Source organism: Pseudomonas sp. CFII64 (assembly GCF_000416235.1).
Classification (GTDB): domain Bacteria; phylum Pseudomonadota; class Gammaproteobacteria; order Pseudomonadales; family Pseudomonadaceae; genus Aquipseudomonas.
Genome location: NZ_ATLO01000017.1, coordinates 56,142 through 171,484 on the forward strand (window position 1 = coordinate 56,142; position 115,343 = coordinate 171,484).

Here is a 115,343-nt window from a genome sequence, read left to right on the forward strand (position 1 = left end):
CACGTCTGGCCAGCAGCGATGCCCGTGGTGCCGAACGCGCCTATCAGCAAGCGCTGGAACTCAAGCCCGACAGCGCTGATGCACTGCTGGGCCTGGGCACTACGCAAGTGCACCTGGGCAAACTCGACCGCGCAGTGACCGCCTTGACTCAGGCCAGCGCCGTTGCCGGTACCAGTCAGCCCGAAGCCCTCAATCGTCTGGGTATCGCGCAGATCCTGCGCGGCGACGCTGATGCGGCTCAGGCCGCGTTCAGCAAGAGTCTGGCGCTGGCACCCAACGATCTCGACACGCGCTGCAATCTGGCGCTGGCCTACGCCTTGGGCGACAAGCCGGAGCTGGCGCTGGACAGCATTCATGCCGTAAGTGAATCGCCCCGCGCCCTGCCCCGCCACCAGCGCAACGAGCTGTTGATCACGGTGCTGGCGGGTCGCGAAAAAGACCTCAAGGCGTTGAGCCTGGAAGACATTCCTGCGACTGAGCGCAAGAAACTGCTCACCGAGGCACGTCGCATCAAAGCCATCAAGGACCCGGTGACTCAGGCCCGCGAACTGGGGCTGGTGGATTCCCACTGATAACCTGCGGTTCATCGCACCTCCTGGCTGTCAGTCTTGGCTTGTTGTTCGGACTGACGCCGACGCAGCTCTTCGCGGTCGTAACCATCGATGTAAACCTGAGCCGCACGGCCCACCGGCGCGGCCATGGTCGGGCCGCTCGGGCGCCCTTGCATCAAGTCCGAACGCTGCTCGACCATCTGCAACAGCGTGAGATTGTTCGCGCAGCCCGGTGCCAGCAACGGCACGAAATCCTCATCGGTATCAAACTGGTCTTCGGCCGAAGGCTTGAGGCATTCCACGGGAATCAATTCCACACGACCATCGGCGCGAGTGATCGCCTGGTAATCCGGCGAGTAACTCGCGGGCTCCAGATGGGTCTTGCAGCCAGCCAACAGCGCGAGCAGCAGCCCGGCCAGCAACAGCGAATTCAGGGGCAGCGATGACGTTGCACTGTTCATGGTCGCTCCTTGATCAATTCATGTAGAAGCCAAACACGCCACCGCTGCGCGGACCGGCCGAAGCCGTGGTTGCGCTTGCGGGCCTGGTATCCAGCGGCGTCGCCAGAGTGCGGGCGCGCACCGGCTGGACCAGATACGGCGTGATCAGAATCACCAGTTCGGTTTCGTTGCGCTGGAAGCGCTTGGAGCGGAACAGATTGCCGAGGATCGGCATGTCGCCAAGCATCGGCACTTTCTCCACGTCCTGACTGCTTTCACGCTGGAACAGCCCGGCGATGGCGAAGGTCTGGCCGCTGCCGACTTCCACCCGCGTATCGGCGCGGCGTACCCGGAACGACGGCACTTGATAACCGTTGACGTTGACGGTGCTGGAGCCCATCAGGCTGCTGACTTCCGGGCGCACTTGCAGGGCGATACGGTCGTTGGGCAGCACGGTCGGGCTGAACAGCAGCGACACGCCGTATTGCTTGTATTCGATGCCCACCAGATCGCGATTGACCGGCACCGGCACGGCGACTTCGCCACCGGCCAGGAAGCTCGCGGTCTGGCCGGTCATGGCGGTGATATTAGGTTCAGCGAGGATTTCCAGAATGCCGTTGCTTTGCAGGGCTTCGAGCATTGCGTCGATATTGACGTTGCCCGAGGCAAGCCCGGCGCTGACCACGTTGGATGCGCCGGTCGCAGCGTCGGCGGCCAGCGCGCCACCGGTCAACAATCCGAACGAGAACGTGCCGTTGTTGAACAGCGCATTCCAGTTCACCCCGTAACGCAGCAATTCCGAGCGCGACACTTCGGCAAAACGCACGCGAATATTGACCTGCGCCGAGCCGCCATAGGACGCACTGTTGAGCGAAGTCTTGAATTCCTGCCCTTCGCTGCTGAGCAAAGCGTTCAGGTCAGTGGCTTCGCCGACGCTCTTGACCGCGCCCTTGGCCACCACTCGATTGCCTGCGCCGGTTATCTGCGCCGCGCTGTCGGGATGCAAATCCCGCAGCGGACGACTCACCGCCTGCGTGCTGCTGTTCACCGACAGATTCAACGTGGCGAGTTCTTCGCCTTCAGGGCTCAAGGCAATCAGGCTGGTCTGCCCGGCGGACTTGCCGAACACGTAGATCACCCCCGGCGACACCACTTGCAGATCGGCAATGCCCGGCTCGGCGACCAGCACCGAATCCACCGGCGCTTTAAAGTGCAGAATACGACCTTCACCGGGGGCCAGATCGATAGTGCCGGTGCTGCCTTTGGCGATGTTCTGCGCCTCGGCCAGTAAAGGCAGCAGCAACGCGCAGACGGCAGCCATCCAGAACCCGGCAAAGGCAGGTGTGCGAAACAGGGGGAAACACGTCATGAGGCATTCGCCATGGAGGGAATCGGGGCGCCGCTGGGAGTGCGGCGATTGGAGATGTCCGTCAGGCTGATGGTGCCCACCGCCTGCAAGTTGTATTCACCCGCCAGTTCACGGAACGACAGCACCGACAGTTCCAGTTCGCCGCGCACCACCAGCCGACGCATGCCACGGCGCAATTCCGGGTGCACCAGCAACACCGTGCGATCATCGTCGGGCAAGCGTTCGCACACCTGACGCAATTGCGTGACCAGGGTGCGGCTGATCTGTTCGGGAATGGCGTCGCGATTGTTTTCCTGGCGACGCAGGCCGGAGCGCAGCTGTTCTTCCAGCGCAGGGGCCAGCACGAAAGCGCTGATAACCCGGTTGCGATCAGCGAATTGATGGCTGATCTGCCGCGCCAGACAAGCGCGTAAATGCTCAGCCAGCCGCGCGGCATCCGGCTCGCGACTGCCCCACTCGACCATGCACTCCAGCAGCGCCCGCTGATTGCGGATCGACACGCCTTCGGCAATCAGATAACGCAGGGCTTCGGCGACGCGCTGCAACGGCACGATGCGCAGCACTTCCTTGACCAGTTCGCCGTAAGTGGTCTCCATGCGTTCAAGAATCGCCCGGGTTTCCTGAATGCCGAGAAAGTCGGCGGCGTAACGCCGCAAGGTGCGATCGACCACGGCGCGCAGCACTTCATCGGCAAACAGGAAACCGACGCCCGCTTCCTGCAGGCTGTCCTGATGCTGCAGTTCGATCCATTGCGCGGTATGCCGACTCAGCGGCGAATCAGCTTCCAGCGCCGGGATTTCCAGCAGGTTCGCGTGCACCGGATCGTCCTTGAGCAGCAAGCAATCGGCGGGCAATTCACCTTCGCTGACCGGCACACCTTCCAGCTCGATCGCAAAGCGATTGGCGGCCATGGCGCGGTCGACGTAGATATCCGGCACCGGTACTTCGATGCCCAGATCACCGCGAATTTCGTGGCACAACGACTCGACCCGCTGGCGCAACGGCAACTCCGGCGCGGCCTGCGCCAAACCCGAGCCAATGCTCAGCAGAATGCGGCTGTCCAAAGGTTTGGCGAAGGTCTCGGCTTGTTCAACCGGTTCCTGTTCCTGCGTCGGCAACTCCACCAGCTCCTCAGCGGCCGGCGTGTTTGCCAGGCGTTCACGACGGAATATCACGAACGCCGCCCCGCCGAACACGCCAGCCAGCACCAGGAACACCGGCCAGGGAAAACCCGGCAACAATGCAACGCCGAGCATGATCAGCGCGGTCAAGGCCAAAGCCCGATGACTGGCGCCCAGTTGGCGGAGGATTTCCGTACCCAGATCGCTTTGCGCGTCATCACTGTTGACCCGCGTCACCACAGTGCCCGCCGCAACGGAAATCAGCAGCGCCGGAATCTGCGCAATCAGGCCGTCGCCAACGGTCAGCAGCGAATAGGTATGGACCGCATCGCCAAAGGCCATGTCGCGCTCCACCATGCCGATCATGATCCCGCCCAACAGGTTCACCGAGAGGATCACCAGCCCGGCGATGGCATCGCCTTTGACGAACTTCATGGCGCCATCCATCGCGCCGAACATCTGGCTTTCGCGCTCCAGACGCGAGCGGCGACGGCGCGCTTCGGGCTGGTCGATGTCGCCGTTGCGCAAGTCGTTATCGATGCTCATCTGCTTGCCGGGCATGGCGTCCAGGGTGAAACGCGCGGCAACTTCCGCGACGCGTTCAGCACCTTTGGTGATCACCACGAACTGCGCCACGGTAATGATCAGAAACACCACCAGCCCGACCACCACTTGCCCGGCAATCACAAAATCACCGAACGCCTTGACGATGTGCCCGGCATTGCCGTCCAGCAGGATCAAACGTGTGGTGGTGATCGACAGCGACAGGCGAAACAGCGTGCTGAGCAGAATCAACGGCGGCAGTGCCGAGAATTCCACCGAATGGGAAATATAGAAAGCGACAATCAGAATCAGGATGCTCAGGGCGATGTTCAGGCCGATGAGCATGTCCACCAGCCAGGTCGGCAGCGGAATGATCATCATCACGATGGCCATCAGCATGAACGCCACGATGATCACGTCACTGCGTTGCGCGGCAATACGCGCCAGGGCGTTGAGCTTGTTCATGACCATCATTGCGCGGCTCTCCGGGCGGTGAGGTAGCGTTTGAAACACTGCCGCGCTTCGTCCTTGCGCGCGCCGCTCCACAAGGCGCGACTGCGCAACAGCAGCAGCGGCGGCGACTCACCTTCGTGGTCCACCAGACGATCCAGCGCCGCCAACGCGCGATCCGCCTGGCCGCTGTCGGTAAATGCCATCACCAGATTGCGCAACAGCGCCGGATCGGTTGGCGCCAGCTGCACGGCAATCAGCAACATGACCAGCGCCCGCTGTGACTGGCCGCCACGTCGATACAGTTCGCCCATGCCCTTGAGCAGTTCAACGCAGTCCTGTTCGTCGCGAACGCTCATTCCTGCACCTCTGCGCGCTGCTGTTCGAGGGTGCGACGCAAGTAGATTTCTTCGCGGATCAGCTCGTGGGCCAGGGTTTTGATTTCCGGCTCGGCGTCCAGCGCCGGCAGCACGGTGTGCAAGACGTAATCGAGAATTTCCAGGGAGCGGGCGCTGCCGAACAACTCAGGATTGACCGCGCCGGTCACGCCCGATTGCGCCACTTCGCCGCGTAATGAACGTCGGGCGAGGATCTCGCGCTTGCTCAGCAGCGCATCGAAACGCGCGCCTTGCCGGGGGCTGATCGGCCGAACGCCTTCAACCGGCGGGGCTTTGTCAGTCGTGGTGGGCAGCAGTGGGCGCGGGTCGATTCTCATAGGGTGAAGGTGAACCTCTCTTCACCACGGGCGAGAATCACCTGATTGTTTTCGATGCTTTGCAGCGTCCAGTTATCCGCCAGCGCAGCACCGGGATACAGGCGCTTGCCGCTGTCGTTGATCACGTAGGGATTGGGGCCGAACCACACCGCCTGAAGACGCACACGCGGCTTGGCAACTTCAGCGCCCGCTACCACGCCGGGATGCAACACGACCTGCTGGCCGAAACGCCCGTCGAAGGCTTGCTGCACCTGAGTCCACCGGGCCTTCTGAGCGGGGTCGAAACTGCCTGCGACATTCAGCTGACCATCGATCTCGTTGACCTTGATCCGGTCCAGATTCGCGGCACGCAATTGCGCCTCAAGCCAGAGACGCGCCTGCCCGACAGTCTGCGCACGCTCATCGACGATGGGCGTTGCGACAGGTGCGGGTAACGCCAGGGCCGGCAGCGGCTCACCGCGAAAGGCGAACGCACCGACACACAAAAACATCAGCACCAGCGCGACGATCCATCGCGGCTTGCGCTGCCAGATGGGCGCAACCTGATCCGCCGGTGGTTTGCCAAGCGGGTCGCTGTCGCTGGTCAAAGTCAGGCGCGCGCTGCCCAGGCGGATGTCCAGCGGCAGACGCGCACGATGCCCTCTGCCTGCGGGAATTCTGATTTCCCGGGCATCCTGACTGAACACGCTGACGTCGGCGCCAAGCGCTTCGACGGCCACCTGGCCATTGGCAAAACGCAGGGCCATATGGCGTTCGGCAATGCCGCTGTCGCTGAGCAACAAATCAGCGCTGGCGGCACTGCCAATAATGTAGACGGACTTGTCCAGGGCAAGGCAAACCCCCTGGTGCAGACCGTGGGTGATGCTGAGCACCGGAGTGCTTTTACCCTGGGCCGCTGAACCGGGTTCAGAGCCGGGCATGGAGAGCAAGGAAACGAGGGCTGTCATGATCGAGTTACCCGTGTGGGATGCGCAGCCGGTGGCGCGAAGGACGCCGAGCAAAAACGGTCGATCGAAGCGAAGCGATTACAACAGGCAGACATGCGGACAGCGTTGGCGCTGCCCGCATGACGACGTCAGTTCTGAGGCCGTTGCTTGGTCGCATCGAGCTCAGCTTTCTTGGCTGTGGTCAGCTCGGTAATCTTTGCCGACTTCTCGATAGCCATATCGAAAGTAGCTTCCATCTTTGCGATAGCTGCATCTGCGCCGCCGCCGGAGCTTGCTGGAGGGACTTCACTCATTTTGGATCTCCTTGCATGGATGGGGATGTCTTCAGCCGCTATGCGGCAAACTGATAGAGCATGCGCAACAGTCAATCCTGATAGTGCCAGGCAACTTGTTCATTACCCGGAACCCGGACTGCCTTGCACCCATTGATAGTACGCAGATGAAATAACTCGACGCTGTGAAAACTTGTGAAAGGTTTGCTGCAGTAAAAGCCATTAAAAATATAACGCGATATCATTTAGCCTTCACTGACTTCAACCTAGTAAACATTAGTGTCGGAAGTTTTTACCGGCAAAAAGTGAACTTTATTTATATTCATTGTCATGTGCGTAACAACCTGCCCTGCAAGGGTTTCACACCTATCAGCGCAAAGGGCAAATGCTGCGAAATCGGTGTGAAGCGGCATGCGCGGTTGTGAAATGTTGTGAAACAAAGACCGTGAACCGCCTATATTCATTGGGCTCTGATAGTGTCCCAGCGTATTCAGACGCTGCATGCCTCTGCACCGCCGCAGCCTGTAATTCATTTGAGGCGGCTTGATCAGATGCGCACTGCATCACACTTCAAGTATCTGCTACTTGGTCTTTGATCGACCTGGATCATGCACTGAGCAATGCACTACTTGATAACTGACTATTAATAACTGCCCATTCATACCCGCTGGATCGATACTTCCTTTCAATCAGCCCGTACCGCACTGTCAGGCTGACCGGTTAAAACAGGAGTTAAAACATATGTCGACTCGCCCCCTGACTAACACGCCCGATGCCAAACCGCTGACACGGGGAACACCGCCAAAAACCTTGTTCACTTCAGTGCTCAAGAGCAGCGTCAAGAATGCCGATTCCTATCGTCCGGCGACGCCCGATGAAAAAGCTCCAGCGCTCAAGGACTATCAGTCCATTGAAGAGCCGGGCACGGTGGCGGCAGACACGGTGCGTTTCGTCACCCAGGGCGGCGAGCAGGTGTTGGTCAGCAAGTCGTCGAACCCCAAGCTCTATAAACAGGTGGTGGAAGATCGCCCGGCCCTGCAATCGATCAAGCAAAGCCAGGCCGAGGGTTACTCGCTGGCCGATAAAGACACCGCAGCGCCGGCCACGCTGGGGGATTATGGTTTCATCGGCCCTGCGGACGAAAAAGGCCCGGGCCTGATTCGCTACACCACTGCGGACGGCAAAAGCGTGATCGTCGCCGAGCAGGATAATCCGGAGCTGTTCAAGCAGGTTAGCGCCGACTTCAAGGCCTTGACCGGTATCCATGCCAGCGAAGCCGAAGGCTATCAGCGCGTGGCGCCCGATCAGGACGGCCCCGAAAAATTCGGCGATTTCCAGATCATCGGGCCTGCCGAAGAAGTCGGGCCTGGCGTGGTGCGTTATGTCACTCAGGACGGCAAGAAGTACGTGGTCTCGGAACGGGAAAATCCGACCGTGTTCAAACAGGCCAACGATGCCTACGCCACCATGGGCGGGTTGCGCGAAAGCGAAACCGGCGGCTATCGCCGAGCTACGGATAACGAAGTCTGGCCGCCCTACAGCGGCACCGCTGTCGGCACGGTCGATGAAGTCGGCCCCGGGTTGATCCGCTACAACCACGGCGACCAAAAAGTCATCGTCGCCCGTGATGACAACCCCAAGCTGTTCGACTACCTGGCGGCGCTGCAAGGCGTGATCAACGATCCGGCCAAGTCCGGCGATATCAATAAAGCGGTTTCCGGCGGCGCGACCCTGGCTGATCAAGGCACATCGGTACCCGAACTCAACGACTACAAGCACTTCAACTGGACCGTAGGCCAGGAAGGCGAAACCCTGACTTACGAATTGCACGACGGCACCAAAGTCGTGGTTTCCAAAGACCTCACCCCCGAGCTGTTCAAGAGCGCGACCACCGCCAACGAAACCTGGGCAAAGATCCACACCAGCGAAGCCGAAGGCTACAAGCTCGCCGGGGGCAGTGATTTCCTCAAGAACGTCGACATCACCTTCGGCTCGCCGGACGAACTGGGCGATGGCCTGATTCGCTATGAAACCAGCGAAGGCAAAGTGATCGTCTCCAAGGAACTCAACCCGCAGCTCTACGATGATGTAGTCGCCAAGTGGGAGGCCTTCACCGCCGGTGAAGTCGACAGCACCCGCAGCGGCTCCAATCTGCCGCCGCAGGACGAGCTGGACGTGCTCAATCTGAAGACCGGCGTGAAAGCCGACCCCGATGACGACAAGTCTCCGGAATTGACCGTCAGCGAGCTGGCCACCAAAGAGTTGCTGGACACCTACCGCGAAGGCGTGAAGAACGGCGATATCCCCAAAGATGACCCACGCGCCAAACTGGTCCGCGCCCTCGAAGCCCAGGCCGCTTACCAGAACGGTCGCGGACTGACCGGTTATGAAGAAGATCAGGGCGCGTTCGGCGGCACCTGGCGGGTGTTCGATGACAAGCAGACCGAGCTGTCGTCAGCCGACATGCACGACATCATCGACGGCGGCGCCCTGAAGGATCAGATCAGCACGCTGTTTACCGATCCCACGGTGCAGGCCGACTACAAGGGCAAGATGGACGGCGCCATCAACCGTCTGCCCAACAAGGATGAGATCAAGCAGAAGTTGCTCGACCTCACCGCCAACCCGGAATACATCGCCTACCTCAAGGATTTGCAGAAGCAAGGCAAGGCCCATGAAGCGCAACAGGACCTGAGCGACACCCTGACTTCGCTGTCGCTGTTCGACCCCGCCGCCGCCACCAAAGCTGCGCAGTCGATCCAGGCCGACGGACTGACCAGCGATCTCAACGACCTGATCGCCGATCCCAGCAAGATCTCCGAAGAAAACAGCGAGCTGGCGACCAAGGACATGTTCGGCCTGCTGAAAAGCGTGCTCAAGGGCGAATTGCTCGACCTGCCGCGTCGCACTCAGGAAACCATCGAGAAATTCCTCGAAGAAGGCCTGCAAGGCAAGGAAAACTCCACGGCGGTGACCAAGGCCCTCAAGGAACTGGGGGATGTCTACAAAACCAATGGCACCATTTCGGCGGACGACATCAAGACCGCCCTGGCCAAGCCTTACGTACCCATCGCCGAGCGCGGCAAGCTGGGCGAAGTGTTCAGCGCCCTTAACACCAAAGGCGTGCTGGGTTCCATGGGCGCGGGTGTCTCATTGTTCTCGGGTATTTACCAGTTGGCCGGCAACGGCGGCAAACTGGCGGAAACTCCGCTGCAACGTTTGGCGATTGCCAAGGATTTCCTGAGTTTCGCCGGGGCGTCCGGGCAGTTCGTCAGGATGGGCGACGCGGTCGCCGACCTGATGGGCAAAGGCGGCCTGGTGGACTTCCTCGGGCTGGACAAAACCGTGCCGGAAATCTGGGGCAAAGGTGGCGTTCAGGAAGGCAAGATGGAATATCGCCTGACGAAAATGCCTGGCGAGCTGACCACCAAGATCGAACAGGCACTGAAAAACGCGCCGGGCTTCGACCCCAGCGATTTGTCGGACACGGCTTCGGTCAACTCGGTGCAGGACGGCATCAGCCAGCATATCGACGACGCCGTGACCGGCTCGGGTGCCGCCAAACTGGCACCGGGCAAAGCGGCAAAAATTGCCGGTTCAGTCATAAAAGTGGTCGGTCCGGCCACCGACGTGGTGGGCGGTTTTGCCGACATCGTACTTGGGGCATTCACCATCAAGAGCGGCATCGAAACCGGTGACCCGCTGGCCAAGGCGGCGGGCGGGCTGCAAATTGCTGCTGGTGCATTCGGCGCCTCGGCGGGCGTCCTGGGCGCGGCGGCGCTGGTCGGCGCAGGTTCGGCGGCAGCGCTGACCGGGCCGTTCTTCCTGGTCGGCGTGGTGCTGGCGGTGATCGGCGGGATCATTGGGTATTTCGTTGATCACAACAAGAAACAGAAGGCCAGCGAGAAGGAAAACGACTGGTATCGCGATCTGGCTGCCGACGGGCTTCTGCAATCGGACTGGGCCGACAAGGTCGAATACGCCCACTATTCGATTCACGAGTACGGCGAGCGTGAGGCGCCCGCCGATGACAGCCTGTTCCGTTTCCAGAGCGCGGAATGGCAGCACTTCGACGAGACACCGCAGAAAAATGGCTCGTCAAGCAACCGCCTGGATTACGAAAAGCACGTGGAGTTTGGCGACGACAAGCGCTGATCCGAAAAACTATCGGATCTGTTGGAGGCTTGCCCGCGAATCAAGCGGCGCGGTGGACCAGATCCACCGCGTAGCAGTTTTTCGCGGACAAGTCCCCTCCTACCGGTTTTGCCCAGATTCGGCAGGACCGGACTTGTCCGGGAAGGCGTTCGCAGACACAGGGTTGAATCAGGCGAAATGATGTCGGCCAACCCGCCGCCATCGCGGACAAGTCCGATCCTGCAGATTCCGCGTTGGAGAAGGTCAGGCGGCGTTCTTGACCGGTTTCAACGACTGCGCCACCAGACTGCCGAACGACGCCACGGCGCCCTGCAGGTTGCCCAGGAAACGTGGGTAAATCAGCCACAAGTCCATCACCGGCTTGAAATCCTTGACCGGCATCACCGCCAGTTGCTCGCGATGGATACTGCGCTCCAGCAACGGGCGCGGCACCAGGCCCAGCCCCATGCCGTCTGCCACCAGCCCCAGCTGCAATTCAGTGCCGAAGGTTTCCAGATTGACCTTCAGGCTCAGGCCCTGATCGGCCAGCGTACGCTGCAAACCGGCCCGGAATCCGCAACCATCGGGATTGAGTACCCAGCCCTGCTCATAGCAGTCAGCCAGCTTGACCGGTTTTTTCGGCAACGCTGATTTGGCACAGACCACCACCAGTTCCATTTTGCCGATGGACTCGCCAATGATGTTCTCCGGGAAGATCTTGCCCGCCGGGAACAGCGCTGCAGCGGCATCCAGTTCGCCATTCTCGATCTTGTTGACCAGATGACTGCCCCAACCGGTCACCACCTGCGCGCGCAGCTCGGGGAATTCATTGCGCATGTATTTCAGCGCATCAAGCAACACCGCGTCGCCAATGGTTTGCGGCACACCAAGACGCAACAGGCCGCTGGGCGGCGTATCGCTGGCGACCAGTTCACGCAGGGAATCCATTTCCCGCATGATCGCCAGGCACTTTTGATAAACCTGGGTGCCCATTTGCGTGGGTTTGAGCGGCTTGGTGTTGCGATCGAACAATTCGACCCCTAACGCCTGCTCGAAATTCTGCACCCGGCGGGTAATCGCCGGCTGGGTCAACCCCAGGGATTGCGCCGCATGGCTGATCGACTGGCAACGAATCACCGCCACGAAAGCATCGATATCATCAATTTTCATTCAGACCGCACATAAAGAAACGGGAGAGAGATAGGCGAAAAGCATAGTTGTATTTTCGCTGGGTGGAAAGGTCGGGAACGAGGGACTCGCTACTTGAACGCCGCCGGCGCGGCTCAACAGGCCCAAACCCTCGGTCTGCCAGGCAGCAGCGAGCACGACCCATTCCAGGCTTCGGTTTTTCCTAAGCACTACCCCGCGCAAATGCTGGTTTCGTCAAATCAGAGGCAGTGTGAAGCTGGGATCATTCCGTTCCCTGAGAGTCGCCAGGCATGCCTACCCATACTCGTATTCGCATGTTCAACACCAAAGAAACCTACCCCAACCAGTCGTTGGATAACGACCTGTGCCAGGCCGTACGCGCCGGCAATACCGTGTATGTCCGGGGCCAGATCGGTACCGACTTCGCGGGCAATCTGGTTGGCCTCGGTGACCCGCAAGCGCAGGCCGAGCAGGCGATGAAAAACGTCAAGCAGCTGCTCGAAGAAGCGGGCTCCGACCTGTCGCATATCGTCAAGACCACCACTTATCTGATCGACCCACGCTACCGCGAGCCGGTGTACCGCGAGGTCGGGAAATGGCTCAAGGGCGTGTTCCCGATTTCCACAGGCCTGGTGATTTCCGGCCTGGGCCAGCCTGAATGGCTGATGGAAATCGATGTGATCGCCGTCATCCCGGATGACTGGACTGCCGCCTGAATTTCAGCCCCTCTTTATCGGAGCGCCCATGGCGACTGCACACATTAAAAGCTTTACCCCGGCAATCGATGCCGACCCATTATCGTCGCCGCCGCGCAGCAACGTCGCTGTCCAGCTGGACGGCGTGCTCAAGCGTTTCGGCGATTCCATCGCGCTGCACAAGGTCTCGCTGAAGATTCAGGAAGGCGAATTTGTCACGCTGCTCGGCCCGTCGGGTTGCGGCAAGACCACCCTGCTCAACCTGATGGCTGGATTCGCTGAAGCCGACAACGGCGAGATTTTCATTGATGGCCAACTGGTCACCGAAACCCCGCCGTATCAACGGGAAATCGGCATCGTGTTTCAGAATTACGCGCTGTTCCCGCACATGAGCGTGGCGAAGAACGTCGGCTACGGTCTGCGCATGCGCCGGGTGCCCAAGGCCGAAATCGCCGAACGCGTCGAGCAGGCACTGGCACTGGTCAAGCTGCAAGGTTATGGCGAGCGCAAGCCGAGCGAGCTATCGGGCGGTCAACAGCAACGCGTGGCCCTGGCTCGGGCGTTGGTGATCCGGCCCAAGGTATTGCTGCTCGACGAGCCATTTTCGGCACTGGACAAGAATTTGCGGCTGTCGATGCAGATCGAACTCAAGGATATCCAGCGCAAGCTGGGCGTCACGACGGTATTTGTCACCCACGACCAGAGCGAAGCCCTGAGCATGAGTGATCGCGTGGTGGTGATGTCCGCCGGGCACGTGCGCCAGATCGGCACGCCCGACGCGATCTATCGCCGCCCGGAGGACCCGTTTGTTGCCAGTTTTGTCGGCGACGTCAACATCCTCCCCGGCCGTTACCTGAGTCGCGACGACCTGGCCACTCTGGAGCTGGGCGACAGCACGCTGCGTCTGCCCGCCGAGCGGGTTCACGCCCAGGTTGGCGAACGGCTGGATGTTTACGTGCGCCCGGAGAACATCCGTCTCGGCGCGCTAGGCCCCCACTCGCTGCTCAGCGCCACCGTGGTTACCCATGTGTTTCAGGGCGATCACGTGGACATCCATCTGGACGTGCCGGCGTTGGGACAACGCCGCCTGTTCGTCCGCCAGTCCGGCCTCGACGCCCTGACCCGCTGGCCTGTCGGCGCTGCCGCTGGCCTGACCTTTGACGACGAAGGCACCTGCGCATTCGCGGCCGACGTTCAGCCACCCCAATGAAGAGCGATTGCATGAGCCAGCTTCCCGAAACGATCAACGCCGTCATCGCCCGCGAACCCGGTGGACCTGAAGTGCTGCAATGGGTGCAGCGTGCGCTGCCACAGCCGCAAGCCGGGGAAATACTGATCCGCACAGCGGCGGCCGGGGTCAATCGCCCGGACCTGATGCAGCGCAGCGGCATGCCGATCCCGCCCGGCGTCACCGATGTACTCGGCCTGGAAGCGGCTGGCACAGTGGTGGCGGTGGGCAGTGGAGTTACAGATTTCGCACCCGGCGATCGGGTCATGGCGCTGCTTAACGGCGGTGGTTACGCCCAATACTGCGTCGCTGTTGCCACCCATTGCTTACCCGTCCCGGACGGCCTGTCGCTGGAGGACGCCGCTGGCGTGCCGGAAGCGGCCTTCACGGTCTGGCACAACCTGTTCGAACTGGGCCGCCTGAGCGCGGGTGACACGGTGTTGATCCACGGCGCCGCGAGCGGTGTTGGCAGCTTCGCTGTGCAGTGCGCGCAGGCTGCTGGCGCACGGGTGATTGCCACTGCCGGTGGCGCGCAGAAAATTGCCGCACTGAAGGCGCTGGGCGTCTGGCGGGCCGTTGACCGCGATCAGGAAGACTTTGTGGAAGTGGTCAACGACTGCACAGCCGGGCGCGGCGTCGATGTCGTGCTCGATAACGTCGGCGGGCCTTATGTGGCTCGCAACCTGGCAGCGATGGCACCCGGCGGACGTCACGTGAGCCTTTCATTTCTGCAAGGGGCGAAGATCGAACTGGACCTGCAACTGGTGATGCGCAAGGGCCTGAGCCTTACGTCTTCGACACTGCGACCGAAAACCAGCGAAGAGAAAGCCCGTATCGCGCTTTGCATCCGCGAGCACCTGTTGCCGTGGCTGGCGTCAGGTCAGGTCCGCCCGTTGATCCACGCCCAGCTGCCTTTGAATCAAGCCGTCGAGGCGCACCGTCTACTGGAGGCCAACGCCAACATCGGCAAGGTGTTGCTGACCGTTGATGCGCTGTAGCAGGTCATGTCTTCATGCCCGATAAAGGAGGCTTAATGTTCAAGCTGTACTACGCGACGACCTCTGCCTATGTACGCAAGGTCATGGTCTGCGCCCATTATCTGGGCATCATCGAGCAAATCGAGTTGCTCGACTCGGCGGCGCATCCCATCCAGCGCGACGAGCGCATCGCGCGCTTCAATCCTCTGGCCAAAGTGCCCGCCTTGCAGACCGCTGACGGCCTGTCGTTGTACGACAGCCGGGTGATCTGCGAGTACCTGAATGACTATGCCAACGGCTCGCTGTTCCCGACCAATGGCCAGCAACGCTGGGTCAGTCTGGTCCGTCTGGCACTGGGTGATGGCCTGGTGGATGCGGCGTTGCTGGCGCGTTACGAAAGCAGCGCGCGGCCCGTGGAAAAACAGTGGGACGCGTGGATCACAGGACAACTGCTCAAAGTCCGCGCAGCCCTGGCCGAGATCGAAACCCAAGCGCCGCAATTGAGCCGCATCCCCGACGATATCGGGGCGATTGCCATCGGCTGCGGCCTCGGCTATCTGGATTTCCGATTCGCCGACCTTGACTGGCGCGCCGGCCACCCCGCCGCTGCGGCCTGGTTCGCTGAATTCGACCAACACCCCGCCATGCTTGCGACCCGACCGGTCGCGTAACGCTTTGGAGTTTGCCATGTCCCGCACCGTGTTTTTCCTCAACGGCCCGAATGCCAACCTGTACGGTCTGGATAAAAACGGCACCTACGGCAGCGAAAGCTTTGCCAGCATAGAAGCCAGATGCCAGCGCCATGCAGCCGAACTGGGCCTGCGACTGGAGTTTCGCCAGAGCAATCACGAAGGCGTGCTGGTGGACTGGATTCAGGAAGCACGCCGCGACGCCGACGCCATCATCATCAATGCCGCCGGCTTGACCTACAGCTCGGTGCCTATCCTGGATGCGCTGCTGGCGTTCGACGGCCCGATTATCGAGGCACACATGAGCAATATCTGGAAGCGCGAAAACTTTCGTCATCACTCTTACGTATCCAAAGCCGCCACCGGGGTCATCGCGGGTCTGGGTGCGCTGGGCTATCGCCTGGCGTTGACGGCAGTGGTCGAGCTGCTGGAGACACAAGCGTGAGTACGACGTTGGTGTTTTACAGTGAATTCGACAGCTTTGAAGAGTGGCAGGCGCTGCTCGCCCCGCTGCTGCCCGGCGTGTGCATCTGCCGGGAGCATGACGTCGAAGATCCCGACAGCGTGCTCTACGCGTTGGCCTGGAAGCCGCCGCAAGGTTTCTTCGCTCGCTATCGTAATCTGCAACTGTTGGTGAACCTGGGGGCCGGCGTCGATTCGCTGGTGGGTCGTGACGATTTGCCGGCGATTCCCATCACCCGCCTTTCGGACCCGGACATGGGTCGCATGATGGCCAGCTACGTGCTGTTCGCCGTGCTGCGTTATGCCCGCGACATTCCTGCCTTTGAACGAGCCCAGCGCGAGCGGCGCTGGCATTATCTGCACCCGCGCCTGCCATCGAGCGTGCGCGTTGGCGTATTGGGGCTTGGCGAGTTGGGGTCTTATGCCGCGCTGGAACTGGTGCGCCAAGGCTTCGACGTGCGCGGCTGGTCCCGTTCGATCAAACAGCTGGAAGGCGTGACATGCGTGAGCGGTATGGACGCTCTGGACGACTTCATTGCCAGCAGCGATATCCTCGTGGTGATGCTGCCACTGACACCGCAGACCAACGGGCTGCTCAGCGCTGAACGCCTGGCGCTGTTACCCGACGGCAGCTGCTTCATCAACGTATCGCGTGGCGCCGTGGTCGACCAGCAGGCGCTGACTGTTGCTCTGGCCAGCGGGAAAATCGGCGAAGCGACGCTGGATGTCTTCGACCGCGAACCGCTCCCGCCACAGGATCCGCTGTGGGCGCTGGATAACGTGCTGATCACGCCGCATTTGGCATCGGTCGCCATCCCCGCGACTGCGGCTGCGCAGGTTGCCGATAATATTCAACGCCTGGCCCGAGGCGAGGCGATATTGCATCAGGTGGATCCGGCGCGCGGCTACTGACGCACTCAGCTAACGCCCTTGAGGACACGAACGGCATGCGGATCGAAGAAACTCGGTGCCGCCATGCCGGGGATGTATTGGTCGGAGACGAACATCCGGCAACGCTCGGCAAACGCGCTGACCAGACGCGACAGTTGCGCATTATTGGCGGTCGCGTAACCCAGGCGCATCGGCCGATGTTCGCCGGACAGTCGCACACGAATCAGGCGCTTGCCGTCCTGGGACAGATTGGCCTTGGGCCGCACATTGGCAATGCTGAAGCCGACACCGTTGGCGACCATCGCCCGCACCACCTCCAGGTTGCTCGACCGCATGACGATATTGGGCGTAACGCCCGCCTGCATGAACAGGCTCATGAAATATTCGCGGCTCCAGGGAATGTCCAGCAACACCATCGGATAGGTTTCCAGATCGTGCAAGGTCACCGCCTGAAGGTTCGCCAGCGGGTGATGCTCGCCGACCATCACGTAAGGCGGCAACTGCGCCAACGGCTGGAAGTCGATGTCGTCACTGGTCGCCAGGTCGTAGGTCAGGGCGATATCAATTTCAGAGCTGCGAAGTTTTTCCAGCAGTTGCTCGTGGTTGCCCTCGACCTGACTGATGCGCACCCCGGGAAACGCGCGGCCAAAGCCGAACACCAGCTCCGGCGTGATCATTGGCGCCAGCGACTCCAGACAACCCACCCGCAGCGGCCCACGCACCATGTTCAGGGATTCCGAAGCGATGGTGTAGAGGTTATTCATCTGCTCCAGAATCAGCTTCGCTTCTTTTAATACCTGGCGGCCAATGGTCGTCAGCGACACACCCTGGGCGTGGTGGCGGATGAACAACTGCACGCCCAGCTCCGACTCGATATGGGTGATCGCTGCCGAGATCGACGGCGAAGATACGTGAATACGTTCCGAAGCACCGAGCAGACTGCCGGCTTCGCCAGAGGCGACAAAGTACTCCAGCTGTCGTTGCGTAATTCGACTGAGCATAGATAGCTTTCCAGACAGAGGATCAGGCGACCCGCGCCTACGCGCTTGTGGTCAGACCTGTAGGACGATGCACGGACCATGCCGGGCGTACGCAGACCCTGCACAGCATGCGCCCATGATGGTCTTCGCCGGCCCCCGAGCAAATAAGCAATTGCCACAGCCATGCTTAGGCAAACCCTTCTCAATCGACTGCCTCGGGCTGCATCGGAAATTCCGACGCATAAGCATGGCAAAGGCTGTTTTACCGCAGCGTGTTCACCACTCCATCATGAATTCATCGCGCCTCCAGCTGCCGTGCACTGATGCGGGGCAGCCGGATGGCTGCAACCGATCACAATTCGAACCATCCATGAGGAATAGAAAATGCTGCGTAACGCCATTGCCTTGACCGTTTTGAGCGCCAGCCTGCTGGCCGCTGCGGGTGCCAATGCTGCTGACAAATTGATCGTCAGCACCTGGGGCGGAAGCTTCAAGGAACTCATCGACGAGGCCATCGGCCAGCAATTCACCAAAGAGACCGGCGTCGAGGTCGAGTACGTTACCGGCGGCACCATCGACCGCTTGAACAAGGCGAAGCTGGCCGGCACTGCCGAGACCGACCTGACCTTCACCACCTCCCACGTTGGCTGGCTGTACACCAATGACGGGCTGTTCGAAAACCTCGACATGAGCAAGCTGGCCAACGCCGCCAATCTGGTCCAGCAGGCCAGGCTCAGCCCGGCGCATGTCGGCGTCTGGGGTTACGTCTACACCATCGGCTATCGTCCGGACATGGTGCCCAAGGACGTGACGTTCGATAGCTGGAATGACCTCTGGAAACCCGAACTCAAAGGCATGCTCGCCCTGCCCGACTGGGACCCGAGCCACATCATCGCGGTCTCGGCCAAACTTTCCGGCAGCGACGCGCAGCATTGGGAGAAGGGCCAGGACAAGCTCAAGGCGCTGATCCCCAATATCAAGTCGTTCTACACCAACGATGCCAACAGCCAGCAGCTGATCGCTACCGGCGAAACCCCGGTGCAGGTCATGCTGTCGATGAACGCTTATCACATGATCGAAGAAGGCGTGAACATCAAGCTGGCGATCCCCAAGGAAGGCGCAGTGCTCGGCGTCGATGCCATGGGCATCAATAAAGGCAGCAAGCATTCGGACCTGGCCTACAAGTTCATGAACATTGCCTTGTCGGCGGATGTGCAGGCCAAGATCGCCAGGATCAACCACGGTAGCCCGGTGGTGACCAACGCCCACGTCGACCCTGAGATTGCCAAACTGCCGGGCATGCTCACCACTGCCGCGCAGTGGGACGCAACGCTGAACGTCGACCCGAAACTGCGGGCCGAAAAATCCGCCGACTGGCGCAAGTGGTTCTCGGAAAACATCATGGCGCACTAAGCGCATAACCGGGCGCGAGGCCTCTCGCGCCGCTTTCTGCTCAGTGCAGTAGTTCTGCGGCCATGTGTCGCGACCGCCTTACCGCCGATTTCTACGGGAATGCCCATGACTCGAAAACCTGCGTTTGTCCTGTGGTTTGTGCTGCCCTCGGCGCTCACGGCCCTGGGCCTGACGATTGCCATGCTGACCGTGCTGCAATACAGCGTGCGCGCCTTTATCCCCGGCTCGCTGGAAGTGGGCGGTTTCACCCTCGACAACTTCCAGGACCTGTTCAAAAGCCTCTACGCACAGGCGTTTCTCAACACCGTATCACTGAGTTTCAAGACCGCGCTGTTCGGCCTGCTGCTCAGCTACCCGCTGGCCTACGCGCTGGTGCGCACCCGCACCGGATGGCTGAAATCGACCATTCTCATCATCGCCATCACGCCACTGTTCCTCGGCGAGGTAGTGCGGACCTATTCCTGGATCATCGTGCTGGGCAGCAGCGGCTTTCTCAATAGCCTGCTGCTGGGCATGGGTATGATCGACAAGCCCCTGCAACTGATGTTTACCCAGACCGGCGTGGTGTTGGCGCTGGTCCATGTGACCATGCCGATCATGGTGTTGATGCTTGCCACCGGGCTTTCGCATATCGATCCTGCGTACGAAAAAGCCGCGACCAGCCTGGGCGCCGGGCCGATCCGTGCATTCCTCACCGTCACTTTGCCCCTGTCGCTGCCGGGCATCGTCGCCAGCCTGACCACGGCTTTCGCCTGGACATTCAGTGCATTCGCCACGCCGCAACTGATCGGTGGCGGCAAAGTCAGCACGATTGCCACGCTGGTTTATCAGCTGGGCTTTTCGTCACTGAACTTCCCTTTCGCCGCCGCCCTGAGCGTCGCCGGCCTGCTCTTGACCGTGTTGCTGCTGGCTGCGCTCAAGCGCATGACCCGTTCCCTGCAAAGCGCCGGAGGCCACTGATATGACCCGTTCCAATCGCGACAAATGGCTGGGCCACGCTGGCCGCTTGTTGATAGTTCTGATCCTGTCGTTCGTGCTGCTGCCGACCGTGGTGGTGATCATTTCCTCGTTCAGCAGTACCTCGGTGCTGTTCTTTCCGCCCAAGGGCTGGTCGTTGCGCTGGTTTGAGCGCGCATTGGACTACGACGATTTCCGCAAGGGTTTCTATGCCGGGCTGGTGGTCACCGCCTGGGCGTCGAGCCTGGCCGTGGTGATCGGTACCACCCTGGCGATTGCCATTCACCGCTACGAGTTTCGCTGCAAGGGGCTGATCGAAGCCGTGCTGCTGTCGCCGCTGTTCATCCCGCATTTCACCATCGGCCTGGGCTTGCTGATGCTGGTCTCGCAACTCAACCTGGGACGCGGTTATGCGCTGGTGATTTTCTGCCACGTCGTGTTGGTGCTGCCGTTTGTGCTGCGCAGCCTGTACGTGTCGCTGCACAACCTGGAACAACGGATCGAGCTGGCAGCCGCGAGTCTTGGGGCAACACCGTTGCAGGTGGTATGGACCATCACCGTGCCGCTGATGATTCCCGGACTGTTCGGCGGTTGGCTGTTTGCGGCGATCCTGTCGTTCAACGAATTCACCGCATCCCTTTTTGTGACCACGCAGGCAACCCAGACGTTGCCGGTGGCGATGTACAACTATGTCCGCGAGTTTGCCGATCCGACGCTGGCGGCGCTGTCAGTGATGTATATCGCGGTGACGGCGACCTTGCTGACACTGGCCAATCGCTTCCTGGGATTGGGACGCGTACTCAATGTTGAAGGGGCGCGCTGACGTGCGGTGCCACGCCCAACCAGAATCTGACGCCACCTCAGTCCGAAACAGGATCAAGACACCATGACATTTTCAATCATTGGCCGCTGCGCCAAAACCGGTCAACTGGGCATCGCCATCAGCTCATCGAGCATTGCCGTCGGCGCGCGTTGCCCATGGCTGCGCCCCGGAGTCGGCGCAGTCGCAACGCAGAATATCACCCTGCCCGCGCTGGGCGTCGATGTTCTCGATCAGTTGCAACAAGGGTTGGCACCTGAACAGGCGCTGGCTACCGCGCTGGGTGGCGACCGCTACAGCCAGTTCAGGCAACTGACGGTGATCGATCACCTGGGCAACACCGCACATTTCAGCGGCAGCCAGACCCTGGGCTGCCACAACGCGGTGGCCGGCGAACAATGCGTCGGCGCCGGGAACATGCTCGCCGACCGGAGCGTTATCGACGTTTTGGTGCGGGCGTTCGAAACCAGCGAAGGACAATTGGCCGACCGCCTGATCGCCGCCATGCAAGCGGCCCTGGCTGCCGGTGGCGAAGCAGGTCCGGTGCATTCGGCCGCCTTGAAAGTGGTTGGCGAACTGGTCTGGCCCATCGTCGACTTGCGAGTCGATTGGGCGGATCAAGATCCGGTCGGGCAATTGGCGCAGTTGTGGGCCGACTACAGCCCGCAGATGCAGGATTACATCACTCGCGCACTCGACCCTACCCAAGCGCCCAGCTACGGGGTGCCTGGAGATGAATGAATGAGCAGCAGCAGAGATCTCCTGGCGTCGCTGATTGCTTTCGACACCACCAGCCGCGAGTCCAATCTGCAACTGATCGAGTTCGTGCGCGATTACCTGGCGCAGCTGCACGTGCCCTGCGAGCTGATCTTCAATGCCGAGCGCAGCAAAGCCAATCTGTTCGCCACTGTAGGGCCGGATGATCGTCCCGGCATCGTGTTGTCCGGGCATACCGATGTAGTGCCGGTGGATGGCCAGCCGTGGACAGTTGCGCCGTTCCAGTTGAGTGAACAAGACGGCAAGCTTTACGGCCGTGGCACTGCGGACATGAAGGGCTACATTGCCTGCGTGCTGGCGGCGGTCCCCGGCCTGCTCGCCGAGCCGTTGCGCATGCCGGTGCACATTGCCTTGTCCTACGATGAGGAAGTCGGTTGCCTGGGCGTCCGCGCGCTACTTGCAGAGCTGGAACAACGGCCGCACAAGCCCTTGCTGTGCATCATCGGCGAACCTACCGAACTCAAGCCGGTACTGGGCCACAAAGGCAAACTGGCCATGCGCTGCGATGTGCAAGGTGCGGCCTGCCACTCGGCGTATGCGCCCAGCGGCGTGAATGCCGTCGAATACGCCGCGGACTTGATTGGCGAGCTGGGCCGCATCGGTTCGCAGCTGCGCGCTCCCGAACTGCAGGACCCTCGTTTCGATCCGCCATTCTCGACGGTGCAAACCGGTTTGATCAGTGGTGGCAAGGCCTTGAATATCGTTCCCGCCGATTGTCGTTTCGACTTCGAAATACGCACGCTCCCCAGCCAGAACCCCTACGACGTTGCGCAGCAACTGCAGCACTACGCGCAGCAGCAGGTGGTACCCAGAATGCACGCGGTCAACGCCGACACCAGCGTGCGTTTCTGCCAATTGTCTGCTTATCCGGGGCTCGCCACCGATGCCCACAGTGACGCAGCGCAGTTGATCGCCCGATTCTGCGGTTCCAGCGAATTCACCACCGTGGCTTTCGGCACCGAAGGCGGGTTGTTTGACGCCATTGGTATCCCGACGGTGGTCTGTGGTCCGGGCAGCATGGAGCAAGGTCATAAACCCGATGAGTTCGTCAGCGTCGAACAACTTCAAGCCTGCGATTGCATGCTTGAACGCCTCACTCTGGCGCTGCGCGAGTGACCTCGCAACCGCCGCGCATGAGCCTCGGGCGCGGGTTTGTTTTTACCTAACCTCTGCGTTCAAAAAGCCTGTTTTTCAAAAGACTGGGGCTTGAGCAGACTGGCGGCTGTCGATGAATGATATCCAGAGCTCCTGTGCTTCTTCGACGTGACGTTGATGTTCAGGCGTCGGTGATGCAGGTCAGGGTCGATTACCTTTAGGAAACTCAAATGTCAGTAGAAAAAATCAACACCCTGGTTGTCGGTGCTGGTCAGGCGGGCATCGCCATGAGTGAGCATCTCTCGCTCATGGGTGTGCCGCATATCGTTCTGGAGCGCAGCCGGGTCGCCGAGCGCTGGCGTTCGGAACGCTGGGATTCACTGGTCGCCAATGGACCGGCCTGGCACGATCGATTTCCCGGCCTGAAATTCGAGGGCATCTCCCCGGAAGCCTTCCCGCCCAAGGAGCGCATGGCAAGCTACTTCGAGGACTACGCGAAAATGCTCAAGGCCCCGGTGCGCACTGGCGTGGAGGTCAAGCAAGTGCAACGCCATGCAGGTCGGTCCGGCTTCAAGGTGACGACGTCTGCCGGCGTGATCGAGGCGGCCAACGTGATCGCCGCAACGGGTCCGTTCCAGAGCCCGATCTACCCGAAAATCATCCCTGAGTCGGCGCCCATCCAGCAGTTGCACTCCTCGGCGTACAAGAATCCGGGACAGCTGGCCGATGGCGCCGTACTGGTAGTGGGTGCCGGTGCATCGGGCTCCCAGATCGCTGAAGAATTACGCCGGGCAGGCAAAACCGTTTATCTCTCCGTGGGTGAGCATTACCGCCCGCCCCGTTCCTATCGCGGCCGTGATTACTGCTGGTGGCTGGGTGCCCTGGGTCTGTGGGATGAGGTCAAGATCAAGCCCAAGAAGCAACACGTCGCCTTCGCCGTCAGTGGTTATGAAGGTGGCAAGACGGTCGACTTCCGGCGCCTTGCCCATGCGGGCATCAATCTGGTGGGGTTGACCCAGTCATGGAATGACGGGGTGATCGTGTTCCAGGAAGGCCTGGCCGCCAACGTTGCCGAAGGTGACAAAGCCTATTTCGATGTGCTGCGTGACGCCGATGCCTACATCGAGGAAAACGGCTTGCCGTTTCCTGCCGAACCCGAGGCGTGGACGCTGCTGCCAGACCCGGAATGCCTGACGAACCCGATCCTCAGTCTCGACCTGGCCGAAGCTGGCATTACCACAGTGTTGTGGGCGACCGGTTTCACGTTTGATTTCAGCTGGCTGCAGGTGAACGCATTCGGTGAAAAAGGCGAGCCCTTCCACAAGCGCGGCATCTCTGCCGAAAGCGGCATCTACTTTCTCGGCCTGCCCAATCTGGTGAACCGCGCGTCCTCTTTCATCTACGGCGTCTGGCACGACGCGAAATACATCGCCGACCACATCGTCATGCAGAACGACTATATGGCTTACGAGAAACCTGGCACCCCTGTCACCTGTGACTGAGGCGATGCGCCTTGCAGCGGGCGGCGCCAGCCAGGTGGCTGGCAGTGCTAATCCCAACCATTTATTTAGTTAATCCCTGCTTCGCCAAGCCGTAACTAATGACCGTTTCAAACTCCGTATGCTCGATACGGCTAGCTGATCTGTTGCACGCAATTTGTCCCTAGATTGTTCTCAACCCTGGCAAGTCATGAGGTGCTCTTTGAACTATTCAGCTATTGGTCTCGCTCTATTCGCCAACCTGGTGTTTTCCACAGCAGCGATCTGTGCAGAGAAGCTTGTGTTTGGCAATGAGGGAAGTTACCCGCCCTTCAGCATCGTCGATGCATCCGGCAAGTTGACCGGCGTCGAGCCTGAGCTGGCACGCGAAATGTGCAAGCGCATGAAAGTCGACTGCGAGATCGTGGTCATGGACTTCAAAGCCCTGATCCCCGCCTTGTTGGCGAAGAAACTCGACGGCATTACCACGCAGATCAAACCTCTGCCGGAGCGCAAGGAAAAGGCGCTGTTTGGCATGCCCATCGTCTATAACCCGGACGCGTATGTTGTGCGTGCCAACAGCCATTTCGAGTTCACCAAAACCGGCCTGCAAGGCGTACGTTTCGGCACCCAGCGCGGCTCTGCCCAATCGCGTTACCTGACCGAGCATTTCGGCGATGCCATTGCACTGACCAACTACGATAACCCCGAGCAGATCCGTCTTGATCTGCTCGCCGGCAGGATCGATGCAACGCTGGGCCCGAAGATCAACTGGACTCTGGAACTGATCAGCAAGCCCGAGGGCAAGGACTTCAAACTCGATGGCGGCGAATTCTGGACCGGCGATCCATCGATTCCTGAAGCCGAGCGCGGCTCCAGCTGGATTGTGCGCAAGGACAGCGCCGATCTGGCCAAGCGCATGAATGAAGCGCTTGCCTCCATGCTTGCCGACTGCACGTTCACGCACATTCGAGAGCGCTTCATTCCGGTGGCAATCGTTCCGGCGGAAAGTGCCTGCATCAAGCCGGCGTAATCAGGGGAATCCTAATGCTGGGACTGCTGAGCTGGGGCGACACCGGGTACGGCGACGAGCTGTTCTTCGGCGCATTGGTGACGATCAAGGTCGCCGTGCTCGGCTATTTGCTGGCATTGAGCATCGGCACCGCCATCGCGTTGTTGACGCTTAACCCGCACGGCTGGCGCTGGCGCTTCTGGCGCGTCTACGCCTCCTTGTTCATGGGGGTTCCGGCGTTGCTGGTGGCGTTTTTGCTGTACTACGGCGGCAGCGAAATGATCGCCTCGTTGTTCGGCTTGATCGGCTTGCAAGTGCGTGCAGACGTGACACCCACCGCCGCCGGGGTCGCGGCGCTGGGTCTGGTCTACAGCGCTTATCTTGCGGAGCTTATCCGCAGCACCATCCGCTCGTTGCCCCAGGGTCAGTTCGAAGCCAGCGCCATGCTGTTGATCCCGCGCAGAAAAATGTGGGCGCATATCGTCTTTCCGCAATCCATACGCCTGGCATTGCCGGGCCTCAGCAACATGTGGATTGTCGTCCTTAAAGACACCGCGTTGATCTCGCTGGTCGGCATCAAAGAGGTCATCGCCCAAGCCAAGATGGCCGCTGGCAATACCAAAGAACCCTTTCTTTTTTACTGCGCGGTGTCCGTCTTCTTCCTGGCCTTCAGCTTGTTGACGGTCTGGTTGATCGGTCGCCTGGACAAGCGCAAACACAGTCAAAAGCCCAAACAGCTAGCAGATCAAACTACTTAACATGAGGCATTCCCGATGAAAGATTACACCGGTTGGCGCGCCAGGATCGGCCTGATTTATATGGCTTCCAGCACCGTCATGGAGCCTGAATTTCACGCAATGGCGCCCGAGGGCGTATCCATTCACACCACGCGCATCCCGTTCCTCAATGCGTCCAGCGACGGCATCCGTTCGATGATGAGCGAAGGTCCACTGGAAGACGCCGCGCGCCTGTTGGCGACTGCGCCGCTGACCGCCGCCGTTTTCGGCGGCACCAGCGCCAGCTTTCTGGAAGGCAAAGGGTTCAACGATGTGGTGGCCGACCGGATGCGCGCGGTCATGGGCGATATTCCGGTGACCACAGCGTCAAGCGCAGCATTGCTGGCGCTGCGCAGCTTTGGCGTGAAACGCATTTCCTTTGTCGGGCCGTACATTGAAGAAGTCACCCAGCGCGGCCAGGCTTTTTTTGCCGCCAATGGCTTCGATATTCTCGCGGCTGACGGCCTGGGCATTACCGGCGACATCGAGCTGGGGGAAATCCCGCTGGAGCGTGTCTACGATTTCGCGCGTCGTACTGTGCACCCCGAATCAGAAGCGGTATTCATCAGCTGCACCAACATGCGCAGCGTCGGCGCGATTGCGGCGCTTGAGCAGGATCTGGGTATCCCGGTCATCAGCGCTATCCAGGCTTCGTTCTGGCATACCTTGATGCTGTCGGGCGTGCATGCGCCCATCGAAGGTTTCGGTTCGCTGTTCGGGCAACGCCTTGACTGATTGCGGTTCACCAGCGGACAGGTAAACCTATGCATTACGACTTAGCGCTGGCATGGAACACCTTGCCACAATTGTTGAGGGGCGCCGCCATGAGCCTGGCGGTGCTGATGCCAGTGCTGATGGTGGGAATGCTGATCGCAATCCCGTTGGCATTGCGCCGTGCATCAACGCGGCGGCGCTGGATTGCCGCCGGTTATGTCGGTTTCTTCCGAGGCGTGCCCAGCCTGATTTTGCTGTATGCGATCTACAACGGCTTGCCGCAACTGTCAGCAATCCGCAACGGCCCGTTGTGGCCGTTGTTCTCCAATGCCTATTTCTGCGCGGTGGCAGGACTTTCCCTGACCCACTCGGCGTATCTCGCGGAAATCCTGCGGGGCGGTTTGCAGGCGGTGCCGCAAGGGGTGATCGAAGCGGCCTCTGCGTTGGGGATGCGCCCGCCCGTGATCTTCTGGAAAGTTCGTCTGCCGATTGCGGCCCGGCATGCACTGCGCGCTTATCAGAACGAAATCCTGATCATGGTCAAAAGCACGGCGGCCGTTGGTGCGATTACCCTCGTTGAACTCAACGCGGCGGCCAATGAAGTGTTCGAATTCACTTACGACCCATTCACGCCGCTGCTCACCGCTGCGGCGATTTACTGGACCATCATCAACATCATCCGTTTTGGCTTCGATGCCGCAGAACGTAACCTCAATGCTGGTCAGACGCGAGCACTTATCAAATGACCGTCATCAGCCCTGCGCTGCCCATTGCAAAAGCCACACAGTCGGCACCCACACCCATCATCACCTTGAGCGGGGTGGACAAGTTTTATGGCAATCATCAGGTTTTGCGTGGCATTGACCTGGTGATACACAAAGGCGAAACGGTGGTGATCTGCGGTCCGTCGGGCTCAGGCAAATCAACACTGATTCGCAGCATCGCCCACCTTGAACCCCACGATAACGGGCAAATCATCGTCGCCGGTATCAGCCTGACCCCGGAGCCACAAAGCATTCAGGACGTGCGTCGGGAACTGGGCATGGTCTTCCAGCAATTCAATTTGTTTCCCCACATGACCGTGCTGGAGAACTGCACTTACGCGCCAAAAGTCGCGTTGGGCATGACCGAGCGCACCGCCACAGCGACCGCCATGCGCTTGCTGGAACGCGTGCAGCTGAGTGAAAAAGCCCACAAATACCCAGACGAACTCTCCGGCGGGCAGCAACAGCGGGTAGCGATAGCGCGCGCCTTGTGCATGCAGCCGCGCATCATGCTGTTTGATGAGCCGACATCCGCGCTGGACCCGGAAATGGTCAACGAAGTGCTGCTGGTCATGGAGGATCTGGCTCGGGAAGGCATGACCATGCTATGCGTCACGCACGAACTGAATTTCGCCAGGCGGGTGGCCCACCGCTGCGTGTTTCTCGATCAGGGCACTATTAATGTCGATGCGCCAACCTCAGTGTTCTTTGGCAAGTCCCAAACGCCAAGGCTGGACGCATTTCTCAACAGCCGCCTGTGATCCGGCGCAGTGGCGAGCACCATTGATTCGTAGCACCCTACTCAACCGACCAACACTTTGGTTATATCCTAATCATAAAAAAATAGCATATTAAACACCTCCATTATGCTTATATTCATCCATGCCTTAACCAAGCGCTGGATTCGATATGACGCAGACCCGACACCCGGAAAGACTCAGAGCCTTTATTGGCGCACTGGCTGAATTGATCGACGGCAACCCTCGCGAAGGCGACTTGCTGCATCGTGGCGGCAAGCTGCTGTCCCAACTGGTCAGTTACGACGACTGGCTGCCCGATGAATATGCCGTTCCCGACCCGCAGCGCTATCAGCAGTTCCTGCTCCATGCCGACTCCCGGCAGCGGTTCTCGGTGGTCAGTTTTGTCTGGGGGCCGGGACAGAGCACGCCGATTCATGACCATCGGGTCTGGGGCTTGATTGGCATGTTGCGCGGAGCTGAGTTCTCCCAGGGATTCGCTCGCAGTGAAAATGGCCGGCTGGAGCAGGAAGGTCCGGCGATTCGTCTGGAACCGGGCCACGTCGAAGCCCTGTCGCCGCGCAGCAACGACATTCATCAAGTCAGCAACGCCTACAGCGATCAGGTATCGATCAGCATTCACGTCTACGGCGCCAACATTGGTGCGGTGCGCCGCGCGGTGTATCAGCCTGACGGTACTGAAAAATTGTTTATTTCCGGCTATTCCAACGCCTTTTTGCCCAACATCTGGGACCTGTCTAAAGAGAGCCAAGCACAATGACCCAGCCAACTACCCGATCCTTTGCCGATATCCGCCAGGCACTGCTGGATAAAAATGAACTGGCGCTGGTGGACGTACGCGAAGAAGCGCCGTTCGCCGAAGCCCATCCGTTGTTCGCGGCGAATATCCCGCTGTCGAAAATCGAACTGGAAGTGTTGTCCCGTATTCCCCGTCGTGACACCGCCGTGACGCTGTACGACAACGGCGAAGGCCTGGCGCAGATCGCCCTTGAGCGTTTGCAAAGCCTTGGCTACAGCGACGTGAAGTTGCTTGAAGGTGGTCTGCAAGGCTGGCGTGATGCGGGCGGCGAGCTGTTTATCGACGTCAATGTGCCGAGCAAGGCCTTTGGCGAACTGGTGGAGCATCATCGCAATACGCCGTCGCTGGCTGCTGAAGACGTGCTGCAACTGATCGAATCCAAGGCCGACGTGGTGGTCCTCGACGCACGCCGTTATGACGAATACCAGACCATGAGCATTCCCGGCGGGATCAGCGTGCCCGGTGCCGAACTGGTGCTGCGCGCCCGGGAGCTGGCGCCGGACCCGAATACCCGGATCATCGTCAATTGCGCCGGGCGCACCCGCAGCATTATCGGCACCCAGTCGCTGGTCAACGCCGGTCTGCCCAATCAGATCAACGCCCTGCGCAACGGCACCATAGGCTGGCTGCTGGCCGGGCAAACCCTGGATCACGGCCAGGCCCGACGCTTTGCCGCGGTCAGCGAAGAAACCCGCGAAATCGCCAGCGCCGATGCCCGCCGGGTCGCCGACAAGGCGCAGGTAAAACGCGCCAGCCGTGCCAACGTGCACAGCTGGCAAGCAGACGCTACGCGGACGACTTATCTGTTCGATGTGCGCACGCCGGAAGAATTCGCCAAAGGCCACTTGCCAGGCGCGCGCTCGACACCGGGCGGGCAACTGGTGCAGGAAACCGATCACTTCGCCAGCGTACGCGGCGCCCGGCTGGTACTGGTGGACGACGACGGCGTGCGCGCCAATATGTCGGCTTCATGGCTGGCACAGCTGGGTTGGGAAGTGTTCGTCGTCGATGACCTGCACACTGCCGATTTCAGCGAGCAAGGCGACTGGAACGCACCGATCCCGACGCCAGCTCAGGTCGAAGAAATCAGCCCGCAAACCCTGCTCGAATGGCAGGCGCATGGCGGCGTTGCGGTCCTGGATTTCACCGCCAGCGCCAACTACGTCAAGCAGCACATTCCCGGCGCGTGGTGGACACTGCGCGCGCAGCTCAAGGCGGCGCTGGAAAAAATCCCCGCCGCCGAGCGCTACGTCCTGACCTGCGGCAGCAGCAAGCTGGCGCGTCTGGCAGTGGCGGACGTCGAAGCCCTGACCGGCAAGCCGGTGTTCCTGCTCAAGGACGGCACGGCCAGCTGGATTGCCGCCGGGTTGCCGCTGGAAACCGGGGAAAGCCAGCTCGCCTCGCCGCGCATTGACCGCTATCGCCGACCTTATGAAGGCACCGACGCACCGCGCGCCGCCATGCAGGCGTATCTGGACTGGGAATACGGTCTGGTGGCGCAACTGGCCCGCGACGGCACCCACGGTTTCCACGTCATCTGATTCACCCTGTTAGCCAAGAACGCTGCACATCAACGGGACCGACCCCTCCAGGCGGAGGTCCCTGCTGCACTGTCCTCTCGCCTGGAGAAACACCTATGTCCTTCGTCCGCAAACCCGCACTGCCCTCGAAAAGCCGGCACCTGAAAAGCTTGCTGCTGGGCGCGCTGCTGAGCGTGACCCTGGGACAGCAGGCTCAGGCCGCAGACCTGGAACCGTTGCTGGTCGCCAATCAGAAATCCTCGATCAAGACCCTGCTGCAAGTCTCGGGCGAGCTCAAAGACGTGCCCTACGAGATCAAGTTTTCCGAATTCCCGTCCGCCGCGCCGCTGGGTGAAGCACTGAATGCCGGAGCCGTGGACATCGGTGCCCTGGGCGACGCGCCCTACGTATTTGCCCTGGGCGCAGGCGCGCCCTTGAAAGTGGTGAGCATCACCCACGCCGAAGGACGCTTCACCACGGCGCTGTTGGTGCCCAAGGACTCGCCGATCAAGTCCGTCGCCGACCTCAAGGGCAAGCGCATCGTCACCGGGCGCGGCTCAATCGGGCACTTCCTGGCCATCAAGGCCCTGCGTGAATCGGGCCTGCAAACCAGCGACGTGACCTTCATTAATCTGCTGCCCGGCGAATCGCGCATCCTGCTGTCCAGCGGCGGCGCGGATGCCTGGGCGACGTGGGACCCGTACACCACGGTGGCCATCACCCAAAGCCAGGATCGCGTGCTGATCAGCGGCAACGAGCTGCTGACCAATCACCTGTACCTGGCGGCGACCAGCAAAGCCATCGCCGACAAGCGCCTACAGCTCGACGACTTCGTGGCACGGGTGGAACGCGCTTATCTGTGGAGCAACATCCATTCAGACGAATACGCCGCAGCCGTGGCCAAGACCACCGGTTTGCCGATCGAAGTGCATCAGGCCATCGCCCGCGCCACCAAGATGCAACGGGTGGACATCGACGACAAGATCATCAAGGGCCTGCAAACCACGGCAGATATTTATCAGGAGGAAGGCATCCTCGGCAAAAAGATCGACGTCTCAAAAGGCTTCGACAAAAGCTTCAACGCTTCGCGTGCTCAGGTTGTGAAGACGGCCGCCCAGTAACACTCAACCCATCTGTTCACTCAATTCGATTCCGGAGAGCACGCTCATGAGCAAGCAAAGACAATTGAAATTCGGCGCCATGGTGCATGGCGTCGGTCACGGCTGGGGCGAATGGCGCCACCCGAATGCACTGGCCGATGCCAGCGTCAATTTCGGCTTCTACAAGCAGCAGGCGCAATTGGCCGAAGCGGCGAAATTCGATTTCGTGTTCATCGCCGACAGCCTGCACATTCATGAAAAATCCAGTCCGCATTACCTCAACCGTTTCGAGCCGCTGACCATTCTTTCGGCGCTGGCAGCAACCACCGAGCACATCGGTCTGGTGGCCACGGTTACGGTCAGCTACACCGAACCCTTCCAGGTCGCCCGGCAGATTTCTTCCCTGGACCACATCAGTGGCGGCCGGGCCGGCTGGAACGTCGTCACCTCGTGGCTCAGCGGCACTGCCGACAACTTCAGCAAGGCAGAACACCCGCCCCACGCGGTGCGTTATCGCATTGCCAAAGAACACGTGTCGGTGGTCAAAGGCCTGTGGGATTCCTGGGAAGACGACGCCTTTGCCCGCAACAAGCAGACCGGCGAGTTCTTCACCCCCGGCAAGCTGCACGCACTCAATCACCAGGGCGAGTTCTTTTCGGTCAAGGGCCCGCTGAACATCGCCCGTTCCAAACAGGGCCAGCCGCTGATTTTCCAGGCGGGCACCTCCGAAGACGGTCGTAACTTCGCTGCCGAATATTCCGATGCGATCTTTGTCCACGCCGAGACGCTGGAAGAAAGCCAGGCTTACTATCGGGACTTGAAGAAACGCGCTGTGGGCTTTGGTCGCAACCCGCTGGACTTGTCGATATTGCCGGGCATCCGCCCTATCGTCGGTCGCGATGATGCGGAGGTGGAAAGCCGTTATCAGCAGGCCGTGGAGCTGGTGAGCATTGAAGACGCCATCGTCGCGCTAGGTCGCCCGTTCAACGACCACGACTTCAGCCAATACCCGCTGGACGCGCCCTTCCCCGAGCTGGGCGATCTGGGTTCCAACAGCCAGAAAGGCGGCTCGGACCGGATCAAGCAACTGGCCAAAGATGAAGGCTTGACCCTGCGTGAAGTCGCGCTGCATTTCTCCCGGCCGCGACGTGAATTCGTCGGCACCCCGAATCAGGTGGCTGACGCGATCCAGACCTGGTTTGAACAAGAAGCGGCCGATGGTTTCATCATCAATTCGCTATTGCCGGATGGCCTGCAATACTTCGCCAAGCTGGTGGTCCCGGTCTTGCAGGAACGAGGCTTGTTCCGCAGCGACTACAGTGGTTCGACGCTGCGCGAGCATTTCGGCCTGCAAGTGCCGGTCAATCGCAATGCGCAGCAGGACGCGTCGGTTGAGCAGCATCAGCCAGAGCTGGCCTGACATTATCGGACTGTTGGAGCGCTGCCCGCTCGCTCCAACAGATTGTAAAAAGGATAAACATCAATGACCGCATCCCCCCTTCGCCCCGTTGTCGTGCGTCCTGCCGGCATCGAGTCCGCCGAAGCGTTCGCCGCCAGACTGACGACCATCACCGCGCTGCTGGCTGAATCAGCCGAGCGCTATGACGCCAGCGGTGAATTCCCCCACGCCAATTTCCGCCTGTTGCACGAGCACGGCCTGCTGGGCCTGACCGTCCCCACCGAGCTGGGCGGCGGCGGTGCCGATCTGCTGCAAGCACAACAAACCATCAGCGCCGTGGCTCAGGGCGAGCCTTCCACCGCGCTGATTCTGGTCATGCAATACATCCAGCACGCGCGCCTGCAGGACAGCAAAAGCTGGCCTGCGCATTTACGCGTGCAAGTGGCGCAGCAAGCCGTGCAGGAAGGCGCGCTGATTAACTCGCTGCGGGTCGAACCCGACCTCGGCACGCCGGCCCGTGGCGGTCTGCCTGCCACCACGGCCCGCCGCACTGCTGAAGGCTGGCGGATCAGCGGCAGCAAGATCTACTCCACCGGCAGCCACGGCCTGACCTGGTTCAATGTCTGGGCGCGCAGCGATGACGCTGATCCGCTGGTGGGCGCCTGGCTGGTGCACAAGGACACGCCGGGGATTCGCATCGTCGAGGACTGGGATCACCTGGGCATGCGCGCGACGTGCAGCCATGAAGTGATTTTCGAAGACGTGCTGGTGCCGCTGGAACACGCCGTCAGCGTCAGCCCATGGAGCGCGCCGCAGGCGGAACTGGACCCATCGGGCATGCTGTGGATGTCGGTGCTGCTGTCGTCGGTCTACGACGGCGTGGCCCGCTCGGCACGGGAATGGTTCGTGCAATGGCTGGAACAGCGCAAGCCCTCCAATCTGGGCGCGGCGCTTTCGACCTTGCCGCGTTTTCAGGAAGTGGTCGGGCAGATCGACACTTTGCTGTTCAACAATCACAACCTGCTGCAATCCGCTGCTCAAGGCCTGACCCCGGCCGTGCATGCAGCGCAGATCAAATACCTGGTCACCACCAACGCGATTCGCGCCGTGGAACTGGCCATCGAAGCGTCCGGCAACCCCGGCCTGTCGCGCAGCAATCCCCTGCAACGCCACCTTCGCAACGTACTCTGCGCGCGCATTCACACGCCGCAGAATGACGTGACCTTGATTGGCGTGGGCAAGGCGGTGTTTGCGCAACGGGCTCAACAGTAATCGGGTAGGACCGGACTTGTCCGGGAAGCGGTGTTTCTGACGACGGATGCAGTGAATGGTGCCAACGTTCACTGCCGCAGCTTCGCCTCAATCGGGGACAAGTCCCCTCCTACCGGCACTGATCTTTCACACCATCTGCGGCGGCTCAAACGCCGTAATCGGCGGCAGCGCCTCGCTCCACTTCACAATCTCCACCGACGCCGTTTGCGCCGCGCAGCCCTGGGACAGGCTCGATGAGCCGATATCCGTGGTCACCACATTGGGGTTGCCATGTTTCTCCAGGCTGTTGGCCTGCCCGTGCACCAACGGGTCGAACCAGGCACCCGTGGCGATCTGCACCACGCCGGGCCGGATATTATCCGAGACGATCACCCCCGCAAGAAACGCCCCGCGCGCATTGAAGACCTTGACCACATCTCCGTCAGCAACGCCCCGCGCCAAAGCGTCCTCGCGGTTCAGGGTCAGCGGCTCGCGCTGCTGGATTTTCGAGGCGCGGCTGTATGAGCCATGATCGTATTGGCTGTGCAAGCGGGTCTTGGGCTGGTTGGACAGCAGATGCAAAGGAAAGGCCTGCTCTGTCTGGCCCAGCCACACCGGATGTCCGGGACAATCAACATAGCCAAATCCGGCGATGCGCTCAGAGTAAATCTCGATCTTGCCCGATGGCGTTGGCAGGGGGTTGGTTGCGGGATCATCGCGAAAGGGTTTGAGCAATACCGTATCGGTTTCGGGGTAGGCAACCTCGAACAACCCATCACGCCAGAACTGATCGTAATCAGGCAACTCCACGCCAAAATCCTGCGCCCTGCCTCGCGACTCTTCATAAATGAAACGCAGCCAGCCAGCCGCATCGCGACCTTCAGTGAAGGTGTCGGCAAAACCAAGACGCCGTGCCACTTCGGCAAAGATCGAATAATCGTCACGGGATTCGCCCACCGGCTCGATGGCCTGCTGCATGGCAATCATGAAGCGATCCGACGCCGAACTGCCAATGTCGTTGCGTTCCAGCGCCGTGGTGGCTGGCAACACGATGTCGGCGTACTTGGCCTGAGCGGTCCAGAACTGTTCATGGACGATAATGGTTTCCGGCTTTTGCCAGGCGTGCAGCAGGCGATTGAGGTCCTGGTGGTGGTGAAAAATATTACCGCCCGCCCAGTACACCAGACGAATATCCGGGTACTGGCGTTGCTGGCCGTTGTAGTCGAACGCCGCGCCGGGGTTGAGCAGCATGTCAACGACCCGGGCCACCGGAATGAAATCCTTGATGGGGTTCGCGCCTTGGGAAAATCGCGGCCCGGAAAACGCCTTGCGGCCGCTGCCGGTGTTGTTCATGCAGCCGTAACCCACCCCAAAACCAGCGCCCGGCAAACCGATCTGGCCAAGCAAGGCGGCCAAGGTCACGGTCATCCAGAACGGCTGCTCGCCATGCACCGCCCGCTGCAACGAATAGGCAATGTTGATCATGGTGCGTTTGCTGGCCATGCGCCGCGCCAGTTCAGTGATCTGCGCGGCGGGAATGTCGGTGAGCGCTTCGGCCCATTCCGCTGTTTTCGCCTGGCCATCCGTCAAACCCAGCAGATAATCGCGGAAGCGTTCATAGCCGACGGTGTAGCGCTGAACGAAAACTTCGTCATGCAAGCCTTCGCTGATCAGTACGTAGGACAACGCCATCATCAGCGCCGTGTCGCTGCCAGGGCGAACGGGCAACCATTCAATCTGTTGCGGGCCTTTCAAGTCGTCGCGCAGCGGGCTGACATTGACGAACTGCACGCCTGCTTTGGACATATCGTCCAGGGCGCTGGCGAGCAGGTGATCACTGGCGCCACCGGGGCTGGTCTGGGCGTTTTTCGCCGGCAGGCCACCAAAGGCGACGAACAGTTCGCAATGCTGGGCGAGATTCTTCCACGAGGTGTGCGCGGCCAGCAGCCAGTCCATATTGCCGACGATGTGCGGCATCAACACCCGTCCGGCACCCAGGCTGTAACTGTCGACGCTGGCGACGTAACCACCAAAGCCATTGAGGAAACGATGCAGCTGGCTTTGCGCGTGGTGGAAGCGTCCAGCGCTGCCCCAACCGTAACTGCCACCGAAAATCGCCTGATTGCCGTGGGCGGACTTGACCCGTTGCAGCTCTTTGGCCACCAGATCCAGCGCCACTTCCCAGCTGACTTCGACAAAAGGCTCCTGGCCACGCAGTTCAGGGCTGCCACCTGATCCTTCCAGGAAGCTGCGGCGCACGGCGGGACGCATGATGCGGGTCGGCGAGGTCAGCGCAGCAGCGACCGAATCACCGATCGGCGAAGGGTCGCGATCCCACTCCACAGGCAGCAATGCCTCAAGCTTGCCGTCGACGACCTGCGGGCGATACGCCCCCCAATGCAGCGAGGTAAAACTCATGGCGCAGGTCTCCTGAAAACAGTGAACGCTTAATCAATCAACGCGAGACCTGAGCCGCAGCTTCGCTCTTCAAGGCCGCATTGAACGAGTCATCGAACACATTGCCTGCCGGATAGGATTTAGTCAGCCCCGCACCGTTGAAAAAATCGATGGTCTGTTGCGCTTCGGCAATGACCTGGGCCGTGATTGGCACCACCACGATCTGCGAGCGTTCGAACCAGCGTCGGGCGACTTCGGCATCCGCCTTGGTCAAGGCCGACCAGGCATTGGCGTAGGTGTCGGTGTTTTGCGCGCTGCTCACCGACCACGCCCGGGCAGCCTGCAGGCGCTGGAGGAAATCGCTGATCTGGGCGCGCTTGTCCTTGATCGCCCGTTCGTTGGCGACGATGAAACTCTGGGCCGGAATCAGGCCTTTGGCAGTAGCGATGACCCGTGCGCCCTGACGCTCCTGTTGCGTCACGTAAGGGTCCCACGTGGCGATGGCGTCCACGGAACCGCCATCCAGAGCATGGGAAGAATCCAGGGCGCTGAGGTAGCGGTAGTCCACTGCATCACGAGGCACGCCGGCGCGATCCAGCGCGGTCAGCATCAGTTGCTGGCTGAACGAGCCTTTCCAGATCGCGACTTTCTTGCCGGCCAGATCGGCGACGGTCTTGATCGGGGAATCCTTGGCCACGACGATTGCCACGCCATCCAGGTTTTGCCGGGACACACCGATCACTTTGATCGGCGCACCCAGCGCGCCCATGAACAACGCCGGCGCATCGCCCAGCAGACCGACGTCCAGGCTGCCCACGTTCAACGCCTCGGCCACGGGCGAACCGGCGGTGAATTGTTTCCATTCCAGGCTGTAAGGCAAATCCTTGAGCACCCCGGCCGCTTCCATCACGGTGCGGGCGCTGTAGCTTTGATCGCCGACAATCAGGTCACTGGCCTGAACCGCCAGCGAGGTGGTCATGGCCAGGGCCAGAGCGAGAAAAATGCTGTTCTTGCGAAGTCTGAACGTGAGGGACAAACGGCTCTCCACAGGCTCATGCAGAGCCGGATCATAGGAATGAAGTCCGGGTCCGCGTGTACGGTAGCCGAGAATCGGCCCGGTTCCGAAGTCAGAAATGGGCCGCGCGGCAAACCATAGCAGCTGCCGCGTTATTCCCTAAATTCATTTTTATTATAGGTTTATATGCAAATAGCTACCAATCATGCCACGTTCGCGCCCCTGACTGCCTACGAACCGGTAGGAGGGGACTTGTCCCCGAATGCGATGGTCCTGACAACGAAAACTCACAAGTTAACGCTATCTGAGTGACCGTCTTTCGGGGACAAGTCCCCTCCTACATAATGTTTTATGTCTGCTGCAGTGCGCATCAATCCACCGCGATCTCGACGTTCTGCCCACTCAAGCGCACCGGCCAGACTCGCAGACGCTGTTCCGGGTATTCCAGGCAACCACCGTCGTGCAGGCGGAAATGCTGTTTGTACAGCGGCGAAGCAATCACCAGTTCGCCTTTGATGTTGCCGATCAGCCCGCGACCAATGACGTTGACCCCCGACTGCGGGTCGCAATTATCCACGGCGTAGAGGTTTTTGCCCTCGGCGTCCGGCAGGTAGAACAGCGCGACTTGCTCGCCGTCCAGCCATACCACCACGCCCGAGTTGCGCACCAGGTCTTGCTTGTCGCACACCGGGCGCCATTCGTGGGTATTTGTCTGGCTCATGAGAGTGCCTCCTCGGTGACAGGGATCAGGTTGAGTTCGCTGGCGGTCGCCGGGCGGCGTTGACCGCGCTCCTTGACGAAGTGGATATCCGGATCGCCGCGTTTATCATTGACGAAGGTGCGGAAGCGCTTGAGTTTTTCCGGGCTGTTCAGGGTGTTGGCCCACTCGCACTCGTAGCGGTCGACCACCAGTTGCATCTGCGCTTCCAGCTCGGCACCCAAGCCGAGGCTGTCGTGGATGATCACGTCCTTGAGGTAATCCAGACCGCCTTCCAGGCTTTCACGCCAGACCGAGGTGCGCTGCAACTTGTCGGCGGTGCGGATGTAGAACATCAGGAAACGGTCGATGTAGCGGATCAGGGTTTCATCGTCCAGGTCGGTGGCAAACAGTTCCGCATGACGCGGACGCATGCCGCCGTTGCCGGAGATGTACAGGTTCCAGCCCTTCTCGGTGGCGATCACCCCGACATCCTTGCTCTGCGCCTCGGCGCACTCACGGGTGCAACCGGAAACCGCAAACTTGAGTTTGTGCGGCGAACGCAGGCCTTTGTAACGATCCTCGATGGTCAGGGCCATTTTCACGCTGTCCTGAACGCCGTAACGGCACCAGGTGCTGCCGACACAGGATTTCACCGTGCGGGTGGACTTGCCGTACGCATGCCCGGTTTCAAAACCGGCGGCGATCAGCTCGGACCAGATGTCCGGCAACTCATGCAGCTGGGCGCCGAACAGGTCGATCCGCTGGCCGCCGGTGATCTTGGTGTACAGGTCGTATTTCTTGGCAACCACGCCGATGGCGATCAGCTTGTCGGCGGTGATTTCCCCCCCGGCAATACGGGGTACGACCGAATAAGTGCCGTTTTTCTGCATGTTGGCCATGAACGTATCGTTGGTGTCCTGCAGCGGCACCAGGGAAGCGTCCATGATCGGCTGGTTCCAGCAGGAGGCGAGAATCGAACCCACCGCAGGCTTGCAGATGTCACAGCCGGTATGCCCGTGGCCATGCTTGGCGAGCAGTTCTTCGAAGGTCAACACACCCTCGACCCGAACCAGCGCGTAAAGCTCCTGGCGGGTGTAGGCGAAGTGTTCGCACAGACTTTTATCGACACTGACGCCACGGGCGCTCAGCTCGTGCTCGAAGACTGTTTTCAGCAACGCCGAGCAACCGCCGCAGCCGGTGGCGGCCTTGGTCTGCGCCTTGAGTCCGCCCAGATCGGAGCAGCCGCCATCGATGGCCGAACAGATCGCGCCCTTGCTCACGTTGTGGCAGGAACAAATGGTCGCGGTTGTGGGCAGCGCTGCCGGGCCCAGGGTTGGCGCGCCTGTGGAGGAAGGCAGAATCAGGCTGGCCGGTTCTTTAGGCAGGACGATGTTGTTCTGCATGTATTGCAGCAGCGTGTCGTAATAGCTGTTGTCACCCACCAGCACGGCACCGATGACATGCTTGCCGCTGGCATCCACCACCAGGCGTCGATAGCTGGCGGTGGTCTGATCGATGAATTGATAGCTGCGCGAACCCGGCGTATGCCCGTGGGCATCGCCGATGGAGCCAACGTCCACGCCGAGCAGCTTGAGCTTGGTGGACATGTCGGCGCCCATGAACGGCTCGCCTTCGGTGCCGCACAGCAACTGGGCAACGCCACGGGCCATTTGGTAACCGGGTGCCACCAGACCGAAGATGCTGCCATTCCACGCAGCACATTCACCAATGGCGTAGATGTGCGGGTCGCTGCTCTGGCACTGGCTGTCGATAACCACGCCGCCGCGCGGGCCGACTTCCAGACCGGACTGGCGAGCCAGCGCATCCTGGGCGCGAATGCCGGCCGAGAACACGATCAGGTCGGTTTCGAGGAATTCATCGTTGCCGAAGTTCATCCGGTAGCGGTACTCCTCGCCAGCGGTGATCGACTGGGTGCCGCGCGACAAATGCACGCCGACGCCGAGCTTCTCGATCCGGTCCTTGAGGGCGATACCGCCCTGCTCGTCCAGCTGCACCGGCATCAGGCGCGGCGCGAATTCCACGACATGGGCTTCCAGACCCAGGCTTTTCAGGGCATTGGCCGCTTCCAGACCCAACAAACCGCCGCCGACCACCACGCCGCGTATCGCATTGGTGGCTGCGGCGCGGATGGCGTCCAGGTCTTCCAGGGTGCGGTAGACCAGACGCGAATCGCCGTGAGCGCCTTCAATCGGCGGCACGAACGGGTAGGAACCAGTGGCCAGGACCAGCTTGTCGTAATACACACTGCCGGTGGCCGTGATCACCTGCTGGCCGTCGCGATCGATCTCCAGCACTTGCGTGCCCAGATGCAGGGTGACGCCCGGCGTCTGGTACAGCGAGATATCGGAAAGCGCCAGCGACTCGGCATCCCGGCCGGAGAAATACTCGGACAGATGCACCCGGTCATAGGCACGCATCTGCTCTTCACCAAACACATGCAGTTGGTAGTGGTTCAGGGCGCCACCGGCGATCAACTGTTCGACACAATGATGTCCAACCATGCCGTTACCGATCACGATCAAGGTTTGCAGCGAGTCCAAAGGAGCAATATTGGAGTTCATAGATAGCACCCAGCCAAAGCCAATCACGGATAAAAAAGCAAAAAAAAACGCCTGAAACCTTGCGGTTCCAGGCGCCTTTGCCTGTTCATTTGTGGTGTCGATCCGGCCTCTGTGCCCGATTCACCCATCTTGCCCACGGCCTGCTGGCTGCTCGATCTTCGTTGACCGACGGGGCTGTCCACTCGACTGCGTATGCGGTGGACCTGATCAGTGATAAGCAGAATGTGTGCCAGCTTGCATTTTGAAACAACCGGCCCTGCTGGCAAGGGCGGGTTTAAAGTCTTCGGGCGGGATTCGGCCGGTTATCGCCCGCATGACGCGGACCTCGGCTGACACCGCGCACCCCGCTCGACTCGCCTCCGCTTGGTGCATCTCCAACGCATCCGGCTATATATAAGTGCATTTGCCGCGTGGCTGGCGCCGATGCTCAACCCGCATAGACGCAGATCAATGAAGCCTGCGGGCAAGCTGACTATGCTCGGCGGTTTTGCCACCGAGCTTTCCCATGCCTCTGCCATCTCCCGAACTGCTCGCCCCCGCCGGCACCCTGAAAAACATGCGCTATGCCTTCGCCTACGGCGCCGACGCGGTCTACGCTGGCCAGCCGCGCTACAGCTTGCGCGTACGCAATAACGAATTCGATCACGCCAATCTGGCCATCGGCATCAGCGAAGCCCAGGCTCAGGGCAAGCGTTTCTACGTGGTGGTCAACATCGCGCCGCATAACGCCAAGCTCAAGACCTTTCTCAAGGACCTGGAGCCGGTGATTGCCATGGGGCCGGACGCGCTGATCATGTCCGATCCCGGCCTGATCATGCTGGTGCGCCGCCATTTCCCGCAGATGCCGATCCACTTGTCGGTGCAGGCCAACACGGTGAATTGGGCCAGCGTCGAGTTCTGGCAGCAGCAAGGCTTGAGCCGGATCATTCTGTCCCGCGAGCTGTCGCTGGAGGAAATCGCCGAAATCCGCCAGCACGTGCCCGCCATGGAGCTTGAAGTGTTCGTCCACGGCGCGTTGTGCATGGCTTACTCCGGGCGTTGCCTGCTGTCGGGCTACATCAACAAGCGCGACGCCAATCAGGGCAGCTGCACCAATGCCTGTCGCTGGAAGTATTCGGCGGAGCAGGCCACAGAAAATCAGCTCGGCGATATCGTGCAGACCTTCCAGCCGCAGCCGACCCTGGGCGACGGCGCGCCGACCGATCAGGTGTTTCTGTTGCAGGAGTCCAATCGACCGGGTGAACTGATGCCGGCGTTCGAGGACGAGCACGGCACTTACATCATGAACTCCAAAGACCTGCGCGCCGTGCAGCATGTGGAGCGCCTGACACAAATGGGCGTGCACTCGCTGAAAATCGAAGGCCGCACCAAATCCCACTTCTATTGCGCGCGGACCACTCAGGTGTACCGCCGCGCCATCGACGACGCCGTGGCCGGTCGCGCGTTCGACCGCAGCCTGATGACGGACCTGGAATCCCTGGCCCAGCGTGGCTACACCGAAGGCTTCCTGCGGCGGCATGTGCATGACGAGTATCAGAACTACCAGAACGGCAGTTCGGTATCAGAGCGGCAGCAGTTTGTCGGCGAACTCACCGGCGAACGGCGCAACGGCCTGGCCGAAGTGAAGGTCAAGAATCGCTTCAACCTGGACGACAACCTGGAACTGATGACGCCGCGCGGCAACTTCCACTTCGACCTGGAGTACTTGCAGAACACCCAGGGCGAAGCGATCGGCGTGGCGCCTGGAGACGGGCATACGGTGTACCTGCCGATCCCGGAAGCGGTGGATTTGCGGTTTGGGTTGTTGATGCGGGATGTGAGCCTTGAGCTGGAATAACGTACGCCCGGCGTGAATATCGTCTTGATCGTCATCGCGCAATCTTGGGAGCCTGGGTACATCCCGTAGGACCGGCTTCAGCCGGGAGCAGGCAGGTACATTCGCAGCAATTGCGGCGTGCGACCTTTCGCGCTCCCGGCTAAAGCCGGTCCTACGGATCCAAAACGCGCGCACACAAAAACGCCGCTCTATTGAGCGGCGTTTTCGTAAATATGGAGCGGGAAACGAGACTCGAACTCGCGACCCCGACCTTGGCAAGGTCGTGCTCTACCAACTGAGCTATTCCCGCAATGGCGTCCCCTAGGGGACTCGAACCCCTGTTACCGCCGTGAAAGGGCGGTGTCCTAGGCCACTAGACGAAGGGGACACGCTAACTGAAACACATGGTGTGTATTCCAGTGCCCAAAGCCGCATCCGAAGATTTGGTTCTGGCTTCACTCAATCTCGCCCGAAGGCCAGACTGCTTAAAAATGGAGCGGGAAACGAGACTCGAACTCGCGACCCCGACCTTGGCAAGGTCGTGCTCTACCAACTGAGCTATTCCCGCAATGGCGTCCCCTAGGGGACTCGAACCCCTGTTACCGCCGTGAAAGGGCGGTGTCCTAGGCCACTAGACGAAGGGGACACACGTACAACATTCACTACTTATTTGCGTTTCGCTGTGTGCTTTACGCTGTAAGTGGCGCGCATTCTATGGATGGATTGATAAGTCGTCAACCCCATTCTGAAAATTTATCTAAATCAACGACTTCGCCGTTCTTTAAGGAGATGTCGCACGTGGGAACGCGCCATCCTAATGACGCCATGAATAAATAAAGTCCGACCAGTACATCTATGCGCAATAGTGCTTAGCCACTACACTCGGCCCTAATTACTTGAAGAAATAGAGGTTCGCGCGGTGACACCACTCATGATTACACTGATGGTAGTAGCTGGCATCGCACTCCTGATCGCGATTGGCTACCTGAACCATGTGGCCGAAAACGCCAAGCTGGATAAAGCACGGGCGCGAGTTGAGCTGAGTGATCGTCTGCGTCGTTGTTCTGAAATCGCAGAGACTTTTCCGGGTCAGTTGGTCTCCCCGGCCTTGAAGCTATTAATGACGCGACTGGAACTCAACGTCATGCAGCGTATGCAGGCGCTGGATAAAGGCAACGATCAGGTCAAGACCCGGATCGGCGAACTCAATGCCCTGGTTGCCCAGGGCGACGCAATCGTCGTCACCAACCCGGTAAGCCCGATCCAGACCGAAGCCAAGGCCAAGGACGTGCGCTTTCTATTAGAAGCACTGCACGGCCAGGTCACCCGCGCCGCACATGACGGTTTCCTGCAGACCAGCGAAGCCAAGCACTGGATTCGCGAGATCCGCAACATTCTGGTCATGCTGCACATTGAATTCTTCAACAATCTTGGCCAGGCGGCTCTGTCGCAGGATCAACCAGGTCAGGCACGCCTGGCGTTCGAACGCGGTGTGCAGTACTTGCGCAACCAGCCCGACCCGGTGACCTGGCAGACCGCCCTGGCGGCCATGGAAAAACAACTGGCGCGCGCCAACTCCATGGTCCTGACCAACATCGCCCCGACCGAAGACGACGACAACGCCCTGACCGAAGGCCTGAAAGCCGACGATGTCGAATCGGAATGGAAGAAAAAGGTTATCTACGACTGATTGAAGACCGACCTGTGGGACCGGCTTTAGCCGGGAGAACGCCCTCCCGCGAAACCCGAGTCAGCAGTCAGTAGCACTCAGAAAAATCCGCACCAACTCCTCGATACCTTGCTGATCCTGCTCCGAGAAACGACCGACACTCGGGCTGTCCAGATCCAGAACGCCAATCAGGCGCCCTTCCTTGATTAACGGCACCACCAATTCGCTGTTCGACGCGCTGTCGCAGGCAATGTGGCCGGGAAACTCGTGCACGTCCTGCACGCGCTGGGTTTCCCGACTCTGGGCCGCCGCGCCGCACACGCCGCGCCCGAACGGAATTCGCACACAGGCGATTTGCCCCTGAAACGGGCCCAGCACCAGCTCTTCGTCGCGGTTCAGGTAAAAGCCTGCCCAGTTCAAGTCTTCCAGCTGGCTGTAAAGAAACGCGGAAAACTGCGCAGCGTTGGCGATGAAGTCGCGCTCGTCAGCCAGCAGTGATTCCAGCTGCGCGGCCAGCAAGCGATAGCCGTCCAGGCCGCTGCCGGCGTTTTGTAGATCAATCATGGTTGCTGCTCCAGCAATTTGAGGCCCACCCAATAACGGGCGAATTGATAGGCACAACGGCCGTTACGATTGCCACGCCCGGTTGCCCAGCGGATCGCCAGCTTGTCCAGCTCCGCGTCGCGCTGCCAGGACAAGCCTGCGGCCAGTGCCAGCTGGGTGATCCAGTGCTCGACGACATTCAGGTAATGCTCCTGAGTGAACGGATAGAACGACAGCCACAGGCCGAAGCGGTCAGACAAGGCGATCTTGTCTTCCACTGCTTCGCTGGGGTGCAGTTCGCCGTCGACGTGTTTCCAGTTGGCGTTGTCGCTCTCTTTTTCCGGCACCAGATGGCGGCGGTTGGACGTGGCGTACAGCAGCACGTTGTCCGGCGCCTGCTCCAGCGAACCGTCGAGCACGCTTTTGAGCACCCGGTAATCACTTTCACCCGCCTCGAAGGACAAGTCATCGCAAAACAGCACGAAACGCTGGGGCAACTTTTGCAATTGCTCGACAACCCGAGGCAAATCCCCAAGGTGATCGCGTTCGATCTCGATCAGGCGCAGGCCGGCCTGCGCGTACTCGGCGAGCAAGGCACGGATCAACGACGATTTGCCGGTGCCGCGCGAACCCCAGAGCAGCGCATGGTTGGCGGGCAGGCCGTCGATGAACTGGCGGGTGTTGCGCCCCAGCTGCTCGCGTTGCAGGTCCACCCCGATCAGGTCCGACAGGCGCATGTCGAGGCTGACTTCCAACGGCATCAGGTAGCCACTGCGACCTTCACGAACCCAGCGCGCCGCCAGCGACCTGTTCCAGTCGACGACCTCCCGAGGTGCAGGCAACAAGGGCTCCAGGCGTGCGAGAACAGCGTCGGCGCGCTCAAGAAAAGCATTCAAACGAGAATCCACGTTATCTCCTTAGATTGTTGATAAAGCCAAGGGCTGATCGGCTATGCTTGCCCCCGCGATGGACACGAGATGTGGCAGTGCCCCCTATGGATATAGCGTTTACTAACCGGCTCTCGTACAAGCAGGCCCGACTCACCGTCCTGGTCGGCTTCATTCTGGGAACGCTGCTGAGCCTGTTACAAATTACCCTCGATTATGCCAGCGAAGATGCGTCCATCGATCGTGAAATTCGCTCCCTGCTGGAAATCAGCCACAACCCCGCCTCGCGCATTGCCTACAACATCGACGCCGAACTGGCTCAGGAGCTGACCCTGGGTCTGCTGCGATCCCCGGCAGTGGTCAGCGCCAGGTTGACCGACAACAACAATATGGTGCTGTCCAGCGTCGAGCGGCCTTTTGCCCAGAGTCCCTATCGCGTGGTCAGCGACTTTCTGTTTGGGGAAAGCCGCCAGTTCGAAGATGCCTTGAATCTTGCGCATTTACCAAACGAATCCATCGGTACCCTGCGCCTGAATGTCGACACCTTCGCGTTTGGCAGCCACTTCCTCCAGCGCGCCGAAATCACCCTGATTACCGGGTTCGTCCGCAGCCTCGCCCTGGCCGGCATCATGATGCTGCTGTTCTACATGACCCTGACCAAACCGCTGATACGGGTGATTGGCTCGCTGACCAATCGCGAGCCCAACAGCCCGACACCGAACAAAGTGCTCTGCCCGCCCAAACATGAAAATGACGAGATCGGCGTGCTGGTCCGGGCCGCCAACCGGCAATTTGAAAACGTCGCCAACGAATTCGCCCGCCGCCGCGACGCCGAAGACCGGCTCACCGCGCACCTGAATGAGCTGGAAGACATCGTGTCGGCGCGCACCATCGAGCTCAAGGCCAGCAATGCGCGGCTGAGCCAGTCCAACGAAGAATTGCAGATCGCCCGCAGTACCGCCCTGGACATGGCCCATGCGCGCTCGGCGTTCCTGGCCAACATGAGCCACGAAATCCGCACCCCGCTCAATGGCCTGCTGGGCATGCTCGCCCTGTCACTGGACAGCCCGCTGAATGCCGAACAGCGCCAACAGCTGTCCATCGCCCATGACTCGGGCAAAGTGCTGGTGGAGTTGCTCAACGATATCCTCGACATGTCCAAATTCAATGCCGGGCATCTGGAGATGGAACGCATCCCGTTCGATCTGGGCGTGCTGGTCGAGGATACCGCCAACCTGCTGTCGCAAAACGCCGCGCCCAGTGTTGAACTGACGTGCCTGATCGATCCGGATTTTCCGGCCATGGTCATGGGCGATCCGACCCGGGTTCGGCAGATCGTCAGCAATTTGCTCTCCAACGCCCTGAAATTCACCCGCTTCGGCCGGGTGGACGTGCGTCTGAGCACTTACCAAGATACCGACACCCGTGAAAACCGGGTGCGCATCGAAGTCTGCGACACCGGAATCGGCATTGCCCAAGAGGCCCAGGCGAGAATATTCCAGCCCTTCACCCAGGCCGAAGCCGCCATCACCCGACAGTTCGGCGGCACCGGCCTGGGCCTGGCGTTGACGCACAATCTCTGCGAAGCCATGTCCGGTCATTTGAGTATTCATTCCCAATCAGGCCTGGGCAGCCAATTCTGTGCCGATCTGCCGCTGCCCATTCACCTGCCAGCCATCGCCCCGCCCGCGCTGCGTGGCCGAGTCGTGGTGATCAGTGCTGCGGGAAGCGGACTGGTGGAATTGCTGGGCAACCTGCTCCCGGCCTGGCGCATCGAATACCAGCGCTGGGGGATTGACGACAAGATTGTCTGCACGGGCCTGGATGCCGAACCTGCGCTGCTGATCACTGATTGCCCTGAATGCCTGTTCGGCCTGCGACCGGCAACGCACATCCCGATCCTGCTGGTCACCGCCTACGGCAACTTCATGCCCAGCGAACAGGTCAGCGCCCTGGCACCTTTGCAGCAACAGGCCCGCCCACTGGCCCGCAACGCGCTGTATCAGACGCTGCGTCGGGTCATGCAACACGGCGAAACAGTGACTGACGAGCTACTGCAAGCAGTCGAGTTGAGCGGCAGCCACTCGGCGAGAATCCTGTTGGTGGAGGACAACCCGGTCAACCAACTGGTGGCCAAGGGCATGTTGAGCAAGTTGGGTTGCGAGGTCATCGTCAGCAGCCACGGCGCGCAAGCGCTGCAACAACTGGAATTGCACACGTTCGATCTGGTGTTGATGGACTGCAACATGCCAGTCATGGACGGCTACGAAGCGAGCCGCCAGATCCGCCGCAGCGGTCGCTGGCCGCAACTGCCGATCATTGCCCTCACGGCCAACGCCATGCCCGAGGAGCGGGAGCGCTGCCGGGCTGCGGGCATGAGCGATTACCTGGCCAAGCCGTTCCGCCGCGCTGAATTGATCAGCCTGCTGGACCAGTGGATACCGGCCAATAAAACCGGATGAATTACTTGAGCAGCGCTTCGATTTCGCCCGTCAGGTCTTCCGGTTTGGTCAGCGGGGCAAAGCGTTTCACCAGCTTGCCGTCCTTGCCAATCAGGAATTTGGTGAAATTCCATTTTATACGCTCGGAACCCAGCAATCCTGGCGCCTGCTTCTTAAGCTGGACGAACAAGGGATGCGCGTCGCTGCCGTTGACGTCGATTTTCTTGAACAGCGGGAAGGTCACGCCGAAATTCAGCTCGCAGAACTCGCTGATTGCTGACTCGTTACCCGGCTCCTGCTTGCCAAACTGATTACACGGAAAGCCCAGCACCACCAGGCCCTGGTCCTTGTAGTCCTGCCATATTTTTTCCAGCCCTTTGTACTGCGGAGTAAAGCCGCATTTACTGGCCGTATTGACCACCAGCACCGCCTTGCCGGCGAAATCGGCAAGGGTTTTCTGCTCGCCCTTGATCGTCGTGCAGGGAATGCTCAGCAGGTTTTCGCTCATGACGGTGGCTCCGGAATAGAAACAGGGATTGAAGTTAGCGCGCAACTGATTGGCGCGCACTTCAATTCTCGGTCGTGATGAGCGCCTATAAGGCAGTGCAGCCAGGCAATCAGTCGCGCGGGACCAGATCCAGGCAAACCGAGTTGATGCAGTAACGCAGCCCGGTTGGCGGCGGGCCGTCCGGAAACACATGCCCCAGGTGCGCATCGCATTTGGAGCAGACCACTTCGGTGCGAATCATGCCGTGGCTGACATCCCGCACTTCAACCACCGCACTGCCTTCAAGTGGCGCGTAGAAGCTCGGCCAGCCGCAACCGGAATCGAACTTGGTTGTGGAATCGAACAGCGGCTCGTTACAGCACACACAATGGTAGACGCCATCGGTTTTGGTGCTGTTGTACTTGCCGGAAAACGGCCGTTCGGTACCTTTGAGACGACAAACGTTGTATTGCTCGGGGTCAAGCATCGCTCGCCACTCTTCGAGGGTTTTGTCCAACTTTTCCACGGGTACACCTCCGCAACTGAAAAAGCCCGATCTGTATCTTCTCCACAGATCGGGTGGCACGTATGATTGCGCCTTCGTTAGACGCCAGTCTGTCACCCGCGTTTCAAGCATACAAACCCATTTTTCACGGCGTCACACCCGGCGAACCACGTGATCAGTCAATCGCGGCTCGTCCATTTTCGGGAACAATCACCATGCAGGTCAGCAAATCGAACAAGCTCGCCAACGTCTGTTATGACATTCGCGGGCCAGTGCTCAAGCACGCCAAACGCCTGGAAGAGGAAGGCCATCGCATCCTCAAGCTGAACATCGGCAACCCTGCGCCATTTGGTTTCGAAGCGCCGGAGGAAATCCTGCAGGACGTGATCCGCAACCTGCCGACCGCGCAAGGCTACAGCGATTCCAAAGGCCTGTTCAGCGCCCGCAAGGCGGTGATGCAGTATTACCAGCAGAAGCAGGTCGAAGGCGTTGGCATCGAGGACATTTACCTCGGCAACGGCGTGTCCGAGCTGATCGTGATGTCGATGCAGGCCTTGCTCAACAACGGCGATGAAGTGCTGATCCCGGCACCGGATTATCCGTTGTGGACCGCAGCTGTCAGCCTGGCCGGCGGCAACCCGGTACATTACCTGTGCGACGAGCAGGCCAACTGGTGGCCGGATCTGGCGGACATCAAGGCCAAGATCACGCCGAACACCAAGGCCATGGTGATCATCAACCCGAACAACCCGACCGGCGCGGTGTATTCCAAGGAAGTCCTGCTGGGCATGCTGGAACTGGCGCGCCAGCACAAACTGGTGGTGTTCTCGGACGAGATCTACGACAAGATCCTCTACGACGACGCCGTGCATATCTGCACCGCATCCCTGGCACCGGACCTGCTGTGCCTGACGTTCAACGGCCTGTCCAAATCCTATCGCGTGGCCGGCTTCCGCTCCGGCTGGGTCGCCATTTCCGGTCCCAAGCACAACGCGCAGAGCTACATCGAAGGCATCGACATCCTGGCCAACATGCGCCTGTGTGCCAACGTGCCGAGCCAGCACGCCATTCAAACGGCCCTTGGCGGCTACCAGAGCATCAATGACCTGATACTTCCGCCCGGTCGCCTGCTGGAACAGCGCAATCGCACCTGGGAACTGCTCAACGACATTCCCGGCGTCAGTTGCGTCAAGCCGATGGGCGCGTTGTATGCGTTCCCGCGCATCGACCCGAAAATCTGCCCGATCCACAACGACGAGAAGTTCGTCCTTGACCTCCTGCTGTCGGAAAAGCTGCTGGTCGTTCAGGGCACTGCGTTCAACTGGCCGTGGCCGGACCACTTCCGCGTGGTCACCCTGCCCCGCGTCGACGAGCTGGACATGGCTATCGGTCGTATCGGCAATTTCCTCAAGACCTATCGCCAGTAACAGCGCTTCCCGCCCCCATTATTGCGCGCCCGAGCGGCCGCAATACGGCGGGCGGGCAACCTGTCAGCAGCGACCATGAAATTAAATCCCCGTTCGCCGATGAGCTTGCCGTGCCCGCCGCTCTGGGTCGGGAGCCTTGCGATTTGACGCAATTGCGACGCAACCCGACAAAACGACACAGTTTGAAATAGTCGCCGGGTTGAATAGCCGCAAGCATCCCCTTATATACCCCGCAACGTGTTACATATTCTTCACGAGGAGAACTTCCAAACCATGATGCGCATTTTGCTGTTTTTGGCCACTAACCTGGCGGTCGTGCTGATAGCCAGCATCACCCTGAGCCTGTTCGGCTTCAACGGGTTCATGGCGGCCAATGGGGTTGATCTGAACCTCAATCAGCTGCTGGTTTTCTGCGCGGTATTCGGTTTCGCCGGCTCGCTGTTCTCGCTGTTCATCTCCAAGTGGATGGCGAAGATGAGCACTGGCACCCAGATCATCACCCAGCCGCGCACCCGGCATGAGCAATGGCTGGTGCAGACCGTCGAACAACTGTCCCGCGACGCTGGCATCAAAATGCCGGAAGTCGGGATTTTCCCAGCCTACGAAGCCAATGCTTTCGCCACCGGCTGGAACAAGAACGATGCACTGGTTGCAGTCAGCCAGGGCTTGCTGGAACGCTTTTCGCCTGATGAAGTGAAAGCCGTGCTGGCCCACGAGATTGGTCACGTTGCCAACGGCGACATGGTTACCCTGGCGCTGGTGCAGGGCGTGGTGAACACCTTCGTGATGTTCTTCGCCCGTATCATCGGCAACTTCGTCGACAAGGTGATTTTCAAGACCGAGAACGGTCAGGGCATCGCGTACTACGTGACCACGATCTTTGCCGAGATCGTCCTGGGTTTTCTGGCCAGCGCCATCGTCATGTGGTTCTCGCGTAAACGCGAATACCGCGCTGACGAAGCCGGTGCACGTCTGGCGGGCACTGCGGCCATGATCGGCGCCCTGCAGCGTCTGCGTTCCGAACAGGGCGTGCCGGTGCAAATGCCGGACAGCCTGACGGCTTTCGGTATCAATGGCGGCCTCAAACACGGCCTGGCTGGTTTGTTCATGAGCCACCCGCCGCTGGAAGAACGTATCGAGGCGCTGCGCCGTCGCGGTTGATAGCACCTGTTACAGCTTTGAATGAAGGGCGACGCGAGTCGCCCTTTTTTGTGGGCTGTCGCAAGGTCAGCGTCGCGCCAGTTGATATACCCGCTCGTCAAGCCGGCTACCGCCGCGCTGAACGAACTTCCAGCTTTCCCCCAGCACATCGCAGGTCTGCAGGGTTTCCAGCTGCCAGCCCGATGCAAACAGGCGCTGCACCTCTTCGTCAGGCACCGAGAACGGCGGGCCTTCGACTTCCGACTGTTCATAATCCAGGGTAATCAGCAGGCCCTTGCAGTTCGCGGACAATATCTCGCCGAGATGCTGGACGTATTGCTGGCGCATGGCGGGCGGCAACGCGATCAAGGCCGCGCGATCGTAAAGCGCCTGACAATCCGCCACATCGGCCGCCGTCAGCGCGAAAAAATCGCCGCACCACAATTCCACCGGTCCAGCGCTGTAAACCTTGAACGCGCCTTGCTGACGAATCGCGGGCTGTAACTGATGTTCACTGAAAAAATCCACAATGGCCTTTTCCGACAACTCGACGCCTTTGACGCTGTAGCCTTGCTTCGCCAGCCAGCCAACGTCCAGGCTTTTACCGCAGAGTGGCACCAGGACACCGGCGCCCTGCTCCACCGCCAATGGCGGCCAGAAGCGCTCAAGGTATGGATTGGTTTGTTGCTGGTGAAAGCCGATCTGATCACTGGCCCAACGTTGATGCCAAAAGTCAGCCTGCATGAAACCTCCCGAAAATTCGATTAAAGCGCGCTAAAACTTATATTAGATTTAGATCAATGTCTGTCTGATGATGAGTGATCTCATCGCTCAGGACTCTCGACATGTTCCCCAGCTTATTTATCTCCCACGGCTCGCCCATGCTTGCGCTGGAACCCGGCGACAGCGGCCCGGCCCTTGTCCGGCTGGCCGCCGGGATGCCAAAGCCGCGGGCCATCGTGATTGTCTCGGCGCACTGGGAAAGCCAGGATCTGCGGGTCAATGGCAACCCACAACCGGAAACCTGGCATGACTTCGGCGGCTTCCCGCCTGCGTTGTTTGCCGTGCAGTACCCCGCGCCGGGCCTTCCCGAGCTTAGCCTGCAAGTTGCCGCCTTGCTCGACGCCGCCGGCTTGCCTGCGCGCATCGACAGCAAACGCCCGTTCGACCATGGTGTCTGGGTGCCGCTGTCCCTGATGTATCCGCAGGCAGACATTCCGGTGGTACAGGTTTCCCTGCCCAGCCGCCAAGGCCCGGCGCTGCAGACCCAGGTCGGCCAAGCGTTGGCCAGCCTGCGTGCCGAAGGTGTGTTGGTCATAGGCTCCGGCAGCATCACCCACAACCTGGGCGAACTGGACTGGCATGCAGGACCGGAAAGCGTTGAACCCTGGGCGAAGGAGTTTCGTGACTGGATGATCGACAAGCTGGCCAGCAATGACGAAGCGGCGCTGCACGACTACCGCAAGCTGGCGCCGCATGCTGTACGCAGTCATCCAAGCGACGAGCACTTATTGCCGCTGTACTTCGCGCGAGGCGCGGGCGGTGAATTCAGCGTGGCGCATCAGGGTTTTACGATGGGGGCGTTGGGGATGGATATTTACAGGTTTGGATAGTAGCGACCACGCGCAGCGTCGCGCTTCGAATCGAGTCGCACCAACATATTAGCGGTGCGGCTTAGTACCGTTTCGCCCTGACGGTCGACCCCTTTGTTTCGGCAAAGGGGAAACCATTCTGCGCTGACGTCCGGCCCGACTTCGTCGGGTTCCCTCGCTCCGGTGCCGTGGTGTAGGTACGCGCCGACGCGCCATCCCTGGCGCAACGGCGCTCGACCGGCATCCATGCCGGTCGCCCCACACCACGACACCTGCGCTCAGCCTCCCGACGCGCGTTTGGCGGTGTCTACCAAATCGCAGCATGGAAAAGAAAAATCAAAAGCCGAGGCGACTTCCCAGATTAGCCTGGAACCCGTTGGAGCGAGGCTTGCCCGCGAACGGATATGTACACAGAATCCGCTCTGATGAAAACGACAAGCAAAAAAAATCCCCGAACCAGTCGGGGATTTTTTTGTTCAGACGATCAGCTCAAGAGCGGATCAATCTTCGCGATAGCGACGCAGCTTCAACTGCTTGCCTGCAACGCGGGTGTCCTTGAGTTTGGTCAACAGACGCTCAAGGCCATCTTCCGGCAGCTCAACCAGGCTGAAGCTGTCACGCACCTGGATGCGACCGATAGCTTCGCGGGCCAGGCCGCCTTCGTTGAGGATTGCACCCAACAGGTTTTTCGCAGCGATACCATCACGCGCACCCAGCGCGGTACGGCAACGAGCACGGCCTTCAGCCAATGGAACCGGAGCGCGACGCTCACGATCACCGCTGCGCTCAGGACGATCACCCGAAGTCGAACGATCGCTGCGCTCACGCGGTGCGCTGTTCGGCACCAGTGGACGGTCGCGTTCGATGGCGGCCAGGGTCAATGCCTGACCGTTGGTAGCCTTGCGCAACAGGGCAGCGGCCAGAGCACGCGGGCTGCAACCGATATCGGCGATCAGGCGATCCAGCAGATCGCCATGGGTCGATTCAGCGTCAGCAACCAGCGGAGTCAGGCTGTTGGTCAATTTCTTGATGCGGGCATCGAGAACGGCCTGGGCATCCGGAAGGCGGACTTCGGCAACTTTCTGACCGGTTACACGCTCGATCACTTGCAGCATGCGGCGCTCACGTGGAGTCACCAGCAACAATGCACGACCTTCGCGACCGGCACGGCCAGTACGGCCGATACGGTGAACGTAGGACTCTGGATCGTAAGGCATGTCCACGTTGAATACGTGGGTGATACGCGGAACGTCGAGGCCACGGGCAGCAACGTCGGTCGCTACAACGATGTCCAGACGGCCATCCTTGAGGGATTCGATCACGCGCTCACGTTGGTTCTGGGCGATGTCGCCGTTCAGCGCAGCAGCCTTGTAGCCTTTGGCTTCAAGGGCGCTTGCCAGGTCCAGGGTCGCTTGCTTGGTGCGCACGAACATGATCAGGGCATCGAAGTCTTCGACTTCCAGCAGGCTCAATACAGCCGAGGTCTTCTGGTCAGCGTGAACCAACAGGTGAGCCTGTTCGATTGCGGTAACGGTCTGGGTCTTGGTCTGGATCTTCACGTGCTTCGGATCGCGCAGATGGCGCTCGGCGATGGCACGGATCGACTGCGGCAAGGTGGCCGAGAACAAAACGGTCTGACGGGTTGCAGGCATGGCCTTGAAGATGACTTCCAGGTCGTCCATGAAGCCCAGCTTGAGCATTTCGTCCGCTTCGTCGAGAACCAGGTGGTTCACGGTTGCCAGGACTTTTTCGTCACGGCGCAGGTGATCACACAAGCGACCCGGGGTAGCGACGACGATTTGGGCGCCGTTACGGATTGCTTTAAGTTGTGGACCCATCGGCGCGCCGCCGTAGACAGCAACAACCGTTACGCCGGGCATTTGCTTGGCGTAGGTTTCAAAAGCTGTGGCTACTTGCAGGGCCAGCTCGCGTGTCGGAGCCAGGATCAGCGCTTGCGGTTCACGCTTGGCTGGATCGATGCAGTGCAGGATAGGCAGTGCGAACGCGGCAGTTTTACCTGTACCGGTTTGCGCCTGACCGATCATGTCGTGACCGGCCATGATGATAGGGATAGATTGTTGCTGAATAGCCGAAGGCTCTTCGTAGCCAGTCGCGATGACGGCTGCAAGAATATTTGGATGAAGTTCAAAAGCGGCGAAGCCGCCGATTTCCTGGGTCATGGGTCTGCCTCTAGTGCATCCGCAAAGACCCATGCTCCAAAGCTGCGCGTGCCGTGTACGACCCTAAAGTCACCCTGGCTGCTTTGTCGGCGGGGATTTGCGAAAACGTTTGATGAATGGATCGCCAAGGATAGTCCGCTGAGCGAACAAGCAGCCGAAGCTGGCTTCGGGGAATTGCAATACCTGGACGAGGGCCCCGTTAAAGGCCGGCGCGCACTATACCGGAATTGCGCGAAAAAGTGAGGATTTTTTTCGAGGCAAAACGGTGGAATGTCCAAGTGTCACAGGCTTTGCGCAAATCCGCGCGAAGGTCTGATTCGCATAAAGCCCGGGATTGCTGGGGGTGATGCTTAAACGGTTCACCTTTCAGTCGAGCAGTTCGGATTCGATCCTACTCGAAGCGCTGGAACATCCTACACAACTTCTTCAATCAAGAACCGCCTCAGTCGTGAATCGATCATCAGGTCGCCGGGCGAATGTTCTTGATCAGTTGCAGCAACGAGTAGCCCAGGCGCGGCGCGAGCGTTTCGGCGCGCTCGATCAACGGTTCGATATCAAGCGTCTGCTCCAGATCGGCTGGCACGAAGAGAATGACGTTGCCTTCCTTGACTGGCAGTTCCCAATAATGCCGGTGATAAAGGCCACGCAACAACGCCGCGCCCAAGGGTTTGCCATCATCCGCCGCCCATTGATTGATGATCAGCCAGCCGCCCGGACTCAGGCGCCGCTGACAGTTCTCCAGAAACTTCCAGGCCAGATGCCCGACGCCCGGACCGACGTCGGTGTACAGGTCGACAAAGATCAGGTCCGCCGACTCGGCCGTTTCCAGCAGTTCCAGAGCATCACCGATACGGATGAACAGCCGCGGATCATCGTCCAGGCCCATGAATTCAATCGCCAGCCGCGGCACCTCGGGACGCAACTCGATGGCTTCGACGTCTTCCAGCGGCAGGAACTTGAGGCACGCCTGAGTCAGGGTTCCAGCCCCCAACCCCAGAAACAGCGCGCTTTCCGGCGCTTCATGGCACAGCGCGCCGATCAGCATGGCGCGGGTGTAGTCGTACTCCAGCCAGCTGGGATCAGCAGTGAAGGTACAGCTTTGCTCGATGGCATCGCCGAATTCCAGGAAGCGGTAATCATCCACTTCAAGCACGCGGATCATGCCGAAGTCATCGTGTACTTCGGCCAGAATCCGCTCTACCCGCTCCTCAGTCATTGCTTCTCCTAACGGCGAGCTCAAGTCCAGCCTTGGCGATCGCACTCATTCGATACAGTCGCTCGAGCCTGAGCGGGAAAGCGCGGATTGTCGGCCAAGCGAGGGCGCGCGGTCACGCTCTTTATGGCCCCGGGCCAATATCCCGTTGAGCCGGACTCTTTCTGCGTTCATCCTGCCTGCGCTGGCAGCCCGGCACCGAACTGCTAACATGCTCGTCCGATTGCCCTGACTTAGAGTCCACGATGAGCCAACCCTGGAGTCCCGACAGCTGGCGGGCATTGCCCATTCAGCAGCAACCTCAATACCCCGATGCCGCGCATTTGCTGCACGTCGAGCAGACGCTCGCCAGCTATCCGCCATTGGTATTTGCCGGGGAAGCCCGCGAGTTGCGTCGCCAGTTCTCGGAAGTCACTCAAGGCCGTGCATTCCTGCTGCAAGGCGGCGACTGCGCGGAAAGCTTTGTCGAATTCTCGGCAGCGAAGATTCGCGACACCTTCAAGGTGCTGCTGCAAATGGCCATCGTCATGACCTTCGCGGCGGGCTGCCCGGTGGTCAAGGTCGGGCGGATGGCTGGCCAGTTCGCCAAGCCGCGCTCGGCCAACGACGAAACCATCGAGGGTGTGACCTTCCCGGCCTATCGCGGCGATATTGTCAACGGCATTGGCTTTGATGAGAAAAGCCGCGTGCCGGACCCGGATCGCCTGTTGCAGGCTTATCACCAGTCCACGGCGACCCTCAATCTGCTGCGCGCATTCGCCCAGGGCGGCTTTGCCGATCTGCATCAGGTGCATAAATGGAACCTGGATTTCATTGCCAACTCGGCGCTGGCGGAAAAATACAGCCAACTGGCCGACCGCATCGACGAAACCCTGGCGTTCATGCGCGCCTGCGGCATGGACACCTCGCCGCAACTGCGCGAAACCAGCTTCTTCACGGCCCACGAAGCTCTGCTGCTCAACTATGAAGAAGCCTTCGTCCGTCGCGACAGCCTGACCAATGACTTCTACGATTGTTCGGCGCACATGCTGTGGATCGGCGACCGCACCCGGCAACTGGACGGCGCGCATGTGGAGTTTCTGCGTGGGGTGAACAATCCCATCGGGGTCAAGGTCGGCCCCAGCATGAACACCGACGACCTGATCCGCCTGATCGACATCCTCAATCCGGACAACGATCCCGGCCGCCTGAACCTGATTGCGCGCATGGGCGCCAACAAGGTCGGCGATCACTTGCCGCAACTGATTCGCGCCGTGGAACGTGAAGGCAAGAAGGTGCTGTGGAGTTCCGATCCGATGCACGGCAACACCATCAAGGCCAGCAGCGGCTACAAGACCCGCGACTTCGCGCAGATTCTTGGGGAAGTGAAACAGTTCTTCCAGGTCCATCAGGCCGAAGGCACTTACGCGGGCGGCATCCACATCGAGATGACCGGCCAGAACGTCACTGAATGCATTGGCGGCGCGCGCCCCATCACCGAAGACGGCCTTTCGGATCGTTATCACACCCACTGTGATCCACGAATGAATGCCGATCAGTCACTGGAACTGGCGTTCCTGATTGCCGAGACGTTGAAGCAGGTCAAGCGCTAATCAGCTGCAAGCTGCAAGAAGCTCAGGCTTTTCTTGCTGCTTGCAGCTTGTAGCTTAAATCTGCTGGCTTGCCAGCCTTAGCCCACTCCCCCGCTGGCAATTGATCTGCACCTGGGGCAACCCCAGCCAATCGGCCAGTTGCCGCAGATTACTCGCCAGCGCGCGCATGCCCTCCTCGTCCAGCCCGGTTTCTTCCTCGTGCACCGCATGCACCGCCAGGCGCCCGTTGGCGCGTTCGGCGCGCAGGTCGACGCGGGCGGCGATGCGTTCGTGGTGCAGGAACGGCAGCACGTAGTAGCCATAAACCCGCTTGGCCTGAGGCGTGTAAATCTCCAGCCGATAGCGGAAGTCGAACAGCCGCTCGGTGCGCGCCCGCTCCCAGATCAGTGAGTCGAATGGCGAGAGCAAGGCGCTGGCCGCCACCTTGCGCGGGATCTTGCTGTCCGGCAGACAGAATCCCGGCTGACGCCAGCCCTGGACCTGAACGACTTGCAATGCGCCCGCTTCCACCAGTTCGGCCAGCGCCACCCGGCTTGGCAAGGGGTCCTGGCGGAAATAATCACGCAGGTCTTTTTCGGTACCGACACCCAGCGCCGCAGCCGCGTGCAGCAGCAAGCCCTGTTGAGCTTCGTTTTCGCCGACTTCGGGGTGATCCAGAATCGCTGCCGGCAGCACGCGTTCGGGCAAATCGTAGAGCCGCTCGAACCCCCGCCGTCCTGCCACTGTCACTTCGCCTGCGGCAAACAGCCATTCCAGCGCCATTTTCTCCGCGCTCCAGTCCCACCAAGGCCCGGCGCTTTCCTGGCGGGTACTCAAACTGCCCGCACCCAACGCGCCCCGCTCACGAACGGCTTGCAACACGCGGGCGATGGTCGACTGCTGTTCGCGACCGAATGTCGCCAACTGTTGATAAATGCCGTCGCCCTGAGCAGCACGCTGCATGCGCCAGCGCATCAGCGGATACAGTTCGATAGGCAGCAGCGAGGCTTCATGGCCCCAGTATTCAAAGAGTTTGCGATGGCGGCCCTGACTCCAGGCAGCCTGATCGAGAAGGGTCTGGGAATAGTTACCCAGGCGGGAAAACAGCGGCAGGTAATGGGAGCGAACCAGGGCGTTGACGGAATCGATCTGCAATACGCCCAGACGCTGGATCAGTTGCGTGACATGGCTGGCCTTGACGGTCGCCGGCGGCTGCCGCCCATTGAAACCCTGGGCGGCCAGCGCCATGCGACGTGCTTGTTTGAGCGACAGTTCTAACGGCATGCGAGGCTCCCTGTGAACCCCAACGCTACCTGATAGCACAGGCGCTTGTCAGCGCTTCATCGGATCGACCCAGAAATGCCGCTCGGTTTCCTGATAAACATCCGCGCGACTCAGACCGAGATCTTTCAACGCCTCATCGCTCAACTCGGCCAGTTGCCGACGCTGCTGATGCAGCTCGTACCAACGCGACACATGGCCTTTCATCGACTTGAGCAACCGCTCGATCCACGAATCATGGGACAGGGTTTTAAGCACCAGCACATAACCTTTTTGACCTTTCATCATCTTGCCCTCCAAGTGGGATGACTAAAGTCTCGCGCCGGAGCTAAGATCAATCCAACGAATGTTTCTTATGCACCCCATCTGGGAGATTGATGTATTGGCCAGCTTCCCGAGTATCGACACAGAACTGCTGCGCACCTTTGTCGCCATCGCCGACGAGGGCGGATTTACCCGGGCCGGGGAAGCGGTCAACCGTACGCAGTCGGCGGTCAGCATGCAGATGAAGCGGCTGGAGGAAGACCTGATTCAGCGCCCGCTGTTTCAGAAGCAGGGCCGCAACGTCAGCCTGACGATGGAAGGCCAGGTGCTGCTCGGCTATGCGCGCAAAATTCTCAAGCTGCATGGCGAAGTGTTCAACACCCTGCGCGAGCCGCACATGGTGGGCATGGTCAAAATCGGTACGCCCGATGATTACGCCATGCGCTTTCTGCCCGGCATCCTGTCGCGCTTCGCTCAGGCCTATCCGCTGGTGCAGATTGAAGTGCACTGCGAGCCGTCGAAACAGCTGTTGCAGCGTCAGGACCTGGATTTGAGTATCGTCACCCGCGAGCCAGGGACCGAGATCGGCCAGATTCTGCGTCAGGAACGTTTTGTCTGGATGGAAGCGCAAGGCTTTTCGCCCCATGAGCACACGCCGTTGCCGCTGGCGATGTTCAATACCGACTGTTTCTGCCGGACCTGGGCCTGCAATGCGCTGGATACCCTGCAACGCGATTACCGGATCGCCTATACCAGCGCCAGCCTCGCGGCAATCAGCGCTGTAGTGACTGCGGGGCTGGCGATTACCGCGCAACTGGAAAGCTTGCTCACGCCGGACCTGCGCATCATCGGCGAAGCTCAGGGCTTGCCGCAGTTGCCGCTGGCCAGCATCGTCCTGCTGCGCAACCCGCACAGCGTTTCACCCATCACCGAATGCCTGGCCGAACACATCGCCGAAGGCTTCAAACTTTAAGGGCAAGCACTACCGCGCAGATCACCAGAAAGCCACAGAACAGCGTACGCAGCAGGCGCTCGGGCAGCGAGTGAGCCAGTTTCACCCCCCAACTGATACTCGCCAGCCCGCCGATTGCCAAAGGAATGCCCATGGACCAGTTGACGTGATCGTGCAGCGCATAGGTAAACAGCGTGATCGCGGTACTTGGGGTCGCCAACGCCAGCGCCAGGCCCTGGGCAACCACCTGGGTCGCACCGAAGAATCCGGTCAGAATTGGCGTGGCAATCACCCCGCCGCCCACCCCGAACAAACCGCCAGTGATGCCGGAACCGACACCCAGCAACCACAAGCGATGGGTGTGCCGCAGCTCGGTGCTGACATCGCCTTTGCGCCAGTACATCTGCAGCAGATTGAACACCGTCAGGATGATGAGAAAAACCACGAAACTGATACGCATGGTTTGCGGATCCAGCCGCACCGCCCACAACGATGTCAGCCAGGCGAAGCCGAAACTGGGAATGATCAGCATCATGGCGTTGCGCAGCAAGATACGATTGCGCTGGTTATAACGCCACAACGCCAGTAACACGTTGGGCAACACCATCAACAGCGCGGTGCCCTGCGCCAGTTGCTGATCCAGCCCAAACAGCACCCCCAGCGCCGGAATGGCAACCAGGCCGCCACCAATTCCGAACAACCCACCCAAGGTGCCCATGGCGGCGCCCAACAACACAAACATCACAACGTCGATCACACCGCGTCCCCCGAATTAATGGCAAGCATGCTACGCATTCCTGCGGGAGTGGCAAATGAATAGCTCCGCCCGAAACCAGAATTTATCTGGCGCATTAAAGATCAGGGCACTAAATTGTTTGGCAATGACACATTCGTATAAAGGACTGCCCATGAACGCAGACGATATCTCTACTGCCGACGTCGCTGAACCATGCGAAGCCTTGCTGCTCGACAATCAGCTGTGTTTCGCCCTCTACTCGACCTCGTTGCTGATGACCAAGGTCTACAAACCGCTGCTCCAGGCATTGGGCCTTACTTATCCGCAATACCTGGCGATGATGGTGCTCTGGGAGCAGGACGGCTTGACCGTTGGCGACGTCAGCACGCGTCTGTTGACCGATCCCGGCTCCTTGACGCCGCTGCTCAAACGCCTGGAAGGCGAAGGCTTCATCACCCGCACGCGCAGCAAGGAAGACGAACGCGTGGTCCTGCTGCGTCTGACCGAGCAAGGTCGCGCCTTGCAGCAGCGAGCCAGGCAAGTGCCCGGCTGCATCCTCTCCGCCAGCGGTCTGGATCTGGAGAAATTACAGAAAATACAAAGCGACCTGCTCCAGCTGCGCGGGAATTTGCGTGAACATGTTTGATTAACCCCCTCGGGCGGCGCTCCGACTTCCCCACGAATCGGCCGCAGGAGCGACTGTCGGTGCGACCGTAGGAGCGACTGTCGGTGCGACTGTCGGTGCGACCGTAGGAGCGACCGTAGGAGCGACCGTAGGAGCGACTTCAGTCGCGAGCCACTCATCAATTGCCCTCCCGGCTAAAGCCGGTCCTACAGCCTTGCGCATCCCAAATTCAGAGATTTGAAATATTAACTTGCGCGCAAACTATTCGTGCGCTACATTTCATTCGTACTCAGTTAGCGCACAAGCTTTTAGCGCAAACGGACAAAGTTTTTTCAAACCTCATCCCAACTATCATTTTCTATTTTCGCGAGGCAACGCCATGGACACTCTCTACACAGCAATCGCAACTGCAACCGGCGGCCGTGACGGTCGTGCTGTTTCCAGCGACAACATCCTCGACGTCAAACTCGCCACGCCCAAAGAACTCGGTGGCGCAGGCGGTGCGGCGACCAACCCTGAGCAATTGTTCGCAGCCGGCTACTCGGCCTGCTTCATCGGCGCACTGAAATTCGTCGCCGGTCAAAGCAAACGCAGCATTCCGGCAGACGCCTCGATCACTGCCCACGTCGGCATCGGCCAGATCCCAGGTGGTTTCGGTCTGGACATCGACCTGAACATCAACCTGCCGGGCCTGGAACAAGCCGACGCCGAACAACTGGTCGAAGCGGCTCACCAGGTGTGCCCGTACTCCAACGCCACTCGCGGCAACGTCGATGTGCGCCTGCACGTAACGGTGTAAATGCCGCCCACAAAAAAACCCGCATCGCTGCGGGTTTTTTTGTCGTTCCAGTAAAAGCTGTGCTTATTTAGCACGGCCTTTGTAGGAACCGCCGTCACGGGTGTCGATTTCGATGCGGTCACCGATTTCGATGAAGTCAGCAACTTGCAGCTCGGTACCGTTGCTCAGCTTCGCAGGCTTCATCACCTTGCCGGAAGTGTCGCCACGCGCCGAACCTTCGGTGTAGTCAACTACACGTACGATGGTGGTCGGCAGCTCTACGGAAACCAGACGCTCTTCGAAGAAGATCGCTTCGCAAACGTCAGTCATGCCTTCTTCAACGAATGGCAGAACGGCTTCGATGTCTTCAGCGTTCAGCTCGTACATGGTGTAGTCAGTGGTGTCCATGAACGTGTAGGTGTCGCCGCTAATGAAGGACAGGGTCGCTTCTTTGCGATCCAGGATCACGTCATCGAGCTTGTCGTCGGCGCTGTAAACGATCTCGGTCTTGTAACCGGTCAGCAGGTTTTTCAGCTTGGTCTTCATGATCGCGCTGTTACGACCGGACTTGGTGAATTCAGCTTTCTGAACCAGCCAAGGATCGTTTTCGAGACGAATCACGGTACCGGGTTTGAGTTCTTTACCAGTTTTCATTGCGTATATCCGAATTTGGATGGAAGTTGCCGAGGCTCTGTACGAGAAACCGCTTTCCCGTGTGGCGGAAAGGTCTTTTTCGTACAGAGCCTAATCTCAAGGCCGCGTATCATACGAAACTCCACAAAACAGTACCAGCGCCGCAGCAAGATCAGCGTGCGAGGCCTGTTCCAGACACCAGCGCCCGGCGTGGTTTTCAATTTCCGGCCAGTGTTCCATCAGCGCCAGCCAGCTTGCACTGCCATCGTGCCCGGCATTCCAGGCCCGCCAGAAATCGGTCAAAGCCTGTGCCGCGGGCTGCGAGAGCCCCGCAAGGTATAGCTCAAGAAAGGCATCGAGCTTGGCCCAATGCGCATCGTCGTCCTGTTCATAGATGTGCCAAAGCAGCGGCCGGCCCGCCCATTGCGCACGCACGAAAGAGTCTTCGCCGCGCACCACATTGAAATCGCAGCACCATAACAGCCGGTCGTAATCTTCCTGCCTGACGAACGGCAACACCTGCACGGTCAACGCGCCACGTTTTTCCAGCGCCCCTGCCTGCAAACCTTCGACGCCCAGCCAGCGTTGCAGATCGCCGAGGATTCGGCCTTCCGGAACCAGCAGATGAGTGGAGCGGTTGTCCGCCGACAACGCCTCCAGCCAGCCGCCCAGGCCTGGATTTTCGTAAGCAAACAGCGAAATCAGGCGGGCATCCGCTTCAGGCTTCACGCCTAAGGCCTGTAGGAAACTTCCCTGCGCCGCCCTGTCTTGCTGAAACGCCTGACGCGCCTCGATCAAGCCGCTTTCCCGCAACAGCCCGCCAGTCGTCGGACGAAATCCCGGAAAGAAGAAGAATTTGCGCAAGCCATTGGACTGCACAGACGGTAAACCATGGCAACCGGTGACCCACTCCTCGGCGCTGAGGTATTCCAGATTCACCCACACCGGCCTCGGCGAACGTTGCAGGATGGCTTCGGTGTACGCAGGCGGCAATCGGCAGGCAAATGCCTCGATGATCACGTCAGCGACTTCCACGGGCTGCCATTCCTTTGGCCAGTGGTGAACGCTGACGCCGTCCTGCCATTGTTGCGCCGCCTGCGCATCCGCCGTTGGACACATACGCGTGAAAGCCTGCAAATCATCGACCCACAAACGCACCGTCACGTCGTACTCGGCCACCAGTTGTCGGGCCAGGCGCCAGGTCACGCCGATGTCGCCATAGTTATCGACGACGCTGCAAAAAATGTCCCAAGAGGCTTTCATTTGCGGCTCCCTGCGGCCCGAGAATCAAAAACGCTGATTGTCCGTCAGAACAACCCGCATCCACCAGCCTTAGGTCATGGCACAATCGCCATCACCTGCCGTCAACGCCGAGAACACGTCATGCCCCTTTCAAGTCGTCGCGAGCTGAACGTCTCTGTTCACCCGTTGAAGCTGATCGCCTGTATCGCCCTGGGCATCTGGCTCGGCATCGCTGCCGTGGTGGTGACCGGCGTGCTGGTTTTCCAGGCGTTGCCCCAGGCGCAGACTCAGGCGGTGAGCAATGCGGTCACCCGCTTGAGCACGCCGCCGCCGGCCCCCGTCGAGTCGGAAACGACCATGTTCGAGAAGTACGAACAGAATCTGCGCGAGAGCGAAGCGCGGCAGGCCATGGAACAAACCCGGGAACAGCAACAAAAAAGCTTCAGTGCGCCGAAATGTAATTTCTGGCTGCAACAAGACCGAACGGCGCCGAGCGACAAGAGCCGCGCCAATGTGATCCAGTTCTGCGGATAGACCATGAACAAGCAAACCGTGCTGCAAGCGATCATCGACACACTCAAGGTCGATCTGGGCGTTGCCCAGCGGGCCGCGCAGACCGCCTACGAAACCGCGACCCATGAAGAGAACATCGCCGAGAACAAGTACGACACGCTGGGCCTCGAAGCTTCGTATCTGGCGGCGGGTCAGGCGCGCCGCGTCGAAGAGATTCGCCAGTCGCTGCTGCTTTATCAGAAATTGAGCCTGACGCCCTTCGATGCGCAACGGGGTATCCAGACCGGCGATCTGGTCACGCTGCAAACCGAGACCGGTGCAGAGCAGCATCTTTTCCTGGGTCCGGATGCCGCCGGTCTGAAGATTCGTCTCGAAAACGCCATCGTCACGGTCATCACGGCCCGAGCGCCTTTGGGCCAAAGCCTGCAAGGCAAGTTCGAAGGAGATGAGCTGGAAATCACCGTCAATGGCAGCAAGCAATCCTTCGAAGTCACGCAGATAGTGTGATCAGCTATTCATTTACAGGGTTGATCGCTCCCGCTTTTTCTGGGTATGGTGGGCCGTCGCCATAAAAACCCGTGACCGGGACGCAATAGCCGGAAGCAAGGACTTAGTAAGTAGGAGATATTTCATGACAAACGTCATTACTTTCCCTGACGCCCATGAACGTGATCACCTCAAGTCAAGTGACCATCCTGGGCTCAGATACCTGAACAAGAAAGAGCGACTGCTGATCGACCAACTGCGTCAGACCAGCCATGCAGGACGCCAGTACGTCTACGACTACGCGAGCATCATGCACCTGTCCAAACCGCTGCATCCTGAACCGACGGATTAAACGCGCTGGTGCGATTTTGTTGGCAGTCCGCTGGAGCGTGGCTTGCCCGCGAACGGGAATTCCAGTCGACACATTTATCGATTGATCCAACGCTTTCGCGGGCCAGCCACGCTCTAACAGATTGCAATCCAGTATCCGCAAAACGTTCAGCACTCATTCAGCCCTCCTGAAGCACTAGCCCTGCACAAACGCCTATAGTGGCCGCCTGTATTGGTTATCAGGAATCCGCCATGAATACCGCTGCGCCTGGGCCCGCTTCAACCGAGCCCGCTGTAAAAACCGTCGACCATCTGCGCTTTCATAAACGTCACGCGCACTTGACCAGCACCTTTGGCAACGACTCGTTTGCCCTCAAGGCAGAAGCGTTCGCCCGGTTTTTCGGTACGCCGACGTTTCTCGGTGCGCAAACCCTCATCGTCGTGCTCTGGGTTGCCTGCAATGCCACCGGTCTGACCCATTTCGACATTTACCCGTTCATCCTGCTCAACCTGGCGTTCAGCCTGCAATCGGCCTATGCCGCGCCGCTGATCTTGCTGGCCCAGACCCGTCAGGCCGCACGGGATAAAGCCAATGCCGACGCCGATGCCCGGCATCGCGAAGATCTGGCCATCGCCAACGAGCAGCGTCTGGCGATGGCCGCGCAAAACGCTGAGCAGATGCTGACGCTGCTGGAGCAGAACACTCGTTTGACCGAGCTGACCAAGTCCCTGACTGAACGCATCGAAGCCCTGACGCTGGACATGCACAAGCATTTCGTAAAGCGCGACAGCATCGGCTGAACCCTTTCCCCATCGCCGGAGATTTTTGAGATTGCAACCGTAATTAAATCGCAGGATTATGGTCGTAATCTTTCATGATTCTTGAGTGCCCAACACGGAGTCAATGCCATGCAAAACTTCTCCCGCGAAGAAAAAACCGCCCTTTGGCTGGAAGAGGAACACGCCATCCGCGCCAGCCTCGGCCCGGCCGGCACCACGAGTCTGGCGGAAGTGGCCCTCATGGAGCCGACAGACTTTCTCGAGCGCATCAAACGCGGCGAACTGCCCTGCCCGCCCATCGGGGAATTGATGGATTTCATTCCGCTGCGCTGGTCGCCGGGAGAATTTATCTTTCAGGGCACGCCCGATGCCCGGCATTACAACCCGCTGGGCAGCGTGCATGGCGGTTATGCCGCGACGCTGCTGGATTCATGCATGGGTTGCGCGATTCATACCCGACTCAAGAAAGGCCAGGGCTACACCACCCTGGACCTGCGCATCAGCTACGTCCGCGCCCTGAGTCATGGCACCGGCCCGGTTCGCGCTGAAGGCAAAGTGCTGCATATCGGCCGCTCCACCGCCCTGGCCGAAGGGCGTTTGTACGACGTCGATGACCGGCTCTACGCCATCGGCAGCACCACTTGCATGATTCTGGACATGAACAGGTAAGGCCTGTCCCGATGACGGCAGGAACGATCTCGACTCGCCACTGACCAAACAGACAGGCTCATTCGTGATTGCCAGGCAATTATCCCTTTCCCGTTCCACTGTTTTTCCCCAAGGACTCAGTCGGGATACTGGCCTCACGTCTTATCTTTCATTTTCACGGAGTACCGCAATGACAGTCCCAGCATTTGGCCTTGGCACCTTCCGTCTCAAGGATCAGGTCGTCATCGACTCGGTCACCAATGGTCTTGAAGTCGGCTACCGCGTCATCGATACCGCACAAATCTACGGCAACGAAGCTGAAGTCGGTCAGGCCATCACCGCCAGCAGCGTGCCACGCGATGAGCTGTTCATCACCACCAAGATCTGGACCGATAATTTCGCCGCCGACAAGCTGATTCCAAGCCTGAAGGAAAGCCTGGCCAAACTGCAAACCAATCATGTCGACCTGACGCTGATCCACTGGCCATCGCCGCAGGGCAAAGTCTCGGTGGGCGAATTCATGACTGCGCTGCTGGAAGCCAGGCAGCAGGGTTTGACCAGGCAGATCGGTATTTCCAACTTCACCGTGGCCCTGATGCAGGAAGCCATCGACGCCGTCGGCGCGCAAAACATTGCCACCAACCAGATCGAGCTGCACCCGTACCTGCAAAACCGCAAGGTGGCTCAATTCGCCAAAGAGCATGGCATTCAGATCACCTCGTACATGACCCTGGCCTATGGCGAAGTGCTCAAAGACCCAGTGATCGAGCAGATCGCCAAGCGTCATGCCGCGACCCCGGCTCAGGTGACGCTGGCCTGGGCCATGCAACTGGGTTATGCGGTGATTCCGTCGTCCACCCAACGCGCCAATCTTGAAAGCAACCTGAAAGCCTGCGACCTGACATTGAGCGACGAAGACATGGCGCAAATCGCCGCCCTGGACCGTGGCCAGCGCCTGACCAGCCCGGCCAGCCTTGCGCCGCAGTGGGATTGATCTGACAGGGTCGAGCGATGACGCAGCCAACATCGCTCGATCCGCCTTACTGCCAGCCGAAACGACGGCTGTAGAACCCTTTCACCGCCTGGGTCAGCGCCATGTAAGCCAGGAGGATCAACGGCAGATAGACGAAGTACATCAGCGGCAAGGCCTGCAATTTGAAATAGCTGCCCAACGGTCCCATGGGCAGGAAAATCCCGACCGCCATGATGATGCCGGTCATGATCACCAGCGGCGTCGCGGCACGACTCTGGACGAAGGGAATTTTCGGCGTGCGGATCATGTGGATCACCAATGTCTGGGTCAGCAGGCCCACGACAAACCAGCCGGACTGAAACAGGGTTTGATGGGCCGCCGCGTCGGCGCGGAACACGAACCACATCATCAGGAAGGTGATGATGTCGAACACCGAGCTGATCGGACCGAAAAACAGCATGAAGCGCCCGATCTCGCCAGGCTGCCAGCGCTGCGGCTTCCTGAGCAGTTCTTCATCGACGTTATCAAACGGGATGGCGATCTGCGAAACGTCATAGAGCAGGTTCTGCACCAGCAGGTGCATCGGCAGCATCGGCAGAAACGGAATGAATGCGCTCGCCACCAGCACCGAAAACACATTGCCGAAGTTGGAGCTCGCGGTCATCTTGATGTACTTGAGCATATTGGCAAAAGTGCGCCGTCCTTCCAGCACGCCCTCTTCCAGCACCAACAGGCTTTTTTCCAGCAGAATGATATCGGCCGCTTCCTTGGCGATATCCACCGCCGTATCAACCGAGATGCCAATGTCCGCCGTGCGCAGTGCGGGCGCATCGTTGATGCCATCACCCATGAAACCCACCACATGGCCATTGCTTTTGAGCAGGTGAACGATGCGTTCCTTGTGCGCCGGCGTCAGGCGGGCAAACACGTTGTGGGTTTCAACTGCCTGAGCCAAAGCCTGGTCGTCCATGCGCTCCACATCGCTGCCCAACAGCAGGCCCTGTTGCGCCAGGCCGACTTCCCGGCAGATCTTGGCGGTGACCCGTTCGTTGTCGCCGGTCAGCACTTTCACTGTCACCCCATGCTCGGCCAAGGCCTGCAAGGCCGGCGCAGTGCTTTCCTTGGGCGGGTCGAGAAACGCCACGTAACCGATCAGGGTCAGCGCCTGTTCATCAGCGACGCCATAGCTATTTTTCTGCGCCTGAGACTCACGGGCGGCGACTGCCACCACTCGCAAGCCTTCGTCATTCAATCGGGCGGTGACATCACGAACCCGAGCCAGCAAGTTGGCATCGAGCAGCTCGATCATGTCGCCGTGCCGCACCTGGGTGCAGACGCTGAGGATTTCTTCCACCGCCCCCTTGCAGATCAGCAGATGAGACCGGTCCGACTGCGCCACCACCACTGACATCCGACGCCGGGTGAAGTCAAAAGGGATCTCGTCGACCTTGGCAAACGCCGTCGCCACATTCAGTTGACGATGCACCTGCGCATGCTCAAGGACCGCCACGTCCAGCAGGTTTTTCAGTCCGGTCTGGTAGTAGCTGTTGAGGTAGGCCATGTCCAGCACCGCGTCGGACTCCTGGCCCCACACATCCACATGCCGCTCCAGGAAGATACGGTCCTGAGTCAGGGTGCCGGTCTTGTCGGTACACAGCACATCCATCGCCCCGAAATTCTGGATGGCGTCCAGGCGCTTGACGATGACTTTCTTGCGCGACATGACCACCGCGCCTTTGGCCAGCGTCGAGGTGACAATCATCGGCAGCATTTCCGGGGTCAGCCCCACTGCGACCGACAACGCGAAGAGCACCGCCTCGGTCCAGTCACCCTTGGTGAAGCCATTGATGAACAGCACCAGCGGCGCCATGACCATCATGAAGCGGATCAGCAGCCAGCTGACTTTGTTCACCCCGGCCTGGAACGACGTCGTCGTCCGGTCGGTGGCGGTGACCCGCTGCGCAAGCGCGCCGAAATAGGTGCGATTGCCGGTGGTCACGAGCACTGCGGTTGCCGAACCGGAGACCACATTGGTGCCCATGAACAGAATGTTCTGCAGGTCCAGCGGCGTAATCGCTTCAGCATCCTGCCGGCCAACGAATTTCTCCACCGGCATGGATTCACCGGTCATGGCCGCCTGCCCGACGAACAAGTCCTTGGCACTCAGCAGACGGCAATCGGCGGGGATCATGTCCCCGGCTGACAGGTGAATCAGGTCGCCGGGCACCAGTAACCGGATCGGCAACTCGATGCGCCGGCTGCGCCCGGACAAGCCATTACGCGGCTGGTTGTCAGCCTGCTCCCCCGGATCCAGCCTGCGCAGGACCGTGGCCGTGGTGCTGACCATGGCCTTGAGCGCATCGGCCGCCTTGTTGGAGCGGGCTTCCTGCCAGAAGCGCATCAGGCTCGACAACACCACCATCGTCGAGATCACCACCGTGGCTTCCAGGTCGTCAGTCAGAAACGAAATCAGCGCCAACACGGTCAGCAGCAGGTTGAACGGATTGGTGTAGCAGCGCCAGAGATGGCGCCACCAGGGCAGCGGCTGCTCGTGGGCCACTTCGTTCAGGCCCACGTGTTCGCGGCGCATCGATGCCTGGCTTTCAGTCAGGCCGTCGGCGTGGCTGTGCACATCCGCCAGCAGGTTTTGCGGGTCACTGCGGGACGCTTTGCTCAGGGTCTGCGCCAGGGTATCGGGCACTTCACGGCTGACGCTGGCGGGCGCGATGCTTTCGAAAATCGTCAGCCGCCGGAAATGCCGATCGATGTGACGGCTGCGCAGAAAACTGGCGAAAAACTCTTTCAAGAAGGACATTTTCAAGGCTGTCTCCTTACTGCATAACAGGAGAACCACGCAGGTAGCGCCGTCGCAGCCCAACCTTTGAGGCAGGGCACAGCGCGGCTCGCCTGTCACACGACAGACGCGTCCGGACAGCGGGCAAACGCAGGCGCAACAACGCCGCGATCAGCTGCTGATCATTTCAGTATCGATGAGGAGGCTTCGAAGGGACGGCCGCAGGGGACCGCTTACCAGGGATGCCGTTTCTCGCCTTGGGCAAGATGACGGCAGGAGAGGCGCTGCGCGTTAACGTGCCAAGTGTGTGCAGGTTGCAAGAACCTGCCGACTACTGTCACTCGAACATGTACCCACGAGGGTCTCCATTGGGGGGCTGTGGCGCGAAGCATACCCTTGGGTTCTGGCCGGGTAAACCGGGGTTGCCCGATAAAGACAGGCAACGCTCCGGTCGTTCAGGAAGGGTTCAGATTGCGGTCTGCAACCGGCTATTTAGCCCACCGCCAGCACCCGTTCCAGCACCGAGGCGCCACGATGACTCTGGGCAACGTTGGCATACAACGACGCCGCAATTTCGTCGGCGCGAATCGGCAGCACTGACAGCAGTGTGTCGCTCAAACCGTGGCTGGCTTCGCAGAAACCCTGCATGTAGACCGAGGCCTGGCAGCGCGCATCGGTCTTGATCCGGTAGTCCCTGGAGACTTCGAAATCGCCCATGTACTCAGCCAGTGGCGCCAGCAGGTGGCGATGCAGCTGGCGCTCGTAGCCGGTGGCCAGAACCACAGCATCGTAAACCTGGGTTTTGCTATCGTTGCTGGCCAGATTACGCATCACCATTTCGACCCCCTGCGCCGTAGCCGTGGCGGTTTCCACCGTAGTCAGGCTGTGGAAGGCGTGGCGGGCAATGCCGGAGACTTTCTGGCGATAGAACACACCGTAGATGCGCTCGATCAGATCGATGTCCACCACCGAATAGTTGGTGCTGTGGTATTCGCGGATCATCTGTTCGCGTTGCGCGCCGTCCTGGCTGAACATCAGGTCGGTGAATTCCGGAGAGAACACTTCATTGACGAACGGGCTGTCATCGGCCGGTTTCAGCGCCGAGCCGCGCAGGATCATGTCCACCTGCACCGACGGAAAGCTGTCATTGAGGTCGATGAACGCCTCTGCCGCACTCTGCCCGCCGCCGATGATCGCGATGCGCATCGGCTTGCCATTGACGCACGCCTGTTTGGCCATGCGCTCCAGATATTGGGAGTGATGAAACACCCGGCCATCATTTTTCAGGCCCGTGAACGCCTCGGGGATTCGCGGCGTTCCGCCTGGGCTGACCACCACTGAACGCGTGGTGCGGACGTGATTCTGGCCTTGGGTATCCCGGGACAACACGCGCAGCGCCTCGACCTTGTTCTTGTGCAGCACCGGCTCGATGGCGGTGACTTCTTCGCCGTAACGGCTTTGCTCGCCGAACTGCCCGGCGACCCAGCGCAGGTAGTCGTTGTACTCCATGCGGCACGGGTAAAAGGTGCCGAGGTTGATGAAGTCCACCAGACGGCCATGTTGCTTGAGGTAATTGACGAACGAGAACGGACTGGTGGGGTTGCGCAGCGTGACCAGATCCTTGAGGAAGGAAATCTGCAGCTCGCTCTGGGTCACCAGGGTATTGCCGTGCCAGCGGTAATCGGCCTGTTTGTCGAGGAACAACACGTCCAGCGCTCCCGCCGCCTCGCCGCGCTCCTGCAAGGCAATCGCCAGCGCCAGGTTGGAGGGGCCGAAGCCGATGCCAATCAGATCGTGAACCACGGCAGATGCAAGAGCCTGTGTCATTCCAGTGTCCTCAGGAGGTGTTGCGCACTCAATCGGGATGGCCAGCAAGGTGGCCTGTTGCAATAGGGAACGAGGGCTGTGAAATAAAATTTAACAATCCGCCGCACGAGCAAGAACCTATTCCGCAGGACCGGCTTCAGCCGGGAGGGCAAAAGCTCTGGCAACGCATCTGCTGCGAATGGGCGGGCCTGCTCCCGGCTGAAGCCGGTCCTACGGTTGCCACCCGATATCACCTTAAATTCCCGCCCCCCGGTGACGTTTACCACTCAGTCCCTTGCCTTTGACGGTCATCCATTGCATGAAACCGCCCCGCTCCGCCCGACGTCTGCTGCTCATCGCCCTGTGCCTGCTTCCCGTTATTGCCTACGCGACCTGGCAAGCGCTGCCTTCCGGCCGGGCTGATCTGGCCACGGTGCAGGTGGTGCGTGGCGATATAGAAAGCAGCGTCACGGCATTGGGCACTTTGCAGCCGCGTCGCTATGTGGACGTCGGCGCCCAGGCTTCAGGGCAGATTCAGAAGATTCACGTGGAAATCGGCTCGCAGGTGACCGAGGGCCAGTTGCTGGTGGAGATCGATCCTTCGACGCAAAAGGCCCGCCTCGACGCCGCGCGCTATGCCATCGAAAACCTCAAGGCCCAGTTGCAGGAACAGCGCGCCGAACACGACCTCGCCCGGCAACGTGCGCAACGCCAGAAGACCCTCGCGGCGGGCGGTGCCACCCGCGAAGAAGACGTGCAGAGCGCCGAGGCCGAATTGCGCCGCACCAAGGCCCGCACGGAAATGTTCCAGGCGCAGATTCTCCAGGCCCAGGCCAGTCTGCGCAGCGACGAAGCCGAACTGGGCTACACCAAGATTTATGCGCCGATGAACGGCACCGTCGTCGCCCTGGACGCTCGGGTCGGTCAGACGCTCAATGCCCAGCAACGCACGCCGTTGATCCTGCGCATTGCGCGACTCTCGCCCATGACGGTGTGGGCCGAAGTTTCCGAAGCCGACATCGGCCACGTCAAACCGGGCATGCAGGCGTACTTCACGACGCTTAGCGGCGGTGGACGACGCTGGCCGAGCACGGTGCGGCAAATCCTGCCGATTGCGCCGATCCCCCTTGAGCAACTCAGCCAGGGCGGCGGCAGTCCGGTCGCGGCGGGCAAAGGCAGCAGCGGCCGCGTGGTGCTCTACACCGTTTTGCTCGACGTTGAGAATGACGATCAGGCGCTGATGGCAGACATGACCGCACAAGTATTTTTCGTCGATGGCCAGGCCCGGCAAACCCTGACCGTACCCGTCGCCGCGCTGCAACCGGGCCGTGACAGCCAGAGCCGCACGGTTCAGGTGGTGGCGAAAAATGGCGATATCCAGCAACGCCAGGTGCGTACCGGGATCAGCGATCGATTGCGTACCGAGGTGCTGGAAGGCCTCGCCGAAGGCGACTATCTGCTGCTCGGCCCGGCCAGCGGAAGTGGCGGCTGATGAGCACGCCTCTGATCGAACTGCAGAATCTGCGCAAATCCTACGGCGGCGGTGACACGCCGCAGGTTGACGTGTTGCGCGGCGTGAATCTGGCGATTTATCCCGGCGAGTTCGTCGCCATCGTCGGCGCTTCGGGTTCCGGCAAATCAACCTTGATGAACATCCTCGGTTGCCTGGATCGGCCCACCAGCGGTCGCTACCTGTTCGCCGGGGAAGACGTCGCCGGGCTCAACAGCGACGAACTGGCCTGGCTGCGCCGCGAAGCGTTTGGCTTCGTTTTCCAGGGTTATCACTTGATTGCTTCCGGCTCCGCCCAGGAAAACGTCGAGATGCCGGCGATCTATTCCGGCCTGCCCGCCAGTGAACGTCACGCACGGGCGGCGGCCCTGCTGGAACGCCTGGGCCTGGCCAGCCGCAGCGCCAATCGCCCGCATCAGTTGTCCGGCGGCCAGCAACAGCGGGTATCGATTGCCCGCGCCTTGATGAATGGCGGGCACATCATTCTCGCCGACGAACCCACTGGCGCACTGGACAGCCACAGCGGTGCCGAAGTCATGACCTTGCTGGATGAACTGGCCCGGCAAGGTCATGTGGTGATTCTGATTACCCACGACTGGGAAGTCGCGGCACGGGCCAAACGGGTCATCGAAATTCGCGACGGGGCAATCATCAGCGACACGACCCATGGCACCGCCGTGCCCGAACAGCCGGTATCCGGCACCCTGCAAGCGGTGGACTTGAAGCAACGCCTGAGTCAAGGCAGCCAGGCTCAGGGCGCCTGGAAAGGCGAGCTGGTCGAAGCGGTGCAAGCCGCATGGCGGGTGATGTGGATCAATCGTTTTCGCACGGCGTTGACCTTGCTCGGCATCATCATCGGCGTGGCGTCGGTGGTGGTCATGCTCGCCGTGGGCGAAGGCAGCAAGCGCAAGGTCATGGCGCAAATGGGCGCATTCGGCTCGAACATCATTTATCTGAACGGCACTGCCGCCAACCCCCGAGCGCCTCAGGGCATCGTCAGCCTGAGCGACGTAAAGGCGCTGGCGGTGCTGCCGCAGGTTCACAAAGTCATGCCGATCAATGGCAATTACGCCAGTGTGCGCTTCGGCAATCTCGATCAGCGGGTCTACGTCGGCGGCAGCAATACCTCATTCCAGAGCATCTTCAACTGGCCGATGTCGGCGGGCAGTTTCTTCACCGATGCCGATGAGGCCTCCGCTGCCGCAGTGGCGGTGATTGGCGAACGGGTCCGGGAAAAACTGTTCGGCCAGACCGATCCGCTGGGGCACTACATCCTCATCGAGAATGTGCCGTTTCGGGTGATTGGCGTGCTGGCGACCAAAGGCGCCAGTTCCGGTGACAAGGACAGCGACCTGCGCGTGGTGGTGCCCTACTCCGCCGCCAGCGTGCGTCTGTTCGGCAACGAAAACCCCGAATACGTGGTGATCGCCGCTGCCGATGCGCGCAAGGTCAAGGACACGGAAAAGGCCATCGACCAACTGCTGCTGAGCCTGCATAACGGCAAGCGCGACTACGAATTGACCAACAACGCCGCCATGATCCAGGCCGAGGCCAGCAGCCAGAACACCCTGTCGCTGATGCTTGGGTCGATTGCGGCGATTTCCCTGTTGGTGGGCGGTATCGGCGTGATGAACATCATGCTCATGACCGTGCGCGAACGAACCCGGGAGATCGGCATTCGCATGGCCACCGGCGCACGCCAGCGCGACATCCTGCGCCAGTTCCTGACCGAAGCCGTGATGCTTTCGGTGGTCGGCGGTGTCGCCGGCATCGGCCTTGCGCTGCTGATCGGCGCGGCGCTGCTGCTGGGCAAAGTGGCCGTGGCATTTTCCCTGAGCGCCGTGGCCGGAGCCTTCGCCTGCGCGATGGTCACCGGCGTGGTCTTCGGCTTCATGCCCGCCCGCAAGGCCGCCCGCCTCGATCCAGTCACGGCGCTTACCAGTGAATAGAGCCTGCCAGTGAATAACCCATTGATGAAACCCAGACTCAGCGTTTTGGCCTTGTGTGTGCTGCTCGGCGCTTGTGCCAGCCCGACGCCGCCGATCAACAGCGGCATCGCCGCGCCTGTTGCCTGGCAATCGCCATGGACCGCCGCCGACCGCCAGACCGGTCAGCAATGGTGGCAACAGTTCGACAGCCCGCAACTGAACCGCCTGATTGAACAGGCGCGAACCGGCAGCTACGACCTGGCCGCCGCCACGGCGCGGGTTCGCCAGGCGCGGGCCGACAGCGTCATTGCCGGCGCTTCCCGACTTCCGGAAATCACCGGCGGCGCCAACGCCAATCGGCAACGGTTGATCAGCGGCAAAGGCTACCGCCAGCTCGATGCCTACGAAGCCGAACCCACGGCGAAGTTTTTCGATGTCAGTTTCAGCGCCAGCTATGAAGTGGATTTCTGGGGCGGCAACGCAGCGGCACGACGCAGCGCCGCGCAGAGCCTGCAAGCCAGCGAGTTCGATCAGGCCACCGTCGAGCTGACGCTGCTCAGCGCCGTGGCCGACAGCTACGTGCAAAGCCTGGCCCTGGACGAACAAGCCCGCATCGCCGAGCTTAATCTGGCCAATGCGCAGCACGTATTGGCGCTGGTGCAGACCCGTTTCCAGTCCGGCTCGGCCACGGCGCTGGACCTGGCGCGACAGAAAAGTCTGGTCGCCGGTCAACAGCGGCAAGTGCCACTGATTCGGCAACAGGCACAAGCAGCGCGCATCAGCCTTGCGACCTTGCTGGGCCAGCCGGTCCAACAGCTGTCCCTGGCAAACCAATCCTTCGAACGCTTGAACTGGCCCGACGCAAGTCCCGGCCTGCCCAGCGAATTGCTCAGCCGCCGCCCGGACATCGCCAGCGCCGAAGCCAGGCTCGCCGCCGCCCAGGCCGACATCCAGGTGGCCCGCGCCGCGATGTTGCCGAAACTGACCCTGAGCGCGAGTTTCGGCTCGGGTGGCGACGTGGCGTCCGACATCCTGCGCAGCCCGTTCTACAACCTGGGCGGCGGGCTGCTGACACCGATCTTCAACAACGGCCGCCTCGGCGCCGAACGTGACAAAACCATCGCCCGCCAGGAAGAACTGCTGGAGACCTATCGCGGCGCAATCATCAGCGCCTTCGCCGACGTGGAAAAAGCCCTGAACGCTATCGCCGGACTGGACCAGCAACGGCAATGGCAAAGCGAAGAACTGCAACAAGCCCAACGCGCGTTTCAGATTGCCGAAAGCCGTTACCAGGCAGGGGCGGAAGACATGCTCAGCGTGCTGGACACCCAACGCACGCTGTATCAAGCCCAGGAACAGAACGTCCAGCTGCGGCTCTCGCGGTTGCAAGCGAGCGTTGCGCTGTACAAGGCGCTGGGGGGTGGATGGAAGATGTGAGCCGCTGTAGGAGCGAACTTGTTCGCCAGGCGTAATTCCAGTCGACATATATATCGTCTGAGATGACCGCTTCGCGGGCAAGCCTCGCTCCAACGAATTTGTGGCCAACCGGGAAAATTGCTCTGGCTTTCGCTTTTCCCTGCCGCGATCTGGCAGACACCGCCAAAACGCGCGTCGGGAGGCTGAGCGCAGGTGTCGTGGGGTGGGGCGACCGGCATGGATGCCGGTCGAGCGCCGTTGCGCCAGGGATGGCGCGTCGGCGCGTACCCACCCCACGGCACCGGAGCGAAGGAACCCCTGCGAAGCAGGGGCCGGACGTCAGCGCAGAATGGTTTCCTCCCTTTGCCGAAACAAAGGGAGTCGACCGTCAGGGCGAAACCAGAAGTCGCCGCACCGCGAATGCTGTTGTCGCCATCCGATTAGAAGCGCGGAATCCGCCTCACCAAAACCAGCGCCGCACTGAAATATTCCGCGCATACCAAGGCCGTCTCGGCACGCGGCGGAACAGGTTGGCGATTTTCTTTTCGTCGCCGAAGGTGATCTTCAGCGCCAGCTTCATGACTTCCGGGTCGGTCTCCAGCGTCTTGCCGGGGTCGACACCGGGGGCGGTGCTGCAACCGTGGGTCAGCGGACCCAGCCATGGATCGTCGATTTCCACCCAGCGACCCGGCGCAAACCAGTAAACGCCGTTGACCATCAAGCGCTGCACTTGCCCCGGATGAAAGCGCTCATGGGCCCGAAACCAGTCTTCGATGCGGTCATCGATCCAGCCATGAAACCCCCAGAACACCGGGTTCACATGGGACGAAAACGGATCGCCCAAAAAATCGTTTTGCGCCTCATACCAGCGCGGCGCGAAGTCGGCGGGATCGCGGGCCATGGGCACCGGCTGACCATTGGACGGATCACGTGGCACCGACGCCCAACGCATGTGCAGCCAGTCGTGCAGCCCCAGTTCCACCTCGGAGCCGAACTGGCCGAGGGTCAACTTCGACAGGTAACGTGGGTCACGATATCTGGATTCCCAGACGTCGAAATTGGTGTGGTAAGTCTCGGCGCTTTTCACGTCGCTGACCCACTGGCTGTACTCGTCGTCCCCGGAAGCGCGCCAGGTCGGCGGCAAGGCGCAGCCGTCGTGGTTGTCAAAATAGCGGGCGAACCCCTGACGATCGCGCTGCAATTCCGGCTGTGGCATGGGGAAGTGTTGCCAGGATGGCAGCTGCTGCACCGCCCGCGCCGAACCCAGCATGTGCCGGTGCATGAAGAAAAAATCCACACCCGAGCCGTTGCGGTCCTTGCGCGGCCCGCGGGCGTCACGCTCTTTTTCTCGCGGCCCCGGCTGCCAGCCGATCCCACGCAAGGCATCGCGCTTGCTCTCGGACAACTTGTGCCATTTGTCCCGGGACGCGTGCCACAGTTGGTGGAACAGGCGATGTTCCGGGCTGATCAGCATGGCCAGCAGTGGCGGCTCAAGACCGATGCGCTCGCGGGCTTCGGGGAACAGCCGCTTGACCGCCACGAAGCGATTGTCCTGTTCGATCAGCGCAGGGTCGCGATCCAGTCGATAAATGCGCCCACTGAGCGTCGCGCTGCCTGCGTTGCCAAACGCGGCCCAGACCTCATCGAGCACCGCCGTGAATTCGTAGGCGGGCGTTTCGTCCTGCGCATCCGCAGCGGTCAAACGCCAACTGAGCGTCGCACCATTGGCCACGGCAAGATCACCCAGCAAGCTGTAGCGCGGCGCTGCATCGGCACGCAGATTCGAGCCGGTATCCAGCAGGCCACGAATGCCCCGGCCACGCGGGGCGATGTCGATAAACATTTCCAGCCCGTCGCGGGGCAAGCCGTCCAGCCCGGCGTCGGCGCCTTCCAGACGAATATCCCAGACGCCGCGCAAGTTATCCGCCAATTGCCGGCCAGCAGCGTCCGCCACATCAAAGGATGCTTCGCCGGGAGTGATCGGTTCATCCGGGCCTTTCAACTCGCGATGCGCGTAATAGGCAGCCGGCACCGCAGCACCGGTCAGTGCCAGGCCCGCCAGAAAGCCTCGTCGAGAAATCGTCATCGCCCTACCTGTATCAGCCCTGAAACGGGCGTTATCCAAGCTAGAACGTTGGATTGGCGGGGAAATTTAAGGCGAAGACGCGTTGAAACCGTGGGAGCGAGCTTGCTCGCGAAGGCGTCAGCCCGGATACCGAGTTGTGTCAGGCAGATATCCATTGATCAGACTTGCCCATTCCCGGATACATCCGGTCCCACGGGCATTCCACGCGCCATGGCGTCCCGCCTAAATTTCCCCGCCAACCACTCGTTCTTCCCAGATAGCAAAGCCTGCACTTCTACGGCTGATTCCCGGGATCGCAATGAACAGAAAAGCGTTATACATCGGCCTGCCCCTGGCGCTGGCCGTGACCATCGGTGCGGCCACGCTGGCCTGGGAACTCTGGTTCAAGGGCTATCCGAACTACCCGCTCAAGGTCATGAAACAGGCCGAAGCGTTGCAGGAACGCATCGTCTCGTTCGACAGCCACATCACCCTGCCGTTGAGCTTCGGCACCGAAGGCAAGGAAGCGGACAAGGACGGCAACGGCCAGTTCGACCTGGTCAAGGCCGGACGCGGACGCCTGTCCGCCGGGGCGTTGACCATTTTCGGCTGGCCGGAAATCTGGAACGGCGACAACGCTCCTCATCGCCCGACGCCCGGCTTTGTCGAAGAGGCGCGCAATCAGCAGGAAATCCGCTACAAGGCGATTTCCGGCATGGCCCGGGACTTCCCCAATCAGGTCGGCATCGCCTATACGCCGGACGACATGCGCCGCCTGCAAGGCGAAGGCAAGTTCGCGATTTTCATCAGCATGCTCAACGCCTATCCGTTGGGCAACGACCTGAACCTGCTGGACAAATGGACGGCGCGCGGCATGCGCATGTTCGGCTTCAGCTACATCGGCAACAACGACTGGGCCGACTCGTCACGCCCGCTGCCGTTCCTCAACGACACCGCCGACGCGTTCGACGGGCTCTCCGACATCGGCAAGCAGGCGGTCCGCCGCCTGAACGATCTGGGCGTGATCATCGATGTCTCGCACATGTCCGACAACGCCTTGGTGCAGGTCAGCCAGCTGAGTCGCACGCCCATGGTCGCCTCGCATTCGGTGCCACGCGCCATGGTGGATATCCCGCGCAACCTCAGCGACAAGGACATGCAGCTGATCAAGAACAGCGGCGGCGTGGTGCAGATCGTCGGCTTCCCGGCGTACCTCAAGCCGTTGAGCCAGGCCAGTCAGGACAAACTCAATGACCTGCGCGCCCGCTTCGATCTGCCGCCGCTGCCCAATCTGGCCATGGCACTAATGCCCGGCGACCCGGTGATCGCCGCCTGGTCGGAACAAAAATTCGGCCAATACGCCAGCGGCCTATACGCGATTCTCGATGACGAGCCCAAAGCCAGCCTCAAGGACTTCGGCGACGCCATCGACTACACGGTGCGCAAGATCGGCATCGACCATGTGGGCATCGCGTCGGACTTCAACGAAGGCGGCGGGCTCAAGGGCTGGAAGGACGTCAGCGAGACCCGCAACGTCACCGCCGAACTGCTGCAACGCGGCTATTCCGAAACCGATATCGCCAAGTTGTGGGGCGGTAATTTCATGCGCGTCTGGCAACAGGTGCAAGACGCCGCAAAACCGCTTTGAAACGCCTTTTTCAGATAACGAGACGATGCCATGAATGTATCAGCGTCACCCAAGATCGCCACGCTGCTGGGTGCGGCCATGCTCGCGCTGCTGGTGCCCGGCATGGCTCAGGCGGCCACTGCCGAGGTTAAACCGGGCAGCGTAATCAGGGACTGCAAGGATTGCCCGGAACTGGTGGTGTTGCCGCCAGGTACTTTCAGCATGGGCTCGCCTGATGATGAAGTTGGTCGGCAACCCGATGAAGGACCGCAACACGACGTGACCTTCAACAAACCCCTCGCCATCAGCCGCTTCCAGGTCCTGAGCGGCGAATGGAATGCCTACCTGCGCGACACCGGCTACACGATGCCGGACGGCGACAAACGCCCCGGCCGCGAATGCATCGCCGGCAAGCCGCGCTACACCCTGACCGCGCGCCATCCGGCGGTGTGCATGGACTACAAGGAAGCCGCCGCCTACGTTGCCTGGCTGTCGAAAAAGACCGGCAAGGCTTACCGAATGGTCAGTGAATCAGTGCGCGAATACGCGGCGCGCGGCGGCACTTCCGGGCCGTTTCCGTTCCCGCTGGATGAAGGCAAGGAATACAGCATCGCCAAACACGCCAACACTTACGGACCGGAAGACGGCTTCAGTTTTGCCGCGCCAGCCGGCAGCTTCGCGCCCAACGCCTTCGGCCTGTACGACATGCACGGCAACGTCTACGAGTGGGTCGCTGATTGCTACAACGACAGCTACAACGGCGCCCCCACCGACGGCAGCCCGTGGCTGACCGGCGACTGCACTTTGCAAGGGATTCGCGGCAACGACTGGACCGAAGCGCCGATTTTCTCCCGCTCCGGCAATCGCAACAACCTGCGCCCCTACCTGCGCGGCGACTGGCTGGGGTTCAGGGTGGTAAGGGATTTGTGAGACGGGTATCGGGTCTGTACCTGAGCCCGTAGGACCGGCTTTAGCCGGGAGGGCGAGAGTTCTGACAACAGAGCTGCAGTGAATAAACTGGCCTCCTCCCGGCTAAAGCCGGTCCTACGAATGCGTGCGTGCCCGTGTCAGGCGCATTCCGAACACCCAATCAACCGCCCCCCGCTAAATCCCCCGCCTCATCACTCGTTCCTTTGCACTGACAACCCGTCATTGTCTCGACCGAGGTAGCCCATGTCCGCAGCACCGCGCAGCGCCCTACGTGAACTCTTGAGCCTGCTCAAGCCCTATCGGCCCATCGTCATCGCTTCTGTCCTGCTGGGCATCATCGGCGGGCTGAGCGTCACGGCGCTGTTGGCCACCGTCAATCAGGGGCTGCACAGCGACGGCGGCATGAGTCGCGGGGTTGTCATCGCGTTTGCCTGCCTGTGCCTGCTGGCGCTGCTGAGTACGATTGCGGCGGACATCGGCACCAATTACGTCGGCCAGAACATCATCGCCAAGTTGCGCAAGGACCTGGGCGCCAAGGTACTGTCCGCGCCCATCGAACAGATCGAACGCTACCGCACGCACCGCTTGATCCCGGTGCTGACCCGCGACGTCGACACCATCAGCGATTTCGCTTTCGCCTTCGCGCCGCTGGCGATTTCCATCACGGTCATCGTCGGTTGCCTGGGTTATCTGGCAGTGTTGTCCTGGCCGATTTTCCTGATCACCCTGCTGGCCATCGGCATCGGCTGCGCGGTGCAGTTCGTCGCCCAATCGAAAGGCATCAAGGGTTTTTATGCCGCCCGTGAAGCCGAAGACAATCTGCAAAAGCACTATTCGGCGATTGCCGAAGGCGCCAAGGAACTGCGCATTCATCGCCCGCGTCGGCACGCCATGCTGACCAAGAACATCCAGGGCACCGCTGATCACATCTGCGACACCCATGTGCGCTCGATCAATATCTTTGTGATCGCCAAGAGCCTGGGCTCGATGTTGTTCTTCGTGGTCATCGGCCTGACGCTGACCCTGCAAAGCCTGTGGCCCAGCGCCGATCCAGCGGTGATGAGCGGTTTCGTGCTGGTCTTGCTGTACATGAAAGGCCCGCTGGAAACCCTGATCGGCAACCTGCCGATTGTCAGCCGCGCGCAGATTGCCTTCCGGCGCATCGCTGACCTGTCCGAGCGCTTCTCTTCGCCGGAACCGCACTTGCTGCTGCAGGCCGCCGACAAGCCCGCGCCGAACATGGAGCATCTGGAACTGCGCGACGTGCAGTACGCGTTCCCACCCGTGGAAGGCAGCGCACCGTTCAAGCTGGGACCGGTGAACCTCAGTATCGAACCGGGAGAAATCCTGTTTATCGTCGGCGAGAACGGCTGCGGCAAGACCACGCTGATCAAACTGCTGCTGGGCCTGTACACCCCGCAACAGGGCGAAGTGCGCCTCAACGGCAACAAGGTCAACGCCGAGGGACTGGACGACTATCGGCAGATGTTCACCACGGTCTTCGCCGATTACTACCTGTTCGACGATCTGGTGCAGAACGACAAGACCTTGCCCAGCGATGCCACGCGCTACCTGGAACGTCTGGAAATCGCCCACAAAGTCAGCGTTCGCGATGGCGCGTTTACCACCACCGATCTGTCCACCGGCCAGCGCAAGCGACTGGCGCTGATCAATGCCTGGCTGGATGAACGGCCGGTGCTGGTGTTCGACGAATGGGCGGCCGACCAGGACCCGACCTTCCGGCGGATTTTCTACACCGAACTGCTGCCGGACCTCAAGCGCCTGGGCAAGACCATCATCGTTATCTCCCACGACGACCGGTATTTCGACGTCGCCGACCAACTGGTGCGCATGAGTGCCGGGCAGGTGGTGAGCGAGCGGGCGGTGGCGTGATCCACAGGCAACAGGAATCCGGTAGGACCGGACTTGTCCGGGAAGACGGCGGGCCCGGCGAGGAAGATCTTCAGCGCTTGCACTGGCGCCTTCGGGGACAAGTTCCCTCCTACCGGTTGCAGCCAAGGGATTACCTCGCGCCCCCCGCTAAATCTGCCCCTCACCCCTTCGTCTTTCTGACAAAGCCAATTCCTCTGCCGACGGCGACGAGAGCGATCATGAATCAAATCAATCAACAACCCGACGACGACCTGCTGGCCCTGCTCATGGCTGATGAGCAAGGCACCGAACACGGGATCAAGGCCTCGGCTGTACAAGGCCCGATGCCGGTTTCGTTCGCCCAGCAGCGTTTGTGGTTGTTGCAGCAATTCGCCCCGGACAGCGCCGCCTACAACCTGCCGCGTGCCTTGTCGATCAAAGGTCGGCTGGATGGCGCGCTGCTGGAAAGCGCATTGCGCAAGGTGGTGAATCGCCACGACATCCTGCGCACCCGCTTCGAGGACATCGACGGCACGCCACGGCAGATTGTTGATCGGGACGCGCAACTGAATCTGGCCAGAATCAACCTCGATGATCGCCACACACTCGCCAGCCATATAGCCGCCGAAGCCGCTCGCCCGTTCGATCTGGGCAGTGCGCCGTTGATTCGCGCCACGCTGCTCAAGCTCGACGAGCAGGAGCACGTGTTGCTGCTCACCCTGCATCACATCGTCTCCGACGCCTGGTCCAATCCGATTCTCATGCAGGATCTGGTCACCGCCTTTCAGCGCCTGAGCCTTGGCGATGCCGAGCCCCTCAAGCGCCCGGCGATTCAGTACCTGGACTACGCCCGCTGGCAGCGCGAAGAGTACCTGGCCACCGCCGCGCACGATGAAGCCGCCGCCTACTGGCAAAACTATCTGGGCGACGCGTTACCGACCCTGGCATTGCCAACCGATTTCCCGGCCAGTGCCGTGCGCGACAACACTCAAGGCAGCGTTGCCTTGACGCTGCCCGAAGCATTTTCCCGACAACTGCACGGGTTCTGTCAGCTGCACAGCTTGTCGCCTTTTGTTGTGCTGTTGGGCGCGTGGCAATTGCTCTTGAGCCGCTACAGCGGTCAGCGGGATTTCACTGTCGGCGTGCCCAACGCCACACGCAATCAGAGTGCAACCCAGGAACTGGTGGGCTTTTTTGTCAGCAGCCAGATCTACCGCGCCCGTCTCGTTCCGGATCAATCCGTCAGCGACTTCCTGCATGACCTGCGGCACGCCTCACGGGCTGCGCTGGAGCATGCCGATTACCCGATTGAATTGCTGCTCGACCGACTGAACCTGCAACGCAGCACCCAGGCCAACCCGCTGTTCCAGACCTTGCTCAACTGGCGTATCGCCGAGCCTGTGCAAACCTCGCTGCGACTGGGCGATCTGCAACTGACCGCGCTGCCGGTCGCCTTGCCGCAAGCCAAGTTCGACTTGAGCATCGATATCGATTACTCGCGACAACGCATTCGCGCTGATCTGGAATACCGCGCCGAGTTGTTCCTGCCGCAAACCATCGAGCGTCTCGGCCAGCATTGGCAGAATCTGTTGCAGGCCATGCTTGATCATCCGGAGCAGCGGATTGGCGAGCTGTCGATGCTCGGCGCAGCGGAACTTGAGACGCTCCAGAACTGGAACGCCACGCAAACCGCTTATCCCCTCGATCAACCGGTGCAGCGCCTGATTGAACACCAAGCGCAGCAAACGCCGGACGCCACGGCACTGGTGTTTGCCGAGCAATCCCTGAGCTATCTTCAGCTCAACCAGCAAACCAACCAACTGGCGCACCAACTCATGACGCTGGGCGTCGGCCCGGAAGTGTTGGTGGGCATTGCCGTCGAGCGCAGCGTGGCCATGGTCGTCGGCCTGCTGGCGATTCTCAAGGCGGGCGGCGCCTATGTGCCGCTGGACCCGGAATACCCCCGCGAGAGGCTGGCCTACATGATCGAAGACAGCGGCATTCAATTGCTGCTGACGCAACAAGAAGTGCTCAAGCAACTGCCCACCGAGCCCGGGCTGAACATCCTCAGCCTCGACGAACTGGATCTCTCCGGCTTCCCGTCGAGCAATCCCGAGATCAGGGTTACCCCGGAAAACCTGGCTTACGTGATCTACACCTCAGGCTCCACCGGCAAACCCAAAGGCGCGGGCAACCGGCATGCGGCACTGACCAATCGGCTGTGCTGGATGCAGCAGGCTTACCAGCTGGACAGCCGCGACACCGTGCTGCAAAAAACCCCGTTCAGTTTCGACGTCTCGGTCTGGGAGTTTTTCTGGCCGTTGATGACCGGTGCGCGCCTGGCCATGGCCGCGCCGGGGGATCATCGCGATCCGGCGAAACTGGTGGCGCTGATCGAACGCCATCAGGTCACCACCCTGCATTTCGTCCCTTCGATGCTGCAAGCCTTCCTGCTGGACGAAACCGCGCAGCGCTGCACCGGTTTGCAACGCATCATTTGCAGCGGCGAAGCCCTGCCGGTGGACACCCAGCAACAGGTGTTCGCCAAACTGCCCAACGCCAGCCTGTTCAATCTTTATGGCCCGACCGAAGCGGCCATCGATGTGACCCATTGGACCTGCCGCGAGGAACAGCGCGACAGCGTGCCCATCGGCCAGCCCATCGCCAACCTGACCACGCACATCCTCGACAGGCAATTGCAGCCGCTGCCGGTTGGCGTGATCGGCGAGCTGTACCTGGGCGGCGTGGGCCTGGCCCGTGGTTATCATCAGCGTCCAGCGCTGACGGCCGAACGCTTCGTCACCAGCCCGTTCGGCGCTGGCGAGCGCCTGTATCGCACCGGCGACCTGGCCTGCTATCGCGCCGACGGCGTCATCGAATATCGCGGCCGCATCGACCATCAAGTGAAGATTCGCGGCCTGCGCATCGAGCTGGGGGAAATCGAAACCCGCCTGCTGGAACTGTCAGACATCCGCGAAGCGGTGGTCCTCGCCGTCGACCAGCAACTGGTGGGTTATGTGGTGCCCGTGCAGCCCGCCGAAGCCGGCCGCCACAGCCGTCTGCAAGAGGCGATCAAGGCCCGGCTTGCCGAGCATTTGCCCGATTACATGGTGCCAGGCCTTTGGGTATTTCTCGGGCAAATGCCCCTGAGCGCCAACGGCAAACTGGACCGCAAGGCCCTGCCTGCGCCCGACAGCGCTCAGCGGCAAAACGCTTATGTGGCGCCACATAACGAGCTGCAACAGCGCCTGATCGAACTTTGGCAGGACGTGCTCAAGCGCGAAACCATTGGCATCAGCGATAACTTTTTCGACCTGGGCGGCGACTCGATCATCTCCATTCAACTGGTCAGCCGCGCGCGTCAGGCTGGCATCCAGTTCAGTCCCAAAGAACTGTTTCAGCATCAGACCATCGCTCATCTGGCCAACGTCGCGCGCATCGACGACATCGGCCAGCTGATTGAGCAAGGTCCGGCAACCGGCGCGGCACTGTTGCTGCCGATTCAGCAGGCGTTCTTCGCCAGGAATCTGGCCGAGCCGCAGCACTGGAATCAGTCCGTGGTGCTCAAGCCGAACGTCACCCTGGACGCCGACCACCTTGAGCAGGCCTTGCGCGCGCTGCTCGCCCATCACGATGCACTGCGCCTGACCTTCAGCCAGACACCCCACGGCTGGACGTCCGCCTATCAATCCCTGCACGCCAGCAGCTTCGAGCTATGGCAGGCGCACATCGGCGATATTGCGGACCTTGCGCAACTGGGCAACGACGCGCAACGCAGCCTGAACCTGCAAGAAGGCCCCTTGCTGCGCGCGGTGCTGGTCAGCCTCGAGGACGGCAGCCAACGCCTGCTGCTGGCAATCCATCACTTGGTGGTGGACGGCGTTTCCTGGCGGGTCTTGTTCGAGGACTTGCAGAGCAGCTATCGCCAGTTGCAGTCCGGCCAGTCGATCGTCCTGCCCGCCCGCACCAGCGCCTTTCAAGCCTGGGGCGAACGCCTGCAGTCCTACGCAACTGCAAGCGCAGCGCTGCAAAAACAGCTGCCGTTCTGGCAGCAGCAGCTGGCGGGCGCGGCTGACGAATTGCCCGGCGCCCGCCCCGCTGCCCGTCTGGACAATGCACTGGCAGTCACGGTGCAAACCCGGCTGGATCAAACCCTCACCCGCCAGTTGTTGCAGCAGGCGCCAGCGGCGTATCGCACCCAGGTCAACGACCTGCTGCTGACCGCCCTGAGCCGCGTGCTCAGCCGCTGGACCGGACGCGACAGCACCGTCATTCAACTGGAAGGCCACGGCCGCGAAGCGCTGTTCGACGATATCGACTTGAGCCGCAGCGTGGGCTGGTTTACCAGTTTGTACCCGGTGAAACTCGCTGCAGCGCCGAACTTCGAGGACTCGATCAAGGCCGTCAAAGAGCAACTGCGCACCATCCCCGACAAAGGCATCGGTTTTGGCCTGCTGCGGTATCTGGGTGACGAAGCGACTCGCGCTCAGTTGAGTCGCGCGCCAACGCCGCGCATCACCTTCAATTACCTGGGCCAGTTCGACGGCAGTTTCGATGGCGCCGCCGACAGCCTGTTCAGCCCTTGTGACGAGAACGCTGGCGCCGAGCAAAGCCCGCAGGCACCGCTGGGCAACTGGCTGACCCTCAACGGCCGGGTCTACGCCGGCGAGCTGAGCATGGGCTGGACCTTCAGCCGCGAGATGTTCGACGAAACGCTGATCCAGCGTCTGGCCGATGAGTACGCCGACGAACTGGCCCAGCTGATCGAGCATTGCGCGCAACACAATGGCATCACGCCTTCGGACTTCCCGCTGGCACCGATCAGCCAGCAACAGCTGGACGACTTGCCAATTGCCGCCGCCGATATCCAGGACATTTACCCGCTGGCACCGATGCAGCAAGGCATGTTGTTCCATACCCTGCACGAGCAGGCGGCGGGCAATTACCTGAACCAGATGCGGCTGGACGTCAGCGGCCTGGACCCGGAATTATTCCGTCAGGCCTGGCAAGCGGTCATCGACCAGCACGACATTCTGCGCACTTCGTTCCTCTGGAGTGGCGAACTGGAGCAACCGCTGCAAGTGGTTCGTGCGCGTCTGGACATGCCGTTCAGCGTGCTGGACTTGCGTACATCCGCCAATCAACCACAGGCGCTGAATGAGCTGGCGCAACAGCAGTTGCTGCAGGGTTTCGACCTGAGCCAGGCGCCGTTGCTGAACCTGATCGCCGCGCAAACCGCTGACGACAGCCATCACCTGATCCTCACCCACCACCACATTTTGCTGGACGGCTGGAGTACTTCGCAGTTGCTCGGTGAAGTATTGCAACGCTACAGCGCGCGACCGGTCGCGGCGCATCAAGGTCGCTATCGGGATTACATCGACTGGCTGCAACAGCAGGATCACGCCGCCAGCGAAACCTTCTGGCGCGAGCAATTCAAAACACTGGACGAGCCGCTGCTGTTGGCCCGGCACCTGACGCCTCCGCTTGCTGCGCCTGCCGGTCACGCCGACTACAACCTGGCGCTGGATGCCGAGCAAACCGCAGCGTTGAACGAGTTCGCCCGCCAGCAGAAAGTCACCCTCAACACGCTGTTACAGGGTGCGTGGGCACTGCTGCTGCAACGCTACAGCGGTCAGGACGCGGTGTGCTTCGGCGCTACTGTCGCGGGTCGGCCGACCCAGATCGCCGGGATTGAGCAGCAGATCGGGCTGTTCATCAACACCTTGCCGGTGATCAGCGATCCGCGCCCGGAACTGATCGTCAGCCAGTGGCTGCAAGCGCTGCAAGCGCAGAACCTCAACCTGCGCGAACACGAACACAGCGCGTTGGCCGACGTGCAGCGCTGGGCCGAGCACGCGGGCGAAGCCTTGTTCGACACGCTGCTGGTGTTCGAAAACTACCCGATTTCCCAGGCGCTGGAACAAGGCGCGCCGCAAGGCCTGCGCTTCGCCAATGTCAGCAGTCACGAGCAGACCAACTACCCGCTCACTCTGATCATTAACGTCGCCGAAAATCTGGCGCTGCGCTTCAACTATTCGCGCCAGCAGTTCAGCCCGCAGATCATCGCCGCCATGGCGCGGCAGACCCTTGAACTGCTCAACGCGCTGCGGGAAAACGTCGAGCGCCCAGTGGGCGAACTGACACTTAGCGACAGCGCATCCGCCCTTGAGGAATGGAATCCAGCGCGCAGCGAATTCCCCATCGAGCAGTGCCTTGGGCAACTGATCGAAGCCCAGGCCGCTCGCGCGCCGAACGCCATCGCCGTGAGCTGCGACGGCCAGACGCTGACTTACGCACAGCTCAATCAGCGCGCCAACCGGTTTGCGCACCAACTGATGGAACGCGGCGTCGGCCCGGAAGTGCGCGTCGGGCTGGCGGTTGAACGCAATCTGGAAATGATTATTGGCCTGCTGGCGATTCTCAAAGCCGGTGGCGCTTATGTGCCGCTGGACCCGGCCTATCCCGAAGATCGCTTGCGCTACATGATCGAGGACAGCGGCATTGGCGTGCTGCTGACCCAAGGTTCGCAGCTCAACGCATTGCCGATCAGCGCGGAGATTCAGGTGCTGTTGCTGGACGGCGACGCCGCTGGCTACAGCGACGCCAACCCGCTCGTGAGCATCGATCCGGCGAATCTTGCCTATGTGATTTACACCTCCGGCTCCACCGGCCAGCCGAAAGGCGCGCTGCTGACCCACGCCAACGCCCTGCGTTTGTTCAAGGCTGGCGAACAGCATTTCAGCTTCAGCAAGCAGGACGTGTGGACGCTGTTTCACTCTTACGCGTTCGACTTTTCGGTCTGGGAAATCTTTGGCGCGCTGCTCTACGGCGGCAAGCTGGTGATCGTGCCGCACGCCGTCAGCCGCAGCCCGCAAGCCTTCCACGAGCTGCTTATCGAACACGGCGTCACGGTGTTGAGCCAGACGCCATCTGCGTTCAAGCCCTTGATGGCAGTGGCCTGCACGGCCCAGCAAAGCCTGGCGCTGCGTTATGTGGTGTTCGGTGGCGAAGCCCTGGACGTGGCGAGTCTGCGGCCGTGGTTCGAGCAGTTTGGTGATCGCTCGCCGCAGCTGATCAACATGTACGGCATCACCGAAACCACGGTCCACGTTACTTATCGGGCGATCACCCGGGATGATTTCCTCAAGGACACTTGCAGTCCGATTGGCGCGCCGTTGGCCGACCTTAGCTGGTACTTGCTGGACGGCGCTCTGAATCCGGCGCCCAAAGGCTGCATCGGCGAGCTGTTCATCGGCGGCGCGGGCCTGGCGCGGGGTTACCTGAATCGTCAGGATCTCACCGCGACGCGCTTCGTTCCCAACCTGTTTGCCGAGGATGGCAGCCGGTTGTATCGCACTGGCGATCTGGCCCGTTACCGCAACGATGGCAGTGTCGACTATCTGGGACGCGGCGATCATCAGGTGAAGATTCGCGGTTTCCGTATCGAACTGGGGGAAATCGAAGCGCAACTATTGGCGCAACCCCAGGTTGAACAAGCCGTGGTTCTGGCCCGTGACAGCAGCGACGGTCAGCAACTGGTGGCCTATGTGGTGGCCGACGAAGCCATCGCCAGTCGCGAAGCGCTCAAGGCCGCCCTCAAGGAGCAGCTACCGGACTACATGATCCCGACGCACTTGCTGTTTGTCGCCAGCCTGCCGCTGACCGCCAACGGCAAACTCGACCGCAACGCCCTGCCGGAACCCAGCGCCAGTCTGGCCCAAGGTGAGTACGTCGCGCCGCATAGCCAGCTGGAACAGCAAATCGCCGGGATCTGGCAAGACGTACTCAAGCTGGAGCGCGTCGGCCTGACCGACAACTTCTTCGAGCTGGGCGGGCATTCGCTGCTGGTCATCAAGGTGGTGTCGCGACTGCAACTGGAACTCGGCTTGCAGCTGACTCCGCAACAACTGTTCCAGGCGCCGACACTGGGCGCTTTCGCCAGCTCGCTGGCGCAGGACGGCGATGCCGTGAACACATCGAAATTGAGCAGGCTCGAAGCACTGCTCGACGACATGGAGGAAGTTTGATGGACCGCACGACCGCTTCGAGAATCGCCCGGCGCTTTATCACGCTGCCGCTGGAAAAACGCACTGTCTATTTGCAGAAGATGCTTGAAGAAGGCGTGTCCCCGGCCAACCTGCCGATCCCCGAAGTGCAGTCGAGCTTTGAGCAATTGCCGCTGTCTTTCGCCCAGGAACGGCAATGGTTCCTCTGGCAACTGGACCCGCACAGCGCGGCGTATCACATCCCCATGGCCTTGCATTTGCTCGGCGAGCTGGATGTTGCCGCGCTGGAGCGCAGCTTCAACGCGTTGATCGCCCGTCACCAAAGTTTGCGCACCACCTTCCAGCTGATCGATGAGCGCACCGTGCAGATGGTTGCCGATACACAGCCCATCAAGCTGGGGATTCGCCAGGCAACCAGCGGCGACGAAGCGGAAATCAAAGCCTTTATCGCCGCAACCACCGCCCAGCTGTTCGACCTGGAAAATGGCCCGTTGCTGCGGGCTCAATTGCTGCGCCTGAGCGAGCATGAACATGTGTTGGTCATGGCTCAGCACCATATCGTTTCCGACGGCGCGTCCATGCAGGTGATGGTCGCCGAGTTGATCGAATGCTATGCCGCATTCAGCGGCGGCACCGAGCCCGAGCTGCCGGAACTGGCGATTCAATACGCCGACTACGCCATCTGGCAGCGGCACTGGATGGAAGCCGGCGAACGCGAGCGCCAGCTGGATTACTGGACCCGGCAATTGGGCGGCGAACAACCGGTGCTGGAGCTGCCCGCCGACCGTTCGCGTCCCGCCGAGCAAAGTTACCGCGGCGCGCAACTGGACGTGGCGCTGGACGCGCAACTGGGCCCGGCCCTCAAGCAACTGGCGCAGCAGCACAACGTCACATTGTTCATGTTGCTGCTGGCGTCGTTCCAGACCTTGCTGCATCGCTACAGCCGCCAAAACGACATCCGCGTCGGCGTGCCGGTGGCCAACCGCAACCGGATGGAAACCGAGCGTCTGATCGGCTTTTTCGTCAACACTCAGGTGCTCAAGGCCGAGTTCAGCGAACACACGCGTTTCAGCCAATTGCTGCAACAGGTCCGGCAAACCGCGCTGGATGCCCAGGCCCATCAGGAATTGCCGTTCGAACAACTGGTCGGCGCGCTGCATCCGGAACGCAGCCTTAGCCACAGCCCGCTGTTCCAGGTGATGTTCAATCATCAGGGCGCGGACGCCACGGCGGCCCATAGCCAGGTCGCCGGTCTGACCATCGATAACCTCGGCTGGGACAACCCCACCGCGCAGTTCGACCTGACCCTGAACACTTCGCTGACCGAACACAGCTTCAGTGCATCACTGACCTACGCCACCGACCTGTTCGACGCAGCGACCATCGAGCGTCTGGCCCGGCATTGGCAGGCCTTGCTGCGCAGCATCGTCAGCGATCCGGATCAACGGGTCGCCGGTTTGCCGCTGCTGGATGACGCCGAGCGCGCCTTGATCGTCGAGGGCTGGAACGTGCCGGTCAGCCAGAATCCGCCGACCCACAACGTGGTGCGGCTGTTTGAAGACCAAGTCCAGAAAAATCCCTGGGCTGTCGCGCTGATCGTCGCCGGGCAACACCTGACTTACGCGCAACTCAACCGTCGCGCCAACCAGCTGGCCCATTGTTTGATCCAGCAAGGCGTCGGCCCTGAAGTGCTGGTGGGCATCGCCGTTGAACGCAGCGTGGCCATGGTCGTCGGCTTGCTGGCAATCCTCAAGGCCGGTGGTGCGTATCTGCCGCTGGACCCGACGTATCCGGAAGAACGCCTGGCCTACATGATCGCCGACAGCGGCATACAGCTGCTGTTGACCCAAGCCCATGTACAGGCGCACTTGTCGATCCCCGAAGGCCTGAAAACACTGGTACTGGATGATCCGGCCAGTAGCCTTGGCAGCTTTTCCGAAAACAATCCCGACGTTGCGACCGCCCAGGAAAATCTGGCGTACACCCTCTACACCTCAGGCTCCACCGGCAAACCCAAAGGCGTGATGGTTTCCCACGGCGCGCTGCGTAACTTCACCTCAAGCATGGCCGTCGCGCCGGGTATCACTGCCGATGACCGGCTGCTGTCGCTGACCACGTTCTGCTTCGATATTTTCGGCCTGGAACTCTATGTGCCGCTGAGCGTGGGCGCGCGGGTGGTCCTCGCGGGCAACGACGTCAATCTCGATCCGCAGGCGTTGCTGGACATCGTGCAGCGCCAGGGCATCAGCGTCCTGCAAGCCACGCCTTCGACCTGGCGCATGCTCCTCGACCATCCCCGGCGCGGCGCCCTGCAAGGCTGCAAACTGCTGTGCGGCGGCGAAGCCCTGAGCGATGAACTGGCGGCGCGCATGCTGGCGGTCAGCGATCAGCTGTGGAATCTGTATGGGCCCACCGAAACCACCATCTGGTCGGCGATCCATCGACTGGACCGCAGCCATACCAAACCCTGGCTCGGTCGCCCCATCGACAACACCACGCTGTACATCCTCGACGCCGACCTGCAACCGGCGCCGATTGGCGTCGCCGGAGAACTGCTGATTGGCGGCAACGGCCTGGCCCGGGGGTATTTCAAGCGGCCCGAGCTGACCGCTGAACGCTTCGTGCCGGACCCGTTCGGCGCGCCCGGTGCGCAGCTGTATCGCACCGGCGACCTGTGCCGTTATCGCGCCGACGGCATCATCGAATACCTCGGGCGCCTTGATCATCAGGTGAAGATTCGCGGCTTCCGCATCGAATTGGGAGAGATCGAAACCCGTCTGCAAGCCCAGCCGCTGGTACGCACCGCCGCCGTCGTTGCCCAACCGGCCACGACCGGTGAACAGCTGGTGGCGTATGTGGTGCTGGCGCAACCGCTCAGCGACAGCGCCGAACAAGCTGCATTGCGCGAACGCATCCGCACCGCCCTGCGCAAGGATTTGCCCGACTACATGATCCCGGCGCAGCTGCTGTTCCTCGAACAACTGCCGCTGACGCCCAACGGCAAGCTGGACCGCAAGGCGCTGCCCGCCGCCGATGCCAGCCAGATGCAGCAGGTTTACGTCGCGCCGCAAACCGCCATGCAACAACGCATTGCCGCAATCTGGCAGGACGTGCTCAAGCTTGCCCAAGTGGGCATCAGCGATAACTTCTTCGACCTGGGCGGCGACTCGATCATCTCGATTCAACTGGTCAGCCGCGCCCGGCAGAACGGCATTCACTTCACGCCCAAGGATCTGTTCCAGCACCAGACCGTTGAACACCTGGCCAGCGTGGCGCGTGTTGATGATCAGCAGACAACCGACCCGACCGACGCCAGCGCCTTCGCCCTCGCGGGTCTCGATGCTGCGCAACTGGCTTCGCTGCCGGTGCCGCTGGCGCAACTGGAAGACATCTACCCGCTGTCGCCGATGCAGCAAGGCATGCTGTTCTACACCCTGGAAGCCAACGATGCGGCGCTGTACCTGAACCAGATGGCCGTGTCGGTGCAAGGGCTTGATGTGGCGCGGTTCATCGCCGCGTGGAATGCAGTCATAGAGCGTCACGAGATTTTGCGCAGCGGGTTCTGGTCCGCCAGTTCCCTGGCCGAACCCTTGCAGCTGGTTTACAAGCACGCCAGCATTGCCGTGCAGCAACTGGACTGGCAAGGTCGCGAGGTGCAGCCGCAACAGTTGCAACAGCAAGTCGATCTGGATGCCGCCCAGGGTTTCGATCTGCTCGCCGCACCGTTGATGCGCCTGACGTTGGTGCAGCTCGACGCGCAGACCCATTACCTGATCTGGACCAGCCACCACATTTTGATGGACGGCTGGAGCAGTTCGCGCCTGCTCGGTGAAGTGCTGGAGCATTACAGCGGTCAGCCGCTGGCGCCGAAACACGGGCGCTATCGGGATTACATCGCCTGGCTCAAGGCCCAGTCGCAGCAAACCCTGGAACACTTCTGGAAAGCCCAGTTGCAAGACCTCAGCGGGCCGACCATGCTCGCCAGCAGCATTGCGCCTGCGCCAACCGCCGGTCTCGAAGGCCACGAAGCGCTGTACCTGAAGTGGGACAAGGAGCAAACCCGCCAGTTGCGGGATCAGGCCCAACGCCTGCGCATCACCCCCAACACCTTGATCCAGGCCACCTGGCTGCTGCTGTTGCAGCGTTTCACCGGGCAAGCCACGGTTTGTTTCGGCGCCACGGTGGCCGGACGGCCCGCCAGCCTGGCCCATGCCGATGAAATGCTCGGCCTGTTCATCAATACCCTGCCGATCATCCAGACCCCCGACCCGCGCCAGACCGTCGCCGACTGGCTGGCGCAGCTGCAAAGCTGCAACCTGGGGATTCGCGATCACGAGCACGCCTCTCTCGCGGACATTCAGCGCTGGTCCGGCAACAGCGGTCAGGCGTTGTTCGACAGCATCATCGTCTTCGAGAACCATCCGCTGGACGAGCGTCTGGATCAAGCCAGCCAACACGACCTGCAATTCGGCGAGGTCAGCGCCCGTGGCGTTACCGATTTCGCCATGGACCTGGCGGTGATGCTCAAGGACACGCTGACCATCGAATTCATGTACCTGCGCAAGCGCTTCAGCGCTGCGGCCAGCGAGCAAATCCGCCGCAGCTACGAGGCTTTGTTGCTGGCCTTGCTGAACAATCCCCACGCCACCCTCGGCAGCCTGGACATGCTCGACGCCAGCGAGCGCCAGCAGTTGCGCGGCAACAACCTGATGGCCGAGCCACTGACAAACGCCCCATTGTTGGCCGAATTGATCGCCGGACACGCCGTGCAACGTCCGGACGCGATTGCCGTGACCTGTGCCGGAAGCCAACTGACTTACGCCGAACTGGACCGTCGCGCCAACCGTCTGGCCCACCACTTGCTCGCCCAAGGTGTCGGCCCGGAAACCTTCGTCGGCGTCGCTCTGGAACGCTCGGTGGACGTGATCGTCGCGTTCTACGCGGTGATGAAAACCGGCGCCGCGTATGTGCCACTGGACATCGATTATCCTCAGGAGCGCATTCAGTGGATTGCCGGTGATTCGGCGATGCACCTGTTGATCACCCACAGTAATCTGCGGGAGCGCTTTGCCGGGATCGCGCCGGGCCTGATTGCGCTGGACGCTCTTGAGCTCGGTTCGCTGCCGCACACCTGCCCGGCAAATCAGGTGCAGGAAGCCAACCTTGCGTACCTGATCTACACCTCCGGCTCGACCGGCCAGCCCAAAGGCGTCGCGGTCAGTCACGGGCAGATTCGCATGCATTGCAAGGCCATCGCCGAACGTTATGACATGGACGAGCAGACCCGGGAATTGCTGTTCATGTCCTTCGCTTTCGACGGCGCTCAGGAACGCTGGCTGTCGACCTTGCTCAGCGGCGGCGAACTGGTGGTGCGTGACAATCGCCTGTGGACCCCGGAAGAAACCTGGCACGCGCTGCATGCCCACCGGATCAGCATCGCCTGCTTCCCGCCCGCCTACCTGCAACAAATGGCCGAATACGCGGAAACCCAGGACCAGCCGCCACCGCCCGTGCGTATTTATTGCTTCGGCGGCGATGCCGTGGCCGATGCCAACTTCGAACGGGTCAAGCGCGCCCTCAGGCCGCAGTTCCTCACCAACGGCTACGGGCCAACGGAAACGGTGGTCACGCCGCTGCTGTGGAAAGTTGACGTGCAGGCCACCTGCGGCGCGGTGTATGCGCCGATCGGCACACGGGTCGGCGAGCGCAGTTTGTATGTGCTCGACGAAGCGCTTAATCCATTGCCGGTCGGCGTGGCCGGTGAGTTGTACATCGGCGGCCAGGGTGTGGCGCGGGGTTATCACCGGCGTCCGGGCCTGACCGCCGAACGTTTCGTCGCCAACCCGTTTGCCAGCGATGGCGGACGCTTGTATCGCACCGGCGACCGGGTACGCCAACGTGCCGACGGGGTCATCGATTACCTGGGGCGGCTCGACAATCAGGTGAAGATTCGCGGTTTCCGCATCGAACTCGGCGAGATCGAAGCTCGCTTGCGCGCCATGCCGGATGTGCAGGATGCCGTGGTAGTGGCGCGGGAAGGCGCTGCGGGTAAACAACTGATCGGTTATGTGGTCGCAGTTGCGCAAGCCAACCTTGGCCAGCGTTTACGCAGCGAGCTGCAAGCGGACTTGCCGGACTACATGGTGCCGGCGCAGATCCTCACGCTCAGCGAATTCCCGCTCAATGCCAACGGCAAGCTGGACCGCAAGGCCTTGCCGGCCCCTGAATTCAAAGGCCGCGAATTCATCGCCCCACGCAACGATGTCGAGCGCGGCCTGGCCGCGATCTGGCAAGAAGTGCTGGAGGTCGAACAGATCGGCGTCACCGACAACTTCTTCGAGCTGGGCGGCGATTCCCTGCGCATCCTCAAGGTGCTGTCCAAGGTGCGCGCCAGCGGTTTGCCGGTGCAGTTGAAACTGCGCGACATGATCAGCAAACCGACCATCGCCGAGCTGTCCGGCTTCGCACTGGATGGCCATTCGGACGAAGGGCAAAATCTCGACCCATTGTTGCTGCTCAACAGCCGCACCAACAACGCGCCGGCCTTGTTCTGCCTGCACGCGGGCTTTGGCACCGTCTTCGATTACGAGCCTTTGGCCCGGCGGCTGGACGGCAAGCGCAGCGTCTACGGCCTGCAATGCCGCATGCTGTTGCAGCGCGACTGGGAGGACGAATCCCTGGCGGCCATGGCCATCGACTACGCGCAGTACATTCGGCAGAAACAGGCCGACGGCCCTTATCACCTGCTGGGCTGGTCGCTGGGCGGAACCCTCGCGGTGCTGGTCGCCCAGGAACTGGAAAGCCAGGGCCAGCGCGTCGAGTTTCTCGGTCTGGTGGACAGTTTCGTGCCCAGCGCCGGGCAAGCCGCTGTCGAAGATGACTGGAACGCCGACCTGCGCAGCTTTCTGGCAGTGATCTTTGGCGTATCGCAAACGCAATTGCCGGACGTTGAACTGGGCACGAGTCGCGATGTTGAGACGCTGCAAGCATTGATCGGCCGCATCAAGACCGAGATGTCGGCGACTTCGGCCTACGCGAGTATTGGCAGCGACGAACTGGCACACACCTTCTGCGTCGCCATGAAACTCAAGGTGCTGTCCCGCCAGATCGACGCCCTGCCGCGCACTGCCAGCAGCGCCCATTGCTGGTGGGCGGCCAGCGCCAGCGATGCCGAACATCCAAGGATCAGCGGCGCGGTGACGAACATTCGCATTCCGGCCGGGCATTACCAACTGCTCAATCACCCGACGCTGCTCACTGGCCTGCTGCATGCGCTGTCCGCTGCGGAACCGGTCACCCAATAACTTGAAAAAGGAGCACGCAATGCCTCTGGACCCCGATCTCGAAGGTTTCCTGGAATTGGCGCAGATGGGTCGCCTGAGCGGCAAGAGTCGGCCCATGCACGAACTGAGTGTCGAACAGGCACGCGCCGAATTTGAACAGACGTCACAAGTGCTCGATCCTTGCCCGCCCGCTGCCGTCGAGGTCAGCACGCTGTCGATCCCGACCCGGGATGGCCAGTACATCGAGGCGCGGTTGTACCGCGTGGCGCAGCAAGAACCGACACCCCAACCGGGGATTCTGTACTTTCACGGCGGCGGTTATGTGGTGGGCAGTCTGGATTCCCACGACTCCATATGCCGTCGCCTGGCTGCCAATGGCCGGCAAACAGTACTCGCACCCACTTATCGTCTGGCGCCGGAAACGCCCTTCCCCACGGCAATCAATGACGCGCTGGACGCTGCCAACTGGCTGGCCGAACACGCCGCGAGCCTCGACATCGACAACCGCCACATCAGCGTCGCGGGGGACAGCGTCGGAGCGACTTTGGCCACCGTACTGGCGATCAGTGCCGTGCTTGAACCCAAGAGCATTCAACTGCGGCCCAAGGCGCAATTACTCTTCTATCCGGTGACCGACGCCTCGCGAACACGAGCATCCCATCAGCGTTACGCCGAAGGCTTTCTGCTGGAAAGCGAAACACTGCAGTGGTTTTACACTCATTACAGTCCGGACCCGGCCCAGCGCAGCGACTGGCGAGTCTCGCCGTTACTGACTGCGGACCTCAGGCCGTTGGCCCCCGCTTATATAAGCCTGGCGGAATACGACCCGCTGTTCGATGAAGGCAAGGAATACGCCGAACGGCTCAGCGCCACCGGCACGCCCGTGACCCTGAACATCCAGAACGGCTTGACGCACGATTTTCTGCGCATGAGCGGCATCAGCGAAGCCATCCCCGGCGTTTACGCTGCCATCGATGACTGGCTGCTCAAGCACTGAAGGCGGCTCAGCGCAGGCTTCCGCGCAGCAGCGCTACCTGTTCCCGAGCCTGCGCGGGCGCCGAACCATCGGCCGCCAGCGCTGGCCCGGCCACCACGGTGACCCGCGACCACAATCGCCGAAACAGGCCTTTATTCGGATCGCGACTGAAAAAGCTGCCCCACAAACCCTGCAACGCCAGCGGGATCACCGGCACCTGAGTCTGTTCCAGCACCTTGATCATGCCGCCCTTGAACTCATCGATTTCGCCGTCCTTGGTCAACTTGCCTTCCGGAAAGATACACACCAGTTCGCCTTCGCTCAGGTAATGGGCGATTCGCTCGAAGGCCTGTTCGTAAATCCGCGCATCCTCATTACGCCCGGCAATCGGAATGGTCCCGGCAGTGCGGAAAATAAAGTTCAGCACCGGCAGGTTATAGATTTTGTAATACATCACGAAACGAATCGGTCGCCGCACTGCGCCGCCGATCAACAGCGCATCGACGAACGACACATGATTGCAAACCAGCAGCGCCGCGCCTTCATCGGGGATCAGCTCCAGATTGCGGTGCTCGACGCGGTACATGGAATGGCTGAGCAGCCAGATCAGGAAGCGCATGGTGAACTCGGGCACGATCTTGAAGATGTAGGTGTTGACCGCGATGTTCATCAGCGAGATGACCAGAAACAATTCCGGGATCGATAGCTGGGCAACGCTGAGCAGCAGGATCGACACCAGCGCCGAAACCACCATGAACAGCGCATTGAGAATGTTGTTGGCGGCGATCACTCGGGAGCGTTCATTCTCCGGAGTGCGCGACTGAATCAACGCGTACAGCGGCACGATATAAAAGCCGCCAAAGACGCCAATGCCGAGAATATCAAACAGCACCCACAAGGCCGGGCCAGAGCCCAGCACCGCCAGCCAGTCATTGGCCATGACGTTTTGCGGCATATTGCCCGAATGCCACCACAACAGCAGGCCAAAAACGGTCAGGCCCATGGAGCCAAACGGCACCAGACCAATCTCCACCTTGCGCCCGGACAAGCGCTCGCAAAGCATCGAACCTGCGGCGATGCCGATGGAGAAGACTGTCAGGATCAGCGTGACGACCGTTTCGTCACCGTACAGCCACTCTTTGGCGTAGGCCGGGATCTGCGTGAGGTAGATCGCGCCGACAAACCAGAACCACGAGTTGCCGACAATCGAACGCGACACCGCCGGCGTCTGATTCAGGCCCATGCGCAAGGTGGCCCAGGACTGGCTGAAGATATTCCAGTTGATCGTCAATCCCGGCGTCGCAGCGGCCGCACGCGGGATGCCACGACTGGCGAGATAACCCAGGCACGCCACCAGGATCATGACGCTGGCAACCACCGGCGCGTAGTTCGAGGTCGACATCATCACCCCGGCGCTGATGGTGCCCGCCAGGATCGCGAGGAACGTGCCCATTTCCACCAGACCGTTACCGCCCACCAGTTCCTCTTCACGCAGATGCTGCGGCAGGATCGAATACTTCACCGGCCCGAACAGCGCCGAATGCGTGCCCATGGCAAACAGCGCCACCAGCATCAGCCACAGGTGCCCATAAATGAACCCGGCCGCACCCACCAGCATGATCCCGATCTCGCCCAGCTTGATCAGCCGAATCAACGCGTCCTTGGCGTACTTCTCGCCGAACTGCCCGGCCAGCGCCGAAAACAGGAAAAACGGCAGAATAAACAATAACGCGCACAGGTTGACCCAGATCGAACGATCACCCTCGATGGCCAGCTTGTAGAGAATCGCCAGAATCAGCGATTGCTTGAGCACGTTATCGTTAAACGCCCCAAGGGACTGAGTAATGAAAAACGGCAGGAAGCGGCGTTTTCCCAACAGCGTGAATTGTGACGGGTGGCTCATCGTCCGTGGTCCTGAATGGCTGTGCGATTGGAAAGTCTTGATCCAGTGCGAGCCACATTGAAGACGTTCGATTGCGATATGTCGATAGGACGTTTCTGATTGTGCGGGGAAATGCGGTTTTATCGGGTGAGCAAAAACCCGTGGGACCGGATTCGTACGCTTCGGCAATGAGTCGTAGGACCGGATTCATCCGGGAGGACGTCGGTGCTGGCGCCCTGAACCTCAACAAAACACGATCCAACGAACCCGCCATCATCCGGCCAGCGGTTGCACCGATCAAACCATCTCCCTATGATTCGCCCCGTCGCTGCACATCAGCGACCGGATTTGGCGATCCGAGTACTCAATCGTATGGCTCTATACTGCTTTGTGCGTGTCTACGTGGATGGCTTTGTTATGGCGGCTGTACGTGGGAGACCTTCGGGTCTGCCGGGTATGAGTACCGGTTCGCCAACCTGCGTGCAGCTGTCACCTGATCTCGTTTGGCGACGAGTGATGACAGCGTTTTTAAATTACTCATGGTTTTAAATCGTATGACCCAATACACCCCACTGAATCAAAACCCAAAAACCGTTCTCTTCATCAACCCAAACGCACCCTTCCCCGACCTGCACCACTGCGCCGTCGAACGCCTGACCGCCGTGAAAAACCTGATGGCCTGCCTAAGCACCGCCGACCTCAAAGACCCCGACGAAAAACACCTCGCCCATGTTGCCCAAGCGGCTTGTCTGTTGTTGCAAGATAGTTGTGATGTGCTGGAGGTGATGGAAGTGAGGTTGGATAAGTTCGGAGATTGATCCGAGGCACAGGCCACTCCTACAGCTGACCAGCAAAATCCGCTGTAGGAGCTAACTTGTTCGCGATTCAAGTTCAAATCCGACTCTGAGCGTCATTGAGAAACCAACCGCACCGTTACCGGGGCCAAAAACATCGATCAATAACCATACTTAGGTAGAAATCTGGATAACGGCGGATGGGTTTTCTTCCACTCTTCGGCGAAGGCTGCGCCTGCCTGCAGTTGTTGGGGAGTCATTTTTTTTCGCAGATCCGCCATTTTTCTGGCTGTTTTTTCTGCTATTCCGGTAGCCACATCGGAATCAGCAATAAGCGACAAAAGTCCATACGAACTGACCGACCGATGTTCCTCGCCCATATCAATGTCGTGGTATTCAAATGTTGTGTCTAAATCCCCAAGCCTGATGGCGTTTCTTGCCCATTCTGTCGATTCCTCGCGCTGATAATCTTTCAGCTCTTTTATAAGTACACGGATAGCCGGGACGTGATTGCCATTGGCCGCAGCAATTATCCATTTCCTTATTTCCTGGGACCGATCTGTGGAGTTGAAAAATACGCCACCTCCAATCTGATATACACGAGCCAACTTAAACTGACTCTCCGGTAGTCCCGCACGCGCCGACCGGACAAGCCACTCCAAATTGCCGTCTAAAAAATAAAGTACCAACATTGCCTCGCTATCGCCTGCCCTAGCTTTGGTTCTGGCCTGTCGTAGCGCGACGTTGCGCCACTGTACAGTGGTCTTTGAACGAGCAGGGGGCTTGCTTGTAATCGAATCATCGTCGTTGCTGTATATCAGCCGTAACATTGCAAACAGGTCACCGCCTCGAGCGGCGGAAACATACCAGAAGTGGGCGGCCGGATTCATAAGCATGGTTTTATGCCGTTCTATCTCACCAAGGTAATACTGAGCGTCCGGGTCGCCCGCCCGCGCCGCCACTTCAAGCTGGTCAGCGGCAAGGGCGGGGTTCCCAATGTTGTAAGAAACCAACCCAGCCAGCTTTGAAGCACGCTGTTCCGGGGTCAACTGGGCCGCCAGTACCGTATTTATCGAGAAGAGAAAACCTAACCAAAAAATAAAATAGCCCACAACTTTACCCACCGAATTGTTGACGCAGTTTTGGAAATTCATACTCATACCTCGGTGAAAAATCGGAAACAGGCTTGTGACTTGCCTTCCAATTTTCTGCATAGGCCGTTCCGCTCTTGATTTGATCAGGAGTCATTTTTTCTGAAATTTGCGCGACTAACTCATTGGCACGCGCTCTGTAGTCTGATCGTTCAGTCTGGGTTGCAACAAGAGCAAGCCCATAGGCCTTAACCAAATCAAGTGGATGTCGGAACTCATCACTCAAATGCGCCATCGCTACAGATGACAATACGATGCCTACCAAACTTCCCTCATCAGTCAATTTCTCTAACCAGTACGCTACGGCCTTTTGGTTATTGCGTCTAATGACCTTCGCCAAAAGAGCCTCCATCGCAGGAATATATCCGGCCTCAGCCGAGGCGGTTACCAAACCATCGATAGCCCGTAGTCGTCTACCATGAAAAAGGAAAAACCCCTTTCCTTTTGAATACTCGGACGCTAATCGGAGCTGCGCTTCCGGGAAACCGGACTTGGCAGATTTCTCCAGCCAATAGAAGCTTTGTGTTATCCAATACAGCTGAAACATTGCCTCACCGTCACCTCGCTGCGCCCTCTCCTTGCCTAGAGTAAGCGCCGACTCCAACCATTCATGAGGACTTCTGGTTGTAGCGGCGCAGTTTTGCAGTATCCGGCAGTTTTGGTCACTACTTGTGATGAGCCGCATCATGGCGTAGACATCACCCTGATGCGCCGCTTGTTCGTACCAATATCGCGCCTCTGAATCGACCCTGAATCTTTGGCTTCTTTTAAGTTCTCCGAGAAAATACTGTGAATCCCGATCACCTGCGCGTGCAGCCAGTTCCAGAAGCGGCTCAGCTTCGCTACCTCTGCGCATATTATAGAAAAAGATACCCTGACTTTTTGCAGTTTCCTGACTTGACGTCAACTCAGCAAGCACTACGCCAGACGCACAGACCCCGAATGCAACAACCGTGAAAAAAACTAACAACCTCATCGCCATCTCCGCATCTAAACCCAGCCCATTCAGCGACTTCACTGTTGAAGCTCCAACTCATCACGAGTCATTTAAACGCCTCACAGTTGTCACCTTGAATCTTTCCTTAAAGGTGGATGCTTTCGTACCCACTCTTCAGCGAACAATTGTCCGGCTTTGATTTGCGAGGGGGTCATCATTGCAGCGATCTCCTCCAGCGCGCGGTATGTTCGGCCGGACCAACGGGTAGGTGCAGCCTCATCCAGCAACACCGTTAGCCCATAGGCTTTAATCAAGTCATTTGAATCAGCGGTTGCGGTGGGAGCATCAGATAACCAGCGAGCATATCTCGCGGTTGCGTTGAAACCACCACCTTCGAGTCCGCGCTCGGTCCAATATCTAACGCCCTTCAAATCGTTCTGGAAAGACTTCATCTCAACAACATCATTGATAGCTATCAGATGCCCGCCCTCAGCAGCTTTTACAATCCACTCATCGGCTGCAAGCTGGCGCCTATTAGGCATTAGAAATATTCCTTCCCCCTTACCGTACTCCCGGCCAAGTCTGTACATTGCATCAGAAAACCCTGACTCGGCAGATCTCGATAACCAGTTAAGATCATTCGTTACGTAGTACGTCAGCAGCATGGCCTCCCCGTTACCGTCGTTCGCCTTCTGCTCGATGGCTTCCAGGGCTTTGGCTTTCCATCTCTTCGCAAGGCTGCAATCTCTATATATAAAACAATCGGCCGTATGTTCAGACGTCAGAGCTACCATCGCATACAAGTGTCCTTGAAGAGCAGCATGCTCAAACCACTGAATGGCTTCTCTAGTCAGGTAGCCAAAGTTTTTCTCACGCAGCATATCTCCGAGACAATACTGGGACTCCTGATCTCCCTTTTCAGCGCTCGGCTTTAATAACGGAAAAGCTTCCTGATGGCGGCCCAAATGGTAAAGAAACAAGCCCTGTTTCTTAACGGGTTCGAGGTCGATGGAATTTTGGGATAACGATAACGGGCTGAAGAGTAACCAACAGAACGAAACACAACCAACGAACCATGAACGCACCACAGGAACCCCCGAAAAATGCCTAAACTTAAGCGAATAGCGACGAACGCGCGACGGCTATGACGGCCCACATCACAATCCGTACTTGACAGGAAACTCTGAAAGTGGGGCATAGGTTTTTTTCCAATATTCAGCAAAGTAAACCGCAGCTTCAACCTGATCAGGAGTCATTTTTTTTCTAAGCCTCTTTAACTTCCGCTCGTAGTAACTAACGCTGCTCGGCAGTTCAGCTTGCACAATAGTCAATGTTAAGCCATAGGCTTTAACAAGATCCAAGGGAAATCTGAAGTAATCTGATGTGTCCGCGATCCATGCGGCGTAGTTAATCATCGCGTTTAAACTTCCCGCTTTAGCTGCTCGCTCCGTCCAATACACATTCCCTCTAACATCACCACGCTCAGCCAAAATTGACCTTAGTTCATCCATTGCAGGGCCATATTCCGAATTAGCAGCAGCTAACAACCATTTATCTGCAGTTTTTATTCTTCGGCCAGGAACAACGAAAACATCCCAGCCCTGCCGATACTCGACACTAAGCCAATACTGCCCTTGACCGAAACCAGCTTCAGCTGATTTTATAAGCCAATCATACTCTCCACTCATCAGAAACAACTGATACATTGCCTCCCCGTCACCTTTGGCCGCTCGACTCTCTGCGACTCGTTTCGCAGCAACACGCCACCCCTGAAACTCATTACTCTCTGGATAACATTTATTCAAAGGTTTACATAGAGCGTCGTCAACTTTGAATAATCGCATCATGGCGTAGACATCATTTTGATGAGCAGCCAGTTCAAACCAAGTCTGTGACAGATCATCCAAAAATGTCGTTTGTTGCCTCAGCACTTCGCCTAATAAATACTGTGATTCACGATCACCTGCCTCGGCTGCGACTTTCAGAAAGGGGGCTGACTCAGTGGTGCGCCTAAGGTTATAGAGAAACAAACCTCTCTCCTTAGCAACAGCTTGCTCGGGAGTCAGATCCGCCAGGGCACTTTGACCAAAAAGAATACCTGCTACAAAACAAGCCAGCAGGATCTTCATATTAGAAATTATGTACATTGATAACATCCAATACATCAATAAACTCACACACCTCATTCATGGAAGGGCCTAACAAACATCTATGAGATTTATATTTCTCTAAAATAGCAATATTATCCGCATCGCGCTCGGCACTTCCAACCATCATAAAATCGTCCATTCGCTTGACATTGGACAGATAGCTTCCCTTAGCAATACTGGACTTTCCAAAAATGCCGAACCGTAAAACAGACTCATCAAAATTTCTCTGCGCCAGCTCAATGGTGTTGTGGCATCCATACTTTGTAAACGCTCCCGATTTAGCATTCTCAACGATCGCCCCGAGAATTGTTTCTATCGCGCGCTGCTGGAGCCGACGTGACTCAAGCTCAGTAAACTCCTTGAACTTTGAATTTTTCGATCCATCTTCAGTTTCTACTCGGAATTCCTTCGGTTTCTGCAAAAATGTATTCAGCAATGATCCCAATCCCTCAGGCGCAAGCTTCGCAAACCAAGCTTTAAGTTCTTCGTTTCCTTTATTCAGCTCAATCGTATGAGCCATAACCCCAGCCCGGTCCCCCGCCGTCATTGCGTCATACAGCGAATTAACCTTGTTATACCCCAACAAAAACAACCACTGAAGTTCAACACCAGCAGCAACGAGAACTTGCGCTTTAGCAAAATACTCAAACGCCTCAGGCATGATCCAGTCAAGTTTGTGGTATTCGTTTTTTATCAATTCCCGGTTGAATATATCGAGGAAGTGCACCAGGGCTTTGTAGCCGAGGACGAAGCTGAAATCGCCGTCGGCGCCGACTCCGGCGATGAGGGCGGCTTTGAGGCGCAGGATGATCTGGCCGTTTTGCAGGGACAGGCTGAATTCGCCTTTCCCACCGACGCCAGCGGCGGCACTGAGGTTGGCCCCCAGGGACGCAACGGCCAGCCAGTCTTTTTTGCTGGGATCCAGTTCGTTATAGGGCTGCACGCTGCGGGCGCTCAGCAAGTCTTTGGGCGGTGCCCATTGCAGGCTGCCGCTGATCTTGATGCCCGCCTGCACGCCTGCGAACAGGTTGAGATTGGCGCTGATGACTTCGTCTGCGCGCACGTTGGGCAGACCATGGATGTCGACGCGGGTGATGCCGCGCTGGGCGTCGCGGCTGGTGTCCAGTTCAACGTCGTGTTTGCTGTCGCTGGGTTTGAGGGCCATGTTGGCGCTAAGCAGCATGGACGCGCCGGCGAATCCCCAGGCTTTGATGCCGCCTTCCAGGCAGAAACGGCCAAGGTCGACTTCGGCTACCTGCTGGTTGAAATTTATATATTTCGCTTTAACGGAGGTGGCCTGGGTGCGTTTGGGGAGTTCGAACTGGAGCAGTTCGACTTCGCCCCGCGCGAGGTTGATGTCCAGAGACGCCTCGACGCTGGCGCTGGCACCTTTGTTCAAGCTGAGTTCAAAGCCCTTTGCGGTGGCGCCGCTGTGCAAATTGCTTTGCGCTGGTGTGAGGCAGCGAATCAAGCGCGCTTGCGGGCTGTTATCCACCAGACGCAGGGGGCCGAGAGGGTTTTTCTTGAAGAGCATTTGCTTGAGGCCATTGCCCCACGCCTCGAACTCGGCGTCATCACGCAGGTTCTCGATATAGAAACCCTGGGTCTTGAGGTACGCCTTGAATCGCGCAGGAGCGAAAAACCCGGACGTGTCGAACCAGGCATCCTGGATTTTCAGGCGTCTGGCGTCCATATGGATGAACCAATAGTCGAGTGCGTGGCCGTCACTGAGGTTGCCAGCATCGATATTGAAGTTCGGATTGCCCGCTTTGGCGGCTATTTTGGCCAGATCTTCCTGGAGGGTCTTTTGCGCCTGTGTGCCCAGACTATTGCGCAGATCCTTGAAACTAAGGTGGCTGAGACGTGCGCGTTCAGTCGGTACGCTGATTTCTCGCAGGGGAAAGTTACTGCGTACCAGACGCTGCACAGGTTTTGGCTCGAACGCTTCCGGATTCCAGAGCAGGTGCAGTGCGGGTTTGCGGGCGCGGATGATGTCTTCAGCGTCCTGTTTGAGTGCCTTTTCCTTGCTTTCCAGGTCTTGCCAATGGCGCCTTTCTTCATCGAACAAGCTGTCTGGTGGCTGTTGTCGGCCAACCCGCAGCCAAGTGTCGAAACTGGTTTCGATGTTTTTTTCCAGGTCGGCTTTGTTCTTGAGCAGCTGGTGGTAATCGCGATAGCGCTTGATGCCCCAGGAAATATCCTCATCCGGGTGATGCAAGGCGAATTCGGGCAAGGCAATGCCATAGGCCGCAGCCCGCATTAATGTTTTGGTGAACTCCGAATAACGGAACAAACTTTCGGATTCTCTGACCCACTCGGCCAGATTGTTGTTTGGGTCAAATTTTTCAGCGTCCAGATCGGCCAGCAGTTTGGCGTGGACTTTGCGAAACTGGTCGATTTCCTCTTGTTTGAAATCGGGGATCTTGCCATCGATCAAGTTCTGCCGTTGCTTGAGGTAAACCTCACGAATCCTGCCCATTTCAATGGCTTCAGGGCTGAATAATTCGCCTTTCAGCAAACGGTACCCTTCTTTTTCTGCCTGTCGCCGGGCTTCGACTTCCAGGACGCGTAGCTCAGGGGCTAGATCACGGAAAGCCTTTTGCCTGGGAAAAATTTCGCGGTTCTGTTCAGCAGTTAGTCTTGGGGTGTTATCGATTTTCAGACCGTTCTTTAAAGCACCTTCTGCCTCGAATGCCGCTATCTCCTGCCGTAACTTGTTCAGCTCCAGTTCAAGCTCGTGATACCGCTTACTCTTGGCCGCATCCAGAAAACTGCTTAACTTCGGCTCAAGGAAAAACTCCATCAGCCCGCGCTCGTCCAGCGCCTTGAGGCGCGAATCCGCGTCGGTGGTGACGACGGCTTTTTTCAGTTTGTCCGCGGCTTTAACCAGAACGTCCAGGGTGTGCTCGCGCATCAACCAGAAGCTGTCCTGCCCGACTTCATAAAGAATGTCGTAATAGTGGTTGCTCTTGTTGCAGTCCTGCTCGCCACAGAAGTTGGTGGTGCCGTGTTCCGCGCTTTCCGGTGTCGGTTCCAGCTTGAGGACTTTAGTTACGGGAGGTTCGAGTTCCGTCGCAGCCACTTCACTGCCCGGTGCCGGGATTTGCAGCGTCCAGCCGGCACGAATGTAGTTGGGATTGCTGATAAAGGGATTCAGCTCGCGCAGTTGGCTGACGCTGCTGCCGAACCGTTGGGCAAGTGTGCTCAGGGTGGCGTCCTGCTGGACGATATAGGTTTGCGTGTTCATGGCTGCACGGCCTCCAGCAGTTGTGCGACTTTGCGGTGTGGTCGTTCGGAAGAAGCAAGGATCGGCAGCAACTCGGTTCGCTCGGACAGCTCGCCGTGGATGATCAGGTGGGGAATTTCCAGCAGGTCTTCGTCGACGCCGATGCGATGCTTGACGAGGAAGTCCAGATTGCGCGCCAGCCTCGGTAATTCGCTGTCAGGCACTCGGCCAAAATGGTTCGGGTTCTCCCGCAGCCAGTACACCCAGCGCACGTCCTTGAAGGTGGTGAATACGCTGTCGGGAAAAGCCAGCGGCCAGGTGCAGGAGTCGACCGCGACTGGCGTGTCGACTCGCCACTCGTGCCAGCGATTGGCGTCGGGCTTGAGGCTTGGTGCGGGGGTATACACCGCGTCCCATGGCCCCAGCAGGCAGCCGAGGTTGTCGCCCGCTTCCATGGCCAAGGTGGTCCAGTGCACCGGGTTGTAGAAAGTCAGAATGTTTGATCTGCCAAGCGGCATTGCCATCAGTTTGCGGGCGTGGGCCAGTGCAGCTCCCGCATCACGACAACGCAGGGCAATGCCTTTGGGACGCTGGTGACAAACCCGGGCCATGCCTGACACACCCGATGGCGGCAGGACGAACCAGGTGGGGCCTTTCAAGGCGCGGTCCTGCAATGCCGTGCCGGACCAGAGCAGGTCGCAATTGAAGGTGTGGCCTTGCATTTGTAATTGGGTAACACCCCACGCTGGCTTGTTATGGAACGGATCGACGATGAAGATCATCGATTGCCCGTATTCCTCCCGAGGAGCGTCCAGCGTCGGGAGGTCAAGGAGTCGGGTAATTGCATCGGACATCTGCTCGCTATCCTGTCGTTGTGCCGAAAGGGGCGACGATGCGGGCTCGCGAAAGCGCTCGCAATACTGGGACAGGAAAAGCAGATGGGTCCTACTTTTGTGCGAGGAAACGGCCTACAAAAGTTGCTTGTGTGCTGGGCCAGGCAGGGTCGCATTGAGGCAGATCTTTAATAGCGTCACCGACCCATTCGCGAACTGGCTCGCTTCTGCATGTGGCCGGCGAAGAACGATAACGCGCTGGGTCCGGTTGACCGAGGCGCCTGATTCGCGGGCAAGCCTCGCTCCAACGCAATAGTGTTTTCTTGAGGTTTCAGGTCGCCAGCACCGACGCCTTCCCGGATAAATCCGGTCCTACGACGTCGCGCGGGTTCGTTGGAGCGAGGCTTGCCCGCGAATCGTTAATAAGGCCCATCAGCGCTCAGACCTTGGTCGACACTGACGAACCTGAGCCAGCATGCGAGACTAGCGAGCTTGTCCTTGAGGCTCTGAATTTCTATGTCGCTGTCCAGCGGGCTGATTGCTGCCGTTGCTCTGGTCTATATGGCCATTATGTTCGCCATCGCCTTTTACGGTGACCGGCGTACTACGTCGTTGCCGCCGCGCGTGCGGGCGTGGGTGTATAGCTTGTCGCTGGCGGTGTATTGCACCAGTTGGACGTTCTTCGGTGCGGTGGGTCAGGCGGCTGAGCAGTTGTGGTCGTTTTTGCCGATTTATCTGGGGCCTATCGTGCTGATGCTGCTGGCGCCGTGGGTCTTGCAGAAGATGGTGTTGATCAGCAAGCAGGAAAACATCACGTCGATTGCCGACTTCATCGCCGCGCGCTATGGCAAGTCGCAATCGCTGGCGGTGGTGGTGGCGTTGATCTGTCTGATGGGTGTGCTGCCTTATATAGCCCTGCAGCTCAAAGGCATCGTGCTCGGAGTGAATATCCTGATCGGGGCGGTGGCGGACGCGACCGGCACTCGTGCGCAGGACACCGCGCTGATCGTGTCGCTGGTGCTGGCGCTGTTCACCATTCTGTTTGGCACCCGTACGCTGGACGTCACCGAACACCATCGCGGCATGGTGCTGGCTATCGCGTTTGAGTCGCTGGTCAAGCTGTTGGCTTTCATGGCGGTCGGGGCGTTTGTCACTTACGGCCTGTACGACGGCTTCGACGATCTGTTTAACCAGGCCATGCTCGCGCCGCGCCTGGAGCAGTACTGGAAGGAAACCATCAACTGGCCGTCCATGGTGGTGCAGACCGGCGTGGCGATGATGGCGATTGTCTGCCTGCCGCGTCAGTTTCACGTGACGGTGGTGGAAAACATTGACCCGCAGGATTTGCGCCTCGCCAAATGGGTGTTCCCGGCCTATCTGGCCCTGGCGGCGCTGTTTGTAGTGCCTATCGCGTTGGCCGGGCAAATGCTGCTGCCCGGTTCGGTACTGCCCGACTCGTTCGTGATCAGCCTGCCGCTGGCCCATGCGCATCCGTCGCTGGCCTTGCTGGCGTTCATCGGTGGCGCTTCGGCGGCCACGGGCATGGTGATTGTCGCCAGCGTCGCGCTGTCGACCATGGTTTCCAACGACATGCTGCTGCCCTGGCTGTTGAGCCGCAAAACCACCGAACGGCCGTTCGAGGCGTTTCGTCACTGGATGCTGTCGGTACGCCGGGTCAGCATCGTGGTGATTCTGTTGCTGGCTTATGTCTGTTATCGGCTGCTGGGCTCGACGGCGAGCCTGGCGACCATCGGCCAGATCGCCTTTGCGGCCATTACCCAGCTGTCGCCAGCGATGTTCGGCGCGCTGTGGTGGAAGCAGGCCAACCGACGCGGTGTGTTCGCCGGGCTGGCAGCGGGTATTTTCCTCTGGTTCTACACCTTGGTACTGCCGATCGCCGCTCACGGCATGGGCTGGTCGCTGGACAGTTTCCCACTGCTGGCCTGGCTGCACGGTAACCCGTTGAACCTGCCGATCACCCCGCTGACGCAAGGCGTGGTGCTGTCCCTGGCGGGCAATTTCATTTTGTTTGGCTGGGTGTCGGTGATCTCCCGCACGCGGGTGTCCGAGCATTGGCAGGCGGGACGTTTCATTGGCCAGGAGATTCATGTCCGCCCCAGCAATCGCCCGTTGCTTGCGGTGCAGATCGAAGACTTGCTCAGCCTGTCAGCGCGTTTTGTAGGTGAGGAACGCGCACGGCAAAGCTTCATTCGCTTCGCTTATCGTCAGGGTAAAGGCTTCAATCCCAACCAGAATGCCAACGCCGAGTGGATCGCCCACACCGAGCGCTTGCTGGCCGGTGTATTGGGCGCGTCATCGACTCGCGCGGTGGTCAAGGCGGCCATCGAGGGCCGGGAGATGCAACTCGAAGACGTGGTGCGCATCGCCGACGAAGCCTCCGAGGTGCTGCAGTTCAACCGGGCTTTGCTGCAAGGTGCCATTGAGAACATCACGCAGGGCATCAGCGTTGTCGATCAATCCCTGAAACTGGTGGCGTGGAATCATCGTTATCTGGAGCTGTTCAAGTATCCGGATGGCTTGATCAGCGTCGGCCGGCCCATCGCCGACATCATTCGCTACAACGCCGAGCGTGGTTTGTGCGGCCCCGGCGAAGCTGAAGTTCACGTGGCCCGCCGTCTGCACTGGATGCGCCAGGGCCGGGCGCACACCTCGGAGCGAATGTTCCCCAATGGGCGCGTGATCGAGTTGATCGGCAATCCCATGCCCGGCGGCGGCTTTGTCATGAGTTTCACCGACATTACGGCGTTTCGCGATGCCGAGCATGCTCTCAAGGGCGCCAATGAAAGCCTTGAGCAGCGGGTCGCGGAACGTACCCGTGAGCTGTCGCAGCTGAACGTCGCGCTGACCGATGCCAAGGGCACCGCCGAAGCGGCCAACCAATCGAAAACCCGCTTTCTCGCTGCGGTCAGCCATGACCTGATGCAGCCGCTGAATGCGGCTCGGCTGTTTTCCGCAGCGCTGTCCCATCAGGACGGGGACATGTCTGCCGAGTCTCAACAGTTGGTGCAGCATCTGGACAGTTCGCTGCGCTCGGCCGAGGACTTGATCAGCGACCTGTTGGACATTTCCCGCCTGGAGAACGGCAAGATCAACCCGGATCGCCAGCCATTTGCCCTCAATACTCTGTTCGATCCCCTCGGCGCGGAGTTCAAAGCGCTGGCCCGGGAGCAAGGCATGCAATTCCGCGTCCGTGGCACGGCGTTGCGCGTGGACAGCGACTTGAAGCTGCTGCGACGCGTTCTGCAAAACTTCCTGACCAACGCTTTTCGCTACGCCAAAGGCCCGGTACTGCTGGGCGTGCGCCGCCGTGGCACGTATTTGAGTCTCGAAGTCTGGGACCGTGGACCGGGTATTCCGGAAGACAAGCAGCGGGTCATTTTCGAGGAATTCAAGCGTCTGGACAGCCATCAGACCCGCGCCGAAAAAGGCCTGGGACTGGGGCTGGCGATTGCCGACGGGCTGTGCCGCGTATTGGGCCACC

86 protein-coding genes and 4 tRNA genes (2 of these 90 cut by a window edge) are annotated in these 115,343 nt (G+C 60.1%); 51 read left to right on the forward strand and 39 right to left on the reverse strand.

The genetic code is table 11. The features are described from left to right. Window positions 1-572 carry the 3' portion of a tetratricopeptide repeat protein gene (locus CFII64_RS09505; RefSeq protein ID WP_020290570.1) on the forward strand. It extends 217 nt beyond the left edge of the window, so the window shows 572 of its 789 coding nt (coding positions 218-789); the start codon falls outside the window, past its left edge; its stop codon occupies window positions 570-572. A gap of 11 nt (window positions 573-583) precedes the next feature. Here CFII64_RS09505 and CFII64_RS09510 read toward each other — a convergent pair whose 3' ends face one another. The 7 genes from CFII64_RS09510 to CFII64_RS30040 form a co-directional block, all read right to left on the reverse strand. Then, entirely contained in the window at window positions 584-1,012 is a 429-nt protein-coding gene (locus CFII64_RS09510; protein WP_020290571.1) for a hypothetical protein, read from the reverse strand. A gap of 13 nt (window positions 1,013-1,025) precedes the next feature. Beyond that, on the reverse strand, window positions 1,026-2,312 hold the full coding sequence (locus tag CFII64_RS09515) for a type II and III secretion system protein family protein (protein ID WP_044901276.1): 1,287 nt from the start codon (window positions 2,310-2,312) through the stop codon (window positions 1,026-1,028). A 44-nt stretch (window positions 2,313-2,356) separates the two neighbouring features. Further along, window positions 2,357-4,498 (reverse strand): type III secretion system export apparatus subunit SctV, encoded by a 2,142-nt coding sequence (gene sctV / locus CFII64_RS09520; RefSeq protein WP_020290573.1) that lies wholly within the window; start codon window positions 4,496-4,498, stop codon window positions 2,357-2,359. After that, complete coding sequence (locus tag CFII64_RS09525) at window positions 4,495-4,833, reverse strand: tetratricopeptide repeat protein (protein ID WP_020290574.1); 339 nt, start codon at window positions 4,831-4,833, stop codon at window positions 4,495-4,497. The genes sctV and CFII64_RS09525 overlap by 4 nt, the downstream gene beginning before the upstream one ends. Beyond that, on the reverse strand, window positions 4,830-5,189 hold the full coding sequence (locus CFII64_RS09530; protein WP_020290575.1) for a hypothetical protein: 360 nt from the start codon (window positions 5,187-5,189) through the stop codon (window positions 4,830-4,832). Before CFII64_RS09530 ends, CFII64_RS09525 begins: the two co-directional genes overlap by 4 nt. Next, window positions 5,186-6,136: an FHA domain-containing protein gene (locus CFII64_RS09535; RefSeq protein WP_020290576.1), complete on the reverse strand. Its 951-nt coding sequence runs from the start codon at window positions 6,134-6,136 to the stop codon at window positions 5,186-5,188. Before CFII64_RS09535 ends, CFII64_RS09530 begins: the two co-directional genes overlap by 4 nt. A gap of 128 nt (window positions 6,137-6,264) precedes the next feature. Continuing rightward, window positions 6,265-6,429: a hypothetical protein gene (locus CFII64_RS30040; RefSeq protein ID WP_020290577.1), complete on the reverse strand. Its 165-nt coding sequence runs from the start codon at window positions 6,427-6,429 to the stop codon at window positions 6,265-6,267. Window positions 6,430-7,149: 720 nt separating this feature from the next. On the opposite strand from CFII64_RS30040, the gene CFII64_RS09540 reads away from it, so the two are divergent. Beyond that, window positions 7,150-10,563, forward strand: coding sequence for a hypothetical protein (locus CFII64_RS09540; RefSeq protein ID WP_020290578.1), 3,414 nt, complete (start codon window positions 7,150-7,152; stop codon window positions 10,561-10,563). 243 nt (window positions 10,564-10,806) lie between these two features. On the opposite strand, the gene CFII64_RS09545 is transcribed toward CFII64_RS09540, so the two are convergent. Beyond that, on the reverse strand, window positions 10,807-11,712 hold the full coding sequence (locus tag CFII64_RS09545) for a LysR family transcriptional regulator (RefSeq protein ID WP_020290579.1): 906 nt from the start codon (window positions 11,710-11,712) through the stop codon (window positions 10,807-10,809). A gap of 269 nt (window positions 11,713-11,981) precedes the next feature. Here CFII64_RS09545 and CFII64_RS09550 point away from each other — a divergent pair, with 269 nt between their 5' ends. The 6 genes from CFII64_RS09550 to CFII64_RS09575 are packed head-to-tail and all read left to right on the forward strand — an operon-like array spanning window position 11,982 to window position 16,654. After that, window positions 11,982-12,407: a RidA family protein gene (locus CFII64_RS09550; protein WP_020290580.1), complete on the forward strand. Its 426-nt coding sequence runs from the start codon at window positions 11,982-11,984 to the stop codon at window positions 12,405-12,407. 28 nt (window positions 12,408-12,435) lie between these two features. After that, on the forward strand, window positions 12,436-13,596 hold the full coding sequence (locus tag CFII64_RS09555) for an ABC transporter ATP-binding protein (protein WP_020290581.1): 1,161 nt from the start codon (window positions 12,436-12,438) through the stop codon (window positions 13,594-13,596). A gap of 11 nt (window positions 13,597-13,607) precedes the next feature. After that, window positions 13,608-14,612 carry an NAD(P)H-quinone oxidoreductase gene (locus CFII64_RS09560; protein WP_020290582.1) on the forward strand — a complete coding sequence of 335 codons (1,005 nt, stop codon included), beginning with the start codon at window positions 13,608-13,610 and terminating at the stop codon, window positions 14,610-14,612. A gap of 35 nt (window positions 14,613-14,647) precedes the next feature. Further along, window positions 14,648-15,262 (forward strand): glutathione S-transferase, encoded by a 615-nt coding sequence (locus CFII64_RS09565; RefSeq protein ID WP_020290583.1) that lies wholly within the window; start codon window positions 14,648-14,650, stop codon window positions 15,260-15,262. 16 nt (window positions 15,263-15,278) lie between these two features. Then, a complete protein-coding gene (locus CFII64_RS09570; RefSeq protein ID WP_020290584.1) occupies window positions 15,279-15,725 on the forward strand; it encodes a type II 3-dehydroquinate dehydratase in 447 nt (148 codons plus the stop codon). Beyond that, window positions 15,722-16,654 (forward strand): glyoxylate/hydroxypyruvate reductase A, encoded by a 933-nt coding sequence (locus CFII64_RS09575; RefSeq protein ID WP_020290585.1) that lies wholly within the window; start codon window positions 15,722-15,724, stop codon window positions 16,652-16,654. The genes CFII64_RS09570 and CFII64_RS09575 overlap by 4 nt, the downstream gene beginning before the upstream one ends. 5 nt (window positions 16,655-16,659) lie before the next feature. On the opposite strand, the gene CFII64_RS09580 is transcribed toward CFII64_RS09575, so the two are convergent. Continuing rightward, on the reverse strand, window positions 16,660-17,634 hold the full coding sequence (locus tag CFII64_RS09580; RefSeq protein WP_020290586.1) for a LysR family transcriptional regulator: 975 nt from the start codon (window positions 17,632-17,634) through the stop codon (window positions 16,660-16,662). Window positions 17,635-17,997: 363 nt separating this feature from the next. On the opposite strand from CFII64_RS09580, the gene CFII64_RS09585 reads away from it, so the two are divergent. The 16 genes from CFII64_RS09585 to CFII64_RS09660 all read left to right on the forward strand — a co-directional run bounded on the left by CFII64_RS09585 (window position 17,998) and on the right by CFII64_RS09660 (window position 34,267). Beyond that, the gene (locus tag CFII64_RS09585) at window positions 17,998-19,026 is read left to right on the forward strand and encodes a polyamine ABC transporter substrate-binding protein (protein WP_020290587.1); all 1,029 of its coding nucleotides are present in this window, start codon (window positions 17,998-18,000) and stop codon (window positions 19,024-19,026) included. A 105-nt stretch (window positions 19,027-19,131) separates the two neighbouring features. Further along, complete coding sequence (locus CFII64_RS09590) at window positions 19,132-19,986, forward strand: ABC transporter permease (protein WP_020290588.1); 855 nt, start codon at window positions 19,132-19,134, stop codon at window positions 19,984-19,986. 1 nt (window position 19,987) lies between these two features. After that, window positions 19,988-20,806 (forward strand): ABC transporter permease, encoded by an 819-nt coding sequence (locus CFII64_RS09595; RefSeq protein WP_020290589.1) that lies wholly within the window; start codon window positions 19,988-19,990, stop codon window positions 20,804-20,806. A gap of 63 nt (window positions 20,807-20,869) precedes the next feature. Further along, window positions 20,870-21,544 (forward strand): DUF1028 domain-containing protein, encoded by a 675-nt coding sequence (locus CFII64_RS09600; protein ID WP_020290590.1) that lies wholly within the window; start codon window positions 20,870-20,872, stop codon window positions 21,542-21,544. Then, window positions 21,545-22,696, forward strand: a complete 1,152-nt coding sequence (gene argE / locus CFII64_RS09605) for an acetylornithine deacetylase (RefSeq protein WP_020290591.1) — start codon at window positions 21,545-21,547, stop codon at window positions 22,694-22,696. Window positions 22,697-22,905: 209 nt separating this feature from the next. Continuing rightward, entirely contained in the window at window positions 22,906-24,177 is a 1,272-nt protein-coding gene (locus CFII64_RS09610; RefSeq protein ID WP_020290592.1) for an NAD(P)/FAD-dependent oxidoreductase, read from the forward strand. A 199-nt stretch (window positions 24,178-24,376) separates the two neighbouring features. After that, a complete protein-coding gene (locus CFII64_RS09615) occupies window positions 24,377-25,186 on the forward strand; it encodes a transporter substrate-binding domain-containing protein (RefSeq protein ID WP_020290593.1) in 810 nt (269 codons plus the stop codon). Window positions 25,187-25,200: 14 nt separating this feature from the next. Continuing rightward, window positions 25,201-25,923, forward strand: coding sequence for an ABC transporter permease (locus CFII64_RS09620; protein WP_020290594.1), 723 nt, complete (start codon window positions 25,201-25,203; stop codon window positions 25,921-25,923). A 15-nt stretch (window positions 25,924-25,938) separates the two neighbouring features. Further along, window positions 25,939-26,676, forward strand: coding sequence for an aspartate/glutamate racemase family protein (locus CFII64_RS09625; protein WP_020290595.1), 738 nt, complete (start codon window positions 25,939-25,941; stop codon window positions 26,674-26,676). A 29-nt stretch (window positions 26,677-26,705) separates the two neighbouring features. Continuing rightward, window positions 26,706-27,401: an ABC transporter permease gene (locus tag CFII64_RS09630; RefSeq protein WP_020290596.1), complete on the forward strand. Its 696-nt coding sequence runs from the start codon at window positions 26,706-26,708 to the stop codon at window positions 27,399-27,401. Next, the gene (locus tag CFII64_RS09635; protein WP_020290597.1) at window positions 27,398-28,180 is read left to right on the forward strand and encodes an amino acid ABC transporter ATP-binding protein; all 783 of its coding nucleotides are present in this window, start codon (window positions 27,398-27,400) and stop codon (window positions 28,178-28,180) included. The genes CFII64_RS09630 and CFII64_RS09635 overlap by 4 nt, the downstream gene beginning before the upstream one ends. 148 nt (window positions 28,181-28,328) lie before the next feature. Then, on the forward strand, window positions 28,329-28,937 hold the full coding sequence (locus tag CFII64_RS09640; protein ID WP_020290598.1) for a hypothetical protein: 609 nt from the start codon (window positions 28,329-28,331) through the stop codon (window positions 28,935-28,937). Further along, window positions 28,934-30,517: a rhodanese homology domain-containing protein gene (locus CFII64_RS09645; protein ID WP_020290599.1), complete on the forward strand. Its 1,584-nt coding sequence runs from the start codon at window positions 28,934-28,936 to the stop codon at window positions 30,515-30,517. Before CFII64_RS09640 ends, CFII64_RS09645 begins: the two co-directional genes overlap by 4 nt. 95 nt (window positions 30,518-30,612) lie before the next feature. Next, window positions 30,613-31,617, forward strand: coding sequence for an ABC transporter substrate-binding protein (locus CFII64_RS09650; RefSeq protein WP_020290600.1), 1,005 nt, complete (start codon window positions 30,613-30,615; stop codon window positions 31,615-31,617). A gap of 46 nt (window positions 31,618-31,663) precedes the next feature. Then, entirely contained in the window at window positions 31,664-33,016 is a 1,353-nt protein-coding gene (locus CFII64_RS09655; protein WP_020290601.1) for an LLM class flavin-dependent oxidoreductase, read from the forward strand. A gap of 63 nt (window positions 33,017-33,079) precedes the next feature. After that, window positions 33,080-34,267 (forward strand): acyl-CoA dehydrogenase family protein, encoded by a 1,188-nt coding sequence (locus CFII64_RS09660; RefSeq protein ID WP_020290602.1) that lies wholly within the window; start codon window positions 33,080-33,082, stop codon window positions 34,265-34,267. A 126-nt stretch (window positions 34,268-34,393) separates the two neighbouring features. Here CFII64_RS09660 and CFII64_RS09665 read toward each other — a convergent pair whose 3' ends face one another. The 4 genes from CFII64_RS09665 to nirB form a co-directional block, all read right to left on the reverse strand. Then, on the reverse strand, window positions 34,394-36,664 hold the full coding sequence (locus tag CFII64_RS09665; RefSeq protein ID WP_020290603.1) for a molybdopterin guanine dinucleotide-containing S/N-oxide reductase: 2,271 nt from the start codon (window positions 36,662-36,664) through the stop codon (window positions 34,394-34,396). A 37-nt stretch (window positions 36,665-36,701) separates the two neighbouring features. After that, on the reverse strand, window positions 36,702-37,622 hold the full coding sequence (locus CFII64_RS09670) for an ABC transporter substrate-binding protein (protein WP_044901279.1): 921 nt from the start codon (window positions 37,620-37,622) through the stop codon (window positions 36,702-36,704). 406 nt (window positions 37,623-38,028) lie between these two features. After that, the gene (nirD, locus tag CFII64_RS09675; protein WP_020290605.1) at window positions 38,029-38,379 is read right to left on the reverse strand and encodes a nitrite reductase small subunit NirD; all 351 of its coding nucleotides are present in this window, start codon (window positions 38,377-38,379) and stop codon (window positions 38,029-38,031) included. Then, window positions 38,376-40,940 carry a nitrite reductase large subunit NirB gene (nirB, locus tag CFII64_RS09680; RefSeq protein WP_020290606.1) on the reverse strand — a complete coding sequence of 855 codons (2,565 nt, stop codon included), beginning with the start codon at window positions 40,938-40,940 and terminating at the stop codon, window positions 38,376-38,378. The genes nirD and nirB overlap by 4 nt, the downstream gene beginning before the upstream one ends. A gap of 505 nt (window positions 40,941-41,445) precedes the next feature. On the opposite strand from nirB, the gene yegQ reads away from it, so the two are divergent. Then, on the forward strand, window positions 41,446-42,777 hold the full coding sequence (gene yegQ, locus CFII64_RS09685) for a tRNA 5-hydroxyuridine modification protein YegQ (RefSeq protein ID WP_020290607.1): 1,332 nt from the start codon (window positions 41,446-41,448) through the stop codon (window positions 42,775-42,777). Between the two features lie 213 nt (window positions 42,778-42,990). Here yegQ and CFII64_RS09690 read toward each other — a convergent pair. The 4 genes from CFII64_RS09690 to CFII64_RS09705 form a co-directional block, all read right to left on the reverse strand. Next, window positions 42,991-43,066 (reverse strand) — tRNA-Gly (locus tag CFII64_RS09690). Window positions 43,067-43,068: 2 nt separating this feature from the next. Next, window positions 43,069-43,144, reverse strand: a tRNA-Glu gene (locus CFII64_RS09695). Window positions 43,145-43,248: 104 nt separating this feature from the next. Continuing rightward, window positions 43,249-43,324, reverse strand: a tRNA-Gly gene (locus CFII64_RS09700). Window positions 43,325-43,326: 2 nt separating this feature from the next. Next, window positions 43,327-43,402: transfer RNA gene (locus tag CFII64_RS09705), tRNA-Glu, on the reverse strand. Between the two features lie 285 nt (window positions 43,403-43,687). Here CFII64_RS09705 and CFII64_RS09710 point away from each other — a divergent pair. Next, window positions 43,688-44,446, forward strand: a complete 759-nt coding sequence (locus CFII64_RS09710) for a hypothetical protein (RefSeq protein ID WP_052026606.1) — start codon at window positions 43,688-43,690, stop codon at window positions 44,444-44,446. A 60-nt stretch (window positions 44,447-44,506) separates the two neighbouring features. Here CFII64_RS09710 and CFII64_RS09715 read toward each other — a convergent pair whose 3' ends face one another. Next, window positions 44,507-44,989, reverse strand: coding sequence for a GAF domain-containing protein (locus CFII64_RS09715; protein WP_020290609.1), 483 nt, complete (start codon window positions 44,987-44,989; stop codon window positions 44,507-44,509). Then, window positions 44,986-45,876, reverse strand: coding sequence for an ATP-binding protein (locus CFII64_RS09720; RefSeq protein WP_020290610.1), 891 nt, complete (start codon window positions 45,874-45,876; stop codon window positions 44,986-44,988). The genes CFII64_RS09715 and CFII64_RS09720 overlap by 4 nt, the downstream gene beginning before the upstream one ends. An 86-nt stretch (window positions 45,877-45,962) precedes the next feature. Here CFII64_RS09720 and CFII64_RS09725 point away from each other — a divergent pair, with 86 nt between their 5' ends. Beyond that, the gene (locus CFII64_RS09725) at window positions 45,963-48,317 is read left to right on the forward strand and encodes a response regulator (RefSeq protein ID WP_020290611.1); all 2,355 of its coding nucleotides are present in this window, start codon (window positions 45,963-45,965) and stop codon (window positions 48,315-48,317) included. A gap of 1 nt (window position 48,318) precedes the next feature. Here CFII64_RS09725 and CFII64_RS09730 read toward each other — a convergent pair whose 3' ends face one another. Beyond that, complete coding sequence (locus CFII64_RS09730; protein ID WP_020290612.1) at window positions 48,319-48,804, reverse strand: glutathione peroxidase; 486 nt, start codon at window positions 48,802-48,804, stop codon at window positions 48,319-48,321. A gap of 109 nt (window positions 48,805-48,913) precedes the next feature. Next, window positions 48,914-49,309: a peptide-methionine (R)-S-oxide reductase MsrB gene (gene msrB / locus CFII64_RS09735; protein ID WP_020290613.1), complete on the reverse strand. Its 396-nt coding sequence runs from the start codon at window positions 49,307-49,309 to the stop codon at window positions 48,914-48,916. Between the two features lie 194 nt (window positions 49,310-49,503). Between msrB and CFII64_RS09740 the strand changes: the two genes are divergently transcribed. Then, window positions 49,504-50,715 carry a pyridoxal phosphate-dependent aminotransferase gene (locus CFII64_RS09740; RefSeq protein ID WP_020290614.1) on the forward strand — a complete coding sequence of 404 codons (1,212 nt, stop codon included), beginning with the start codon at window positions 49,504-49,506 and terminating at the stop codon, window positions 50,713-50,715. Window positions 50,716-50,988: 273 nt separating this feature from the next. Then, window positions 50,989-51,876 (forward strand): protease HtpX, encoded by an 888-nt coding sequence (htpX, locus tag CFII64_RS09745; RefSeq protein WP_020290615.1) that lies wholly within the window; start codon window positions 50,989-50,991, stop codon window positions 51,874-51,876. A 66-nt stretch (window positions 51,877-51,942) separates the two neighbouring features. On the opposite strand, the gene CFII64_RS09750 is transcribed toward htpX, so the two are convergent. Then, a complete protein-coding gene (locus CFII64_RS09750; protein WP_020290616.1) occupies window positions 51,943-52,599 on the reverse strand; it encodes a thiopurine S-methyltransferase in 657 nt (218 codons plus the stop codon). Between the two features lie 101 nt (window positions 52,600-52,700). On the opposite strand from CFII64_RS09750, the gene CFII64_RS09755 reads away from it, so the two are divergent. Then, window positions 52,701-53,468, forward strand: a complete 768-nt coding sequence (locus CFII64_RS09755; protein ID WP_020290617.1) for a class III extradiol ring-cleavage dioxygenase — start codon at window positions 52,701-52,703, stop codon at window positions 53,466-53,468. Between the two features lie 479 nt (window positions 53,469-53,947). On the opposite strand, the gene CFII64_RS09760 is transcribed toward CFII64_RS09755, so the two are convergent. Together CFII64_RS09760 and CFII64_RS09765 are read right to left on the reverse strand one after the other, a co-directional pair. Next, complete coding sequence (locus tag CFII64_RS09760) at window positions 53,948-55,660, reverse strand: DEAD/DEAH box helicase (RefSeq protein ID WP_177325407.1); 1,713 nt, start codon at window positions 55,658-55,660, stop codon at window positions 53,948-53,950. Window positions 55,661-56,087: 427 nt separating this feature from the next. Further along, window positions 56,088-56,843: a spermidine synthase gene (locus CFII64_RS09765; protein WP_020290619.1), complete on the reverse strand. Its 756-nt coding sequence runs from the start codon at window positions 56,841-56,843 to the stop codon at window positions 56,088-56,090. 242 nt (window positions 56,844-57,085) lie between these two features. On the opposite strand from CFII64_RS09765, the gene CFII64_RS09770 reads away from it, so the two are divergent. After that, the gene (locus CFII64_RS09770; protein ID WP_020290620.1) at window positions 57,086-58,432 is read left to right on the forward strand and encodes a class II 3-deoxy-7-phosphoheptulonate synthase; all 1,347 of its coding nucleotides are present in this window, start codon (window positions 57,086-57,088) and stop codon (window positions 58,430-58,432) included. Window positions 58,433-58,486: 54 nt separating this feature from the next. Here the strand turns inward: CFII64_RS09770 and CFII64_RS09775 are convergent, their stop codons facing one another. Both CFII64_RS09775 and CFII64_RS09780 read right to left on the reverse strand, forming a co-directional pair. Further along, entirely contained in the window at window positions 58,487-59,695 is a 1,209-nt protein-coding gene (locus CFII64_RS09775; protein WP_020290621.1) for a winged helix-turn-helix domain-containing protein, read from the reverse strand. Window positions 59,696-59,743: 48 nt separating this feature from the next. After that, window positions 59,744-59,980 carry a DUF1127 domain-containing protein gene (locus CFII64_RS09780; RefSeq protein ID WP_044901270.1) on the reverse strand — a complete coding sequence of 79 codons (237 nt, stop codon included), beginning with the start codon at window positions 59,978-59,980 and terminating at the stop codon, window positions 59,744-59,746. Window positions 59,981-60,047: 67 nt separating this feature from the next. On the opposite strand from CFII64_RS09780, the gene CFII64_RS09785 reads away from it, so the two are divergent. After that, entirely contained in the window at window positions 60,048-60,929 is an 882-nt protein-coding gene (locus CFII64_RS09785) for a LysR substrate-binding domain-containing protein (RefSeq protein ID WP_044901271.1), read from the forward strand. Here the strand turns inward: CFII64_RS09785 and CFII64_RS09790 are convergent. Next, window positions 60,919-61,665 carry a sulfite exporter TauE/SafE family protein gene (locus CFII64_RS09790; protein WP_020290624.1) on the reverse strand — a complete coding sequence of 249 codons (747 nt, stop codon included), beginning with the start codon at window positions 61,663-61,665 and terminating at the stop codon, window positions 60,919-60,921. The genes CFII64_RS09785 and CFII64_RS09790 overlap by 11 nt on opposite strands. Before the next feature lie 151 nt (window positions 61,666-61,816). On the opposite strand from CFII64_RS09790, the gene CFII64_RS09795 reads away from it, so the two are divergent. Both CFII64_RS09795 and CFII64_RS09800 read left to right on the forward strand, forming a co-directional pair. Then, the gene (locus CFII64_RS09795) at window positions 61,817-62,290 is read left to right on the forward strand and encodes a MarR family winged helix-turn-helix transcriptional regulator (RefSeq protein ID WP_020290625.1); all 474 of its coding nucleotides are present in this window, start codon (window positions 61,817-61,819) and stop codon (window positions 62,288-62,290) included. Window positions 62,291-62,648: 358 nt separating this feature from the next. After that, window positions 62,649-63,068, forward strand: a complete 420-nt coding sequence (locus CFII64_RS09800) for an organic hydroperoxide resistance protein (protein WP_020290626.1) — start codon at window positions 62,649-62,651, stop codon at window positions 63,066-63,068. 63 nt (window positions 63,069-63,131) lie between these two features. On the opposite strand, the gene CFII64_RS09805 is transcribed toward CFII64_RS09800, so the two are convergent. Together CFII64_RS09805 and earP are read right to left on the reverse strand one after the other, a co-directional pair. Beyond that, window positions 63,132-63,701 (reverse strand): elongation factor P, encoded by a 570-nt coding sequence (locus CFII64_RS09805; RefSeq protein WP_020290627.1) that lies wholly within the window; start codon window positions 63,699-63,701, stop codon window positions 63,132-63,134. Window positions 63,702-63,797: 96 nt separating this feature from the next. Next, window positions 63,798-64,943, reverse strand: a complete 1,146-nt coding sequence (earP, locus tag CFII64_RS09810; protein ID WP_020290628.1) for an elongation factor P maturation arginine rhamnosyltransferase EarP — start codon at window positions 64,941-64,943, stop codon at window positions 63,798-63,800. Between the two features lie 120 nt (window positions 64,944-65,063). Between earP and CFII64_RS09815 the strand changes: the two genes are divergently transcribed. From CFII64_RS09815 to dkgB, 6 genes are all read left to right on the forward strand, one after another. Next, window positions 65,064-65,456 carry a hypothetical protein gene (locus CFII64_RS09815; RefSeq protein ID WP_020290629.1) on the forward strand — a complete coding sequence of 131 codons (393 nt, stop codon included), beginning with the start codon at window positions 65,064-65,066 and terminating at the stop codon, window positions 65,454-65,456. A 3-nt stretch (window positions 65,457-65,459) separates the two neighbouring features. Then, window positions 65,460-65,942, forward strand: coding sequence for a GreA/GreB family elongation factor (locus CFII64_RS09820; RefSeq protein ID WP_020290630.1), 483 nt, complete (start codon window positions 65,460-65,462; stop codon window positions 65,940-65,942). A gap of 124 nt (window positions 65,943-66,066) precedes the next feature. Next, window positions 66,067-66,273, forward strand: a complete 207-nt coding sequence (locus CFII64_RS09825) for a hypothetical protein (protein WP_020290631.1) — start codon at window positions 66,067-66,069, stop codon at window positions 66,271-66,273. 230 nt (window positions 66,274-66,503) lie between these two features. Then, window positions 66,504-67,052: a DUF1003 domain-containing protein gene (locus CFII64_RS09830; protein ID WP_020290632.1), complete on the forward strand. Its 549-nt coding sequence runs from the start codon at window positions 66,504-66,506 to the stop codon at window positions 67,050-67,052. A 108-nt stretch (window positions 67,053-67,160) separates the two neighbouring features. Beyond that, on the forward strand, window positions 67,161-67,700 hold the full coding sequence (locus tag CFII64_RS09835; protein ID WP_020290633.1) for a PaaI family thioesterase: 540 nt from the start codon (window positions 67,161-67,163) through the stop codon (window positions 67,698-67,700). A 169-nt stretch (window positions 67,701-67,869) separates the two neighbouring features. After that, a complete protein-coding gene (dkgB, locus tag CFII64_RS09840; RefSeq protein WP_020290634.1) occupies window positions 67,870-68,673 on the forward strand; it encodes a 2,5-didehydrogluconate reductase DkgB in 804 nt (267 codons plus the stop codon). Between the two features lie 46 nt (window positions 68,674-68,719). Here dkgB and mgtA read toward each other — a convergent pair whose 3' ends face one another. Next, on the reverse strand, window positions 68,720-71,467 hold the full coding sequence (gene mgtA / locus CFII64_RS09845) for a magnesium-translocating P-type ATPase (RefSeq protein WP_020290635.1): 2,748 nt from the start codon (window positions 71,465-71,467) through the stop codon (window positions 68,720-68,722). Window positions 71,468-71,938: 471 nt separating this feature from the next. Next, window positions 71,939-73,273 (reverse strand): lysine N(6)-hydroxylase/L-ornithine N(5)-oxygenase family protein, encoded by a 1,335-nt coding sequence (locus tag CFII64_RS09850; RefSeq protein WP_020290636.1) that lies wholly within the window; start codon window positions 73,271-73,273, stop codon window positions 71,939-71,941. A gap of 298 nt (window positions 73,274-73,571) precedes the next feature. On the opposite strand from CFII64_RS09850, the gene CFII64_RS09855 reads away from it, so the two are divergent. Genes CFII64_RS09855 through CFII64_RS09865 form a run of 3 tightly spaced genes read left to right on the forward strand, consistent with a single transcriptional unit; the run spans window position 73,572 to window position 78,127 of the window. Next, window positions 73,572-74,744 (forward strand): efflux RND transporter periplasmic adaptor subunit, encoded by a 1,173-nt coding sequence (locus CFII64_RS09855; RefSeq protein WP_020290637.1) that lies wholly within the window; start codon window positions 73,572-73,574, stop codon window positions 74,742-74,744. Continuing rightward, window positions 74,744-76,711, forward strand: a complete 1,968-nt coding sequence (locus tag CFII64_RS09860) for a MacB family efflux pump subunit (protein WP_020290638.1) — start codon at window positions 74,744-74,746, stop codon at window positions 76,709-76,711. Before CFII64_RS09855 ends, CFII64_RS09860 begins: the two co-directional genes overlap by 1 nt. Before the next feature lie 24 nt (window positions 76,712-76,735). Beyond that, window positions 76,736-78,127 (forward strand): efflux transporter outer membrane subunit, encoded by a 1,392-nt coding sequence (locus tag CFII64_RS09865; protein ID WP_020290639.1) that lies wholly within the window; start codon window positions 76,736-76,738, stop codon window positions 78,125-78,127. Between the two features lie 439 nt (window positions 78,128-78,566). Here CFII64_RS09865 and CFII64_RS09870 read toward each other — a convergent pair whose 3' ends face one another. Beyond that, entirely contained in the window at window positions 78,567-80,192 is a 1,626-nt protein-coding gene (locus tag CFII64_RS09870; RefSeq protein WP_020290640.1) for a twin-arginine translocation signal domain-containing protein, read from the reverse strand. 298 nt (window positions 80,193-80,490) lie between these two features. Here CFII64_RS09870 and pvdM point away from each other — a divergent pair, with 298 nt between their 5' ends. The 6 genes from pvdM (at window position 80,491) to CFII64_RS09900 (ending at window position 100,889) form a co-directional block, all read left to right on the forward strand. Further along, window positions 80,491-81,819: a pyoverdine-tailoring dipeptidase-like protein PvdM gene (gene pvdM / locus CFII64_RS09875; RefSeq protein WP_020290641.1), complete on the forward strand. Its 1,329-nt coding sequence runs from the start codon at window positions 80,491-80,493 to the stop codon at window positions 81,817-81,819. Window positions 81,820-81,849: 30 nt separating this feature from the next. Continuing rightward, complete coding sequence (locus CFII64_RS09880) at window positions 81,850-82,728, forward strand: formylglycine-generating enzyme family protein (RefSeq protein WP_020290642.1); 879 nt, start codon at window positions 81,850-81,852, stop codon at window positions 82,726-82,728. A gap of 243 nt (window positions 82,729-82,971) precedes the next feature. Further along, complete coding sequence (locus CFII64_RS09885) at window positions 82,972-84,621, forward strand: cyclic peptide export ABC transporter (protein WP_020290643.1); 1,650 nt, start codon at window positions 82,972-82,974, stop codon at window positions 84,619-84,621. Window positions 84,622-84,839: 218 nt separating this feature from the next. Continuing rightward, window positions 84,840-92,630 (forward strand): non-ribosomal peptide synthetase, encoded by a 7,791-nt coding sequence (locus tag CFII64_RS09890; RefSeq protein ID WP_020290644.1) that lies wholly within the window; start codon window positions 84,840-84,842, stop codon window positions 92,628-92,630. Continuing rightward, window positions 92,630-99,913: a non-ribosomal peptide synthetase gene (locus CFII64_RS09895; protein WP_020290645.1), complete on the forward strand. Its 7,284-nt coding sequence runs from the start codon at window positions 92,630-92,632 to the stop codon at window positions 99,911-99,913. Before CFII64_RS09890 ends, CFII64_RS09895 begins: the two co-directional genes overlap by 1 nt. 19 nt (window positions 99,914-99,932) lie before the next feature. Beyond that, complete coding sequence (locus tag CFII64_RS09900; RefSeq protein ID WP_020290646.1) at window positions 99,933-100,889, forward strand: alpha/beta hydrolase; 957 nt, start codon at window positions 99,933-99,935, stop codon at window positions 100,887-100,889. 7 nt (window positions 100,890-100,896) lie between these two features. Here the strand turns inward: CFII64_RS09900 and CFII64_RS09905 are convergent, their stop codons facing one another. Next, window positions 100,897-102,771, reverse strand: coding sequence for an MFS transporter (locus CFII64_RS09905; protein ID WP_020290647.1), 1,875 nt, complete (start codon window positions 102,769-102,771; stop codon window positions 100,897-100,899). Window positions 102,772-103,304: 533 nt separating this feature from the next. Here CFII64_RS09905 and CFII64_RS09910 point away from each other — a divergent pair. Beyond that, window positions 103,305-103,568 carry a hypothetical protein gene (locus CFII64_RS09910; protein ID WP_020290648.1) on the forward strand — a complete coding sequence of 88 codons (264 nt, stop codon included), beginning with the start codon at window positions 103,305-103,307 and terminating at the stop codon, window positions 103,566-103,568. Between the two features lie 137 nt (window positions 103,569-103,705). Here the strand turns inward: CFII64_RS09910 and CFII64_RS09915 are convergent, their stop codons facing one another. The 6 genes from CFII64_RS09915 to CFII64_RS09940 form a co-directional block, all read right to left on the reverse strand. Then, window positions 103,706-104,698, reverse strand: coding sequence for a tetratricopeptide repeat protein (locus tag CFII64_RS09915; protein WP_020290649.1), 993 nt, complete (start codon window positions 104,696-104,698; stop codon window positions 103,706-103,708). Next, complete coding sequence (locus CFII64_RS09920; protein WP_020290650.1) at window positions 104,661-105,713, reverse strand: tetratricopeptide repeat protein; 1,053 nt, start codon at window positions 105,711-105,713, stop codon at window positions 104,661-104,663. Before CFII64_RS09920 ends, CFII64_RS09915 begins: the two co-directional genes overlap by 38 nt. Before the next feature lie 47 nt (window positions 105,714-105,760). Continuing rightward, window positions 105,761-106,612, reverse strand: coding sequence for a tetratricopeptide repeat protein (locus tag CFII64_RS09925; protein ID WP_156883157.1), 852 nt, complete (start codon window positions 106,610-106,612; stop codon window positions 105,761-105,763). A gap of 177 nt (window positions 106,613-106,789) precedes the next feature. After that, window positions 106,790-107,779 (reverse strand): tetratricopeptide repeat protein, encoded by a 990-nt coding sequence (locus CFII64_RS09930; RefSeq protein WP_020290652.1) that lies wholly within the window; start codon window positions 107,777-107,779, stop codon window positions 106,790-106,792. Then, window positions 107,763-111,029, reverse strand: coding sequence for a LysM domain-containing protein (locus tag CFII64_RS09935; protein ID WP_020290653.1), 3,267 nt, complete (start codon window positions 111,027-111,029; stop codon window positions 107,763-107,765). The genes CFII64_RS09930 and CFII64_RS09935 overlap by 17 nt, the downstream gene beginning before the upstream one ends. Next, window positions 111,026-111,862, reverse strand: a complete 837-nt coding sequence (locus CFII64_RS09940; protein WP_156883158.1) for a hypothetical protein — start codon at window positions 111,860-111,862, stop codon at window positions 111,026-111,028. The genes CFII64_RS09935 and CFII64_RS09940 overlap by 4 nt, the downstream gene beginning before the upstream one ends. Before the next feature lie 495 nt (window positions 111,863-112,357). Between CFII64_RS09940 and CFII64_RS09945 the strand changes: the two genes are divergently transcribed. Beyond that, on the forward strand, window positions 112,358-115,343 hold the 5' portion of the coding sequence (locus CFII64_RS09945; protein WP_020290655.1) for a hybrid sensor histidine kinase/response regulator. It continues 488 nt past the right edge of the window; only the first 2,986 of its 3,474 coding nucleotides appear in the window; its start codon is at window positions 112,358-112,360; the stop codon falls past the right edge of the window.

Bases quoted from the DNA above. Each gene is read 5' to 3' on its own strand.
- CFII64_RS09640 (WP_020290598.1), top strand. From the start codon at position 28,329: ATGACGCAGACCCGACACCCGGAAAGACTCAGAGCCTTTATTGGCGCA.
- CFII64_RS09595 (WP_020290589.1), top strand. From the start codon at position 19,988: ATGACCCGTTCCAATCGCGACAAATGGCTGGGCCACGCTGGCCGCTTG.
- CFII64_RS09635 (WP_020290597.1), top strand. From the start codon at position 27,398: ATGACCGTCATCAGCCCTGCGCTGCCCATTGCAAAAGCCACACAGTCG.
- CFII64_RS09855 (WP_020290637.1), top strand. From the start codon at position 73,572: ATGAAACCGCCCCGCTCCGCCCGACGTCTGCTGCTCATCGCCCTGTGC.
- CFII64_RS09710 (WP_052026606.1), top strand. From the start codon at position 43,688: ATGATTACACTGATGGTAGTAGCTGGCATCGCACTCCTGATCGCGATT.
- CFII64_RS09600 (WP_020290590.1), top strand. From the start codon at position 20,870: ATGACATTTTCAATCATTGGCCGCTGCGCCAAAACCGGTCAACTGGGC.
- nirD (WP_020290605.1), bottom strand. From the start codon at position 38,379: ATGAGCCAGACAAATACCCACGAATGGCGCCCGGTGTGCGACAAGCAA.
- CFII64_RS09800 (WP_020290626.1), top strand. From the start codon at position 62,649: ATGGACACTCTCTACACAGCAATCGCAACTGCAACCGGCGGCCGTGAC.
- CFII64_RS09815 (WP_020290629.1), top strand. From the start codon at position 65,064: ATGCCCCTTTCAAGTCGTCGCGAGCTGAACGTCTCTGTTCACCCGTTG.
- CFII64_RS30040 (WP_020290577.1), bottom strand. From the start codon at position 6,429: ATGAGTGAAGTCCCTCCAGCAAGCTCCGGCGGCGGCGCAGATGCAGCT.
- CFII64_RS09795 (WP_020290625.1), top strand. From the start codon at position 61,817: ATGAACGCAGACGATATCTCTACTGCCGACGTCGCTGAACCATGCGAA.
- CFII64_RS09730 (WP_020290612.1), bottom strand. From the start codon at position 48,804: ATGAGCGAAAACCTGCTGAGCATTCCCTGCACGACGATCAAGGGCGAG.
- CFII64_RS09870 (WP_020290640.1), bottom strand. From the start codon at position 80,192: ATGACGATTTCTCGACGAGGCTTTCTGGCGGGCCTGGCACTGACCGGT.
- CFII64_RS09775 (WP_020290621.1), bottom strand. From the start codon at position 59,695: ATGCCGTTAGAACTGTCGCTCAAACAAGCACGTCGCATGGCGCTGGCC.
- CFII64_RS09550 (WP_020290580.1), top strand. From the start codon at position 11,982: ATGCCTACCCATACTCGTATTCGCATGTTCAACACCAAAGAAACCTAC.
- CFII64_RS09935 (WP_020290653.1), bottom strand. From the start codon at position 111,029: ATGAACACGCAAACCTATATCGTCCAGCAGGACGCCACCCTGAGCACA.
- CFII64_RS09515 (WP_044901276.1), bottom strand. From the start codon at position 2,312: ATGGCTGCCGTCTGCGCGTTGCTGCTGCCTTTACTGGCCGAGGCGCAG.
- CFII64_RS09805 (WP_020290627.1), bottom strand. From the start codon at position 63,701: ATGAAAACTGGTAAAGAACTCAAACCCGGTACCGTGATTCGTCTCGAA.
- CFII64_RS09905 (WP_020290647.1), bottom strand. From the start codon at position 102,771: ATGAGCCACCCGTCACAATTCACGCTGTTGGGAAAACGCCGCTTCCTG.
- CFII64_RS09660 (WP_020290602.1), top strand. From the start codon at position 33,080: ATGACCGCATCCCCCCTTCGCCCCGTTGTCGTGCGTCCTGCCGGCATC.
- CFII64_RS09770 (WP_020290620.1), top strand. From the start codon at position 57,086: ATGAGCCAACCCTGGAGTCCCGACAGCTGGCGGGCATTGCCCATTCAG.
- argE (WP_020290591.1), top strand. From the start codon at position 21,545: ATGAGCAGCAGCAGAGATCTCCTGGCGTCGCTGATTGCTTTCGACACC.
- CFII64_RS09590 (WP_020290588.1), top strand. From the start codon at position 19,132: ATGACTCGAAAACCTGCGTTTGTCCTGTGGTTTGTGCTGCCCTCGGCG.
- CFII64_RS09510 (WP_020290571.1), bottom strand. From the start codon at position 1,012: ATGAACAGTGCAACGTCATCGCTGCCCCTGAATTCGCTGTTGCTGGCC.
- CFII64_RS09545 (WP_020290579.1), bottom strand. From the start codon at position 11,712: ATGAAAATTGATGATATCGATGCTTTCGTGGCGGTGATTCGTTGCCAG.
- CFII64_RS09555 (WP_020290581.1), top strand. From the start codon at position 12,436: ATGGCGACTGCACACATTAAAAGCTTTACCCCGGCAATCGATGCCGAC.
- CFII64_RS09715 (WP_020290609.1), bottom strand. From the start codon at position 44,989: ATGATTGATCTACAAAACGCCGGCAGCGGCCTGGACGGCTATCGCTTG.
- CFII64_RS09835 (WP_020290633.1), top strand. From the start codon at position 67,161: ATGCAAAACTTCTCCCGCGAAGAAAAAACCGCCCTTTGGCTGGAAGAG.
- htpX (WP_020290615.1), top strand. From the start codon at position 50,989: ATGATGCGCATTTTGCTGTTTTTGGCCACTAACCTGGCGGTCGTGCTG.
- CFII64_RS09630 (WP_020290596.1), top strand. From the start codon at position 26,706: ATGCATTACGACTTAGCGCTGGCATGGAACACCTTGCCACAATTGTTG.
- CFII64_RS09655 (WP_020290601.1), top strand. From the start codon at position 31,664: ATGAGCAAGCAAAGACAATTGAAATTCGGCGCCATGGTGCATGGCGTC.
- CFII64_RS09670 (WP_044901279.1), bottom strand. From the start codon at position 37,622: ATGACCACCTCGCTGGCGGTTCAGGCCAGTGACCTGATTGTCGGCGAT.
- CFII64_RS09825 (WP_020290631.1), top strand. From the start codon at position 66,067: ATGACAAACGTCATTACTTTCCCTGACGCCCATGAACGTGATCACCTC.
- CFII64_RS09785 (WP_044901271.1), top strand. From the start codon at position 60,048: ATGCACCCCATCTGGGAGATTGATGTATTGGCCAGCTTCCCGAGTATC.
- CFII64_RS09530 (WP_020290575.1), bottom strand. From the start codon at position 5,189: ATGAGAATCGACCCGCGCCCACTGCTGCCCACCACGACTGACAAAGCC.
- CFII64_RS09895 (WP_020290645.1), top strand. From the start codon at position 92,630: ATGGACCGCACGACCGCTTCGAGAATCGCCCGGCGCTTTATCACGCTG.
- CFII64_RS09760 (WP_177325407.1), bottom strand. From the start codon at position 55,660: ATGGGTCTTTGCGGATGCACTAGAGGCAGACCCATGACCCAGGAAATC.
- CFII64_RS09930 (WP_020290652.1), bottom strand. From the start codon at position 107,779: ATGTACATAATTTCTAATATGAAGATCCTGCTGGCTTGTTTTGTAGCA.
- CFII64_RS09535 (WP_020290576.1), bottom strand. From the start codon at position 6,136: ATGACAGCCCTCGTTTCCTTGCTCTCCATGCCCGGCTCTGAACCCGGT.
- pvdM (WP_020290641.1), top strand. From the start codon at position 80,491: ATGAACAGAAAAGCGTTATACATCGGCCTGCCCCTGGCGCTGGCCGTG.
- CFII64_RS09860 (WP_020290638.1), top strand. From the start codon at position 74,744: ATGAGCACGCCTCTGATCGAACTGCAGAATCTGCGCAAATCCTACGGC.
- sctV (WP_020290573.1), bottom strand. From the start codon at position 4,498: ATGATGGTCATGAACAAGCTCAACGCCCTGGCGCGTATTGCCGCGCAA.
- nirB (WP_020290606.1), bottom strand. From the start codon at position 40,940: ATGAACTCCAATATTGCTCCTTTGGACTCGCTGCAAACCTTGATCGTG.
- CFII64_RS09560 (WP_020290582.1), top strand. From the start codon at position 13,608: ATGAGCCAGCTTCCCGAAACGATCAACGCCGTCATCGCCCGCGAACCC.
- mgtA (WP_020290635.1), bottom strand. From the start codon at position 71,467: ATGTCCTTCTTGAAAGAGTTTTTCGCCAGTTTTCTGCGCAGCCGTCAC.
- CFII64_RS09940 (WP_156883158.1), bottom strand. From the start codon at position 111,862: ATGTCCGATGCAATTACCCGACTCCTTGACCTCCCGACGCTGGACGCT.
- CFII64_RS09830 (WP_020290632.1), top strand. From the start codon at position 66,504: ATGAATACCGCTGCGCCTGGGCCCGCTTCAACCGAGCCCGCTGTAAAA.
- CFII64_RS09765 (WP_020290619.1), bottom strand. From the start codon at position 56,843: ATGACTGAGGAGCGGGTAGAGCGGATTCTGGCCGAAGTACACGATGAC.
- CFII64_RS09780 (WP_044901270.1), bottom strand. From the start codon at position 59,980: ATGATGAAAGGTCAAAAAGGTTATGTGCTGGTGCTTAAAACCCTGTCC.
- CFII64_RS09645 (WP_020290599.1), top strand. From the start codon at position 28,934: ATGACCCAGCCAACTACCCGATCCTTTGCCGATATCCGCCAGGCACTG.
- CFII64_RS09665 (WP_020290603.1), bottom strand. From the start codon at position 36,664: ATGAGTTTTACCTCGCTGCATTGGGGGGCGTATCGCCCGCAGGTCGTC.
- CFII64_RS09625 (WP_020290595.1), top strand. From the start codon at position 25,939: ATGAAAGATTACACCGGTTGGCGCGCCAGGATCGGCCTGATTTATATG.
- CFII64_RS09740 (WP_020290614.1), top strand. From the start codon at position 49,504: ATGCAGGTCAGCAAATCGAACAAGCTCGCCAACGTCTGTTATGACATT.
- CFII64_RS09890 (WP_020290644.1), top strand. From the start codon at position 84,840: ATGAATCAAATCAATCAACAACCCGACGACGACCTGCTGGCCCTGCTC.
- CFII64_RS09910 (WP_020290648.1), top strand. From the start codon at position 103,305: ATGACCCAATACACCCCACTGAATCAAAACCCAAAAACCGTTCTCTTC.
- CFII64_RS09525 (WP_020290574.1), bottom strand. From the start codon at position 4,833: ATGAGCGTTCGCGACGAACAGGACTGCGTTGAACTGCTCAAGGGCATG.
- CFII64_RS09900 (WP_020290646.1), top strand. From the start codon at position 99,933: ATGCCTCTGGACCCCGATCTCGAAGGTTTCCTGGAATTGGCGCAGATG.
- CFII64_RS09570 (WP_020290584.1), top strand. From the start codon at position 15,279: ATGTCCCGCACCGTGTTTTTCCTCAACGGCCCGAATGCCAACCTGTAC.
- CFII64_RS09915 (WP_020290649.1), bottom strand. From the start codon at position 104,698: ATGAATTTCCAAAACTGCGTCAACAATTCGGTGGGTAAAGTTGTGGGC.
- CFII64_RS09880 (WP_020290642.1), top strand. From the start codon at position 81,850: ATGAATGTATCAGCGTCACCCAAGATCGCCACGCTGCTGGGTGCGGCC.
- yegQ (WP_020290607.1), top strand. From the start codon at position 41,446: ATGCCTCTGCCATCTCCCGAACTGCTCGCCCCCGCCGGCACCCTGAAA.
- earP (WP_020290628.1), bottom strand. From the start codon at position 64,943: ATGAAAGCCTCTTGGGACATTTTTTGCAGCGTCGTCGATAACTATGGC.
- CFII64_RS09565 (WP_020290583.1), top strand. From the start codon at position 14,648: ATGTTCAAGCTGTACTACGCGACGACCTCTGCCTATGTACGCAAGGTC.
- CFII64_RS09820 (WP_020290630.1), top strand. From the start codon at position 65,460: ATGAACAAGCAAACCGTGCTGCAAGCGATCATCGACACACTCAAGGTC.
- CFII64_RS09850 (WP_020290636.1), bottom strand. From the start codon at position 73,273: ATGACACAGGCTCTTGCATCTGCCGTGGTTCACGATCTGATTGGCATC.
- CFII64_RS09585 (WP_020290587.1), top strand. From the start codon at position 17,998: ATGCTGCGTAACGCCATTGCCTTGACCGTTTTGAGCGCCAGCCTGCTG.
- CFII64_RS09865 (WP_020290639.1), top strand. From the start codon at position 76,736: ATGAAACCCAGACTCAGCGTTTTGGCCTTGTGTGTGCTGCTCGGCGCT.
- CFII64_RS09580 (WP_020290586.1), bottom strand. From the start codon at position 17,634: ATGCTCAGTCGAATTACGCAACGACAGCTGGAGTACTTTGTCGCCTCT.
- dkgB (WP_020290634.1), top strand. From the start codon at position 67,870: ATGACAGTCCCAGCATTTGGCCTTGGCACCTTCCGTCTCAAGGATCAG.
- CFII64_RS09885 (WP_020290643.1), top strand. From the start codon at position 82,972: ATGTCCGCAGCACCGCGCAGCGCCCTACGTGAACTCTTGAGCCTGCTC.
- CFII64_RS09725 (WP_020290611.1), top strand. From the start codon at position 45,963: ATGGATATAGCGTTTACTAACCGGCTCTCGTACAAGCAGGCCCGACTC.
- CFII64_RS09620 (WP_020290594.1), top strand. From the start codon at position 25,201: ATGCTGGGACTGCTGAGCTGGGGCGACACCGGGTACGGCGACGAGCTG.
- CFII64_RS09610 (WP_020290592.1), top strand. From the start codon at position 22,906: ATGTCAGTAGAAAAAATCAACACCCTGGTTGTCGGTGCTGGTCAGGCG.
- CFII64_RS09540 (WP_020290578.1), top strand. From the start codon at position 7,150: ATGTCGACTCGCCCCCTGACTAACACGCCCGATGCCAAACCGCTGACA.
- CFII64_RS09750 (WP_020290616.1), bottom strand. From the start codon at position 52,599: ATGCAGGCTGACTTTTGGCATCAACGTTGGGCCAGTGATCAGATCGGC.
- CFII64_RS09650 (WP_020290600.1), top strand. From the start codon at position 30,613: ATGTCCTTCGTCCGCAAACCCGCACTGCCCTCGAAAAGCCGGCACCTG.
- CFII64_RS09755 (WP_020290617.1), top strand. From the start codon at position 52,701: ATGTTCCCCAGCTTATTTATCTCCCACGGCTCGCCCATGCTTGCGCTG.